Consider the following 114306-nt stretch of genomic DNA (forward strand, 5'->3'; position numbering starts at 1 on the left):
ATGGTTCGCGCAGCCGTCCTGCCCGAGGTGGGCGCCCCGCTGGAGATCACCGACATCGAGCTGCCCGACCCGGGCCCCGGCCGGGTCCGCGTCCGCCTCGCCGCCGCCGGGGTCTGCCACTCGGACCTGTCCCTGTCCGACGGCACCATGCGGGTGCCGGTCCCCGCGGTCCTCGGCCACGAGGGCGCGGGCACGGTCGTGTCGGTCGGCGAAGGCGTCGCGGACATCGCGCCCGGCGACCAGGTCGTCCTCAACTGGGCGCCTTCCTGCGGCAGTTGCCATGCCTGCTCGCTCGGCGAGGTGTGGTTGTGCGCCAACGCCCTCAACGGCGCCGCCGACGTGTACGCACGTACCGCGGCCGGCGTCGACCTGCACCCCGGGCTCAACGTCGCCGCGTTCGCCGAGGAGACGGTCGTGCCGGCGTCCTGCGTCCTGCCCCTTCCCGAGGGCGTCCCCCTGACCGACGCCGCCCTCCTGGGCTGCGCGGTCCTCACCGGCTACGGCGCCGTCCACCACTCGGCGAAGGTCCGGCCCGGGGAGACGGTCGCGGTGTACGGCGTCGGGGGAGTGGGCCTGGCGGCGCTCCAGGCGGCCCGTATCGCGGGCGCCGCGCGGATCGTCGCGGTCGACGTGTCGCCGGAGAAGGAGGAGCTGGCCCGCAACGCCGGTGCCACGGACTACGTGGTGGCATCGGAGAACACCGCCCGCGAGATCCGCGGCCTGACGGGCAAGCAGGGCGTCGACGTCGCCGTGGAGTGCGTGGGCCGCGCGGCGACGATCCGCACGGCCTGGGACTCCACGCGTCGCGGCGGTCGTACGACGGTGGTCGGCATCGGCGGCAAGGACCAGCAGGTCACCTTCAACGCCCTGGAGATCTTCCACTGGGGCCGCACCCTGTCCGGCTGCGTCTACGGCAACTCGGACCCGGCCGTGGACCTGCCCGTCCTGGCCGGCCACATCCGCTCCGGCCGCCTGGACCTGGGCGCGCTGGTGACGGAGCGGATCGCCCTGGACGGCATCCCGGCGGCCTTCGAGAACATGCTGGCCGGCAAGGGCGGCCGCGCGCTGATCGTCTTCTGACACGGGGGGAGAGCGCCCGGGGCCCTGGGTGCCCCGGGCAACCTTCGTGCACGACCGTTGACCCCATACCGGCCGGTCAGTATGTTCGCCGCCAACGTCCCCACCGCCGCACCCATCGGAGTGTGCACGCATGGACATGGCCCCCTCCACCTCCCCCGTCCCCACGACCGTCCTCCCCGCGGTCAACCGCCGCCGCGTCGCCACGGCGGCGGCCCTCGCCTCGGCCGTCGAGTGGTACGACTACTTCGTCTTCGGCATCGCCGCCGCCCTGGTCCTCGGCGACCTGTACTTCCCCTCCGCCAGCTCCACCGCCGGAGTCCTCGCCGCCTTCGCCACCTTCGCCGTCGGCTTCCTGGCGCGTCCCATCGGCGGCATCGTCGCCGGCCACCTCGGCGACAAGCGCGGGCGCAAGCCGATGCTGGTCCTCGCGCTCACCCTCATGGGCATCGCCACCACCGGCATCGGCGTGCTCCCGACGTACGACACGATCGGGGTCGCCGCCCCGATCCTGCTGGTCCTGCTACGCGTCGTACAGGGCGTCGCGGTGGGCGCGCAGTGGGGCGGCGCGATGCTGCTGGCCACCGAGTACGCCCCCGAGGGCAAGCGCGGTGTCTACGGCAGCTTCGTCCAACTCGGCGTCCCCATCGGCGTGGTGACCGCCAACACCGTCTTCCTGCTGGCCGGCGCGTTCACCACCGACGCCGACTTCGTGGCCTGGGCCTGGCGACTGCCCTTCGTCGTCGGCCTGTTCGTCCTCGCGCTCGCCTGGTACATCCACCGCCACGTCGAGGAGACCCCGGAATTCCAGCGCGCCGAGCAGGAGTTGGCCCAGAAGGAGAAGACGCAGGAGAGCTCGCCGCTGCGCACGATCCTGCGTGGCCACCTCGGCACCGTGTTCCTCGCCGGCGGCTCCTTCGCCGTGAACACCGCGACCTTCTACATCCTCATCACGGGCGTCCTCGACTACACCACGCGCGACCTCGGGATGAAGAAGGACGCCGTGCTCACCGTCTCGCTCTGCGTCAGCCTCACCCAGCTCGTGCTGATCCCGGCCGCCGCCGCGCTCTCCGACCGCGTCGGCCGCATCCGGATCTACGCCCTCGGCGCGGCCGGCATCGCCCTGTGGGCCGTACCGATGTTCCTGCTCATCGACACCGGCTCACTGCTGTGGCTGGCCGTCGGCACCTTCGTCGCCGGCTGCTTCCTCAGCATCATGTACGGCCCCCAGGCCGCCCTGTTCGCCGAGCTGTTCACGCCCGAGATGCGCTACACGGGCGCCTCCCTCGGCTACCAGATCGCGGCCGTGCTCGGCGGCGGCCTCGCACCCTTCGTGATGGTCCTGCTGCTGGAGGCGACCGGCACCTCGATGGCGGTCTCCGCCTACATCATCGCCCTGTCGGTGATCGCCCTGCTGTCCATCAAGGTCCTGGCCGGCAGGGCGCGTTCACACTGAGTCCGGCGCCCGCTCGGGCCGCGGCCCCGGAACCGTCTCCGGGGCCGCGGCCCGCGCCGTCGCGCGCGACCGCGACCGCGACACCGCCACGCCGGCCAGGCACAACGCCCCGCCCGTGAGCGTCAGCGGCCCCGGCACCTCGCCGAGCACCAGCCAGGACATCAGCACGACCAGCGCGGGCACCGCGTACGTCGTCGCGCCCATACGGCTCGCGGTCGTCCGGGCCAGGGCGTACGCCCAGGTCGTGAAGGCCAGTGCCAGCGGAAAGACCCCCAGGTAGACCATGTTGAGGGTCGCCGACACCGGCGCGTCGGCCGCCTCGCCGACCAGCTGGCCGGTGAACGGCAGGCACACCACCGCGCCCACGAGACACCCGAACGTCGTCACCTGCAGCGCGCTCGCCCGCCCGAGCGCCGGCTTCTGCGCGACGACACCGCCGGCGTAGCCGACGGCCGCGAGGAGGCACAGCACCACGCCGAGCACCGAGGAGCCTCCGCCGCCCGACATCGACAGGCCGACCGTCACGGCCCCCGCGAACGACACCGCCATGCCGGCGAGCAGCCGCGGCGGCATCGGATCGCCGAGCAGCCGCGCCCCCAGCAGGGCGATGAGGATCGGGCCGATGTTCACCACGAGTGCCGCCGTACCGGCGTCCACCTGCTGCTCGCCCCAGTTCAGCACCACGCTGTAGAACCCGAACCACAGCAGCCCCGATATCAGGATGCCGCGCCACGCCGTCCGCGGCGGCAGCCCCTCCCCTCGTACGACCATGAGCGCGCCGAGCACCAGACAGCCTGACAGCAACCGCCCCAACGCGAGCGCGCCCGGCGAGTAGGCGGCCCCGGCGCTCCGGATCGACACGAAGGCCGACGCCCACAACACGACGGTGGTGGCCGCGGCTACGGCTGACGTTCATCATGCTCCTGAGGCTAGGCGGGGAGGGGGGTGCGGGGCTGGCGGATTTCGGACGGGGGGAGGGAGGGGCGGCTACCGGGGTGGGGGCCGGGGGCGTGTGCCGGGTGCGGGTGGTGGTGGGCCGGTCGCGCAGTTCCCCGCGCCCCTGGGAGTTGCGGGACCGTCACCCACCAAGGGGCGCGGGGAACTGCGCGGCAAGCCACGAACCACCCGCACCCGGCACACGCCCCCGGCCCCCACCCCCGTAACCGTCCCACCTCACCGCAACGCCCCCGCCTCGATCCCCAACAGCTCCCGCAGCGCCCGCTCCCCGACGGCAGTCACCTTCACCGCCCGCTCGGACCCGATCCGCACACACCACCCGGCGTCCAGCGCATGCCGGCACAGCGCGGCCCCGGCGACCCCCGCCAGATGCGGCCGCCGCTCCGTCCAGTCGAGGCACGCCCGGACCAGCGGACGCCGGCCCCCGCGCTCCAGGGCGATCCCCGCGGCACCGAACCACTCCGACCCCGCGTCCGTCAGGGCGAACCCGGCGTCCGTCCGCAGCAGCCCGCGCAGCGCCAACGCGTCGGTGACCGCGATGCCGAGCCGCCCGGCCAGGTGGTCGTAACATGTGCGCCCGCGCGCCATCGCCGAGCCGGCGCTCGACGCCCGCAGCCCCCGCGGCCGTACGTCGTCCCCGGGCCCGGCGTGCGCGGCCAGTTCCTCCACCAGTTGTGCGACCCGCGCGTCGGCGAGCCGCACGTACCGGTGCCGTCCCTGCCGTTCCTCGCTCAGCAGTCCGCCCGCGACCAGTTTGCCGAGGTGTTCGCTGAGCGTCGACGCGGCGACCCCGGCGTGCCGCGCGAGCTCACCGGCGGTCCAGGCCCGGCCGTCGAGCAGCGCCAGCAGGCACGCCGCCCGTGTCTCGTCGGCGATCAGGGCGGCGAGCCGGGCCAGCCCAGGTGCCTGGGGATCCCTGGTGGTCATGCACCCCAGGATGGGCCACGAACACTTCGGCGCAGGCCGAAAGGTCGCTACGCCCGCCGCCGTACCTGCTCGTACTGCTGCGCGAGCCCGTCCAGCAGTGCCGTCAGCCCCGTCTCGAAGGCGCGCTCGTCGATCTTCTCCTGCTGCTCGGCCAGCAGGTGGGCCTGTCCGAGGTGGGGGTAGTCGGCGGGGTCGTAGGCCGTCGCGTCGTCCACGAAGCCGCCCGCGAACGACCCGAGGGCGGAGCCCATGATGAAGTACCTCATCAGCGCGCCGATCGATGTCGCCTGGGCGGCCGGCCAGCCCGCGTGGACCATGGCGCCGTACACCGCGTCCGCGAGCCGGAGGCCGGCCGGGCGCCGCCCGGGGCCGGTGGCGAGCACCGGGACGATGTTGGGGTGGTCGCGCAGCGCGGCCCGGTAGGAGACCGCCCAGTCGTGCAGCGCGGTCCGCCAGTCCCGGGCGTCGTCGAACATCGACAGGTCGACCTGGGCGCTCACCGAGTCCGCGACTGCCTCCAGGATCTCGTCCTTGGTGCGGAAGTGGTTGTAGAGCGACGGGCCGCTGACCCCGAGTTCCGCCGCCAACCGGCGCGTGGAGACGGCCGCGAGGCCTTCCGCGTCCACGAGCGCGCGTGCCGTCTCGACGATCCGGTCGGTGCTCAGCAGGGGCTTGCGCGGTCGGGCCATGGCGCACATAGTAGGGCTGCGATCAGAAACTAGCAGTGCTAATTTAAAGGTACGGCTTTCAAGATCTGTCTGTGTGGGGTGATCTCGTGGTGAACCTGGGGCTCAGCGAGGAGCAGGAGGCCGTACGGCGGCTCGCCCGGAACTTCGTGGAGCGGGAGATCACCCCGAACGTCGTCGTCTGGGACCGTGCCGAGGAGGTCGACCGGGCCATCGTGAAGAAACTCGGCGAGGTCGGCTTCCTGGGGCTGACCGTCGACGAGGAGTACGGCGGTTCCGGCGGCGACCACCTCGCGTACTGCCTGGTCACGGAGGAGCTCGGGCGCGGCGACTCGTCCGTGCGCGGCATCGTGTCCGTCTCGCTCGGGCTGGTCGCCAAGGCGATCGCCGGCTGGGGGAGCGAGGAGCAGAAACGACGGTGGCTGCCTGGGCTGACCTCCGGTGAGTACGTCGGCTGCTTCGGCCTCACCGAGCCGGGCACCGGCTCCGACGCCGGCAACCTCACCACGCGCGCCGTGCGCGACGGCGACGACTACGTCGTCAACGGCACCAAGATGTTCATCACCAACGGCACCTGGGCCGACGTCGTCCTGCTCTTCGCCCGCTCCACCGACGCTCCCGGTCACAAGGGTGTCTCCGCCTTCCTCGTGCCGACCGACACCCCCGGCCTGACCCGTCGCACGATCCACGGCAAGCTCGGTCTGCGCGGCCAGGCGACGGCCGAACTGGTTCTTGAGGACGTGCGGGTACCCGCCTCCGCGATGCTGGGGGAGGAGGGCAAGGGGTTCTCCGTCGCCATGTCGGCCCTCGCCAAGGGCCGGATGTCGGTCGCGGCGGGCTGCGTCGGCATAGCCCAGGCCGCGCTGGACGCGGCCGTGAAGTACGCGGGTGAGCGGGAGCAGTTCGGCAGGCCGATCGCCCACCACCAGCTGGTGCAGGAGCTGATCAGCGACATCGCCGTGGACGTGGACGCGGCCCGGCTGCTGACCTGGCGGGTCGCCGATCTGATCGACCGGGGGCAGCCCTTCGCGGTCGAGTCCTCCAAGGCCAAGCTGTTCGCCTCCGAGGCCGCCGTGCGCGCCGCCAACAACGCCCTGCAGGTCTTCGGCGGATACGGCTACATCGACGAGTACCCGGCGGGCAAGCTACTGCGCGACGCCCGGGTGATGACCCTCTACGAGGGCACCAGCCAGATCCAGAAACTGCTCATCGGCCGTGCGTTGACAGGGGTTTCGGCGTTCTGAGTACGCCTCTGAGTATGTGTGCGGATGCCTCCGCGTCCCGCACGCCCGCACCCTTGTCCCCATGAGTGAGACCTCGGGCAAGCAGCAGAACACCGCCGCCTTCTACGGCCAGGCGGTCGCCTCCTTCGCCGTCGCCATGGCCGCCACGGCCATCGGCATCTTCAAACTGAACGCCGACGCCTGGGTGCGGGCCTTCCTCGGCATCGCCGTCCTCTACCTCGTCACCTCCGCCTTCACCCTCGCCAAGGTCATCCGGGACCGGCAGGAGGCGGCGGAGCGGTCGTACCACCCCTTCGAGAAGCTCTGACTCCCACGGAAGCCGTGACGACCACCGAAGCTGTGAACGCGCGGACTAAGCGCTCGCTCACCTTGGGCGGTATGGTGGGGTGTCTGTCTGCGAGAGGGGCGAGCGAGCGATGAGTACGGCGGAGGAGACGGCCGGCGGCGAGGTGGCGCCATGGGGCGAGGTCACGCCCGACGCGGCCCGGCGGCTGCTGATGGCCGCGGTGGAGGCCTTCGCCGAGCGTGGCTACCACGCCACGACGACCCGTGACATCGCGGGCCGGGCCGGCATGAGCCCGGCCGCGCTCTACATCCACTACAAGACCAAGGAAGAGCTGCTCCACCGCATCAGCCGCATCGGCCACGAGAAGGCGGTCGACATCCTGCGTACGGCGGCCCGCGGCGAGGGCACTCCGGCCGAGCGGCTCGCGGACGCCGTCAGTTCCTTCGTGCGCTGGCACGCCGGCGGGCGGACGACCGCCCGGGTGGTGCAGTACGAGCTGGACTCCCTCGGCCCGGACGCCCGCGCCGAGATCCTCGCGCTGCGCCGCCAGTGCGACGCCGAGGTGCGCGGGATCATCGAGGACGGCATCGCCGTCGGCGACTTCGACGTGCTGGACGTCAAGGGCACCACCCTCGCCGTCCTCTCGCTCTGCATCGACGTCGCCCGCTGGTTCAACGTCCACGGCCCCTGGACTCCGGACGAGGTCGGCGCGCTCTATGCCGACCTCGTGCTGCGGATGGTGGGGGTCAAGTAGCCGCCTGAGCGCCGTCGGCGGCGTCAGAGGTAGAAGCGGGCCACCGACTCGGCCACGCAGACCGGCTTGTCGCCGCCCTCGCGCTCCACCGAGTACGCGACGCTCACCTGCACACCGCCGGCCACGTCCTCGACGCCGCTGATCCTCGCGGTCGCGCGCAGCCGTGAGCCGACCGGGACCGGGGCGGGGAAACGGACCTTGTTGGTGCCGTAGTTGACGCCCATCTTCACGCCCTCGACCTGGATCAGCTGCGGACCGAACAGCGGCAGCAGCGACAGGGTCAGGTACCCGTGCGCGATGGTCGTGCCGAAGGGCCCCGAGGCGGCCTTCTCCGGATCCACGTGGATCCACTGGTGGTCGCCCGTCGCCTCCGCGAACAGGTCGATCCGCTTCTGGTCGATCTCCAGCCAGTCGGTGTACCCCAGCTGCTCGCCCACCGCCGCCTTCAGTTCCTCGGCGGAGGAGAAGATCCTCGGCTCTGCCATGTCCCGGCCTCCCATTCGTCGCAATGTCTAAGCAACTGCTTAGCATGGTCGGCCGGGATTCCGATGTCAACGGACGACGGCCGGCGCCGGGTGGGTAGGGTTCGAGGGGTGCCCCAGATCCCCGAGAAGATCCACGAGCTCACGGTCGGCCAGCTCGCCGCGCGGAGCGGCGCCGCCGTCTCGGCCCTGCACTTCTACGAGTCCAAGGGCCTGATCAGCAGCCGCCGCACCGCGGGCAACCAGCGCCGCTACTCCCGTGACGCCCTGCGCCGGGTCGCCTTCGTCCGCGCCGCGCAGCGCGTCGGCATCCCCCTCGCCACGATCCGCGAGGCCCTCTCCGAGCTCCCCGAGGAGCGCACCCCCACCCGCGAGGACTGGGCCCGCCTCTCGGAGAACTGGCGCTCGGAACTGGACGAGCGCATCAAGCAGCTCAACCGCCTCCGCGACCACCTGACGGACTGCATCGGCTGCGGCTGCCTGTCGCTGGACTCGTGCGTCCTGTCCAACCCGGACGACGCCTTCGGCGAGCGGCGGAGCGGGTCGCGGCTGCTGGTGGAGCGGCGACGCGGCGGGCCGGCCGGGACCGGGTGACGACGAGGGACTACTCGTACTCGGTCCCGCCCTTGCGGGTCAGGTAGGCGGGGCTCACCGCCTTCGCGATCGCCCGGCCGCCCGTCACCGGGCTGTACCGCTCCACCGCGCTGCGGATCACGACCCCCTCCCGCAGGTGCAGGCCGCGCCCGGACACGGTCTCCCGCCCGCTCGCGATCCGAAGGACCCGCTCGACGTCGTACGGCCCCTCGTACAGCCGGGGCACCAACGGCAGCTCCCCGTCGAGCAGTTCGGCCGCGTCCAGCCACCGCACGGCGCCGTCGCTCTCCGCGGACACGTCGAACACGGCGTACCCGAGGCTCTCCCGCCGGCCGTCCGCGCCGTACGTCAGGTCCTGCACCCCGGCCCCGTACACCTCGCCGAAGATCCCGACCCGGCGCGCTCCCAGCCGCTCGGCGAGGCGTTTCGCGACCTCGGCCACACCGTGTGCGTGCACCGCGCGCCAGTAGAGGTTGCGCGGATCCTCCTTGAGGGCCAGGGACTTGGCGCCGAAGCCCTTGGACGAGACGTACACCCGTCCCTCGTCCGCCGCGTAGGTCAGCAGGCACGCCGAGCCGTGCAGCTTCTCGGTCAGGACCACAGCCTCGCCCGGTGCGAAGACCTGCGGAAACCGCTGGATGTTCTCGATGTCGACCCAGGGCAGCAGTTCGGGCGCGGACTCCACATCGCCGCTCATCGTGGGCGGGATCGGCGGCACCCATTTGGTGATGCCGAGCAGCTCGGCGAAGTCGGTGCCCTCCGCCGCGGCTCGCGCCAGGTCGACGTCCGCCAGCGCCCTCGGGCGGCACACGATCCCCTGCGACAGCTCGCCGCGCAGCCGCACCGCCTTCACCCGGTCCGCCTTGGTGCCCGCCAGACGCCCGGTGAGTCCCAGCTCCTCGATCAGCCCGGCCGGCAGCACGGCCTGCTCGGGGATGTAGACGGCGGCGTCGCCGGTGCGGTAGGCGCCCTTGGCGACGACCGCGCGATACAGGCCCACCTGGGCCAGTTCGAGCGCGTCGGCGTCGGGATGTTCGTGGACGGTCAGCACTTCGGCGGTGACGCGGAGCGTCGACATGGGACACCTCGGTTCGGGAGGGAGTTCAGTTCGGTCTCATCGCCTCCCACTGTCCGGGCGCGAAAACGGTGGAGCGAGCGGATTTACGGCTGCTACCGTCGCGCGTCGCGGTACTGCCTCAGTCCCTCGGCCACCAACTCGGCGTTGGACAAGGCGGGTTCGCCGTCCGGCAAGGCGAGTGTGTCCTCCAGGCCGATCCGGGTGGCGAGCCCCAGCCGCCCCGCCAGCCGCAGCACCGGCCACGCGCCCCCGTCCTCGCCGTGCAGGAGAACCGGACGTCCTCGCGCGGGGCCGAGGTCGGCCAGCAGCGCACGCGCGCTGTCCTCGGCCGTCCCGGCAGACGTGTCCGTCACCTCCGCCAGCACCCGCAACACCCGTCCCGCCGACGGCGACACCGCGAACCGCGCCGCGCCGTCCGTCCCGGACCAGATGCCGGCCTCGACCCCCACACCGAGGTCGATCAGGGCGGCGGCGATCTCCTCGGCGCCCTCCTCGTGCCAGTTGACCGAGGCGTGATCGGGCAGCAAGGGCAGTTCCGCCCAGCTCCGCACCCGCGCGAGCCGGGCCGCCGGATCCGGCTCGGCCCAGGCACCCGTGGTCACCCCGACCGGTACCCGCACCCGCGCCCGGATCGCCTCCAGCGCCGGTGCGATCACCCGCGGCGACAACGCGTCGCGCCCGCAGGGCGTTTTGGGGTGGACATGCACATCCGTGGCACCGGCCGCGACGGCCCGGGCCGCGGACTCGGCCAGCGCGCCAGGGGTCAGCGGCACCCTCGCGCCGTCGGCAGACCCCCGCGTCCCGTTGAGACACACCTGCACCATGCCCCAAGCCTGCCGGACGCCACTGACAACGGACCGCCGGCCGCGCTCGTGGCGGACAGAACAGGGGGTGCGGCATCCCCGGCGCACCCCCGCCGTGCTAGGCCGACACCAACAGCCTTCCGCGCCTTGCGTCCGCCAGGGCCTCGGGCTTGAGCACGGGCCGTGGCACCAGAATTCCGCAGTTGCTGCAGACCGGACCGGAGGACGGTTCATGGTCCAGGTCGTACGTCCACACCAGCCGTTCCCCGCCGCACACCGGGCACTCCGCACCCGGCTCGCGCTCCAGGGCGGAGATCAGGCGGCGCAGTACCTCGGCCAGCGGCTCACGGGGGTGGACCCGCGGGTCGTCGCACCACGCCACACCGAAACCGCCCCAGGTCAGCCGGTGCCAGTCGTCCACGCTGCCCGGTCGGCGCAGCCCGTCGTGCTTCTCCTTCTTGCGTCGCTCGGCGAACTCGACCTCGTAGGCCAGCCAGACCGAGCGCGCCTCTTCCAACTCCTCCAGTGCGGCCACGAGCCGCGCCGGGTCGGGAGAGCGGTCCTCGGGACCGAACCCTGCCCGGGAGCACAAGTGGTCCCAGGTCGCCCTGTGCCCGTAAGGAGCGAACCGCTCAAGGCACTTGCGCAGTGAGTAGCGCCGCAGTGCCAGATCGCACCGCGGATCGCGGACCTGTCTCGCCAGACTCCGGAAACCGGCCATCGTCCTGCACCTCCGTCACACCTGCACCTGTACTTCGGTCACTTCGGCGTCGTCGTAAGGACGTCGCCGAATAGACGTATCGACAAGCGATTCGGCTCCATCCGTTTTCCGATGACCTCCATAAGCCGACCACCGTCTTCCAAAACTTGACGCATGTTCATCTTCAATCTCGGGGATACCGGCGGTAACGTCCCGGCACACCCCTCGTCGGCAGGAGCCGCCATGCCTCGGCGCACCGTGCGCACCACCCTCGACAGACTGAGAACTCCCGGCAGAGCCACCGGGTTCCTGAAGTCCGCATCCATATGCGTCCTGATTGCCGGCCTTTTGTCCCCGCTCACTCAAGCGACCGCCACGGCCGCCACCGCCTCGAACGACTACTGCGGCGGCCAGTGCTCCGACATCCTGCCGCCCGGTGAGAACGGCAACGCGACCCTCGCGCAGATCCTCCTCAACCAGGCCTTCGGCACCCAGCCCAGCCACGCCGAGGACCAGCTCGGCCCCTACGCCAACCTCGCCACGGGCTACTCCGGGCTCACCGACGCGAAGATCAACACCTTCTTCAACGACGCCTCGTTCGGTGTGCCTTCGGATCAAGTCGCCTCCACGGAGAGCCCCGCCGGCCGCAGCGACGTGACGATCGTCCGCGACAAGAAGACCGGCGTACCGCACATCACCGGTACCACTCGATACGGCACCGAGTTCGGAGCCGGGTACGCGGCGGCCGAGGACCGGCTGTGGCTCATGGACGTCTTCCGGCACGTGGGCCGCGGCCAGCTGACCACCTTCGCGGGCGGCGCGCCCTCGAACCAGGGCCTGGAGCAGGAGTTCTACCGCAACGCCCCCTACTCCGAGGCCGATCTGCAGGCCCAGATCGACAACGCCGTGGCCCACAACGGCGCCCGCGGCCAGCAGGCCCTCGCCGACGCCAACGCCTACCTCGCGGGGATCAACTCCTACATCGACGCCTCCGACTCGGGCCGCTACTTCCCCGGCGAGTACGTCCTCACCGGGCACAAGGACTCGATCACCAACGCCGGCACCATCGACCACTTCAAGATCACCGACCTGGTGGCGCTCGGCGCGGTGATCGGCTCCCTGTTCGGCGCCGGCGGCGGCGGCGAGGTCAACAACGCGATCTCACTGATCGCCGCCCAGTCCAAGTACGGCGTGGAGCAGGGCACCAAGGTCTGGGAGTCCTTCCGCGAACGCAACGACCCCGAGGCCGTCCTCACCGTCCACAACGGCGAGAGCTTCCCCTACGCCACCAAGCCCGCCGACGCCCAGGGCGAGGCCCTGCCCGACACCGGCTCCGTGACCACCGAGCCGCTCGTCTACGACGCCACCGGCACCGGCGCGAGCCAGAGCGCCACCGCCGCCAGCCAGACGGCGACCACGACCGCGCTCAGCTCCGCCAGGCGCGGCATGTCCAACGCCCTCGTCGTCAGCGGCAAGTACACCGCAAGCGGCCACCCCATCGCGGTCTTCGGCCCGCAGACCGGGTACTTCGCCCCCCAGCTGCTCATGCTGCAGGAGATCCAGGGCCCGGGCATCAGCGCCCGCGGCGCCTCCTTCGCCGGCCTGAGCATGTACGTCGAACTGGGCCGCGGGCAGGACTACTCGTGGTCCGCGACCACCTCCGGCCAGGACATCATCGACACCTACGCCGTCGAACTGTGCCAGGACGACTACCACTACCTGTACCACGGCACCTGCACCGCCATGGACAAGGTCGAGCAGACCAACTCCTGGAAGCCGACCACGGCCGACGGCACCGCGGCGGGGTCGTACACCATGCGGGTGTGGAAGACGAAGTACGGGCCCGTCGAGTACCGGGCGACCGTCGGCGGCAAGAAGGTCGCCTACACCACCCTGCGCTCCTCCTACATGCACGAGGCCGACTCGATCATCGGCTTCCAGATGCTCAACGACCCCGACTACGTCAAGGGCCCCAAGGACTTCCAGAGCGCGACACAGCACATCAACTACACCTTCAACTGGTTCTACGCCGACTCCTCGCACACCGCGTACTACAACAGCGGCGACAACCCGGTGCGCGCGAGCGGCGTCGACGCCGAGTTCCCGGTGTGGGGACAGGCCGCCTACGAGTGGAAGAACTGGGACCCGTCCACCAACACCGCCGACTACACGCCCGCTTCGGCGCACCCCAACTCCGTCGACCAGGACTACTACATCTCCTGGAACAACAAGCAGGCCCTCGACTACACGACCGCGCCCTGGGGCGACGGCTCCGTGCACCGCGGCAACCTGCTGCAGGACCGGGTCAAGAAGCTGGTCGCCGCCGGCGGGGTGACCCGTACGAAGCTGGTGCAGGCGATGGCCGACGCCGCCCTCGCCGACCTGCGCGCCGAGGACGTCCTGCCCAAGCTGCTCAAGGTCGTCAACAGCAGTACGGTGACCGACTCCACGGTCGCCGACGCGGTGAGCAAGCTGCAGGCGTGGGTGTCCGCGGGCGCCAAGCGCACGGAGACCTCGGCCGGTTCGAAGAAGTACGCCAACGCCGACGCGATCCGCATCCTGGACGCCTGGTGGCCGCTGCTGGTCAAGGCCGAGTTCCAACCCGGTCTCGGCAACGACCTGTACACCGCCATCACGAACAACCTCCCGATCGACGAGTCGCCGTCGGCCGCCCACGGGCCCACCGGCTCGCACGCGGGCAGCTCCTTCCAGTACGGCTGGTGGAGCTACGTCGACAAGGACATCAGGGCGGTGCTCGGCGAGAGCGTCCAGGGCCCGCTCGCCGACAAGTACTGCGGCGGCGGCGGCCTCAGCTCCTGCCGGGACATCCTGATGAGCACCCTGAAGACGGCCGCCGGCACGTCCGCGTCGACCGTCTACCCCGGCGACAGCCTCTGCTCGGCGGGCGACCAGTGGTGCGCCGACTCGATCGTCCAGCGCACCCTGGGCGGCATCAAGCACGGCAACATCAGCTGGCAGAACCGGCCGACGTTCCAGCAGGTGGTGGAGTACACGTCGCACCGGTGACGAGGGAACGGAAACGGCGCGGGGTGGTGTGTCACATGTGACATGTGACGCGTGACATGTGATGTGTGACGTGTGACATGGCACAGAGGCGGCGGGTCAGCGGATACGGCCCGCCGCCAGCACCACCCGCGCCAGTTCCGGATGCACGATGTCGCTGTGCGCCCCGCACGGCGGGCCTCCGCGCCTGACCACCGCGGAGGCGTCGACGTTCACGCACCCGGAGGCGGCCAGCGGCCCGCGCAACGCCTCGGCCAGGTCCAGCCGTCGGGTGCCCGGCACCGCCTGCACTCCGTCATGGCCCATGGCCCCCCACTCGCCTCCCGCCCCCAGCAGGTCGAAGCCGGCGACCGCGTTGTCCTGGCCCGCCATCCGCGAGGCGAGCGGATACAGCGTGCCGAGCGCCTGGTCGAAGCGGGAGTAGCAGCACACCAGCGGCCCGTCGATGCGGTTCTGCTGTCCCTGCAGCACCCCGCCGGTACGCGGATCCTCCGGCAGCCGCGCCGCGAACGCGTAGTGCGAGAAGGCCCCTTGGAGCAGCGTCACCGACTTCACCGCGCGCACGCCCTCGGGCAGGCCGCGCAGAGCGAACGACACCAGGCGCCCGCCGAAGCTGTGTCCGACGAGATGGACCCGGACGTCCGGCGCCGCGGCCGCCAACCGGCCGATGACCGGGCCGAGTCCACGCTCGCCGACCGTTCCCGCGCGCCGCTTCATGGCGTAGTACGTGGCCTGCCGCAGCAGTTCCTTCGCCCCGTCCCAGGGATTCGGCAGCGAGAACGCCTCCGTGTCGCCGTCGGCCCGCAGGGACGCCAGTGCCCGGGCGAACTCGTCGCACAGCGTCGCGGTGTCCGCGGTGAACAGGGCCGGCTCGCTCTGTGGTACGCCCTCCGCGACCGTGTCCGCGGCGAAGAACGGCTGCGGCCCGCCCGGCACGACCTCCACCAGGAGCCGGACCAGCCTGCCGAACTCCTCCAGTTCGTGGTCGGGGCGCTGGTCCAGCATGCGCGCGATCTGGTCCACGACGGTGGCCCGGCCGGGGAAGGTCTCCAGCAGCGCGTGCCGGGTGTCCTTGTCGAGCGCGGGTGCCGGGTTCGCCTCCGCCTCCGTGGCCACGACCGACTTGGGGAAGTCGGGGATCGGCTCGTCGCAGAAGCGCATCGAGGGCCAGATCACGCCCACGTACCCGATTTTCGCCTGTGGCGCGAGCCCGCGGATGGGACGGCAGAACCCGGTGCACAGGGCGGTCGCGTGCGAGCGGTCGCTGTTCCAGCCGTGCGCGAAGACGATCAGGTCCCGGACGCCGTGCCCGCCGACCTGGGCGAGCAGCGCGTCCCGTTCCGTCGCGTCGACGTCCCCGTCCGCGTCGAAGGTCAGCTCCCAGTAGGGCGTCACGCTCGTTGCCGACTGTGCCATGTCGGGCCCCCTCGTCCCCCGTAGTGGTGCGATGTGGGCGCATCGTCCTGCTATCGGGCGGGAATGGCCATACGCCGCGACTCACTTGTAGAGGAGGTATTCCTTTCGAATCCGCCGGAACGCCGCGAGTTCCTCCCGCCAGCCGGCCGCTACGTCCTCGGTGCTCGCCCCGGCGTCGATCGCGGCGCGCACCTGTGTGGAGCCCGTCAGCTTGTCGATCCAGTTGTCGGAGCGCCAGGCGAAGCCGTCCCAGACCTGCTTGGCGGTCACCAGCAGGGCGATTCCGGTGCGGACGGGGTCGTACGCGGCCCGGTCGTGCACATGGATCTGCACGCCGCCGATGGTCTTGCCCTGGAACTTGGAGAAGGTGGGCGCGAAGTACGCCTCCCTGAAGTGCACGCCGGGCAGGCCGAGTTCGCTCACCTTCGCGGCCCAGCGGCCGTCGACGCCGTCCGCGCCGAGCAGTTCGAAGGGGCGGGTGGTGCCGCGGCCCTCCGAGAGGTTCGTGCCCTCGAAGAGGCAGGTGCCCGAGTACACGAGCGCCGTGTCGGGTGTCGGCATGTTGGGGCTCGGCGGCACCCATGGGAGCCCGGAGGCGTCGTAGAGGTCCGAGCGCCTCCAGCCCGTCATCAGGACGGTCTCCAGCGGTACGGGGGTGGTGAGGAACTCGCCGTTGAACAGCCGGGCCAGCTCGGCGACCGTCATGCCGTGCGCCTGGGAGATCGGCTGCCGCCCGACGAAGGTCGCGAACTCCTTGTGCAGCACGGGGCCCTGGGCGGAGCGGCCGGTCACCGGGTTGGGGCGGTCGAGCACGACGAAGCGCCTGCCGGCCAGTTGGGCCGCCTCCATGCAGTCGTAGAGGGTCCAGATGTACGTGTAGAAGCGGGCGCCGACGTCCTGGATGTCGAAGACGACGGTGTCGACGCCGGAGGCGGTGAAGACGTCGGCGAGCGGCCGGCCGCTCTTCAGGTACGTGTCGTAGACGGGGAGTCCGGTGGCGGGGTCGTCGTAGCGTCCCTCGGAGCCGCCCGCCTGCGCGGTGCCGCGGAAGCCGTGTTCGGGGCCGAAGACGGCGACGAGGTCCACGCGGGGGTCGGCGTGCATGACGTCGACGATGTGACGGACGTCTCGGGTGACGCCGGTTGGGTTGGTGACGATTCCCACGCGGCGGCCGTACAGGAGGGAGTAGCCGTCCGCCGCGAGGCGTTCGAAGCCGGTGCGGAGTCCGCGGCGGGGCTCGGAGGCGGTGGCCGGGGGTGCGGCGGTGAGGGAGGTTGCTGCCGTTGTCGCTGCGAGGAGGGCTCGTCTGGAGAGGCGCATGAGGGGCACGGTATTGCTCCCGCGGTTCGGGTGGAAGCCGCGGGCGGTGCGCGGCTCGTGGCGCGGTACCGCGCGCCCCGGGGCGTTTTCGGCACCCCTTTTCTCTTACATACCGACCGGTTAGTCTGACGGCAGCCGGAACCGCAGTCGAAGGAGATTGATGGTGGAAGCCGTTCAGGGTGCTGGTGTGGTCGTCACGGGGGCCGGGGGAGGCATCGGGGCCGCCCTCGCCCGGCGGTTCGCCGCCGAAGGGGCCCGTGTGGTCGTGAACGACCTCGACGGTGACCGGGCCCGGGCCGTCGCCGAGGAGATCGGCGGCATCGCGGTCCCCGGCGACGCCTCCGCCGTCGTCGCCCCGGCCCGGGAGGCGCTGGGCGGGACCGTCGACGTGTACTGCGCCAACGCCGGTGTCGGGTTCCAGGACGGCGCCGAGGGGCTGTCGGCCGACGAGACGTCCTGGGCCACCTCCTGGGACGTCAATGTGATGGCCCATGTGCGGGCCGCCCAGGAACTGCTTCCGGCGTGGCTGGAGCGGGGAAGCGGCCGGTTCGTGTCGACCGTCTCCGCCGCCGGGCTGCTCACCATGATCGGGGCGCCCTCGTACAGCGTGACCAAGCACGGCGCCTACGCCTTCGCCGAGTGGCTGTCGCTGACCTACCGCCACCGGGGTCTGAAGGTCCACGCGATCTGCCCGCAGGGCGTGCGCACCGACATGCTGACCGCCAGCGGCAGCGCGGGCGACCTGGTGCTGCAGTCCACCGCGATCGACCCCTCGGACGTCGCGGACGCCCTGTTCAAGGGCATCGAGGAGGACCGTTTCCTCATCCTGCCGCACCCCTTCGTCGCCGAGTTCTACCAGGCGCGGGCCACCGACCCCGAGCACTGGCTGGAGAACATGAACCGGGTCCAGCAGAAGTGGGAGGACGTACGGTGACCGGGTCCCGCTACGCGGCCAGGCCCTGGGTGGCCCTGCTGAACGACGCCCAGCGGGCGCCGGTGAAGCCCCTCGACACGCTGGTGCACGCCCTGCGACGGGCCGTCGACGAGGCACCGGACCGGGACTTCCTCGCCTACTTCGACGGACGGCTGAGCTACTCCGAGGTCGACGAGCTCAGCGACTCGGTCGCCGGGCATCTGGCCGCGCGGGGTCTGGAGCGCGGGGACCGGGTGGCGATCCTGCTGCAGAACTCGCCGCTGTTCGTGCTGGCGCTGCTCGGGGCGTGGAAGGCGGGCGCGATCGTCGTGCCGGTCAACCCGATGTACAAGTCGGGGGAGGTCGGGCACGTCCTGCGGGACGGCGAGGTGACGGCGCTGATCTGCGCCGACCGGGCCTGGGAGTCGTATCTGCGCGAGACGGCCGCCGGATCGCCGGTGCGGATCGTGCTCACCGCCTGCGAGCTGGACTTCCAGACCCGCGGCGACGCGCGCGTGCTGTCGTTCGAGCGGCTGCCGCAGAGCGCGGACGCCGCAGACCTGACGACCGTGGCCCGCGCCGGGTACGAGGCGCCCGAGGGCCGCGACCTCACGCCGTCCGACATCGCGCTGATCAGCTACACCTCCGGCACCAGCGGCACCCCCAAGGGCGCCACCAACACGCACGGCAACATCATGTACAACGCCGAGCGGCAGCGGACGGGGCTGGCACTGCCCGACGGGCCCGTGTACTACGCCCTCGCCCCGCTGTTCCACATCACCGGGATGGTGTGCCAGCTCGGGGCCTGCCTCGACAGCGTCGGCACGCTGGTGCTGACGTACCGCTTCGAGGCGGGCGTGGTGCTGGAGGCCTTCGCCGAGCACCGGCCCCACTACACGGTCGGGCCGTCCACCGCCTTCATGGCGCTGGCCGCCCGGCCGGACGCCACCCCCGACCACTTCTCCTCCTTCGTGAACATCTCCAGCGGCGGCGCGCCGGTCCCGCCGGCCCTGGTGGAGAAGTTCCGGGCCGGCTTCGGGCCCTACATCCGCAACGGCTACGGGCTGACCGAGTGCACCGCCCCCTGTGCCTCCGTCCCGCCCGGCCTGGAGGCACCCGTCGACCCGGTCTCCGGGACGCTGGCCGTGGGACTGCCGGGGCCCGAGACGGTCGTGCGCATCGTCGACGACCAGGGGCAGGAGGTACCGTTCGGCGAGCAGGGCGAGATCCTCGTACGCGGGCCGCAGGTGGTGCCCGGCTACTGGCGCCGCCCGGACGCGACCGCCGAGACCTTCCCGGACGGCGAGCTGCGCACCGGCGACATCGGTTTCATGGACGAGCAGGGCTGGCTGTACGTCGTCGACCGCAAGAAGGACATGATCAACGCCTCCGGGTTCAAGGTGTGGCCGCGCGAGGTCGAGGACGTCCTGTACACGCATCCGGCGGTGCGCGAGGCGGCCGTCGTCGGGGTGCCGGACGGCTACCGCGGGGAGACCGTCAAGGCGTACATCAGCCTGCGTCCGGGTGCCGACACGGACCCGGATGAACTCGCGGTGTACTGCAAGGAGAGACTGGCCGCCTACAAGTACCCGAGGCAGGTGGAGATCCTGCCCGACTTGCCGAAGACGGCAAGTGGGAAGATCCTCCGTCGGGAGCTTCGGTCCCGCAGGCAGGCAAGCGAATAGAACACGCCGGAACACGGCGGAACGCCCGGAAGGCAGGTGGCGGCACAGTGCCCAGGACGACGGACGGAGACGGTACGCCCGTCCCGCAGCGGCTGCTGGCCGCCGCCACCCGGCTCTTCGCCGAGCAGGGCTACGACCGCACCTCCGTGCAGGAGATCGTCGAGGCGGCCGGCGTCACCAAGGGGGCGCTGTACCACTACTTCGGCTCCAAGGACGACCTCCTGCACGAGGTGTACGCGCGCGTGCTGCGCGTGCAGCAGGAGCGTCTGGACGCCTTCGCGAACGCCGACGAGCCGATCGAGAAGCGGCTCAGGGGCGCGGCGGCGGACGTCGTCGTCACCACGATCGAGAACCTCGACGACGCGTCGATCTTCTTCCGCTCGATGCACCATCTGAGCCCGGAGAAGAACAAGCAGGTGCGCGCCGAGCGCCGGCGCTACCACGAGCGCTTCCGCGCGCTGGTGGAGGAGGGGCAGGAGGCGGGCGTCTTCTCCAAGGCCACCCCCGCCGACCTGGTGGTGGACTACCACTTCGGCTCCGTCCACCACCTGTCGACCTGGTACCGCCCCGACGGCCCGATGAGCCCGCAGGAGGTCGCCGACCACCTGGCCGACCTGCTGCTGCGGGCCCTGCGGCCCTGACGGGTCCGGACGCACGAGTGAGGGGCGGCTGCCGATCGCAGCCGCCCCTCACTCATGTCTCACAGGTACTTCTTCAGCTCCCGCTTCGCCAGCGACCGCTGGTGCACCTCGTCCGGGCCGTCCGCGAGCATCAGGGTGCGGGCAGCGGCGTACAGCTCGGCCAGCGGGAAGTCCTGGCTCACACCGCCCGCGCCGTGCAGCTGGATCGCGCGGTCGATGATGTCGACGACCGTCCGCGGCGTGGCGATCTTGATGGCCTGGATCTCGGTGTGGGCGCCCCGGTTGCCGACGGTGTCCATCATCCAGGCCGTCTTCAGCACCAGCAGGCGCAGCTGCTCCACGGCCACCCGCGCGTCCGCGATCCAGTTCTGCACCACGCCCTGCTGGGCCAGCGCCTTGCCGAAGGCCGTGCGGGACACGGCCCGGCGGCACATCAGCTCGATCGCCCGCTCCGCCATGCCGATCAGCCGCATGCAGTGGTGGATACGGCCCGGGCCGAGGCGGGCCTGGGCGATGGCGAAGCCGCCGCCCTCCTCGCCGATCAGGTTGGAGACCGGCACGCGCGCGTGGTCGAAGACCACCTCGGCGTGGCCGCCGTGGTAGTGGTCCTCGTAGCCGAAGACCTGCATGGCGCGCTTCACGGTGACGCCGGGGGTGTCGCGCGGGACCAGCACCATCGACTGCTGGCGGCGGATGTCGGGCCCGTCCGGGTCCGTCTTGCCCATGACGATGAAGATCTTGCAGTGCGGGTCCATCGCCCCGGAGATGTACCACTTGCGGCCGGTGATGACGTACTCGTCGCCGTCCCGCTCGATCAGCGTGGTGATGTTCGTGGCGTCGGAGGAGGCCACCTCGGGCTCGGTCATCGCGAACGCCGAACGGATCTCGCCGGCCAGCAGCGGCTCCAGCCACTGCTTCTTCTGCTGCTCGTCGCCGAACTGCGCCAGCACCTCCATGTTCCCGGTGTCCGGCGCGGCGCAGTTCGTCGCGGTGGGCGCCAGCTGCGGGGAGCGGCCGGTGATCTCGGCGAGCGGGGCGTACTGGAGGTTGGTCAGCCCGGCGCCGTACTCGCCGTCGGGCAGGAAGAGGTTCCACAGGCCCTGCCTGCGCGCCTCGGCCTTCAGCTCCTCGACCACGGCCGGGGTGTCCCAGGGCGAGGCCAGCGCGGCCCGCTGCTCCTCGGCCACCGGCTCGGCCGGATACACGTACTCGTCCATGAAGGCGAGCAGCTTGGCCCGCAGCTCCTCGGTGCGCGCGTCGAACGCGAAGTCCATGATCCGTCAGCCTTCCTGAAGAGTCGTCAGGCCGTGCTCGATGAAGACGGGGACGAGGTCCCCGATGCGGTCGAAGCCGCGGCCGACCGTCTGGCCCAGCGTGTAGCGGTAGTGGATGCCCTCGAGGATCACGGCGAGCTTGAACCAGGCGAACGCCGTGTACCAGGAGACGGCAGAGACGTCCCGGCCGGAACGGGCCGCGTAACGCTCGATCAGTTCGGCCGGGGCCGGGTGGCCGAGGGCCTCGGCGGTCGTGGAGACGGGGGAGTCCGACATGCCCAGCGGCATGCTGTACATCACCAGCAGACCCAGGTCGGTGAGCGGGTCGCCGAGCGTCGACATCTCCCAGTCGAGGATCGCCCTGATCCTGTCGTCCCCGTCGATCAGCACGTTGTCCAGGCGGTAGTCGCCGTGGACGACGGTCGGTGCGGGCGAGGCCGGCAGCCGGCGGCCGAGTTCGGCGTGCAGCTCGTCGATGCCGGCCAGGTCGCGGTTGCGGGAGGCGTCCAGCTGCTTGCCCCAGCGGCGCAGCTGGCGGTCGAGGAAGCCCTCGGGACGGCCGAAGTCCGCGAGGCCCACCTCGGCCGGGTCGACTGCGTGCAGTTCGACGAGGGTGTCGACCAGGGACAGCACCGCGTCCCGGGTGCGCTCCGGGCCGAGCGGGGCGAGCTGGTCGGCGGTGCGGTACGGGGTGCCGTCGACGAACTCCATGACGTAGAACGGGGCCCCGAGCACCTCCTCGTCCTCGCACAGCAGCACCGGCCGGGGGACCGGTACGTTCGTCGGGTGCAGCGCGCTGATCACGCGGTGCTCGCGCCTCATGTCGTGCGCGGTGGCCAGTACATGGCCGAGCGGGGGACGCCGTACCACCCACTTCGAGGTGCCGTCCGAGACCGAGTAGGTGAGGTTCGACCGTCCGCCCTCGATCAGCCGGCCGGTCAGGGCGCCGTTCACCAGGCCGGGCCGCTCGCGGTCGAGCAGGCCGCGCAGCCGGTCGAGATCGAGACCTGGCGGGTGATCGGGGCTCATCGGTGCTCCTCTGCGATGCGCGTGCACATGACCCGACCTATCATGCCGACTGGTCGGTATGTCGTCCAGTGGTGAACGCCGAAGTGATCGGGGCCACCATACGGCCGACAGCTCCCGGCCGGGGGCGGCGGGGAGCTGTCGGGCGGTGCGGATCGGCCGGGAGCCGGGCGGGTCCTGGCTCAGTGGTCGTCCCAGTGGCCGTTGTGCGCGGCGTGCCGGTGGCCGTCGTGGAGGTAGTCGACGTGGTCACCGTGCAGGACGCTGTCGTGCCCGCAGCCGTCGCCGTGCCGGTGGTCGTGGTCCTCGTGCGAGACGTGCGCGTCCTGCTCGCACTCGTCCCAGTGGCCCTCGTGCTCGCGATGGAAGTGGCCGTCGTGCGCGTACTCGACGCGATCCCCGTGCCGCACCGGCGTGTGCCCGCAGCCGGGACCGTGCGCGTGCTTGTGGGAGGCGTGTTCCAGGTGGGGGGCGGTCATCTGCTCACCTTCGGGGTGCGGGGTGGTGACGACCGACAGGCTGCCACGCGAACGGCGCATATCGGGGCATCGGGCGCGCATCCGGCTTGCGTGGCGTGCGCGCACCCCGGAGGGTCGGTGGCATGAAGGGCATCAGCTACAGCCGGTACGGCGGACCCGGCGTTCTCGAGTACGGCGAGGTGCGCGACCCGAAGGTCGGCCCCGACGCGGTACTGGTCGAGGTACGGGCCGCCGCCGTCAACCCCGTCGACTGGAAGGCCCGCGAGGGTCATCTCGACGGGATGCTGGAGGCGGTCTTCCCGGTCGTCCCCGGCTGGGACGTCTCCGGCGTGGTGGTCCGGCCCGGCGTGTCCGTGACCGAGTTCGCCGCCGGGGACGAGGTCATCGGCTACGTACGCGAGGACTTCCTCTCCCGCGGGACCTTCGCCGAGTACGTCGCCGCACCCGTGCGCACCCTGGCCCGCAAGCCCCGCAACCTGTCCTGGGAGGCGGCGGCCGGGCTGCCGCTGGCCGGGCTCACCGCCTACCAGGTGCTGTACAAGGCACTGCGCGTCGGGCGCGGCGACACCGTCCTCGTGCACGCGGCCGCCGGCGGCGTCGGTTCGATCGCCGTCCAGCTCGCCCGGCACCTCGGCGCCCGGGTGCTCGGCACGGCGAGCGAGCGCAACCACGACTACGTCCGCTCGCTCGGCGGTGAGCCCGTGGCCTACGGCGAGGGACTGGCCGAGCGGCTGCGGGGGCTGGCCCCCGAGGGCCTGGACGCCGTCTTCGACACGGTCGGCGGCACGGCCCTGAAGGCTTCGGCGAACCTGCTGGCCCCGGAGGGACGGCTGGCGTCCATCGCCGACGGCGACGTCGTCGGCTACGGCGGCCGGTACTGCTGGGTGCGCCCGGACGCCGAGGACCTGCTGCGGCTGACCGAGCTGACGGAGCAGGGCGTGGTGTCCGTGCACGTGGACGCGGTCTTCCCGCTGGAGCAGGCGGCGCAGGCGCACCGGCTCAGCCAGGAGGGCCGCACCCGGGGAAAGATCGTGGTGACCGTGGAACCACAGGCCCCGGAAGAAGAGGACACACCTTAGAGGACGAGCGCCGCTCCGCACAGGGCCAGGGCCACCGTGCACAGGACCGCCGCCGTGGCGTGCCGGCGCGCGAGCACGGGCGGGCCCGCGGAGGCCGCGAGGGCGCGGATGCGGTGGTGGGCGACGAGCAGGAAGCCCAGCCAGAGGGCGCAGCTCAGGGCGCAGACGACGGCACCGGTCACGGAGACACCGCCGCGCAGCGCGCTCTTGACGGAGAGGACGGCGGCCACGGTGCTCGCCAGGGTGGTACGGCGCCAGGCGAGGCGGGTGCGCTCCGGCTGGAGTCCGGGGTCGCGTTCCTCGGCCGCCGGGGCGTTCATCCCTCCCACCCGACGGTCACGACGACGACCATCGCGATCGCCACGACGGCGACGAGGAGACCGAGCACCGCCGGGAACCGCGACACCGGCAGGTCCTCGCCGCGCCGCATCGCTCGCTCGCAGCGCATCCAGTGGTTGACCGCGCGCAGGGAGCACAGCACGCCCGCGGCGAGCAGTGCCAGGGCCAGTCCCACGCGCCAGGCCCAGCGCAGGTCGGGCAGGAACTGGTCCACCGCGAAGCCGCCGCCGATGAGGGCGAGGGCGGTGCGCAGCCAGGCCAGGAACGTGCGCTCATTGGCCAGGGAGAAGCGGTAGTCGGGCGTACTGCCCTCCCGGCGGATCTCCTCGGGAGCGAACCACAGGCGGACGTTCCGTGCGAATTCGATCACGCCGAGGACTCTATCGGCCAGCCCTCAGGAAGCCGCCCCGTGCTCCCTCAGCCGCTCGTACGCCGCCAGGCCGTCCGGTACCCACTCCCACTCCGGGAGCCGGCGCTCCACCTCCGCCTCGGGCAGGAAGTCGTGCCAGGCCACCTCCTCGGCCTGCGGCCGGACCGGCAGGTCGCAGCGGACCTCGTACACGGCCGACCACCAGCTCCGGCCGGCGCCGTCGTCGTAGAGGAACTTGAACAGGAAGCGCGGGGCCGGCAGGCCGCTCACGCCCAGTTCCTCCTCCGCCTCGCGCAGCGCCGCCTCGTCGTAGGACTCGCCCGCGCCGACCACGCCGCCGACGAACATGTCGTAGAGGGAGGGGAAGACCAGTTTCGTCGGGGTGCGGCGGTGGACGAAGAGGCGGCCCTCGGCGTCGCGGGCCTGGATGAAGACGCAGCGGTGGCGCAGGCCCTTGGCGTAGGCCTCACCGCGCGGGGAGCGGCCGATGACCTGGTCGTTCTCGTCGACGATGTCGAGGATCTCGTCTGCGGGGGTCGTCGTCATACCGCCATCCAAGCAGGGCGGCGTCAGTTCGGCTGCAGGTCCCGCATCCGCTCCGGCTTGCCCGCGCCCGTCGGCATGCAGGGGTGCATGCCGAGCAGCACGATGCCGACGACGATCCCCGCCAGGCCCGCAGCCTCCCAGGCCAGCGCCCCGGTGTCGGTGCGCAGCCGGTCGCCGAGGAAGCCCACGCCGCAGACGATCCCGGCCAGCGGCTGGGCGGCGGTGAGGGCGGGCAGGGACATGCGCAGCGGCGCCGTCTCGAAGGCGCTCTGCACCAGCACCAGGCCCGTGACGCCGAGCGCGGCCACGCCGTACGGCTGCCAGGTGGTGAACAGCTCGGTCAGGCCGCCCTCGGCGAAGCGCTGCCCGCTGACCCGGGTGAGGGCGTCCTGGACGCCGTAGAGGAGACCGGCGGCGAGGGCGAGCAGGACCGGGCCGGAGCTGAGGCGGGAGCGCTTGGCGTACGTGGTCAGCAGGAGGGCGAGGCCCACCATGACGCCGATGATCAGCCAGTGGCGGAAGGGGTCGCCGACCGCGGTGCCGCCGCGCGGCTGGCCGGCGACGATGAACGCCGTGACGCCGCCCGCGAGCAGCGCGAGGCCCGTCCAGCCCTGGCGGCCCAGCGGCTGCCTGGTCTGCCTGCGGGAGAGGGCCAGGGCGAACAGCAGGTTGGTGGCCAGCAGGGGCTCGACCAGGGAGACCTCGCCCTGGCTGAGGGCGATCGCGCCCAGGACCATGCCGACCACCATCAGGCCGATGCCGCCCAGCCAGCGCGGCACGCGCATCAGGTCGAGGAGCAGCCGGGGCGAGAGGAAGTCGCCCAGGGGTGCGTGCGAGGCCGCGTTCTGCTGGAGCACGAACCCGAAGCCAAGGCAGCAGGCAGCGCTCACGGCGAGAAGCAGAACCAGAAACGACACGCTGCGTACCTCGAGTCAGACGGGCCGGGTCACGGAGTGCGTAGTGGGGACTGTAGCGTCCCAGGGCCCGGCATGCCCCTGGGAGTACCCGGAATCGGGCAGTCGGCTCGGTCACCTCTCCGTGTCGATCAAGGGAGTTGCGGATCCGGCCGTTCCGCCCATGGTGAGGGGCCGGGGCGACACGCGCCATGGCGTACGCCACACCATTTCGACGGTCCGGTGACGCCGACCATGATCGTCCAGTTCTCAACTACCCCAAACGTAACAGAAGTTGACGCGTGTAACGGGGGCCCGGGCCTTGACTCAAGCCTTGGCTGCGAGTTTGCTGTGTGTGATCAGTTGACGCCAGTCCGAAACCCCGAGTCCTGACGCAGAGCCGCGTCGCGTGAGGAAGTCCCGCGGTGCCCCCACCTCCGCCATCCTTCGGCCGGATCCGCAAGCGCGCGGCACACGCGCTGGACGCGGCCCTCGACGACACCGAACTCGCCGCCGCCCGGGCGGCCTTGGCGCAGGGGAGGTGGCAGGCCGCGCGATCACTCCTCGTTCACACGGGTGACGACTGGGACCGACGTGGACACCGGGCCGTCGTCCTCGGGCAGGAGCGTCACAGCGCGGCCTGGGCACGTGACTGGCTGGTCGCCGAGCCCGCGTCCCCCGAGGCTGCCCTGCTGCTCGCCCTCGCCCTGGTGGAACGCGCCCTGCGCGGCGCGGAACGGCCCGACCTCGCCCGCGAGGCCTGCCGGGAGGCCGCCGGACGCGCCCCCGCCGATCCGACCCCGTGGCTGGGGCTGCTGTTGCTGGAGTGCTCCCTGGGCGCGGAGCAGGAGTCGTTACGGCTCTTCGGCGAGGTCCGCTCCCGGTACGCCGACCACCACCACGCCCACCACCTGATGGTCGCCCGGCTCGCCGAGCGGGGCGTCAGTACCGGCCGGGACCCGCTGCACGAGGTATACGACTTCGCCGACTGGGCGGCCGAGCGGGCCCCCGCCGACTCCCCGCTCGCCGTCCTCCCCGTCGTCGCGCACGCCGAGCGCTACCGCGTGCTGGCCGCGGCCGGGCACGAGCCCCCCGATCCGGTCGCCTCGGGCCACTGGAGCGGGCGCCGGGCCCGGCAGGTGATGAAGGCCGCCTTCGACTGGTGGCTGGAGTGGGAGCAGGAGGGGCACCCGCGCCGCCTGGTCGACCTCAACTTCCTCGCTCACGCCAAGGTCTGCGAGGGCCGGAGCGCCGAGGCCGCCGCCCTCTTCCACCGGATCGGCGAGCACGCCACGCCGGCCCCCTGGTCCTACCCGCACCACGACCCGTACCCCGCCTTCCGTGCCGCGCGGGCCGCCGCGCTCGGCACGGTGTGACACTCCTGACGCCAACCACAAGGACGGTCCTGCGATGACCACGGGCAGTTCCAGCGCGAGCCGTACCACCGCCGACGGCATCAGTACCTATCTGGGGCAGGAGCGCGCCCTGCGCGCCGACCGCCTCGGCACGGGGGGCCTGCTGCTCTCCGTGCTCGCCGCGACCGCACCCCTCATGGTGGTCGCTGGTGTCATGCCCACCACATTCGCGGTGATGGGCATCGTCGGCCAGCCCCTGCTGTTCGTCGTCCTCGGCGTGGTACTGGTCCTCTTCGGCATCGGCTACGCCGAGATGAGCCGGCACGTCCACAACGCGGGCGCGTTCTACGCGTACATCTCCCGCGGCCTCGGCAGCACGGCCGGCGCGGGCGCCGCCCTGGTGGCCCTGGTCGCCTACAACGCCATGCAGGTCGGCATCTACGGCATCTTCGGCTTCGAGGTCTCCGGGCTGTTCTCCACCTACGCCCATGTGGAGGTCGCCTGGTGGATACCCGCGCTGGTGGCCCTCGCGGTGGTCGGCGCGCTGGGCTGGCTGAAGGTCGACATCAACGCGCGCGTGCTGGGCGTCCTGCTGGTCGTCGAGGTGATCCTGGTGATGATCTTCGACGTCGCCGCGATCGGCGACCCGGCCCGGGAGGGCCTGTCGCTGCACGCCTTCAACCCGGACACGCTCAGCGGCGCGGGAGTGGGCACCGCCCTGTGCTTCTGCATCGCGGCCTTCGTCGGCTTCGAGCAGGCGCCGGTGTACGCGGAGGAGACCAGCAGGCCGCACGTCCTGGTGCCGCGGGTGATGTTCCTCGCGGTGGCCGGCGTGGCCGTGTTCTTCGCCGTCAGCTGCTGGGCGCTCACCGTCGCCGCCGGTCCGTCCCAGGTCGTCGGGGTGGCCCGGAAGGAGAGCGCGGGCATGCTGTTCTCGCTGACCGAGTCCCGGCTCGGCGGAGCCTTCACCGACGTCCTGCACGTGCTCTTCGTGACCGGCATGTTCGCCGCCATGCTCAGCTTCCACAACGTCGTCGCCCGCTACACCTTCGCCATGGGCCGTGAGGGACTGCTGCCGCGGACCTTCGGCCGGACCACCGGCGCGAGCGGCGCCCCCGGCACCGGCTCCCTGCTGCAGACGGCGGTGGCGGCGGTGATCGTGACCGTCTTCGCCGTCGCCGACGACGGTCCGGCCGGCGATCCCACCGAACCCGTCCTGCACCTGTTCACCTGGTTCGGCAACATCGGCGCGCTCGGCGTGATCCTGCTGATGGCGGCCGCCTCCGTCTCGGTCATCGTCTTCTTCGCCCGGCGCGGTGCCGTCGGCGCCCAGGCCTGGCGGCTCGTCACCTCCGCGCTGGCCGCCGTCGCCCTGCTGGTGATCGCCGGCTACACGGTCAAGGACTTCGACGTCCTGGTCGGCGCCGGCCCCGACTCGGCCCTGAGCTGGGTGCTGCCCGGCATCATCGTCCTCGCCCTGGTCGCCGGCCTGGTCCAGGGCCTGCTCCTGCGCTCCCGCTCGCCCGAGGCACACGCCCGCATCGGGCTCGGCAACGAGGCCTTCCGGCTGGAGGAGGCGGCACAGGACGCGTCGTAGGAGCGGCGCCCCGAGGGAACGCCGTTTCTGAGAACGCCGTAAGAAGTCATTACGGAACCCTGACGGGCATCCGCGATCCCTGGCCCGCCCGGTGTCGCGGGTGTTCGAATGGAGGCGTGAACTCCGAACCACCCGAGGAACCGGGCGAGCCGCGGCCGCCCGCGGAACACGGCACTCCGATCGGCCGCCGCGTCCTGCTGGGCACCATCGGCCTGGGCGCGCTCGGCGTGGTCGCCGCCCCCGTCCTGCAGCGCGGTCTGGAGGGCTTCCTCGGCGCGGCGGCCGAGAAGGACCCCACCGGCCTGACCGGCCTGCTGCCCAACGGCGGCGGCTTCCGCTACTACTCGGTCACCTCCTCCGTCCCGCACAAGGACGCCACGGACTACCGCCTCACCGTCGACGGCCTCGTCGACCGCCCCGCGACCTACACGCTCGACGAGCTGCGCGCCCTGCCGCAGACCCGGCTGGTCAAGGACGTCCAGTGCGTCACCGGCTGGCGGGTCCCCGACACCCCCTTCGAAGGGGTGCGCCTGTCGCGGCTGCTGGACGCCGCCGGTGTGCGGGCCAAGGCCGGGGCGGTGCGCTTCACCTGCTTCGACGGCGCCTACTCCGAGAGCCTCACCCTGGAGCAGGCCCGCCGCTCCGACGTCCTGGTCGCGCTGCGCATGCAGGACAAGGACATAGGCCACGCCCACGGCGGCCCGGTCCGCCTGTACGTGGCGCCGATGTACTTCTACAAGTCCGCGAAGTGGCTCTCCGGCATCACCGTCACCGAGGACGTCAAGCCCGGCTACTGGGAGAGACTCGGCTACGACGTCGACGCCTGGGTCGGAAAGTCGAACGGGCGGGACGATGACCCTACGAGCTGAGGCCCACACCCCGCAGGTGACCGAGGTACGGCGCTTCGGCCCCGTCCAGCGCTGGGTGCACCGCACCACGGCCGCCCTGATGGGCGTGTGCGTGGTGACGGCCGCCTTCCTCTACGTCCCCCAGCTCGCCGAACTCGTGGGCCGCCGCGAGCTGGTGGTCCGCGTGCACGAGTTCGCCGGGCTCGCCCTGCCGGTGCCCGTGCTCGTGGGCCTCGCCTCCCGCGCTTTCCGCGCCGACCTGGGGCATCTCAACCGCTTCGGACCGCACGACAGGACCTGGCTGCACGGGGCCCTGGCCCGGGACAAGCGGCGCTCGGCGCGTCCCGCGGCGAAGTTCAACGCCGGGCAGAAGATCTACGCGGCCTGGATCTCCGGCGCGTCGGTGGTGATGCTCGGCACCGGGCTGATCATGTGGTTCACCCACCTCACACCGATCATGTGGCGCACCAGCGCGACCTTCGTCCACGACTGGCTGGCCCTGACCATCGGCATCGTCCTCGCCGGGCACATCGGCATGGCGCTCGGCGACCCCGAGGCGCGGCACGGGCTACGGACGGGGAAGGTGAGCCGCGAGTGGGCCGAGCGGGAGCACCCCCTGTGGCGTCCCTGACGGCGGATCCGCCGACGGGACGACAGTGGGCGCCACGACCGTGAAAGCGTCCGGCAGCCGCGCCTCGGCGGAGCCGTACCGCACGACCACGTCGACCGTCCTCGGGTAGCCGTCCAGGGCCGGTACCACGGCGGTCAGCACCAGCCGGTCGCCGTTCCGGGACCTGATCACCGGCGGTCCGTCGAGCCGCTCGCCGCCGATGAACACCTCGCCGTAGCGGGTCAGTTCGGCCGGGTCGAAGTAGGTGCCGCGCAGTTCGATCCCGACCGTGTCAGCGGGCCGGGCCTGCCCGGTGTCCACTCCGGCGACGCGGTAGGCGCACGCGGGCGTGCCGCCCGGGGCGGTCCGCAACAGCACGGTGGCGTGCGGGTGTCGCCGGTGGAAGTCCAGCAGTGCGCCGAGTACCGCGTAGGCGGCCCGGTCCTTGCAGGTGTCGGCCCGGCCGGCCAGGGCGGTGTGGTCCGCGGCCGCCGTGTCCCAGCTGCCGCCGTGCCCCTGCACGGCCAGACAGGCCTCGGCGAGACCGCGCAGCAGCCGCCGGTCCGGGCCGGCCGGTGTCCGGGGGATCAGGGCGAGGGCAGTGCGGCACTGGGCGGGGTCGCGGAGCCGGTCGTACAGGCTCGACGTGTCGGGGACGGAGTCGGCGTCGGGCGAGACGGGGCCGGGCGGGAGCCAGGCGGGGCTCGACAGCGGCCTGTCCACGGGCGACGGCGTGGGGGAGGCGGACGGGTGCGGGGCCGTGCCGCGGTGGGTGCGAGGCGGCGCGGAGTGGTTCACGACGTCGCCGGCCTCACCGGCCGGCGACTGGCGGGGAGTGGGGGAGACGGACGGGGCGGGAGTGGGCGGGCGCCCGGACGGTTCCGCGGTCACGACCGGGCCACCGCCGCCTCGGCCGTCCGGCCCGCCGCTCCCGTCACCGCCGAAGGCCGCGACGGCCACCGCCACCGCTCCGGCCACCAGCAGCCCCGAGATGCGCATCCCGAGGGAAACCGCCATGACGCCCCCCGACACGGTCGACCCCGGAGCCCCCGCCCCGGGACCTCCTCATGATGCGGGCGGCCACGCCGTCGGGGAACCCGTCTCCCGCTGATCGTCAGGAGCCGTTCACGGCGCCCCGAAGTCCAGCAGCACCTTGCAGGAACGGCTCCGGTCGGCCGCCAGCGCGAAGGCAGCCTCCGCCTCCCGCACCGGAACCACCGCGCTGACCAGTCCGTCGAACACGGGTCCGGCCGACAGCAGCCGCAGCGCCTCGTCGAACTCCGCGTCGAAGCGGAAGGCCCCCCTGAGATCGATCTCCCGGCTCACGACGAGGTTCCCCGCGAAGGGACTCGGTCCCGGCGGCAGCATCCCGAGCTGCACCACGACCCCGCCGCGCCGCACCAGACGCAGACAGGTCTCCAGACCGGCGGCCACCCCGGAGGCCTCCACGGCCACGTCCGCCTCGGCCGGCCACCCGGAATCGTCCGGGTCGTCCGCCCGTACGACGGTGTCGGCGCCGGCGGCACGGGCGTACTCCAGGGCCGCCGGAAGGAGATCGGTGACGGTGACCCGGGCGGCCCCCTCCGCCCTGGCAGCGGCGACGACCAGGCATCCGATCGGGCCGGCGCCGGTGACCAGGACGTGCCGTCCGGTCACGTCCCCGGCCCTGTGCACGGCGTGCAGGGCGACGGACAACGGCTCGGCGAGCGCCGCCCGGCGCAGCTCCAGACCCGCCGGGAGCGGCCTCAACTGTTCCGCCGGGACGACCACTTGGGCCGCGAACCCACCCTGCACGTGCGGGAAACGGGCCGCACTGCCGAGATAACGGGTGTCACGGCAGATGTTGCGGCGCCCCCGCACGCACTCCGGGCAGGCGCCGCACGGGGTGGCCGGGTGCACGGCGACGGCCGTGCCCGGGGCGGGACTCGCCGGGGACGCGGTGCCGTGGGCGAGGACCGTCCCGACCACCTCGTGCCCGAGCAGCATCGGCGCGCGCAGGCGGAAGTCGCCCACTCCGCCGTGCTTCCAGTAGTGCAGGTCGGAGCCGCAGACGCCGCCGTAGCGGACGGCGACCAGAGTCTGCCCGGGGCCGGGCTGCGGTACCGGCAGCTCCTCCACGCGCAGGTCGCCGCGACCGTGGATCACGCAACCGAGCATCTCCGCGGCCCCCTTCACAGCACGCTCGTCATGCCGCCGTCGACGTACAGCACCTGCCCGCCGACGAAGTCGGCCGCGGGCGAGGCCAGGAACAGCACCCCACCGACCAGGTCCTCGGTGGTGCCCCAGCGGCCGGCCGGCGTGCGGCGGCGCACCCAGGCGCTGAACTCCTCGTCCTCGACGAGGGGTTGGGTCAGCTCGGTCTCGATGTAGCCGGGGCCGAGGCCGTTGACCTGGACGCCGTACGGCCCCCAGTCTGCGCACATGCCCTTGGTGAGCATCTTCAGCGCGCCCTTGGTGGCCGCGTAGGGCGCGATGCCCGGGCGGACCACCTCGCTCTGCAGCGAGCAGATGTTGACGATCTTGCCGTGGCCGCGGGCGGTCATGTACCGGGCCGCCTCACGGCCGACCAGGAAGGCGCTGGTGAGGTTGGTGTCCAGGATGCGGTGCCAGTCGGAGTCGGTGAACTCCAGGAGCGGGGCGCGCAGTTGCATGCCCGCGTTGTTGACGAGGATGTCGAGCGGGCCGACCCGCTGTTCGACATCGGCGATGCCCGCCTTGACCGAGGGTCCGTCGGTGACGTCGAAGACGGCCGTGTGGACCTCGCCGGGCAGCAGCGCGGCCGCGTCGGTGAGCCGGCCGGCGTTCCGTCCGTTGAGGACCACCGTGCAGCCGGCCTCCGCCAGGCCCCGGGCCAGTGCCAGGCCGATGCCCCGGCTGGAGCCGGTCACCAGGGCGGCGCGGCCGCGGATGTCGAACAGGGGGTGACTCATCCGCGTACTCCTAGATGACCAGCGACAGCAGCAGGACCAGACCGCCCGCGACCACCGAGATGATCGTCTCCATCACCGACCAGGTCTTGATGGTCTGGCCGACGTTCAGGCCGAAGTACTCCTTGACCAGCCAGAACCCGGCGTCGTTGACATGGCTGAAGAAGAGCGAGCCGGCGCCGATGGCCAGGACCAGCAGGGCCGTGTGGGTGGTCGACATGTCGGCCGCGAGCGGGGCCACCAGGCCGGCCGCCGAGACCGTCGCCACCGTCGCCGAACCGGTCGCGAGACGGATGGCCACGGCGATCAGCCAGGCCAGCAGCAGCGCCGGGATCGACCAGTCCTTGGAGATGTCCAGGATCATCTGGCCCACGCCGGTGTCGATCAGCGTCTGCTTGAAGCCGCCGCCCGCGCCGACGATCAGCAGGATGCCCGCGATGGGCGCGAGGCCCTTCTCCACCAGCGGCGTCAGCCGCTCCTTGCCGAACCCGGCGGGCCGCAGCAGCGTGAAGATGCCGAGCAGCACGGCGGCGAGCAGGGCGATCAGCGGGGAGCCGATGACGTCGAAGACGCGCTGGGTGAGGTTCGCGGGGTCGTCGATCACGATGTCGACCAGCGCCTTGGAGAGCATCAGGACGACCGGCAGCAGGATCGTGACCAGCGTGGCGCCGAAGCCCGGACGGGTCTCCAACTCCTCCGACGCGCGCTGCGGAAGCATCCGGTCGGGGGCCTGGACGTCCACCCAGCGGGCGGCGACCTTCGAGAACAGCGGTCCGGCGATGATCACCGTCGGGATCGCGATCAGGACGCCGAGGGCGAGGGTGACGCCGAGGTTGGCCTTGACCGCGTCGATCGCGACCAGCGGGCCGGGGTGCGGCGGCACCAGGCCGTGCATCACGGACAGACCGGCCAGGGCGGGTATGCCGATGCGCATCAGGGAGTAGTTGCCGCGCTTGGCGACCATCAGCACGACCGGGATCAGCAGCACGACGCCGACCTCGAAGAACAGCGGCAGGCCGATCACCGAGGCGATCAGCACCATCGCCCACGGCATCGCCCGGCCGCCCGCCTTGGCGAGGATCGTGTCGACGATCTCGTCGGCGCCGCCGGAGTCGGCGAGCATCTTGCCGAGGATCGCGCCGAGCGCGATCAGCACGCCGACGCCGGCGACCGTGGTCCCCAGGCCGGTGGTGAAGCTGATGATCACCTTGTCGAGTGGCGCGCCGGCGATCGCGCCGAGCGCCAGCGAGCCGAGGGTCAGCGCCAGGAAGGCGTGCAGTTTGAACTTGGTGATGAGAAGAACGATGACGGCGATGCCCGCCAAAACGGCGATGCCCAGCTGAGCGTGGCCGGCCGAGGTGATCGGCTCGGGTGCGTCCGCTGCCAGCATCTCGACGCTGAGTCTGGTCACGGGGGAGTTCCCTTGCAGGTACGGGGACGGGGAGGGGGCGCGGGGGGTTACGGGAGGTCGGCGAGTGCCTTCACGGCCCGTTCGGTGATCTGTTCGGGGCTGCCGGCGACGTCCACGGTGACGCCCGCCTCGTCCCGCTCCAGTGGCTGGAGCGTGGCGAACTGGGAGTCGAGCAGCGCGGTCGGCATGAAGTGCCCCTGACGGTGGGACATCCGGTCCTCGATGAGGGCGCGGTCGCCCGCCAGATGGACGAAGACGACGGCGGGAGCGGCCGCGCGGAGCCGGTCGCGGTACGACCGTTTCAGCGCCGAGCAGCTGACCACTCCACCGAGCCCCGCCCGCCCGTGCGCCCAGGCGCCGATGGCGTCGAGCCACGGCCAACGGTCGTCGTCGCCGAGCGGGACGCCGGCCGACATCTTGGTGATGTTGGCCCGCGGGTGGAAGTCGTCGCCCTCGGCGTACGGGACGCCGAGCCGGGCCGCGAGCAGGGGACCGATGGTGGTCTTCCCGGTGCCCGCGACGCCCATCACCACGACGACATGGGGGGTGCTCATCGCTGCCTCACTGTCTTCTTCGGCTGGTGTCGACGTAATGGAACCGATTAGGTACGACGAATTCAAGAGCCTGTGACAAATAAGTCTGACTTTTTGAGCGTGTGATCCGGCACGTACTCTGAGTGCATGAGCACACCGGGCCGGGGGCTGCACGGCCATGTACTGGACACCCTCGGCCCCGCGATCACCGCGGGGGAGTATCCGCCGGGCAGCGTTCTGCGCACCGACGAACTGGCCCAGCGTTTCGACGTCTCACGCTCCGTGATGCGCGAGGCGGTCCGGGTGCTGGAATCCATGCACCTCGTGGAGTCCCGCCGCCGCGTCGGCGTGACCGTGCGCCAGAAGTCCGAGTGGAACGTCTACGACCCCCAGGTCATCCGCTGGCGGCTGGCCGGCGCCGACCGCCCCGGGCAGCTGCGCTCCCTGACCGTGCTGCGCTCGGCGATCGAACCGGTCGCGGCGGGCCTCGCGGCCCGGCACGCCACCGCCGAGCAGTGCGCCGAGCTGACCGAGTGCGCGCTCGGCATGGTCGCCAACTCCCGCGGCCACCGGCTTCAGGGATACCTCGTCCACGACATGGCCTTCCACCGGATCATCCTCACGGCCTCGGGCAACGAGATGTTCGCGCGCCTCGGCGACGTCGTGGCCGAGGTCCTCGCGGGCCGCACCCATCACGAGGTGATGTTCGAGGACCCCGATCCGGCGGCCGTGACCCTGCACGTCCAGGTCGCCGAGGCGGTACGGGAGGGCGACGCGGCCCGCGCCGAAGCACTGACCCGCGAGATCACGGTGGGGGCCCTGCAGGAACTGGACATCCTCGCGCCCTAGGCGTGTGTCCTAGTCGAGGAACTCCCCGTCCACGTACACCCACGCCCCGTCCACCCGCTCGAACCGGCTGCGCTCGTGCAGCGAACCGCCCTTGAAGGACGCCCGGAACGTCACCGTGCCGGTGGAATGGAAAGCCGATCCGTCGGCCGTGCCCAGGATCTCCAGGCCCGACCAGCGCATGCCGGGATCGAGGTCGAGCGCCGCGGGGCGGGTGCGCGGGTGCCAGGTCCGCAGCAGGTAGGCCTCGTCGCGCTTCACGAACGCGCTGTAGCGCGAACGCATCAGGGTCTCGGCGGTGGAGGCAGCGGCCTCACCCCGGTGGAAGCGGCCGCAGCAGTCGGCGTAGGGCTCGGGCAGGCCGCAGGGGCAGACGCCTTGAGTCTTCTTCGAGGCGACGGGGCGGGGGGATCGGGCGGCACGTCTGGACATGCCCCCCATTGTGCCGCTGTGGGTACACAAGGTCGTTCACAGCCGTAAGCTCCGATCGGACGAACCGCACGACGAGGGAGAACGCCGCGTGTCCGGCGGAGACTTGATTGCAGCCTTCTGCCGATCGCTGAAGGCGAAGGTCGACAGCAGCGGCGTCAGTCGGGCGGAGCTGTGCCGACGGGCGGCCAAGGCGCCGGCCACGGTGTCCACCTTGCTGAGCGGGCAGCGCAGGCGGCCACCCGACTGGGATCTGGTGAAGGCCGTTGTCGTCGCCTGCGGTGAGTCCGAAGCCTACTGGAGACCGCGTCTGGAAGAGCTGGTACGCGACTGGGAGCTTGAACGGCAGAGTGAACTCGCCGACGATGATCCCAAGTCCCCTCCGGAGCAGCCCGGTTGTTCCGTCTGCCAGGACGCCTATGAGGAGGACCGCTTCCAGACGTACGACGACGACTGGCAGCTCGAGGACGACTGGGAGCCCAGTCTGCTCAACGGAGCGGCACGCGTACTCGGCGGCGCGAACGACTCCGTGCGGCACGAGGTGCAGACCTTGGTGGAGGGCGCACTGCGGAAACCCGAGGATCTCGCCCCGTTCCGCGACCAGTTCAGAGACATCGCGAGCCAGTTGCTGTCCGGACTCGGGTCCCGGGTGCGCCGCGCCTGCCACCGCCACCGGGTACGGCTGCTGCACGCCGCCCACACGCTCCTGGTGATCGAGGGCGGAATCACGGGCCCCATCCTGGATCTGGCGTTCGCGACGGCCGGAGCGGGGAACTGGCAGGTCGATCTCGGTCCGCTCTTCGAGGAGAACGTCGGCGACCGGGCCATCACTTCCGCACCCCTCCCTGTCGCTAACGTCCCCTACGTCGACCATCACGGACGCGTGGTCGATCACTACGCACGGGTCGCGGAGCAAGTGACGGGAACGGTTCCGCCGCCGGAGGTGGCCACGCAGACCGCAGCCGTCTACGAAGCCCGGCTCGCCGAGCTGGCCGCAGAGTGCCCCGAACTGTTCGTCTGGGCCGGCATGCAGGACGGACCCGAGGCGGCCGGAGCGCTGCGTGCCTGCCCCGAGGGGCCCGCGCGCGAACGACTTGAGGCGCTGTACCGCGAACTGCACACGCAGAAGACGGGACTCGGCGGTCTGGAGACGCTGCTGCGGGCACTGGCCCGCGACACCACACCCGGCGCCTGGCCCGCCCGCCTGTCGAGCATCTACCGCAACGAGCTGGGCCGACCGATCTCCCCGATCGGAGAGGCGAGCGAGAGTGGTCAGGGCCCCCGCATCCCGCGACTCGCCAAGGGGTACGTCAACCCCGCCTTCCGGACCGCCGTCCACGGCGCGGGCAGCAGGCCGCACATCGACGCCTGGTGGAACACGCGCCCGCTGCGCCAGGAGATCCAGGGGTTCCTGGCCGGTCACCTCACCGGCCTCCCGCTCGTCGACCGCCCGTTGGTCATCCTCGGCGATCCGGGCTCGGGCAAATCCCTGCTCACCCGACTGCTGGCCGCGCGTCTTCCGCCGACCGACTACCTGCCGATCCGCATCGAGCTGCGGAGCGTCCCGGCCGACGCCGAGATCATCGACCAGATCAACGAGGCACTGCGGCAGGCCACGCAGCGGGTGCTCACCTGGGACAGCGTCACCGAGTCACTCGACGGCGTGCTCCCTGTCCTCATCTTCGACGGCTTGGACGAACTCCTTCAGGCAGGCGGCCCCAGCCACTGGGGTTACCTGCAGGAGATCGCCGATTTCCAGGAGAGATCCGCCGACAACGGACTGCCGGTGGCGGCCATCGTCACCAGCCGCACCGTCGTCGCCGACCAGACCCGGTTCCGCGACGGCACCGTCGTGATCAGGCTGGAGCCCTTCGACACCCCCCGCATCGAACGCTGGGTGGACACCTGGAACCGGGCCAACGGCCACATGCACCGGCCGCTCCGCCGCGACCTGAGGGTACTTCATCCCGACCTGGCCCCTCAGCCGCTCCTCCTGCTCATGCTGGCGCTCTATCACACGGTGGAGAAGGGTCCCGTCCTCGACGACGCACAGCCGATGAGCCGCGTCGCCCTGTACGAGAGGCTGATGGAACTGTTCGTCCGCCGCCAGATCAGGAAACTGGAACCCAAGCTGCCGCCCGGGGAGCTGGCGGAGAGAGTCGAGGACGAACTCGACCTCCTCTCGGTCATCGCCTGCGCCATGTTCAACCGGGGACGCCAGGGAGTCAGCGCCGAGGAGGCCGATCACGACCTGGGCTTCCTGCGGGCTCTCGACCGACGGGCGAGCAACCCCGAAGCACGCCTGATCTTCGGCCGGTTCTTCTTCATCCACGAGGCCAAGGCCATCTATGAGGACGGATCCGACCAGCGCTGGTACGAGTTCCTCCACGCGACCTTCGGCGAGTACCTGGTCGCGCGCAAGCTGGCCCGCACGCTGTCCCACTGCCCGGACCGGGGAGCGCAGGACGGACTGCTGTTCGCCCTGCTGTCCTTCGCGCCCTTGACCGACCGGGCACAGATCATCGACAACCTGGGCGAGCTGCTCCCCGCCACGAAACCGGCCGAACTGCTGTTCCGGCGCGCTCTTCACGCGCTCCCCGAAGGCAGCGACACGGGATACACCGCGAGTCCGGAGATCACCGCCACCTACCGGCACGCCTGCTACAGCGCGAACCTCATGCTGGTGGCCCTGGCCCCCGGCGGCATCGTCCACTTCTCCCGTCTGACCGCGGACGGCGATCCGGCGGAATCCTGGCGAGCCCACGCGACTCTCTGGAAGTCGCAGTTCACGGCGGACTCCTGGGACGCTTTCACCCGGGCGGTGGGCACCGCGCCGGTGGCTCTGAAGGACATCGCCCTACGGCTGGGGCAGCACGACGCCGGACCCACCGCGAGGAACATGACATGGTTGCTGCACAGTGAACTCGACGCGCTGATCAGCGATGTCTCACCGTCCGACACCCTGCGTCGTTCGCGGGCGCTGCACGACCGCGACACCGAACTTCTTCTGGAACCGGCCCTCCCGGTGTTCGAGGAACTCGGCGGACTTCCGGGCCTGTTCGTGCGCGACCACCTCGGGCGGCACGTCTCAGGAGCACACGCCTTGATCGCCCTTCTGCTCTGTCCGCGAGAACCCCATGAGGAGCTGATGCACCGTTATGAGACCTGCCTGAAGATCTTCGACCTGCGGAGCACCCAGGCCGACATGGCACGCCTCGTCGACCTGATCAGCAGCCGCCTCGCCGGAGAGAGCGAGACACTGCCCATCGACTTCGTGTTCTCGACGGTACGCACCTTGAACCAGGCGCGCACGCGAGTGGGCGGGTCGGCGAAAGGGTCGAGGATCCCCCTGCTCGCCTGTGTCTGCCGTCTGCTGTCCCGAGCCGACCGCGAGGGCCTGCCACAGCTTCTCGCCGAGCTTCTGGGCCTGGATCCCCAGCACCATCCGGTGCCTCGGGTCGGCAGGACGGAACTCATGCTCAACGCGATCTTCCAGCAACTCCAGACCGCCGTACCGGGCGAGGCCCGCGACCGGTCACTGCTGTGGCTTCTGGAACTGGCCGTGGCACTGGACCTGCGCTCCTGGTGCGACCGGTACGGCGGTTGGGTGCTGCGCGAGCTCGATTCTGTCGGCGGTGATCTGCTGGGGCCCGCGGAGGTCGAGTATCTGCGGGCGTCGTTGTCCGCGCGCGATCACCAGCAGCAGCTCTGGGCGCGGAGCCAGGAGCGGCATCCTTGAGGACACCGCGCCCGGCCCGCCCGGGCCGTCAGCCCTCGTTGTCCTCGTCCGCGATGAGCCGGTCCAGCTTCTCCGCGAACCACAGGGTCACGGCCCCGGTGATCACCGGCCCCACGCCCACATGACCACCCAGGGCCTCGGCGGCGCTGCCCGTCACGCTGCCGGCCGCCAGGGCGGCGCCCATGACGACCGCGCTCCGCAATGTGATCAACTTCTTCATGGCGTCCTCCCGGACTTACGGATCGCCGGAGTGCTTCCCACCCGGCCGGGACAACCCTGGGCAACCGGGAACCGCCATGGCGGAACGCCGAACACATCCGAAGCCGAGCAGGAAAAGAGCTGCTCAGAGAGGCATCGGCGAGACATACGCCGAAGCTCGCCGAACGGCTGCGGGCCGCCCTACGCCGACTCGGCGTTGGTCGGCGGGTGCGACGGGCGTGCCGGGATCTGGGTGGGCAGCGCGGGAAGTGGCGTGCGGTACAGCCAGGCGTCGAACACGTCGTCCAGCGGTTCGTCCGCATACCGGTTGGCGTGGGCCGTGAACGTCGCGGTCGTGACCGCCCCGCCCCGGTGCAGGCCCGCCCAGCCTCGCAGCATGCGGAAGAACGCCTCGTCGCCCAGCGCACAGCGCACGGCGTGCACGGCGAGGCCGCCGCGCTGGTAGAGCCGGTCGTCGAACATCGTCTTGCGACCCGGGTCGGCCAGCTTCAGGTCCTGCGCCTGCGAGGACAGCAACCGGTGCGCGGCGGCGGCCAGTTGCTGAGCGGACCGCCCGCCCGAGCGCTCCGACCACAGCCACTCGGCGTACTTGGCGAACCCCTCGTTGAGCCAGATGTGCCGCCAGTCCGCGATGGACACGCTGTTGCCGAACCACTGGTGCGCCAGCTCGTGCGCGACCAGCCGCTCCGAACCCCGGGCCCCGTCCACGTGGTTGGCGCCGAACAGCGACAACCCCTGTGCCTCCACGGGCACATCGAGCTCCTCGTCGGTCACCACGACCGCGTACTCCTCGAACGGGTAGGGCCCGAACAGCTCCTGGAACAGGTCCATCATCTGCGGCTGGCGCGCGAAGTCCCGCGAGAACTCCGGCAGCAGGTGCGCCGGGATGTGCCCGTGCTGCGGCACCCCGCCCGGTCCCGGGTCGCCCAGCAGCACCGTCTGGTACTTGCCGATCGCGAGGCCCACGAGATAGCTCGAGGTCGGCGCGGCCTGCTCGTACACCCAGGTGGTGGTGGACGCCCTGGTCGTACGGGTCAGCAGCCGCCCGCCCGCGACCACCGCGTACGCCGACGGCGTGGTGACCGAGATCTGGTACGAGGCCTTGTCGGCCGGCCGGTCGTTGCACGGATACCAGGACGGCGCCCCGATCGGCTGGCTCGCCACCAGCGCCCCGTCCTCCAGCTCCTCCCAGCCCAGCCCACCCCAGGGACTGTTCACCGGCCTGGGGTTGCCCGACCAGTGCACCTCGACCGTGAACGCGGCGCCGGGCCGGACCGGCTTAGAGGGACGGATGCGCAGCCGGCCGCCGCGGTGGGTGTAGTGCGGCTGCCGGCCGTCCACCCGCACCCGGCCGATCTTGAAGTCGGACAGGTTCAGGAAGAACTCGGCGAGCGGCGACCGTCCCGCTATGGCGTTGATCCGGACGGCGCCCGCCAGCCGGTTCGGCCCCGGACGGTAGTCCAGCGTGATCTCGTACCGGTGCACGCGGTAACGGGGGTCACCGTGTTCCGGAAAGTACGGGTCGGCCGCCGCCGACTGCTGAACCGCCACTGCCGCTTCCGCTCCCTGCGCCGCGCTGCCACTGCCCGCCGGTACACCGCCCACCGAATCCGAGTGGCCCGCGCTCAGGGACGCCATGCCTCGATCGGGTTGCCGAGCCAGCGGGTGTCGTCCGGGACGGACTCCGCGGCCATGACGAGCGACGCGGGACCCAGGGTCGTACGGGCCCCGATCGTGCTGCCGGGCAGCACGATCCCGCCAGGGCCCAGCGTGGCGCCCTCACGGAGGACAACAGTATCCGTCCGCAAGATCCGGTCGTGGAAGAGGTGGGTCTGCAGGACGCAGCCCCGGTTGACGGTCGCCGCGTCCTGAAGGGTCACCAGGTCGCTCTCCGGCAGCCAGTAGCTCTCCACCCAGACGCCCTTGCCGATGCGGGCCCCGAGACCGCGCAGCCACCCGTTCATCAGCGACGTCCCCGGCACCGCCCCGGCCAGCCACGGCACGGCGACGACCTCGACGAAGGTGTCGGCGAGCTCGTTGCGCCACACGTAGCCGCTCCACAGCGGATGCTCACCCGTGTGGTGCCGCCCGACCAGCAGCCACTTCGCGAGAATCGACACCAGCGCGGCCACACCGCCCGCCCCGAGCAGCACCAGCCCGGACAGCGGCGGCGCCCACGACCCGAGCAGGCACAGCACGGCCGCGGTCCCGACGGCCAGCGCGGCCGAGCAGAACACCGGCACGATCCGGCACAGCTCCACCAGCCCGCGCGCCCACAGCAGCCTCGCCGGCGGGTCGTACGTCCTGCTCTGGTCGCCCGACTCGGCGTTGCGCGGCAGCTTCACCGGCGGCAGCCCCAGATAGGAGCTGCCCTTCTTGGCCTTCTTCGGCGTGGCGGACAGCACCCCGACGAGCCCGCCGTCCGGCACGCTCCGTCCCGGCGCGGTCATCCCGGAGTTCCCGAGGAACGCCCGCCGCCCGATCTCCGCGCACCCGATCCGCATCCAGCCGCCGCCCAGCTCGTACGGCGCCGTCAGCGTGTCGTCGGCCAGGAACGCGCCCTCTCCGACCGTCGTCAGGCTGGGCAGGGCCAGCACGGTCGACACCTCGGCGCCGCGTCCGACGCGCATGCCGAGCAGCCGCAGCCACACCGGCGTCGCCAGCCCCGCGTACAGCGGGAACAGCGTGTCCCGGGAGCGGTCCATGAGCTGGGTGACCGTCCAGGCCTGCCAGCCGGTCCGGCTGTGCGTCGGGTACGTCCCCTCGCGCAGGCCCAGACTCAGCAGCCGCACACCGACGAGGATCAGCAGCGCGTACGCGACCCCGAAGGCCAGCGTCGCCGGCACCAGGGCGGCCGCGACCCCGCGCACCGGCGCGGCCGGGTCGACGAGGGCGTACGCCACGAGGAAGGCGGCCCCGCCGGCGAGCAGCGGCAGAGCGGTCAGGACGAGGCCCGTCAGGCCGTACATCACCCGCCAGTACGTGCCCCGCTGCGGCCGGTCCTTGGGCCAGTTCCGCTTGGCCTTGCCGAGCTTGACCGCGGGAGCGCCCGCCCAGCGCTGGCCGGTCGGGATCTGCCCGGTGACCGCAGAACCGGGCGCCACCTCGGCGCGCTTGCCGACGCGGGCGCCCGGGAAGAGGATGCTGCGGGTGCCGACGGTGGCGTGCGCGCCGACCTTGACCTGGCCGATCTCCAGCCGGTCGCCGTCCAGCCACCAGCCGGACAGGTCGACCTCGGACTCCACGGCGGCGCCCCGGCCGAGCTTGAGCAGGCCGGTGACCGGCGGCAGCGAGTGCAGGTCGACGTCCTGGCCGACCTTGGCGCCCAGGGCGCGCGCGTACCGCTCCAGCCAGGAGCCGGTCAGCGAGGTCGCGCCGGAGAACTCGGCCAGCCGCTCGGCGGCCCACAGCCGCAGGTGGACACTGCCGCCACGGGCGTACCGGCCGGGCCGCACGCCCCGCAGCAGCAGCCGTGCGCCACCGGCCGCGATCGCCAGCCGGCCGGGCGGGCTGAAGAGCAGCAGGGCAGCGGCCACGAGCAGCCACCAGGGGGCCGTCGGCAGCCACGACCAGGCGGGCAGCAGGTTCCCGAGCGCGGCCAGCGCCACCGTCCAGCGCAGCCCGAGCAGCGTGAACAGCGGGACGAGGAGCAGCAGCTGGACGATCCTGGCGCGGGCGGGCACGGGGGCGACCGTGCGGCTGCCCCCGTCGTCCTGCGCCGAGTCCTCCAGCCGGCGGGCCAGCTTGCGCAGCGTGGGCTGCTGGTAGATGTCGAGGACGGCGGCGCTCGGGTAGCGGGTGCGCAGCCGCGTGGTCAGCTGCGCGGCGGCCAGACTGCTGCCGCCGATCGCGAAGAAGTCGTCGCGGGCACTGGTGACGGGGATGCCGAGGACTTCCGTCCACTGCTCGGCGAGCCATGCCTCGGTGCCGTACAGCCGCTCGGCGGGTCCGCCGGTCTCCAGGCCCTCCAGGGGCCAGGGCAGCGCGTCGCGGTCGACCTTGCCGCTGGTCCGGGTCGGCAGCTCGGCGACCGGCGCGAGCAGCGGGACGAGCGCGGCGGGCAGTTCGGCGCGCAGTTTCTCCACGGCGGCCGCGTGGTCCCAGCCGTCCTGGATGACGACGTAGCCGACCAGGAGCTGGTTGCCGCCGCGCGCGGTCCGTACGGCGGCGGCCGCGCCGGCCACCCCGGGCAGCGCCTGCAGCGCGGCGTCGACCTCGCCGAGCTCGATACGGCGACCGCCGAGCTTGATCTGCTCGTCGGCCCGCCCGAGGAAGACCAGCCCCTCGGGTTCGGCCCTGACCAGGTCACCGCTGCGGTAGGCCCGCTCCCAGCCCAGCGAGGCGAGGGGCGCGTACTTCTCGGCGTCCTTCTCGGCGTCCAGGTACCGGGCCAGGCCGACCCCGCCGATCACCAGCTGACCGTCGGCGCCCATCGCCACGGGCTCCCCGGCCTCGTCGACGACGGCCAGCTCCCAGCCGGCCAGCGGCAGCCCGATGCGGATCGGTTCGGCACCGCTCATCAGCGAGGCGCAGGCGACGACGGTGGCCTCGGTCGGCCCGTACGTGTTCCACACCTCCCGGCCCTCCGTCACCAGCCGCTGCACCAGCTCGGGCGGACAGGCCTCGCCGCCGAAGATCAGCAGGCGTACGTCGTTGAGGGTCTCGGGCTCCCAGAGCGCCGCGAGCGTCGGCACCGTCGAGACCACGGTGATCTCCTGCTCGACCAGCCAGGGGCCGAGGTCGGCGCCGCTCCTGACCTGCGAACGGGGCACCGGCACCAGACAGGCGCCATAGCGCCAGGCCAGCCACATCTCCTCGCAGGACGCGTCGAAGGCCACCGACAGCCCGGCCATGACCCGGTCACCGGGACCGATCGGGTCCTCGGTGAGGAACAGCGCGGCCTCGGCGTCCACGAACGCGGCGGCGCTGCGGTGGGAGACGGCGACGCCCTTGGGCTTCCCGGTGGAGCCGGAGGTGAAGATGATCCACGCGTCGTGCTCGACGCCGGGCCGCGCGGCCCTCGCCGTTCCCCGCCCGCCGACGGTCAGTTCGTGGCCGGCGCCGACGACGACCCGTACGTCCGCCTCCCCGAACACCAGCTCGGCCCGCTCGTCGGGGTCCTCGGCGTCGACGGGGACGTAGGCGGCACCGGCGGCGAGGACGGCCAGGATCGCCACGTACAGGTCGTTGGTGCCGGACGGCACCCGGACCCCCACGCGGTCACCGAGCCCGACGCCGGCGGCGGCCAGCCGCCCGCGCAGCCGCTCGACCTCGGCCGCCAGCTCCCGGTAGGTGAGCTGCCGCGAGCCGTCGTCCAGGGCGAGTTCACCCGGGTAGGAGCGCACGGAGGCGTCGAAGATGTCGACCAGGGTCCGCGGGGAGGCCGCCTGACCTGCGGAGAAGCGTGCGGTGTCGCCGAACTGTCGGTGGATCTCAGCGCTGAGCTCTTCGTCGAGCAGGCCGAGAGCACTGCTCTCGTGTATGGCTGCCATCGGTCCTCGCGTCTCGATCCCGGAAGCCTCCGGGGCGCTGGCGGGCCCGCAGGTCTGCCTGGGGTTGTCCTCCTCCAGCTCCGTAACAAGCCGGAAATTTTAGTACGAAGCTAGGTTCGGCCCGGCTGAACTGCCACTCGGGTGGGCCGTCCGGACGAACGGGCCCGCAAAAAGGGGGCGTTGACCTGCGTCTTTCACGCGGGAGAGAGATGCCCCACACTGAGAGTGGCCGGCTGGACGCTCACGCCCGGTCCTCCACCACGGTCGCGACCGCCGGTTCGTCACCTCCCATGTCCAGCCGGAACGGCGGATAGACGTCCGTCATCAGCGCCACGTAGGCGGCCACCCGCAGCACCCACCGGTTCAGGCCCAGGATCAGGTCGAACAGGCCCTTGGGGTACTTCTCGGTGAAGGCCAGCGTCACGGCCGCGATGAGAGCCAGTACGGCGACCAGGCCGCCGTCCCACCAGCCGACGCGCCAGCCACCGAGGAAGAAGCCGATGATGATGTAGTGCGGGATCGCCAGCAGCCACCACTTCACCAGCACCAGGCCCCGGGAGAGGTGTTCCGGATAGGCGATGTCCAGCCGGGCCGGGTAGTCGGGCTCCTCACCCAGGCTGAACGGCGGGTACCGGTCGGTGCCGAGGGCGCCGTACGAGTAGTAGGCGACCCGCCAGCTCCAGCGCAGCACCCCCAGGTTGAAGTCGAACAGGGCGCGGGGATAGCGGCCGGTGAACAGGATGCTGAAGAACGCGACCACGCTCACCAGGGTGAACGCGACCCACAGGAAGAACAGCACCACGTAGTGGGGGATGACCAGGATCCACTTCACCAGCCACAGCCACCGCGACAGCGGCGCGTCGAGCACCGCCTCCACCCGGACCGGGCGGTCCGGATACGCAGCCAAGGTCGTCATGGCGATCAGCTCCTTCGGTCCGGGGCTCCCGCCGCGGGGCAGGCCCCACCATCAGCGTGACCACCGCGGAACCGGCACCACGATGGGCCGACCGGGACCCCTCGGGGACCTTCGGCCCCGGGCCGGGCCTCAGGAGGTGCGGGACGGCCCGCCCGCCGTCACCGGTATCCGCCACGACACCCGTGTGCCGCCCTCCGCGCGCCCGGTCACCTCGAAGGTGCCGCCGAACCTCTCCGCGCGCCGGCGCAGGTTGGTCAGACCGCTGCTGCGGGTCGGCGTGCCGATGCCCCGGCCGTTGTCCACGACCTCCAGCAGCAGGTCCTCCGCGGCTCGCACGGTGACCTGCACGGCCGAGGCCCCGGCATGACGGCCGACGTTGGACAGGGCTTCCCGCAGCGCGGCCAGCAGATGCACGGCCGTCTCGTCGGGGACGGTCGCGTCGACGGGACCGTGGAACTCGACGGCGGGCGCGAAACCGAGCCGGCCCTCCGCGGCGGTGGTCTCGCCGAGGACCTGGGCGCGCAGACTGACGGCCTTCTGCGTCGGCCGGTTCAGCTCGAAGATGGTGTTGCGCAACTCCTTGATGGTGGAGTCCAGTTCGTCGATGACCGCGGTGATACGGGCGGCGGGCCCGGCCTGGACGTCCCGCGCGGCGATGCTCTGCAGGACGAGACCGGCCCCGAACACCCGCTGGATGACCATGTCGTGCAGATCGCGGGCGATGCGCTCACGCTCGTCCGTCACCACGCGGTCCGCCCGAGCGGCGGCCAACTCGGCCTGCGCGGCCAGCTGTTGCGTGATGTCCCGGGCCACCGTGCAGAACCCGATCAGCTCTCCGCCGGCGTCCCGCATCGCCGACACCGTCACGGCCACGTCGACCTCGCCGCCGTCGGCCCGGCGCCAGCGGCTCTGGTGGGGTTCGGCGTGTTGGCGGGCACGGATCTGCTCCACCGCCGAGCGGTAGGCGTCGAACGCCCCCTGAGACATGAGGTGTTGCACCGGCCGCCCCACGACCTCCAGCTCGCCGCGCCCGAGCAGCCGCCGCGCGCCGGGGTTCCAGGTCTGGACGAGACCGTCCGCGTCCACCGCCAGCATCGCGTCGTCGGACGACGCCACGATGGCGGCGAGCCGGGCCTCGCCCGCCCGGGCCGCCTCCAGCTCGGTGTGCAGCGCGATCAGGCCCCGGTTGGTGTCCTCCAGCTCCTGACGCAGCTCGTCGATCAGCAGCGTCCGGCCGTCCGGCTCCGACGCAGAGCCGATCACGGACGGGGACCCCGGGTCCGCGGGGGTGCTGGGATCGACGACCTCCCCCATGTCCGACCGCCCTTCGTCTCCGGTGACGGGAACGTGGCTCATGATGGCACGCTCCCCGTGTCCCGGACCACGACGACTGTGGCGTCGTCGGAAGGCCTGCCGTAGTCGCGGTGGACGACCGCCGCGACGACCGCCGGATGCCGCTGCGCCAGCCGCGGGTGGTCCTCCAGGCTCCAGCCGGAACGGATCCCGTCGGACACCAGCACCAGCATCGACCCGGGCTCCCACGCACAGCGCTGCACCCGGGTGCTCGGTACCGGCAGGTGGGTGCCCAGCGTGCCGGGGCGGTCCAGGAGATGCACGGAACGGGCGCCCGTGAACACCCGCCCGGTGATGTTCCCGACGGCCGCGTAGGACAGCTCACCCCGCTCGGCGTCGATCAGACACGCGCCCAGGACACCGCCGCGGGTCGCGCGCATCGCCTCATGGGCGCGCCGCACGAACCGGTCCAGATCCGTGACGGGTTCCTCCTCGAACGCGCCGACCGCCGCCCGGGAGGCGACGGAGGCCGCCGGACCGTGCCCCAGCCCGTCCACGACCAGCGCGGCCAGGGGCCGGCCGGGCACGACCGTCCAGGCATCCCCCGACTCGCCGTCCCCGCAGAGCGGGACATTGACCCCGCCGAACCGCCACCCACCACCCCGACCCGCATCGGCCGCACCCAGCCGCGCGTAGACGACCGTGCCGCGCCGGGTGGCGTACCAGTCGAACTCGGTGGCGTGCCGCCGTACGACGTTCAGCCCCGCGTTCAGCCCGCCCCCCGGCACCGGCGCCGAGGGCACCGTCGCCGGCGGGGCCACGCCCGTCATGCCCGGCCCGTGGTCGACGGACAGCAGCTCGAGGCCGTCGCCGCTCTTCCGCAGCAGCACATACCCGCCCGGGTGCGCGTGCCGGAGAAGGTTGGTGCCCAGTTCGGTGGCGACCAGTTCGGCCGCGCCCGCGCGCAGTGCCGGCTGCGCGGCGGCGAGGCGCGCGACGGACCGGCGCAGGGCGCCCACATCCTCCGGCGCCCCGATCGCATGCCGCTGGTGCTCGCTCTCGCTCAGTGCCGTCCCACCCCTGCCCCGCTCATCGCTGCCACTTCACGATCGTCACCGTGGTCCCCTCCTCGGCGGTGGACGTCAGCGTCATGTCGTCCACCAGCCGCCCCGCGCCCGGCAGCCCCAGACCCAGACTGCCGCGCGTGCTGAAGCCGTCCGTCAGCGCCGCCGCTATGTCCGCGATGCCCGGCCCGTCGTCGGAGAACGTCGCCCGCACCCCGCGCCGCCCCTGCCGGTACACGCGCTCCACGCAGAGCCTTCCGCGGCCGCCGGTCGCGTAGTTGAGGATGTTGCGGGCCAGTTCGCTGCCGGCCGTGATCAGCTTCGTGGCGTCCACCAGGTTCAGCCCCGCCGCCTCCGCCTCGGCGCGCAGCACCTTGCGGACCCGGATCAGATCGGCCTCGTGGGCGATGGCGAAGGCGTCCGGCTCCCGCTCCGTGGCGGCCCCCGTCGTCACGGGCGGCCCGCGCCGGTGTCGCCGCGGCGCAGCCGCTCCAGCAGCGCCAGCCCCTGCTCGGCGTTGAGCGCGGTGTCCAGGTGCCCCATCTGCACGCCCAGCTCCACCAGCGTGATCGCCACCGCCGGCTGGATCCCCACCACGGCCGCCTGCGCCCCGAGCAGCCGCACCATCGCCACGATCCGGGCGAGCACCCGGGCGATGAAGGAGTCGACGACGCTCAGCCGGCTGACGTCGATCAGCATGCCGGACGCCGACGTGTTCGCGATCTCCCGGGTGAGCTGCTCCTCGATCCGGATCACCGTGGTGTCGTCGAGGTCCCCCTGCAACGCCACCAGCAGCGTGTCGCCGATCCGCATGACCGGTACGACGTCCTCGTTCACCGCCCCTCCCCGCCGAGCAGGGACCGCGCGGCGTCGGCCGCCGTACCGGCCCGTTCGGCCAGTACCGCCAGCGCCAGCCGGAGGGCGTCCTGGAGGGTGTTGCGGGAGCGCAGCCGCCCCATGTCGATGCCCAGGTGGACCATGGACTGGGCGGTCTCCGGGCGCACCCCGCTCATGATGCTGACCGTGCCCATCAGCGCGGCCGCCTGCACCGTCTTCAGCAGGTGCTGGGCGACCTGGGTGTCGATCGTGGGCACGCCGCTGATGTCCAGGATGGCGACCTCGGCCTGCGTGTGGGCGATCTTCTCCAGCAGGCCCTCGGTCAGCCGGGTGGCCCGCAGGGTGTCCAGGGTGCCGATGATCGGCAGCACGAGGATCTTGTCCCACACCTGGATGACCGGCGTGGACAGCTCCAGGATCTCGTCGCGCTGCCGCTGCAGCCGCTGCTCGGTCTCCCGGCGCTCGGTCACGTCCCGGATCGCGGCCGCCACCAGCCGGCCCTCGGCTGTCTCCAGCGGGCTCAGGCTGATCTCGACCGGGAACTCGGTGCCGTCCCGGCGCATCCCGTACAGCTCCAGGCCCACGCCCATCGGCCGCAGCCGCGGATCGGCCAGGAAGCCGCTGCGGTGGCCGACATGGCGGTCGCGGAACCGGGCCGGGACCAGCACCTCGATCTCCCGGCCGACCAGCTCGTCGCGCTCGAAGCCGAACAGGGTCTCGGTCCGCCGGTTGGCCAGCACGATCCGGGCGTCAGGACCCACGATCAGCATGGCGTCGGGCGCCGACTCCAGCAGCCCGTGGAACAGCGACTCGGCCCGCGCGCTCTCGGTGACGTCCTTGAGCGTCTTGACGAAGCCCGTCACCGAGCCGTCCGGCTCCCGCAACGGCGTCAGCGTCACCTGCGCCAGGAACCGCTCGCCGCTCTTGCGGACCCGCCAGCCCTGGAAGGTGCGCCGGCCGTCCTCGCGGGCCGCATCCAGCTCCTGCCGCACCAGCCCGGCCTCCCGGTCCTCGGCGATGTGCAGCGCCTCCACCGACCGGCCCACCATCTCGTCCTGCTCGAACCCGGTCATCGCCCGGGCGCCGCGGCTCCAGCGGACCACCTCGCCGTCAGGGCCCAGCTTGACGATCGCCTGATCGGTGACCGCGTCCAGCATCGCCTCGAGATCGCGCAGGTCCGCCCCTGGATCTCGGGCACCTTCCGTCGACGTCGCCATGGCCGCCCCGCCTCCCCACACCCCACCCCGGAGAACCCCTGATCGGGGTCGTACCGTCCCGGCGGGGCGATGCTACTCGACAGCAGGTCGGGGCAGCGGCCGTACAAGAGGGCGAGGACGCAGAACGAACCGGGTGGATCGAGATGAGTCCCGATCCACCCGGTCTGTGAAGTGTCCGAGGGGGGACTTGAACCCCCACGCCCGATAAAGGGCACTAGCACCTCAAGCTAGCGCGTCTGCCATTCCGCCACCCGGACAAGGTGTCTGTCGTGCGGGGTCTGCCCCGCTGCGACGAGGGAAACATTACCAGGCTTTCGAGGGGTGCCCGATCACCCCCCGTCCGGCCTCCGCGCCCGCGTGAACGGCGTGTGACGGGCCGGTCCCGCTCTTGGGCGCGGCGCGGGGGAGAGGGAGGATGAGGGGAACCACCAGCAGTGACAGCGGGAGGAAGCAGCGTGAGCGACACGGACACGGCCAAGGGCGTCACCGGCGAGGACGAGGTCGTGGACCTCTGCCGCGAACTGATCCGCTTCGACACCAGCAACTACGGCGACCACTCGGGACCGGGTGAGCGCAAGGCGGCCGAGTGGACCGCCGAGAAGCTCGCCGAGGTGGGCCTGGAGCCGCGGATCTTCGAGTCGCACCCGGGCCGCGCCTCCACGGTGGCCCGCATCGAGGGCGAGGACCCGTCCCGGCCCGCGCTGCTGATCCACGGCCACTTGGACGTCGTACCGGCCAACGCCGACGACTGGACCCACCACCCCTTCTCCGGCGAGGTCGCCGACGGGTGCGTGTGGGGCCGGGGCGCCGTCGACATGAAGGACATGGACGCGATGACCCTGGCGGTCGTCCGCGACCGGCTGCGCAGCGGCCGCCGGCCCCCGCGCGACATCGTGCTGGCGTTCCTCGCCGACGAGGAGGCCGGCGGCACGTACGGCGCCCGGCACCTGGTGGACAACCACCCCGACCTCTTCGAGGGCGTCACCGAGGCGATCAGCGAGGTGGGCGGGTTCTCGTTCACCGTGAGCGAGCAGCGCAGGCTGTACCTGATCCAGACGGCCGAGAAGGGCATGCACTGGATGAAGCTGACCGTGGCCGGCACCGCGGGCCACGGCTCGATGATCCACCGGGACAACGCCATCACCGAACTGTCCGAGGCCGTTGCGCGGCTCGGCCGGCACAGGTTCCCCGTCCGGGTCACCAAGACCACCCGCGCCTTCCTCGACGAGCTCGGTGACGCCCTCGGCACCGAGCTCGACCCGGAGGACATGGAGTCGACGCTGGCCAGGCTCGGCGGCATCGCCAAGCTGATCGGCGCGACGCTGAGCAACACCGCCAACCCCACCCAGCTCGGCGCCGGTTACAAGGTCAACGTCATCCCCGGCGAGGCCACCGCGCACGTCGACGGGCGCTTTCTGCCCGGGTACGAGGAGGAGTTCCTCGCCGACCTCGAGTCGATCCTCGGTCCCAAGGTGCGGCGCGAGGACGTGCACTCCGACAAGGCCCTGGAGACCTCCTTCGACGGCGCCCTGGTCGAGGCCATGCAGTCCTCGCTGCTGGCCGAGGACCCGACGGCCAAGGCGATCCCCTACATGCTCTCCGGCGGTACGGATGCCAAGTCCTTCGACGACCTCGGTATCCGCGGCTTCGGCTTCGCGCCCCTCAAGCTGCCCCCGGAGCTGGACTTCGCCGGCATGTTCCACGGGGTCGACGAGCGGGTGCCGGTCGACGGCCTGAAGTTCGGCGTGCGCGTTCTCGACCGTTTCATCGACGCGTCATGACACTCGAATTCGGCTGCGTGTACGGAAGTGGCTGAGAAGAGTGAATGTGCTCATAAGCTCGTAGCCCCATTAATCGCTCCTCGTTGTAGGTGATGCGATCCGCTGCTTGGGATCGAATTGCCAACAAGGAGGAATAATGATCAAGAAGGTCGTCGCTGCTGCGGCTGCCACTGGTGGTCTGGTTCTCGCGGGTGCGGGCCTGGCCGTCGCCGACGCCGGCGCTCAGGGTGCCGCGGTGCACTCCCCGGGTGTCGCGTCCGGCAACGTCATTCAGGTTCCGGTGCACATCCCGGTGAACGTCTGCGGCAACACGGTCTCCGCGATCGGACTGCTGAACCCCGCCTTCGGCAACACCTGCATCAACCGCTGACGCCGGCCCGCTGAGGCCGCTCGTTTGACAACCGGTCGGCTCCGGAGCGCGCCATGTGCTCCGGAGCCGACCGGGCTTTCCCGATGATTCCAGGTCAGGTTCGAAAGCAAGGGGTAATTCAGGAATGCGACAGGTGACCCGCAAGGGCCTGATGACCGTGGCGGCCGCGACCGGCGTGCTCGCCGCCGCCGGTGGCTACGCGCACGCCGACTCCTCGGCGAGCGGCAGCTCCTCGGACTCGCCCGGCGTGCTGTCGGGCAACACGGTGCAGGCGCCCGTGCACGCGCCGGTGAACGTCTGCGGCAACACCGTGAACGTCGTCGGCGTGCTCAACCCGGCCGCCGGCAACCGGTGCGCCAACCAGGGCGGCGGACCGTCCGGCGGCCACGGTGGCTCGGGCTCCGGCGGCTCGCACGCGGGCGGGCACAGCGGTGACTCGCCGGGCGTCGGCTCCGGCAACCGCGTCGAGGCGCCCATCGACGCGCCGGTCAACGCCTGCGGCAACAGCGTGAACGTCGTCGGCGTCGGCAACCCCACCACCGGCAACGGCTGTGCCGACGGAGGCGGTTCGGGCAGCGGTCACACCACGCCGCCCGGGCAGCCGGGACAGCCCGGGAACCCCGGCACTCCGGGCACCCCCGGTCACCCCGGCACCCCGAGCACACCGCCCGCCACCGGTGTCCACACGCCGGGCGGCTCCTCCCACGCCAACCACCCGGGCGCCCAGGCGCTCAGCGGACCCGAGGCGGTCTCGCAGCTCGCCCACACCGGCAGCGAGCTGCCGCTGGGCATCGTGCTCCCCGTCGGAGCCGGAGCGCTGCTGGCGGGCGCCGTGCTCTACCGCAAGGCGCGTGCCTCCGCGTAGCACTGCGTGACACATATCACGGAGCGGGCCCCGCCTCGGCGGGGCCCGCTCCGTTTCCGGTGATCGTGTCGCCGCCCGTCGCTCACCACGTGGCGCGCACCTGGCGGATGATCCGCCGGCGCAACCGCACCCTGCGGCTGCCGTCGCGCATCAGACTGAGGCGGTCCAACTCCCAGTGTCCGTACTCGGCATGGTCCGTCAGCAGGCGTGTGGCGTCCTTGCGGGAAACCCCGCGCGGTACGTACACGTCGACAAATTCGTATTCCGGCATCGCATCTATTGTGCGGGCTGGGGCCCGGTACGGATAGCGTCTGCACTATGTCTGATGCTGCGCAGCCCACCGCTGCCGAGGTACGCGCCGCCGCCGAGGCGGTCAAGACCGCGCTCGACCGCCACCTGGCGGCCGTCGAACGCCGGTCGGGGGAGGACGACCCGGCCGTCTACGAGGCGTTCAACCAGCTGGCGGCGGCCGCCGAGGCGTACGACGAGCTGCTCTACGACCGCTACGACGAGGTGACCCCCTTCGAGATCCCCGGCGCGGAGGACGCGCTGCCGCCGTACACGGGACCCGAGGAGCCGAACGCGCTCAGCGTGCTCATCCGCCGCGACTACTCCGTGGTGGAGCCGCAGCGGCTGCTGGCGCAGGCGCAGCGGGTGGAGGCCGCGGACGAGGACGCGACGGACACGGAGGTCTCCGGCACGGTGCACGGGGCGCTGGGCATCCTGTTCGGCGAGTTCGAGCCGGACGAGATCGCCTCGCGGCACAAGGAGTTCGGGCTGGAGGAGGGCGACTCCACACTCTGGGTGACCGCCGCGGAGGACCCCGCGGAGCCCGGTGAGTGGCTGGAGGCGCCGTTCGACGGCGTCGATCCGCAGGCCGTGGTGTGCCGGTTCGACGTCAGCGCGGTGTTCGACGACGAGCTGGACGGGGACGATCTCGAGGACGAGATCGACCCGGAGCTGGACGAGGACGAGGATCTGGAGCCGTTGGACGTGGATCGCTGAGGGCTGCCGAGGGCGGCGGTCGCGGACTTTCCGTGACCGCCGCCCTCGTGTGTGCGGGGCGGGTGGTGGTGCGGTTGCGCCGTGGTCGTCGGGCTGCGGGCTGCGGGCCGCGTGCGGCCGTTCGCGCAGTTCCCCGCGCCCCTGGGGGGCGGTCAGGTGGCCGTCGGGAGTTGGGTGGCCAGCAGGACCGGCAGGCGGGTGGTGCGTGGCTTGGCGGAGATCTCGGAGACCGCCCTCGGAAGGGCCTGGTCCACGCCATGGACCACGGAGAGGTGGCGGTCGGCCCGGCTGAACGCCGTGTAGACCCAAGGGCGGTTCAGCACCTGGGCGGCGTCCCCGGGCAGCACCACGACCACGGCCGGCCACCGGCTGCCCACCGCCTGGTGCGCGGTCACGGCCCAGCCGAGCCGCACGCACTGCTCGACCCGGTCCTTCGGTACGACCACGGAGACGCCCGCGCACGACAGGTGCAGGCCGTCGGCGTCGGCCTTGACCACCTGTCCCGGCACGGTACGGCCGGGGGCGGGGGAGTAGGCGACGCGGTCACCGGGGTCGAAGCCGCCGAAACGGCCCGGGCCGGGGTTGAGGCGCTCCTTGAGGGCGGCGTTGAGGGCGCGGGTGCCGACGGCGCCGCCGTGGCCCGGCGTGATCACCTGCGTGTGCTCGGTGGGGACGCCGATCGCGCGCGGCACCGAGTCGGCGACCAGCTGCACGGTCCGGTGGACGGCCTCGCCTGCGTCCCGCACCGGCACGATCACGACCTCCTTGCCGGGGGCCTCGACCTGGTTGAGCTCACCGACGCCGATGCCGGAGACCAGCTCGCCGAGGGGCCCGGGGTCCGGCAGGCGGGAGGCGATCTGCGGGCAGATTCGTGCCGCCAGCAGATCCGCGAACACCCGCCCGGGACCGGCCGACCACAGCACCGCCGGATCACCGGCCAGCACCAGCCGGGCCCCGTCGGGCAGTGACTCGGCGAGCAGCGCCGCCGTCTCGACGTCCAGCTGGGGCGCGTCGAGCACGACGAGGAGATCCAGATCCAACGCACCGTCGGCGTCCCGCCCGGGCCCCTCGATCCCGGACAGCAGCCCGGCGACGGTGGCTACGGGGACCGCGCCGTCCGATTCGCTCAGGAGGCGCGTGAAGCGGTCTCGGCCCAGTGGTGTGTGGGCCGCCGCCCAGGCGCGCAGTCCGAGGGCGTGGGCCGTGCGCAGCAGGGCCGCCGGTTCGGCCAGGGACGCCTCGCCGCCCGTGTGCAGGACCAGGCCGTTGCCCGCCGTCGCGCGGATCAGCTCGGCGGTGGAACCCCTGGCCGCCTCGGCGGCCCGCTCCCACTCCTGCGCCGCACCGTCCTCCTTCGGTACCGAGTTGATCAGCCGGGCGAGTCCGTCGGCGAGGCTCTCCTCGGCGAGGGCGTACCGCTCCAGGCCGACCAGGATGCGGACGGGCCGCTCCGCGCCCTCCTCGTCGTCGTCCTCCGGCTCCGGTGCGCGTGGGTCCAGGGCGTCCTGGAAGACCAGGGCCTCGCCCTCGGCGACGGCGTTCTGCACGGCGGCGTCGGCGTCCGGCACGCCCCGCTGGGCCAGCGCGGCGGTGAGCGCCTGCATCTCCAGCGCCGTGTGCCCGGCCAGTGCGGCCTGCTCCAGCAGCCAGCCCGTCAGCGCCCGGCCCCGCCGCTCGTCGTCCGGCCCGGCCTGCTCGCCGAGCAGCGCCCGCGCGAATCCGTCGGCCTGCTCGGGCCGCACACCGCCGACCCGCAGCAGCTGCCAGGGGTCGGCGCGCAGCTGCTCCCCGGCGCCTTCGCCGAGCGCGGCGGCGGCCTGTGGTGCGAGCGAGTCCGGGGCGCCGCCGTCGGCCAGCACGCGACGCACCTCGTCGACGGACTCCGCCGCCACGGCCGCGGGCGCGACGGGCTGCGACGCCGGCTGCGGCCGCCGTACGGGCTCGGGCGCGGGCCGGCGCGGCGCGGGCTCGTCGAACACCGCGGCGACGGGCTTCTGACCGCTCTCCACGGCCCGCACGGCCGCCAGCAGATCGGCGGCCTTCCCGCTCAGCTTGGCGCCGGCCTCGACGGGCCCCGTCCGCTCGGCCTTGCGCCGCTCGATCCGCTCCCGCTCCAGGCGCTGCGCGGCCAACTCGGCCTCGGCCTCGGACAGCTGCTTGCCGGAGTCGCCCTCGGCGGCCGTGCCCTCGCCGTCACCGCCGTCCGCGGTACCGGCCTCCGCGCCCCCTTGCACGGCGCCGTCCTCCGTCGCGCCGTCCGGCGTCTCCGGCCCGGTCTGCTCCGTGGTCTCCGGCTCCGTGCTCACAGCGTGCTCCAGTCGTGATCGGGATAGCGGTGCACGGGCGCCGACACGTCGTCGAGCGCCCGGCAGATCTCGTCAGGAAGACTAAGGGCCTCCACTGACAATGCCGCCGTGAGCTGCTGCGCGTTGCGCGGACCGATGACGGGCGCGGCCACGCCCGGCCGGTCGCGGATCCAGGCGAGGGCGACCTGGAGGGGGGTCACGGCGAGCCCGTCCGCCGCGGTCTGCACGGCGTCGACGATCCGGCTCGCGGTGTCGTCGAGGTAGGGCGCGACGAACCGCGAGAGGTGCTCGGAGGCGCCGCGCGAGTCGGCCGGCCGGGCGTCCCCCCGGTACTTGCCGGTCAGCACGCCACGGCCCAGCGGGGAGGACGGCAGCAGGCCGATGCCCAGGTCCAGCGCGGCCGGCAGCACCTCGCGCTCGACGCCGCGCTGCAGCAGCGAGTACTCCATCTGCGTGCTCGCCAGCCGGGTCCGGGTCCCCGGCGCCGCGAGCTGCCACGTCGCCGCCTTCGCCAGCTGCCAGCCGCAGAAGTTGGAGACACCGGCGTACCGGGCACGACCGCTGCTGACCGCCAGGTCGAGGGCCTGGAGGGTCTCCTCCAGCGGGGTGCAGGGGTCGAAGGCGTGCACGTGCCAGATGTCGACGTAGTCGGTGCCGAGGCGGGCGAGCGAGGCGTCGAGGGCGGAGAGCAGATGGCCGCGCGAACCGTCGAAGCGGCGGTCCGGGTCGGGCACACTGCCGGCCTTCGTCGAGATCACCAGGTCCCGGCGCGGGACCAGTCCTTCTATGAGGCGCCCGACCAGGTATTCGGCCTCCCCGTCGCCGTACACGTCGGCCGTGTCGACGAGGCTGCCGCCGGCCTCCCAGAACGTCTTCAAGAGGTCCGCGGCGTCGTGCTCGTCGGTGTCCCTGCCCCAGGTGAGCGTGCCGAGTCCGATACGGGACACACGAAGGCCGGTGCGGCCGAGATGCCTCTGCTCCATGAACGCCGAGATTACTGGCCGGAACCTGCGGTGTGGGGGCCTGTGGACAACCAGTTTCCACAGGTTAGGGTCTGCGCAACAGGCACGACGTTACTGATCGGTAAGGGGAACGGCCATGCAGCTCGGGATCAACCTCGGCTACTGGGGCGCCGGAATGGACGCGGACAACCTGGCGGTCGCGAAGGAGGCCGACCGGCTCGGGTACGCCGTCTGCTGGGCCGCCGAGGCCTACGGCTCCGACGCGGCCACCGTGCTCAGCTGGGTCGCCGCCCACACCGAGCGGATCGACGTCGGCTCGGCCATCTTCCAGATCCCGGCCCGCCAGCCCGCGATGACGGCGATGACCGCCGCCACCCTGGACTCCCTGTCCGGCGGCCGCTTCCGCCTCGGCCTCGGCGTCTCCGGACCGCAGGTCTCCGAGGGCTGGTACGGCGTCAAGTTCGACAAGCCGCTGGCACGCACGCGTGAGTACGTCGAGATCGTGCGCAAGGCCATGAGCCGTGAGCGGTTGTCGTACGAGGGCACGCACTGGACGCTGCCGCTGCCCGGCGGCCCCGGCAAGCCGATCAAGCTCACCGTGCACCCCACGCGCGAGCACATCCCGCTGTACATCGCCGCGATCGGCCCGAAGAACCTGGAGCAGACCGGAGAGATCGCCGACGGCGCCCTGCTGATCTTCCCCTCCGCCGCGCACCTGGAGGAGACGACCTTCAAGCACCTGCGCGCCGGGCGTGAGAAGGCCGGGAAGACCATGGACGGCTTCGACGTCCACCCGACCCTGCCGCTCGCCGTCGGCGAGGACAAGGACGTCACCGCGCTCGCCGACGCCTTCCGCCCCTACACCGCGCTGTACGTCGGCGGCATGGGCAGCGCCAAGCAGAACTTCTACAACCAGCTCGCCCAGCGCATGGGCTTCGAGGCGGCCGCCGCCGAGGTCCAGGAGAAGTACCTGGCGGGCGACAAGCAGGGCGCCGCGGCCGCCGTCCCGCACGAGCTGATCGACCAGACGACCCTCCTCGGCTCCGTCGACCGCATCGCGGACCGGATGAAGGAGTACGCGGCCGCCGGCGTGACCACCCTGAGCCTCAACCCGGCGGGCTTCACGCTGGAGGAGCGGATCGCCTCGCTCCGCGCCGGCACCGAGGCCCTGGAGCGCGCCGGCCTGGCGTGACACGCGGCCCGGACACAGGAGTTGTTCTGCGGCCGTGGTGGGGGCTCGGGGGTCTTCCCCGCCACGGCCGTCACGGGGAACAACGCGCCGCGGCTCGCGCGGTTACGCCCTCGACGTGACCGTGCGGCTCCTCCTTTTGGCGGAGTTGTCCGGCACAGCTGTTGCGACACCTCGCGGGCCGCACTTGACTCGTTCTTTGCGGAATGCTCCGGAAATCTGCGATATCTGCGAGTCCTGCGGAGAGGTACCGACGATGCTTTCGGCCAAGAGTCTGTTCCAGGAGATCCTCGACGACGACCGGTCCTTCGCGCTCTTCTGCTCCATCGCGGCCAGCGGCGAGTCCCAGGGCGGCTGGGAGAACGGCCGTATCGCGGCCCTCGTACCGGAGGGCGAGCGCGCGCTCGCGCCCAAGATCGCCCGGCACGGCGCCGACGAGGACAAGCACGGACGGATCTTCACCGCGCTGATGAGAAAGCGCGGCCTCGAACCCGTCCCGGTCCCGCCCGAGACCGACTACACGATGCTCCTGGAGAAGCACGGCATCGGCCTTGCCCACGACAAGCTCAAGGCCGACCGGCCGCTGACCGTGCGGGACATCGTCACCTACCTCGCCCACAGCAGGGTCACCGAACAGCGCGCCTCGGAACAGATGGAACTGCTGCGCCGGTACTTCGCCGACCACCCCGACCTCGGCCGCGCGGTGCGGATGATCTCCGGCGACGAGGACAACCACCTCGCCTACTGCCACGAGGAACTGCTGCGCCTCGCCCACGCCGGACACGGCCGCGCCATCCAGCGCACCCTGCGCGAGTGCGCGCTCGCCGAGATCCGCGTCTACCGGGACGTCAGCCTCGCCGTCATGGACCACATGGGACGCCTCCTCGGCTGGCCGAGGGCCAAGTCCGCGGTGCTCGCCGCCGGCATCCACGCCGTGTACGCGTACGAGCGGCTCGCCGGCTGGCGGCGCATGGTGAACCTGCGCATGCCCCGTCGGCGCGACGCGCTCGGCGGGCCCGCGGCCACCGCCCCCGAGTTCGCCTGAGCCCCTCGGTCCCGCTCGCCCCCGCCCCGCTACAGCCAGCCCCGGCGTTTGAACAGCCGGTACAGCAGCAGCTCCAGGACCGCCATCACCACGATCACCGTCGGGTACGACCACAGCCAGTGCAGCTCGGGCATGTGGTCGAAGTTCATGCCGTAGACCCCCGCGATCATCGTGGGGACCGCGGCCATCGCCGCCCACGCGGAGATCTTCCGCATGTCGTCGTTCTGCCGGACGCCCGTCTGCGCCAGGTGCGCCGACAGCACGTCCGAGACCAGCCGGTCCAGGCCCTCCACCGACTCGTTCACGCGCGTGAGGTGGTCGCTGACGTCCCGGAAGAAGGGCTGCGCCTTCTCGTGCACGAAAGGCACCCGCCCGCCGGACAGGCCACCGCCCGCGAGCCGGGCCAGCGGCTGGGCCAGCGGACCCGTCGCCCGGCGGAACTCCATGACCTGCCGCTTGAAGGCGTAGATACGGGACGCCGTGTGCCGCGAGCCGCCCTGCGTCGGCGAGAACACCTCCGCCTCCAGCTCCTCCAGGTCGGTGCCGAGTTCGTCGGCGACCTCGACGTAGTGGTCGACCACGGCGTCGGCGATCGAGTACAGCACCGCCGTCGGACCGTGTCGAAGAGTCTCGGGCTCCTCCTCCAGCCGGTGCCGCACATCGGCGAGCGGCGCCTCCTCGCCGTGACGCACGGTCACCACGAAGGAGTCGCCGACGAAGACCATGACCTCGCCGGCGGTGACGACGTCGCTCTTCGGCTCGTACCCGACCGGCTTGAGGACCACGAACAGCGAGTCGTCGTAGACCTCCAGCTTCGGCCGCTGATGTGCCTTCAGGGCGTCCTCGACGGCCAGCGGGTGCAGCCCGAACTCCTCCGTGACCTTGTCGAACTCCTTCTCCGTCGGCTCGTACAGGCCGATCCAGACGAAGTCGTAGGGCCCGCGACGGCACTGCGCGAGCGCGTCCGAGAGGTCCGCGGGGCCCTTTGTCCGGCGCCCGTCGCGGTAGATGGCGCAGTCGACGATCACGGAGCGTGTTCTCCCTTCGTAGTACGGCGGGTGCACCCGGCCGGGCGCCTACCCTTGGCCGCATGCCCACGCTGATCCTTGTCCGGCACGGACGTTCCACCGCCAACACCGAAGGAGTGCTCGCCGGGTGGACACCCGGTGTCGCGCTCGACGAGCGCGGCGCCGCACAGGCCGCCGCCCTGCCCGGGCGGCTGGAGGGGCTGCCGATCTCCGAGGTCGTCACCAGCCCGCTGCAGCGCTGCCAGGAGACGCTCGAGCCGCTCCTGCGGGCCCGGCCCGAGCTCACCGCGCACACCGAGGAGCGGATCGGGGAGGCCCACTACGGCGACTGGTCCGGCCGCAAGCTCGCCGAGCTCAAGGACGAGCCGCTGATGGAGGTCGTGCAGGCGCACCCCTCGGCCGCCGCGTTCCCCGGCGGCGAATCGATGCGCGCGATGCAGTCCCGCGCGGCCGAAGCCGTACGAGAATGGAACGCGCGCGTGGAGCGCGACCACGGCGCCGACGCCGTGTACCTCATGTGCTCGCACGGCGACATCATCAAGTCGCTCGTCGCGGACGCACTCGGACTTCATCTCGACCTCTTCCAGAGGATTTCCGTTGAACCGTGTTCCATCACCGCCATCCGTTACACCCGCCTGAGGCCGTTTCTCGTACGCCTCGGCGACACCGGTGACTTCGCGTCACTGGCACCGCGCGAAGAACCCCCGGCCGGCGACGCCACGGTCGGGGGCGGCGCGGGCGCACCGTGATCGTCGGGCGCAGTAGGGTGAAGCGGTCGCAGTAGCGCCGTTGCCGATCCCCCGACTCCAGGAGAGCAGGACGTGTCCCGTCAGGTGTTCCTCTACGACCCCCCGGACCGCTTCGTGGCCGGTACGGTCGGGCTGCCCGGACGCCGTACGTTCTTCCTCCAGGCCACCGCAGGCTCTCGGGTGACCAGCGTGGCCCTGGAGAAGACCCAGGTCGCCGCACTCGCCGAGCGCATGGACGAACTGCTCGACGAGGTGGTGCGGCGCAGCGGGGGCAACGCCGCCGTCCCGGCCCTGGCACCGGCCGAGATCTCCGACACCGGCCCGCTGGACTCCCCCGTCGAGGAGGAGTTCCGGGTCGGCACCATGGCCCTCGCCTGGGACGGCGAGGAACAGCGCATGATCGTCGAGGCGCAGGCCCTCGTCGAACTCGACGCCGAGTCCGACGAGGACCTCGCCGAGGCCGAGGAGCGCCTGCTGCAGGACGAGGAGAACGGGCCCCCGATGCTGCGGGTCCGGCTGACCGGCGCGCAGGCGAGAGCCTTCGCCAAGCGCGCCCTCGACGTCGTCAACGCCGGGCGGCCGCCGTGCCCGCTGTGCAGCCTCCCGCTCGACCCGGAAGGACACGTATGTCCGCGCCAGAACGGATACCGCCGCGGAGCGTGACCACGGTCGAGCTGCTCACCCGGGGTGAGCTCACCGTCCGTGGGCAGATCCGGGACGCCTCCAACGCGGTGCTGTACTGCTCCGTCGCCCACGAGGGCGAGGAGGTGCTGTGCGTCTACAAGCCGGTGCGCGGCGAGCGCCCCCTGTGGGACTTCCCCGACGGCACCCTCGCCCAGCGCGAGGTCGCCGCGTACGAGGTGTCCGAGGCCACCGGCTGGGGGCTGGTGCCCACCACCGTGCTGCGCGACGGGCCCTTCGGCGAGGGCATGTGCCAGGTGTGGATCGAGGGCGAGCCGGGCGACGGGCTGCTGGCCCTCGTGGACGGCGAGGAACCCGAGGCGGGCTGGAAGGCGATCGGCCTCGCCGAGGTGGGGGAGGGCCGGACGGCGCTCCTCGTGCACGCCGACGACGAGCGGCTGCGCCGCCTCGCCGTGCTGGACGCGGTCATCAACAACGCCGACCGCAAGGGGGGCCACCTGCTGCCCGGCGGTGGCGGCCGGCTCTACGGCATCGACCACGGAGTGACCTTCAACACCGAGAACAAGCTGCGCACCCTGCTGTGGGGCTGGGCGGGGGAGCCGCTGACCGAGGAGGCGGTGACGGTCCTGAAGGGCCTCCAGGAGGCCCTCGGTCCCGGCGCGGCGCTCGCCGAGCGGCTCGGCGCGCTGATCACCCCCGCGGAACTCGACGCCACGCGCGCGCGGGTCGCCGTACTGCTGGAAACGGGCAGGCATCCCGAGCCGAGCGGGGAGTGGCCGGCCATTCCCTGGCCGCCCGTGTAGGAGCAGACTGACCGGTACCGCGCAAGATGGCCTTACCGGCCATCCGGCCCGGTCCGGTTCGTATACGGAACATCCGTCCGGTTAGGCTCATGACATGCATGCCTGGCCCGCTTCCGAGGTCCCCGCCCTGCCTGGTCAGGGCCGCGACCTGAGGATCCACGACACCGCGACCGGCGGCCTCGTCACCCTCGACCCCGGTCCCGTCGCCCGTATCTACGTCTGCGGCATCACCCCGTACGACGCCACCCACATGGGGCACGCGGCGACCTACAACGCGTTCGACCTCGTTCAGCGCGTGTGGCTCGACACCAAGCGGCAGGTCCACTACGTCCAGAACGTCACCGACGTCGACGATCCGCTGCTGGAGCGCGCGCAGCGGGACGACGTCGACTGGGTGGCCCTCGCCGAGAAGGAGACGGCCCTCTTCCGCGAGGACATGACCGCCCTGCGGATGCTGCCGCCCCGGCACTACATAGGCGCGGTCGAGGCGATACCGGGCATCGTGCCGCTCGTGGAGCGGCTGCGGGAGGCGGGCGCCGCCTACGAACTCGAGGGCGACGTCTACTTCTCCGTCGAGTCCGACCCGAACTTCGGCAAGGTCTCCAACCTGGACGCGGCCGCCATGCGGCTGCTGTCCGCCGAGCGTGGCGGCGACCCGGAGCGCCCGGGCAAGAAGAACCCGCTCGACCCGATGCTGTGGATGGCCGCCCGCGAGGGCGAGCCCAGTTGGGACGGCGGCTCGCTCGGCCGCGGGCGCCCCGGCTGGCACATCGAGTGCGTCGCCATCGCCCTCGACCACCTCGGCATGACCTTCGACGTCCAGGGCGGCGGATCCGACCTCGCCTTCCCGCACCACGAGATGGGCGCCTCGCACGCCCAGGTGCTGACCGGCGAGTTCCCGATGGCCAGGGCGTACGTCCACGCCGGCATGGTCGCCCTGGACGGCGAGAAGATGTCCAAGTCCAAGGGCAACCTGGTCTTCGTGTCGCGGCTGCGCCGCGACGGCGTTGATCCCGCCGCCATCCGGCTCTCCCTGCTCGCCCACCACTACCGCTCCGACTGGGAGTGGACCGACCAGGTCCTCCAGGATGCCGTGGACCGGCTCGGCCGCTGGCGTGCCGCCGTCTCCCGGCCCGACGGCCCGCCCGCCGAGGCCCTCGTCGAGGAGATCCGCGAGGCCCTCGCGAACGACCTGGACGCCCCGGCCGCGCTCGCCGCGGTCGACCGCTGGGCGGCGCTCCAGGAGGAACAGGGCGGCACGGACATCGCGGCCCCCGGCGTGGTGTCGCGCGCCGTCGACGCGCTGCTGGGCGTGGCCCTGTAGGCGACGGCGTACGAGAGGGGCGCCTCCCCCGCGGGGAGGCGCCCCTCGTGTCGCGTGCGGACGACGAGGTCAGATCCGCTGGATCCGTACGCTGCGCAGGACGTTCGGGGACTGCGTGTCCCAGACGCCGATCACCTGGTGGCCGAGGGCGAAGGCCTCCTGGATCTGCTGGTGCAGCTGCGGAACGGGGTTGATGAGGACCCGGAACTGACCGTTGATGCGCAGGAAGACCTGCTGCGGCTGGCCCTGCAGCGGCTGCGGGATGTCGACGAAGCCGTTCGCCACGCCGGAGGCGAGCGCCTGCGCCTGGACCTGCTGGATCACCTGCTGAACCACCGCCTGCGCGAGCTGCGCCAGCTGCTGCTGGGTCTGCTGCTCCTGTTGCCGGGCCTGCTGGTCCTGCTGCTGCATCTGCTGGCCCTGGGGGGCCTGTTGCTGCGCGAACGGCTGCTGTTGTTGCTGCCCGAGCTGCTGCAGCAACTGGTGGAAGGGCTGCTGCTGACCCAGCTGCTGCAGCTGCGGCATCATGCCGACGCCCGGCCAGCCGGCGGACTGCTGCTGTCCGAACGGCTGCTGCCGGCCGTAGCCCTGCTGCTGGCCGTACTCCTGCTGCTGGCCGTAGCCCTGCTGCTGCCCGTACTCCTGCTGCTCGTAGGGCGAGGTGCTGGGGAACGGCTGGCCCTGTTGGCTCTGCTGTCCCATGTGGCCCATCTGCGGGGTGATGCTCATACGGATGTCACCTTCCCTTGATGTGAGGCCTTGCCTTGCCTGACCGTCAGCCGGTGACCACCAGGCCGACGATCTCGTCGTCCGAGAACCACACCCGGACGTCGGGCCGTCCCCCCGCGAACGCGGCGTGCACCGCCTGGCGGATCTCGGGGGACGGACGATTGAGGTTGCGCCAGGCGCCGGCCACGAACAGGCGGAGCCTGGGCGGGAGTTCACGGGGGTAGGGCAGCAGCTCGTCCCAGTACCGCTCGGCGCGGCCCGAGCCGATCGCCTGCGGCAGCAGATGGGTGACGGCCGCCTTGATGTCCGGCCGGCTGCCGATCCGCTGCGAGGCGGGGCGGCCCGGCGCGTCCTGCTGTTCGGAGCCGGTCGTCCGCAGCACCAGCCGGGCGCGATCCGGGGACATCGGTGGCTGGCCGGCCGCCTTGAGCATGCCCTGCAGCGCGGCCAGCGCGCCGACCACCACCGGGGAGGCGGAGGAGGTCCCGGAGAACGTGTCCGTGTACCAGGCGATCTCCTCGGGGCCGCCCTGCAGATCGCCGGGCCGGTCCCAGGAGCCGCCGGTGGTCGTGACCTCGCGCCCCCAGCCCTGGGCGTCCAGCCGGGCGCCGTAGTTGGAGAACGCCAGCCGGGAGCGGTCCGGCCCGTGGTCGCGGCCGTGCGTGCCGGGCGGCGGCGCGCCCGCGCCGACGAGGACGGCGCCGGAGGACTGGTTGGAGGAGTTGAACGGGTTGCGCCACCACTCGGGGAATCCGTCCGGGCGGCGCTCGTAGACCGCGTCGTCGAGCGACTCGGCGCCGTTGCCCGCCGCCTCGACCACGATGACGCCCCTGGCGGTGGCGTACCGGATGGCCGCGAAGTCGTCCGGCCACCACTCGATCGCGATGTAGCCGCGCTGGTCGTCGCGCTCGGCGTACTCGAACCGCGGTCCCGGCCGGTGGAGTTCGACCAGGACGACGTCACCGGGGCCGAGCCGCTCGGCCGCCGCGTGGATCGCCGCCGCCGTGCCGATGCCCTGGAAGGAGGCGGCCGCGGTCACCGCGTCCGGCACGATGCCGTTCACCCCGAACTCGCCCCGGTCGCCGCCGATCACGCCGATCACCGCGGTGCCGTGGTTGCGCCACGCGAGGTCGGTCAGGGGAGTGCCGACCACGACGCCGGCCAGCTTGGCGGCCAGGTCCTCATGGCCCAACTGCCAGGCGCCCTCGACGTCGACGACCGTCACCCCCTGACCGGTCCCACCGGGGCGCTGCCAGGCCCAGTGGGCGTCTATCCCCTCGGGGGCCGGGCGCAGATAGCCCTGCCGGCCGCTGAAGTCCGGGGTGGCCGGGGTGCCTTCCTTCAGCCGGCCGCTGTCGCCGGTGACGGTGGCGGGCACGGCGCCGGGCTTCACGTACGCCGTGTCGATCCCCGGCAGCGCCGCGATCCGTGAGCGCAGCTCCTGGGCGCGGCTCTCCCCGCCGCGCACCCGGTAGAACAGCGCGAGGTCGGGCACGTGCCGCTCGCCCGGCGGGGCGGAGGACTGCTGCAGCCGCTCCTCACCGCCGAACAGCGGCTCCAGCGTGAGCTGTTCGTCGCCGAGGAACATCTCGAGCGCGGAGACGTCGGCGCCGGCCGCCGAGCGGACGCCCTCGGGCCGGGCGCGCAGCCGGGCCTCGGGGCGGGCGACGACGATCAGTTCCTGCTCGGCTCCGTGATAGGTGAATCCCGCTCCGTCTGGGCCCGGCCCGGATGCTCCCGGACCCTGCGCCGGCTGTACCTGGTCGCTCATCGCTGCCGCTCCCTTCGGTCCGCGCGGGTGCGCCTTCGCTCACAACCAAGCACTCCGACGGCGAGGCGTCCAGACCGTTTTCGCCAACTCTGTTTGAAACAAGTTGAATTGGGTAACGTGTGCAATCCGTCCGGAAACAGAGGTCACGCCTCAATCCGGCCAAAGGTGGCACGTGGTTCGCCTGGGCCGGGGAAACGAGAAGGGCGGTGCGCCCGGCGCACCGCCCTTCTCGTTCACTCCTCGGAGGACTCGTCGTCCTCCCCGCCCGGTTTCGGGGGAGTCGTCGGGGGTTTCGTATGGCCGTCCCGGCGCCGCAGATACCGCTCGAACTCGCGGGCGATCGCCTCGCCGGACGCCTCCGGCAGCTCCGCGGTGTCCCGGGCCTCCTCCAGCGTCTGCACGTACTCGGCGACCTCGCTGTCCTCGGCGGCCAGCTGGTCCACGCCCACCTGCCAGGCGCGCGCGTCCTCGGGCAGCTCGCCCAGCGGGATGCGCACGTCGATCAGGTCCTCCAGCCGGTTCAGCAGCGCCAGCGTCGCCTTGGGGTTGGGCGGCTGCGACACGTAGTGCGGTACGGCCGCCCACAGGCTGACCGCCGGCACGCCCGCGTGCGCGCAGGCCTCCTGGAGGACGCCGACGATGCCCGTGGGGCCCTCGTACTTGGTCTCCTCCAGATCCATCCGCTGGGCCAGGTCGGCGTCGGACGTCGTTCCGCTGATCGGGACCGGCCGCGTGTGCGGGGTGTCGCCGAGCAGGGCGCCGAGGATGACGACCAGCTCCACGCCCAGCTCGTGCGCGAAGCCCAGCAGTTCGTTGCAGAACGAACGCCACCGCATCGACGGCTCGATGCCCCGCACGAGCACGAGGTCGCGCGGCTTCTCACCGCCGACCCGCACCACCGACAACCTTGTCGTCGGCCACGTGATCTTGCGCACTCCCGCGTCCATCCACACCGTGGGGCGGTTCACCTGGAAGTCGTAGTAGTCCTCGGCGTCGAGCGCCGCGAACACCTCGCCCTTCCACTCCCTGTCCAGATGCGCGACCGCGGTGGAGGCGGCGTCGCCGGCATCGTTCCAGCCCTCGAACGCGGCCACCATGACCGGGTCGATCAGCTCGGGAACCCCCTCGAGCTCGATCACCCAGTGCCTCCTTCCGACGTGCCCTCGCTTGACCCACCAACCTTACGGCGTTCCGCGGGGGCGCCCGCAGCCCCCTTGCACGGGGGAGTGAACGGATCACTGCCCCGTACGGACCCCCCGAACACCCAAGATCGCCACCCCGGGCAACCCCTCGGCGGCAGGTCCCTCACAGCGACGACCGCAGCCACTGCTCCACGCTCGCGATGTGCACCGTCGCCCAGGACCGTGCCGCCTCCGCGTCCCGGTCCCGCAGGGCCGACAGGATCGCCCGGTGCTCGCGCAGGGTGCGGCTGACGGCGTCCTCCTGGGTCAGGCCGCGCCAGATCCGGGCCCGGGTGGTCGGGCCCGACAGGCCGTCCAGCAGGGAGCACAGCACCGAGTTGCCCGAGCTCTGCACGATGCCCCGGTGGAAGTCGAGGTCGCAGGCGACCAGTTCCTCCACCGACGGGGCGTCCCCGAGCTTTTCCAACTGGGCGGAGAGCGCGTCCAGTTGCTGCTCGCTGATCCGGGAGGCCGCCATCGCGGTCGCGGCCGGCTCCAGGATGCGGCGCACCGCCAGGAACTCCAGGACGGTGTCGTCGCGGTGGAAGTCCACGACGAAGCTCAGTGCCTCCAGCAGCAGTTGCGGGTCCAGGCTCGTCACATAGGTGCCGTCGCCCTGCCGCACGTCCAGGATCCGGATCAGGGACAGGGCGCGGACGGCCTCGCGCAGGGAGTTGCGGGACAGGCCCAGCTCGGAGGCGAGTTCGCTCTCCTTGGGCAGCCGGTCGCCCGGCCGCAGCGCGCCGGAGACGATCATGCCCTTGATCTTCTCGATCGCCTCGTCGGTGACTGCCATGACCGGCCTCCCTGTCGCCTCATCCCTGTCGCCGCACCGTGCCGAGACCTCGGATGTCTGAGCTCATTATGTGCCTGCCCAGGTGCCCGCCTCCAGGTCGGAGATCAGTGCCTGAAGGCGCACGGCCCGCATGCGAGAGGGGCGGCTCCGTCGGCAGGGAGCCGCCCCTCATCCGGGAGCCGGCGCCCTAGGGGAGAGGGGCCGTTCCCGTCCGTGCCGGCCCCTGGTCGGGAAGGGGCCGGTGCGCGGTCACTTCTTGCCGAGCAGGTCCTGGACCCCGGCGCGGACGTCGTCCGTGGCAAGGCCCCGGATCGTCAGCGTCGTCCGGCGGCGCAGCACGTCGTCGGGCGTCTCGGCCCACTCGTGGTCCCGGGCGTAGACGACCTGCGCCCAGATCTCCGGGGCGTCCGGGTGGACGCGCTCGCCCAGCTCGGGGTTCTCGTTGGCCAGCCGGGCGATGTCGAAGGCCAGGGACCCGTAGTGCGTCGCCAGGTGCTTCGCCGTGTCGGCTGCCATCCGCGGCCCCGGGGCCGGGTTGTCCACCAGCAGCCGGTGGGCGACCGCGCGCGGGTTGGCGACACCGGGCAGCGGCAGCTTCTTCGGCAGCGACGAGATGGGTTCGAAGTCGTCGCCCAGCGGGGCGCCGGGCAGCGCCTCCAGCTTCTGCATCACCGTGCGGCCGATGTGCCGGAAGGTCGTCCACTTGCCGCCCGCGACGGACAGCATCCCGCCCCGGCCCTCGGTGACGACCGTCTCGCGCTTGGCCTTGGCCGTGTCGCCGGGGCCGCCCGGCAGCACGCGCAGACCCGCGAAGGAGTACGTGATCAGGTCACGGCTGAGCTGCTGGTCCCGGACCGAGAACGCGGCCTCGTCCAGGATCTGGGCTATGTCCTTCTCGGTGACCGCGACGTCCGCCGGGTCGCCCTCGAACTCCTCGTCGGTCGTGCCGAGGAGCAGCATGTCCTCCCAGGGGAGGGCGAAGGTGATGCGGTACTTGTCGATGGGGGTCGCCAGCGCGGCCTTCCACGGGGACGTCCGCTTCAGGACCAGATGCGCGCCCTTCGACAAGCGGATCGACGGCGCCGCATTCGGGTCCTCCATCCTGCGCAGGTGGTCGACCCACGGGCCGGTCGCGTTCAGCACCAGGCGGGCGTTGACGCCGAACTCGTCGCCCGTGGTGCGGTCCTTCAGATCCGCGCCCGTCACGCGGCCCCGGGTGAACCGGAGTCCGGTCACCTCGGCGTGGTTGAGGACGACGGCGCCCGCCTCGACGGCCGCGCGGACCGTCATCAGCGCCATGCGCGCGTCGTTCATCTGGTCGTCGCCGTAGACGGCGACGGCCTTGAGGTTGTCGGTGCGCAGCTCCGGCACGTCCTGCGCGGCCCGCGCGGGGGACAGCAGGTGGCCGACGCCGTCACCGAACGCGGAGAGCGCGGAGTAGGCGAAGACGCCCGCCCCGAGCTTCGCAGCGCCGTGCGGCCCGCCCTTGTACACGGGGAGGTAGAACGTGAGCGGGTTCGCCAGGTGGGGAGCCACCTGACGGGAGACCGCACGGCGCTCGAAGTGGTTCTCCGCCACCAGCTTCACCGCGCCGGTCTGCAGGTAGCGCAGACCGCCGTGGAGCAGCTTGGAGGAGGCGGAAGAGGTGGCGCCGGCGAAGTCGCCGGCGTCGACCAGAGCCACCCTGAGGCCGGACTGCGCGGCGTGCCAGGCGGTGGAGATGCCCAGGATGCCGCCGCCGATCACGAGAAGGTCGTACGACGCCTTGGAGAGCTGCTCCCGGGTCTCGGCGCGGCTCGGGTTGGAGCCGGAGGCCGGGTGCGTACCGAGGGCAGGCACGGACTGCAGGGTGGTCTGACTGGTCATTTCGGGTTCTTACTCCTCATCGGGCCGCGAGCCTTGCGGGGTGCTCGTCAGCCCTCGTCCTCGATCCAGCCCATGGTCCGCTCGACGGCCTTGAGCCAGGTCTTGTACTCACGGTCGCGGGTCTCCGCGTCCATGCGGGGGGTCCACTCGGCGGCCCGACGCCAGTTGGCGCGCAGGTCGTCGGTGCTGGTCCAGAAGCCGACGGCGAGACCGGCGGCGTAGGCGGCGCCGAGGCAGGTGGTCTCGGCGACCATCGGGCGCACCACGGGGGCGTCCAGGAAGTCCGAGAGGGTCTGCATCAGCAGGTTGTTGGAGGTCATGCCGCCGTCGACCTTGAGGGCCGTGAGCTCCACGCCCGAGTCCTTGGTCATGGCGTCCGTGATCTCACGGGTCTGCCAGGCGGTGGCCTCCAGGACGGCGCGGGCCAGGTGCGCCTTGGTGACGTACCGGGTCAGGCCGGCGATCACACCGCGGGCGTCGGAGCGCCAGTGCGGGGCGAACAGGCCGGAGAAGGCCGGCACGAAGTAGGCGCCGCCGTTGTCCTCGACGGAGAGCGCGAGCGTCTCGATCTCGGCGGCGGTGGAGATCAGGCCCATCTGGTCGCGCATCCACTGCACCAGCGAACCGGTGACGGCGATCGAGCCCTCCAGGGCGTAGACCGGGGCGTCGTCGCCGATGCGGTAGCCGACGGTGGTGAGCAGACCGGAGTACGAGTTGATGATCTTCTCACCGGTGTTCATCAGCATGAACGTGCCGGTTCCGTACGTCGACTTGGCCTCGCCCTCGGAGAAGCAGGTCTGGCCGAACAGGGCCGCCTGCTGGTCGCCGAGCGCCGAGGCGACCGGGATGCCGCCGAGCAGCTCGCCCAGCTTGCCGCCCTTGATCTCGCCGTAGACCTCGGCGGAGGAGCGGATCTCGGGCAGCATCGCCAGCGGCACGCCGATGGACTCGGCGATCTTGTCGTCCCACTCCAGGGTGTGCAGGTTCATCAGCATGGTGCGGGAGGCGTTGGTGACGTCGGTGTAGTGCTTGCCGCCGTCGACACCACCGGTCAGGTTCCAGATGACCCAGGTGTCCATGGTGCCGAAGAGGATGTCGCCGCGCTCGGCGCGCTCGCGCAGGCCCTCGACGTTGTCGAGCAGCCAGCGGGCCTTCGGGCCGGCGAAGTAGGAGGCGAGGGGGAGACCCGTCTCGCGGCGGAAGCGGTCCTGGCCGACGTTGCGGCCGAGCTCCTTGCACAGGGCGTCGGTGCGGGTGTCCTGCCAGACGATGGCGTTGTGGACGGGCTCACCGGTGTTCTTGTCCCACAGCAGCGTCGTCTCGCGCTGGTTGGTGATGCCGATGGCCTTGATGTCGTCGCGAGTGATGCCGGCCTTCTGGATGGCCCCGGCGACGACCTCCTGGACGTTGGTCCAGATCTCGTTGGCGTTGTGCTCGACCCAGCCCGGCTTCGGGAAGATCTGCTCGTGCTCCTTCTGGTCGACGGAGACGATACGGCCGTCCCGGTCGAAGACGATGCAGCGGCTGGAGGTGGTGCCCTGGTCGATGGCGGCGATGAAGGGGCCGGCGGTGTGCGCGTCGGTCACTGTGTGCTCCTGGGTTTCCGTGAGTTAAGGGGTCGTTCTACCGGTGCTTTAAGCAAAAGCGACGTTGTAGATGCCTGCAGCGATCGCGCCGCCGATCAGCGGACCGACCACCGGGATCCAGGCGTAGCCCCAGTCGGAGCCGCCCTTGTTGGGCAGGGGCAGGAGGGCGTGCACGATGCGCGGACCCAGGTCACGGGCCGGGTTGATCGCGTAGCCCGTCGGGCCGCCGAGGGAGAGACCGATCGAGACGACGACGAGCGCGGTGATCAGCGCGCCCAGGGTGCCCAGACCGTTGCCCTTGTCGTTGAGGCCCTGCGTGAGCACGGCCAGGACCAGAACGATGGTGCCGATGATCTCCGTGGCGAGGTTCTGCCAGACGACACGGATCTCCGGACCGGTGGAGAAGACGCCGAGGACCGGGCCCGCGCCCTTCTCCTGCGCCTCCACGGCCTTGGCCGTCGTGGCCTGCGCACCCGGGCCGCCGACGATCTCCTTGTCGGTGAGGTGCGCGTGGAACTGCCCGTAGTAGGCGACCCACACCAGGGTCGCGCCGATCGCGGCGCCGAGCAGCTGGCCGGCCCAATAGACCGGAACGTTGCTCCAGTCACCGTCCTTGATGGCGAGCGCGAGCGTCACGGCCGGGTTGAGGTGGGCGCCGGACAGCGGCGCCGAGGTGTAGACGGCCGTCAGTACGGCGAAGCCCCACCCGAAGGTGATGGCGAGCCAGCCGGCGTTGCGCGCCTTGGAGGCCTTCAGCGTGACGGCCGCGCAGACGCCGCCGCCGAGCAGGATGAGTATGGCGGTACCGATGGTCTCGCCGATGAAGATGTCGGAGCTGGACACCCGCGACTCCTTTGTCCTTCGTCCAGGGGACCGAACCCCGGGTCCCTCCGGAGGTTCGAGCTGCCCTCGGGGGTGAGAGCGGTGTCGGCCCTTGGCGTTGTCACACTCTAACGCGTATTGCCGGTAGGTGTTCGACAATGCCGACCGATGGACGGGAGTCTCGCCGCGGCGTCACGTGTGCGTCAAGGGTTCTGTTGTCGAAAGCACGATCGTTACTGATTGCCGTGAGTCGTCGATCTTGCTGGTCAGGTGCGTACGGCGGAGTAACAAGCACCCTGCGTACCGGCCGGGCGGTACGTCCGTTGTGTCAGGGTACGGGTGAGACCGGGACGCGCCACCCGCGTCCCGGTCCTCGTACCGCTTCCTCAGAACCGCCCGGCACCCAGATCCCGCGACACCGCACGCGCGCAGTCCCGCACGGCCGCGATCAGCTCCGGCCGCAGCGCGTCCTTCTCCTCGGCCCGGCACAGCCGTTCCACGGCCCCGGTGATGCCGACCGCGCCCACCGGCATCCGCCGCCGGTTGTGGATGGGCGCGGCGACGGACGCCACGCCCTCCCAGGTCTCCTCGACGTCGGCCGCGTACCCACGCGCGCGGGTGAGGTCGAGGATGTGCTCGAAGTCCTCCGCCTCGCACACCGTGCGGTCCGTGAACGGCTTGCGGTCGGCCTCCATCGCCTCGCTGTGCGCGACCGGGTCGTAGGCCGACAGCACCTTGCCCAGGGCGGTGGAGTGCAGTGGCTGCATGGCCCCGATCTCCAGCACCTGCCGGCTGTCGTCGGGCCGGAAGACGTGGTGCACGATGAGCACCCCCTGCTGGTGCAGCACGCCGAGGTACACGCTCTCACCGCTGGAGCGGGCCAGGTCGTCCGTCCACACCAGGGCACGCGCGCGCAGCTCGTGGACGTCCAGATAGGTCGTGCCCAGACGCAGCAGCTCCGCCCCCAGCTGATACCGCCCGGAGGCCTCGTCCTGCTCGACGAAACCCTCCTGCTGGAGGGTGCGCAGAATGCCGTGGGCGGTGCCCTTGGCGAGACTCAGCGACGAGGCGATGTCCGAGAGGCCGAGCCGCCGCTCGCCGCCCGCGAGCAGCCGCAGCATCGCGGCCGCCCGTTCGAGCGACTGGATGTTCCGTGCCATCGCCGTACTGCCTCCGTCCCCTTCGAACGTCGACGTAACGTCGTCGTTGCCACCGTTCGGCAATGTCGAACACTACCGGTCCATGCCGACCCACCGCTAATACTCGTACGGCACCTGTTGTGTCACGCGTCTCCCCCCAGGTGCCTGACGGCCATCCCGGTCCGCCTCGTGGACGCCCCGACCGCGAAGCGGCCCACCCGGTTACTCTGGCCAGGTGCGCCCACCGCGGAGAGTTCCACGGAACGCGCAAAGCCGACAGCCGTCGCACCATAAGGGAGCCCCTTTCATGGCCTCGTCGCCACCGACCCCTTCCGCCGACAGCCGGGCCCGTGCGTCCGCGCTCCGTGAAGCGCTGGCCACCCGAGTGGTGGTCGCCGACGGAGCGATGGGCACGATGCTCCAGGCCCAGGAGCCCACCCTCGAGGACTTCCAGAACCTCGAAGGCTGCAACGAGATCCTCAACGTCACCCGTCCGGACATCGTCCGCTCCGTCCACGAGGAGTACTTCGCGGCGGGTGTCGACTGCGTCGAGACGAACACCTTCGGCGCCAACCACACCGCGGCGACCGAGTACGACATCGCCGACCGGGTGCACGAACTGTCCGAGGCCGGTGCCCGGATCGCCCGCGAGGTGGCCGACGAGTACGCCGCCCGCGACGGCCGTACCCGCTGGGTGCTGGGCTCGATCGGCCCCGGCACCAAGCTGCCGACCCTCGGCCACGTCGGCTACACCACCATCCGCGACGGCTACCAGGCCAACGCGGAAGGCCTGCTCGCCGGTGGCGCCGACGCCCTGATCGTGGAGACCACCCAGGACCTGCTGCAGACCAAGGCCTCGGTCGTCGCCGCGCGCCGCGCCATGGAGGCGACCGGCAGCGATGTGCCCCTGCTGGTGTCGATGGCCTTCGAGACCACGGGCACCATGCTGCTCGGCTCGGAGATCGGCGCCGCACTGACGGCGCTGGAGCCCCTCGGCATCGACATGATCGGCCTGAACTGCTCGACCGGCCCCGCCGAGATGAGCGAGCACCTGCGCTACCTGGCCCGGCACTCCCGCACGCCGCTGCTGTGCATGCCGAACGCCGGTCTGCCGATCCTCACCAAGGACGGCGCGCACTTCCCGCTCGGCCCCGAGGGCCTGGCGGACGCCCAGGAGACCTTCGTCCGCGACTACGGCCTGAACCTGGTCGGCGGCTGCTGCGGTACGACGCCCGAACACCTGCGCCAGCTCGTGGAGCGCGTCCGCGAGGCCACACCCGTCGAGCGGACCCCCCAGCCCGAGCCCGGCGCCGCCTCCCTCTACCAGACCGTGCCGTTCCGCCAGGACACCTCATACCTGGCCATCGGCGAGCGCACCAACGCCAACGGCTCCAAGAAGTTCCGCGAGGCGATGCTGGAGGGGCGCTGGGACGACTGTGTGGAGATGGCCCGCGAGCAGATCCGCGAGGGCGCCCACATGCTGGACCTCTGCGTGGACTACGTCGGCCGCGACGGCGTCGCCGACATGGAGGAGCTGGCCGGCCGCTTCGCCACGGCCTCCACCCTTCCGATCGTGCTGGACTCCACCGAGGTCGACGTCATCCGGGCGGGCCTGGAGAAGCTCGGCGGCCGCGCGGTCATCAACTCCGTCAACTACGAGGACGGCGACGGCCCCCAGTCCCGCTTCGCCAAGGTCACCACGCTCGCCCGCGAGCACGGCGCCGCGCTGATCGCGCTGACCATCGACGAGGAGGGCCAGGCCCGCACCCCCGAGAAGAAGGTCGAGATCGCCGAGCGGCTCATCGACGACCTCACCGGCAACTGGGGCATCCACGAGTCGGACATCCTCATCGACACCCTGACCTTCACCATCTGTACCGGTCAGGAGGAGTCCCGCAAGGACGGCATCGCCACCATCGAGGCGATCCGCGAGCTCAAGCGCCGCCACCCTGACGTGCAGACCACGCTGGGCCTGTCGAACATCTCCTTCGGCCTCAACCCGGCCGCCCGCATCCTGCTCAACTCCGTCTTCCTCGACGAGTGCGTGAAGGCGGGCCTGGACTCGGCGATCGTGCACGCCTCGAAGATCCTGCCCATCGCCCGCTTCAGCGAGGAAGAGGTCACCACGGCCCTCGACCTCATCCACGACCGCCGCAGCGAGGGCTACGACCCCCTGCAGAAGCTGATGCAGCTCTTCGAGGGCGCCACCGCCAAGTCCCTCAAGGCCGGCAGGGCCGAGGAACTGGCCGCCCTCCCGCTGGAGGAGCGCCTCAAGCGCCGCATCATCGACGGCGAGCGCAACGGCCTGGAGGCCGACCTCGACGAGGCCCTCCAGGAGCGCCCCGCCCTCGACATCGTCAACGAAACCCTCCTGGACGGCATGAAGGTCGTCGGCGAGCTGTTCGGCTCCGGCCAGATGCAGCTGCCGTTCGTGCTGCAGTCCGCCGAGGTCATGAAGGCCGCCGTCGCCCACCTCGAACCGCACATGGAGAAGTCCGACGCCGAGGGCAAGGGCACCATCGTGCTGGCCACCGTCCGCGGCGACGTGCACGACATCGGCAAGAACCTCGTCGACATCATCCTGTCCAACAACGGCTACAACGTCGTCAACCTCGGCATCAAGCAGCCCGTCTCCGCGATCCTGGAGGCCGCCGAGGAACACAGGGCCGACGTCATCGGCATGTCCGGTCTCCTGGTGAAGTCCACCGTGATCATGAAGGAGAACCTGGAGGAGCTCAACCAGCGCGGACTGGCGACCGACTACCCCGTCATCCTCGGCGGCGCCGCCCTCACCCGCGCCTACGTCGAGCAGGACCTGCACGAGATCTACGAAGGCGAAGTCCGCTACGCCCGCGACGCGTTCGAGGGCCTGCGCCTCATGGACGCCCTCATCGGCGTCAAGCGGGGCGTGCCCGGCGCGGTCCTGCCCGAACTCAAGCAGCGCCGGGTGCGGGCGACTTCGGCCGTCGAGGTCGAGGAACGCCCCGAGGAGGGCCACGTCCGCTCCGACGTCGCCACCGACAACCCCGTCCCCACCCCGCCGTTCTGGGGCACCCGCGTCATCAAGGGCATCCAGCTCAAGGAGTACGCGTCCTGGCTCGACGAGGGCGCCCTGTTCAAGGGCCAGTGGGGCCTGAAGCAGGCCCGCACCGGCGAAGGGCCGACCTACGAGGAGCTCGTCGAGGCCGAGGGCCGGCCGAGGCTGCGCGGCCTGCTGGACCGGCTGCAGACCGAGAACCTGCTCGAAGCGGCCGTCGTCTACGGCTACTTCCCCTGCGTGTCCAAGGACGACGACCTGATCATCCTGGACGAGCAGGGCAACGAACGCACCCGCTTCACCTTCCCCCGCCAGCGCCGCGGCCGCCGTCTGTGCCTCGCGGACTTCTTCCGCCCCGAGGAGGCCGGGGAGACCGACGTGGTCGGCCTCCAGGTCGTCACCGTCGGCTCGAAGATCGGCGAGCGGACGGCGAAGCTGTTCGAGGCCAACGCCTACCGCGACTACCTCGAACTGCACGGCCTGTCCGTGCAGTTGGCCGAGGCCCTCGCCGAGTACTGGCACGCGCGCGTGCGTTCGGAGCTCGGCTACGCCGCAGAGGACCCCGGCGACATCGAGGACATGTTCGCCCTGAAGTACCGGGGCGCGCGCTTCTCCCTCGGCTACGGGGCGTGCCCGAACCTCGAGGACCGCGCCAAGATCGCCGACCTGCTCGAACCCGAGCGCATCGGAGTGCAGCTCTCCGAGGAGTTCCAGCTCCACCCCGAGCAGTCCACGGACGCGATCGTGATCCACCACCCGGAGGCGAAGTACTTCAACGCGCGCTGAAACCGCCCACGACAGGCGCGAAAGCGCAGCTCACAGCGCCCCCCGGCGGTATTCACGGTGTGCCCCGAGGCCACGCCGATTAAACGAGGCGCTTCGGCGACGGGCGACGTACACTGGTCGGTCCACTGCAGGCCGGTTCCCCGCGCGGGAACCGGCCTGCTCGTCCCCCAAGGAGGTGCGCCCGGATGACAAGTACGGTCCCCGCGCTCGGAACCCGTACGGCCGAAGGCTCAGCCCTGCAGGCCGTGCTCCTCGACATGGACGGCACCCTGGTGGACACCGAGGGTTTCTGGTGGGACGTCGAGGTCGAGATCTTCGCCGCCCTCGGCCACACCCTCGACGACTCCTGGCGCCACGTCGTGGTCGGCGGTCCCATGACCCGCAGCGCGGGGTTCCTGATCGAGGCCACCGGCGCCGACATCACCCTCGCCGAGGTCACGGTGCTGCTCAACCAGGGCTTCGAGGCCCGTATCGGCCAGGCCCTGCCCCTGATGCCGGGCGCCGCGCGGCTGCTCGCCGAACTCTCCGAGTACGAGATCCCGACCGCCCTGGTCTCCGCCTCCCACCGGCGCATCATCGACCGGGTGCTCTCCTCGCTCGGCTCCCAGCACTTCGCCCTGTCGGTCGCCGGCGACGAGGTACGGCGCACGAAGCCGCACCCCGACCCGTATCTGGTCGCCGCCGCCGGACTCGGCGTGGATCCGGCCAGATGCGCGGTCGTCGAGGACACCGCGACCGGTGTGGCGGCGGCCGAGGCGGCCGGCTGCCACGTCGTGGCGGTCCCCTCGGTGGCCCCTATCACCCCCGCCGAGCGGCGGACCGTGGTGAGCTCCCTCGAAGAGGTCGACCTGGCATTTCTGCGCGGGCTGATCACCGGCTGATCACCGGCCGATCACCGGCCGATGACGGAAATGCGCCGACCGTTCACGCAGCGTACGGCGCCGATAGGGTCCGGAATTCCGGCGCGGGTGTGCGAAGGAATTCGAACCCGGCTGGATGGCCGAATTCCGGTGGCCCAACCCGTTGTTGATGTGTGACGTTCCCCACGCGTTCAAGGGTCGACAGGTGGGGTCCGCTGTGCTGCGCACGCCCTTTCCCGGGCCTGTGGTGGGACCTTGTGTCCCGATTGATGGAAAGCTGCACTAATCCTTCCGCTGTCGGGTTTTCGGTGTGTCCACGCCCGGTTTCACTGCGTGATGGCGTCTCAACTCCCATGACCGCGAACCCCCGCGCAGGTGCGGACTAATCTCGTCGCGAGAACCGTCGCCCCTACCCCCGTGTGCCGCCGCGACACCCCTGCATGCCGGTTACACGGACCTGAACAGCTCTGGAGAAACACGAGCATGAACCGCAAGTCTTTGGTGCTGCCGGCCGTCGTCGGCCTGCTCGCGCCCGTGCTCGCCGCCTGCGGCGGCTCCGACAGCGGCAGCAGTGGTGGAAACGCGATCAAGGTCGGCACCACCGACACGTTCACCGCGACGAAGGACGCCCCCGCACCCCTGGACCCGGCGTACGCCTACGACGTCGGCACCTGGAACATCCTGCGCCAGACCGTGCAGACCCTGATGATCCAGCCGAAGGGCGAGGGCGACCCGGTGCCCGAGGCGGCCCAGAGCTGCGGCTTCACCGACAGTGGCAACGAGCGCTACGCGTGCACCCTGCGCGACGGTCTGAAGTTCGCCAACGGCGACAAGGTCACCGCGGCCGACGTGAAGTACTCCATCGACCGCGCGCGTGCCATCAACGCCGAGGGCGGTCCGGTCGGCCTGCTATCGACCATCGACACCGTCGAGACGCACGGTGACAACGAGGTCATCTTCCACCTCAAGACCGCCGACGCCACCTTCCCGTTCAAGCTGTCGACCCCGGTCGCCGGCATCGTCAACCCCGACGACTACGAGAAGAACAAGCTGCGCGACGGCTTCGACGTCGACGGCTCCGGCCCCTACACGCTGTCGACGGACGTCAAGGACAACGCGATCGTCACCGCCACCTTCACCAAGAACCCCAACTACAAGGGGGTGCTGAAGGTGAACAACACCAAGGTCCAGATGGTGTCCTTCAAGGACGCCACGGCCATGGGCGCCGCGCTGGACAAGGGTGACATCGACGTCATGACCCGCACCATGTCACCGGAGCAGATCCAGAAGCTGTCCGACAGCACCGACGACAACGAGGACCTCGTCGAGATGTCCGGCCTGGAGATCCGCTACCTGGCCTTCAACACCGACGCCAAGTCGGTCAAGGACAAGGCCGTCCGCCAGGCGATGGCCCAGCTGATCAACCGCGGCGAACTCGTCTCCAAGGTCTACGGCACCCAGGCCGAGCCCCTGTACTCGCTGGTCCCGGCGAGCATCACCGGCCACTCCAACGCGTTCTTCAACAAGTACGGCGACCCCAGCACCGCCAAGGCCAAGGCCCTGCTGACCAGGGCGAACATCACCACCCCGGTCAAGCTCACGCTGCACTACACGACCGACCACTACGGGTCGGCCACCGCGAAGGAGTTCAAGATCCTTCAGCAGCAGCTCAACGACAGCGGGCTGTTCGACGTCAGCATCCAGGGCACGAAGTGGGACGCCTACATCCCGGCCGAGCGCAAGGGCCAGTACGACGTCTGGGGCATGGGCTGGTTCCCCGACTTCCCGGACGCCGACAACTACCTCGCGCCGTTCCTCGACGCCGACAACTTCCTCAAGCTGCCGTACCGGAACAGCCGGATCATCAACACCCTGATCCCGGACTCCCGCCGCGAGGCCGACCGCCTGGCCGCCGCCTCCGACCTCACCACGATCCAGGACATCGTCGCCGAAGACGTTCCGCTCATCCCGCTGTGGCAGGGCAAGCAGTACGTCGCCGCCCGCGACAACGTCACGGGAACCGCCTACGCACTCAACTCCTCCTCCACCCTCCAGCTCTGGGAGCTCGGCCGTGGTGTGAGCGGCTGATCTCCCTGTGCCCGGGGCCCGGGGACGGCGGCCCCGGGGTCCCGATACCGACGACAAGGCACATGCTGTGAACATGCGCAACCAGTGGCCGGTCCTGCCCGTAGTGGCGGGGCTGGCCTCCGGCCTGTTGACCGGCTGCGGCGCGGGCAACGGCGATTCCGGCGGCACCGGGTCCTCCGTGGTCATGGGGATGTCCGACGACGTCCTGGCCACCGACCCCGCCTCGGGCTACGACCCCGGCTCCTGGCTGTTGTTCAACAACGTCTTCCAGTCGCTGCTCGCCTTCCCCAACGGAGGCACCGAGCCGGTGCCCGAGGCCGCCCGGTCGTGCGAGTTCGCCGACACCGCGACCAAGGTCTACCGGTGCACGCTCAAGGACGGCCTGAAGTTCAGCAACGGTGACGCGCTCACCTCCGAGGACGTCAAGTTCTCCTTCGACCGCATGCTGAAGATCAACGACGACGCCGGTCCGGCGATCATGTTCCCGATGCTGGGCAGGATCGAGACACCGGACGCCAAGACGGTCGTCTTCCACCTGAAGGAGCCGGACGCCACCTTCCCCAGCAAGATCGCCTCTGGCGCGGGTTCCATCGTCGACCACAACGAGTACGACGGGAACAAGCTCCGCAAGGACGGCAAGGCGGTCGGCTCCGGCCCCTACAAGCTGGACTCCTTCAGCAAGGACAAGGCCGTCTTCTCGGTCAACGGCAACTACAAGGGCACCGCGAAGGTCAAGAACTCCGGCGTCACGCTCAAGCTGTTCCACGGCGACCAGGCCAAACTGAAGCGCGCCCTCCAGGACGGCAAGATCGACATCGCCTACCGGGGACTGAGCGCCGGCGACATCGCCGACCTGCAGAACGCCGACAACAAGGCCACCACCGAGGTCGTCGAGGGCAGCAGCGCCGAGGTGCAGCACCTGGTCTTCAACATGAAGGACCCGGTCGCCGGAAAGCTCGGCGTGCGCAAGGCCATCGCCTACCTGCTCGACCGCGACGCCCTGATCAAGAACGTCTACGAGGGCACGGCCACCCCGCTCTACTCGATCATCCCGGCCGGCATCGTGGGCCACAACACGGCGTTCTTCGACACCTACGGCGCCAGCCCCTCGCCCGCCAAGGCCGCCGCCGCCCTGAAGGACGCGGGCATCACCGGCAAGGTCAAGCTCACCCTCTGGTCCACCCCCTCCCGCTACGGCCCCGCCACCGACCAGGAGCTCAAGGCCATCGCCGGACAGCTCAACGCCAGCGGCCTGTTCGCCGCCGACGTCAAGTCCGTCGCCTTCGACCAGTACGAGAAGGACATCGCCAAGGGCAAGTACGGCGTGTACGTCAAGGGCTGGGTGCCGGACTACCCGGACGCCGACAACTTCACCGCCCCCTTCTTCGGCAAGGGCAACGTCCTGAGCAACAACTACAGCAACAACACGATCACCGGCACACTCATCCCGCGCACCGCCGCCGAGAGCGACCGCGCCGCGACCGACAACGACTACGCCAGGCTGCAGGACATCGTCGCCCAGCAGCTGCCCGTCCTCCCGGTCTGGCAGGCCAAGCAGTACGCGGTCACCCGCGAGAACGTCTACGGCCTCGAATACTGCCTCGACGCCTCGACCGTCTTCCGCTTCTGGGAGCTCAGCAAGGGCTGACGGACGGCCACACACACGGAGGGCGCCCCTTGGTCACAAGGGGCGCCCTCCGCCGTCGCATGCCCTACTGGGCGCCGGGGCGCACCAGCCCGCTCTCGTACGCGTACACCGCGGCCTGCACCCGGTCGCGCAGCCCCAGCTTGGTCAGCACATGGCCCACATGCGTCTTCACCGTCGTCTCGCTGACGAACAGGTCCGCCGCGATCTCCGCGTTGGACAGCCCCCGCGCCACCAGCTTCAGCACCTCCACCTCACGGTCGGTGAGCGTGTGCAGCGTGTCCGGCACCGGCTCGTCACCGGAGGGCAGGTGAGTGGCGTACTTGTCCAGCAGCCGCCGGGTGATGCTCGGCGCCAGCATCGCCTCGCCCGCCGCCACCACCCGGATCGCCTGCACGAGCTCATTGGCCGGCGCGTCCTTCAGAAGGAACCCGCTCGCCCCCGCCCGCAGCGCCTCGACCACGTACTCGTCGAGGTCGAAAGTGGTCAGCACCAGCACCTTCGCCGGGCCGTCCCGCCCGGGCCCGGTGATCTGCCGGGTCGCCTCCACCCCGTCCATCCGGGGCATCCGGATGTCCATCAGAACCACATCGGGCTGCAGCGCCCGCACCTGGTCGAGGGCCTGGAGGCCGTCTCCGGCCTCGCCGACGACCGCGAGATCCTGCTCCGCCTCCAGGATCATCCGGAAACCGGTACGCAGCAGCGGCTGGTCGTCGACCAGTAGGACGCGGATGGCCACGTGACACTCCTTCGCTAGTCCGGCCCCATTCTGCCCTGCGGGACGTCACCCGACCCGACCGCCCTCACCGGCAGCGGATAGGGCGGGGGAGTGCCCCCGAACTCGGGGCAGTGCGCCTGGTGATCGCACCAGCCGCACAGCTTCGTCGGCCGGGGCCGCCAGTCGCCGGACTCGGTGGCCTCACGGATCGCCTCCCACAGCGCGAGCAGCTTGCGCTCCACCCGCTCCAGGTCGGCGAGGACCGGGTCGTACGTCAGGACATCCCCGCTGCCGAGATACACCAGCTGCAGCCGCCGCGGGATCACCTTCTTCAGGCGCCACACCACCAGGGCGTAGAACTTCATCTGGAACAGGGCGCCTTCGGCGTACTCCGGTCGGGGCGCCTTGCCCGTCTTGTAGTCGACGATCCGCACCTCGCCCGTCGGCGCCACGTCGACCCGGTCGATGATCCCGCGCAGCGTCAGCCCGGAGTCCAGCTCGGCCTCCACGAACAACTCCCGCTCCGCGGGCTCCAGCCGGGTCGGATCCTCCAGTGTGAACCACCGCTCGACGAGCCGCTCGGCCTCGCCCAGCCAGCGCGCCAGCCGCTCGCCGTCGGGATCGTCCTCGAACAGCTCCACCACCTCCGGCCGGCTCTCCCGCAGCCGGTCCCACTGACCCGGGATCAGGGACTTGGCGCGCGGCGCCGTCCGCTCCGCGGCGGGGGCGTCGAAGAGCCGCTCCAGCACCGCGTGCACCAGCGTCCCTCGGGTCGCCGCCTCGCTCGGCCTCTCCGGCAGGCGGTCGATGACACGGAAGCGGTAGAGCAGAGGGCACTGCATGAAGTCACCGGCACGCGACGGCGACAGACTGGCCGGCGCTATGGCGGCGGGCCGGTCCGCGTCCGCCGTCTCCACGGCCGCGTCCGCCGTCTCCACGGCCGCGTCCGCCGTCTCCACGGCCGCGTCCGCCGCCACCGCGGTCGTCACCGCGGTCCTCACCGCCGTCGTCACCCTCGTCTGCTCGGCCACCACAGGAAGATCCGCCGGTGCCGGACCCCCGCCATGGGCCTCGGCCGTGCCCTCCGCGCTGTTCTCCATGCCCACAGACCTTACGGCCCGCCACTGACAGTGACCCGCCCACCGCCGCAACGGGTGCGGCCGCCGGGGAGACACCGGGGGTGCCGGGGCGGAACGCACCGCGACGGCCGCATACCATCGACCCCAGACCCTTCCGCCCGGCAGGCGCGGAAGACGCTTCGAACGAGGGGACACCGTGGACCAGAGCGGCGGGAGCGGGCAGCAGCGGCCCGGCACCGACGAGCCGGCCGAGCCCCACACGGGACCGGCCCCGGCCACCCCCTCACCCACCCAGGCCGACGCACAGCCCACGGACGCACGACGGACCACCACGACCAGGGACGCCGCCAAGGGGGACCCCTCGATGGGCGACAGCACGCAAGCGCCGACCACCGACACCGGGGCAGCCCCGGCCGCCGGCGACCCGAACGCACAGGTGGGCCCGCGAGAGCAGACGGGGAACCAGGACGCCGACCCCACGGGCGACCCCGCCCCCCAGGAGCGGCCCGCCGCCCCCCAGAGCGAGGCCGCCACCGCGGCACAGCGGGACGAGGACCAGCCGACGGACGCCGACGACACGCCCGCGCACCGCCCCACCGGTCCCGACACGCCCGCCGACCACCCCACCGACGCGCCCGCAGGCGGCCACCCCACCGGTCCGGACGCCGACCATCGAGCCTCCTCCACGCCGGGCCACCTCACGCACCCCGACCGCGCCCTCGCCCACTCCGGCGCCAAGAACCCCCCGCCCCAGCGTCGCGAATCCCCCCGAGGCGGACTCCTCATGGGCCGCCCCTTCGGCGTACCCGTGTACGTCGCCCCCAGCTGGTTCCTCGTCGCCGCCCTCATCACCTGGGTCTTCGGCGGCCAGCTCGACCGCGTCCTGCCCGAACTCGGCGCCGCCCGCTACCTCGTCTCCCTCTTCTTCGCCGTCGCCTTCTACGCCTCCGTCCTCGTCCACGAACTCGCCCACACCGTCGCCGCCCTCCGCTTCAAACTCCCGGTCCGCCGCATCCAGCTCCAGTTCTTCGGCGGCGTCTCCGAGATCGAGAAGGAAGCCGAGACCCCCGGCAGGGAGTTCGTCCTGGCCTTCGTCGGCCCCCTGCTCTCCCTCGTCCTCGCCGGGATCTTCTACGTCGCCATGCAGCCCGTCGAACCCGGCACCGTCCCCGGCGTCCTGCTCGCCGGTCTGATGATCTCCAACCTCATCGTCGCCGCCTTCAACCTCCTGCCCGGCCTCCCCCTCGACGGCGGCCGAATGCTCCGCGCCGTCGTCTGGAAGATCACCGGCAAACCCATGAGCGGCACCGTCGCCGCCGCCTGGGTCGGCCGCGCCCTCGCCGTCTCCGTCCTGATCGGCCTGCCGCTGCTCACCCAGTCCGGCGCCCTCGGCTCCACCGCCGAGGACAGCGTCGGCATGGACACCGTCACCGACGCCCTGCTCGCCGCCATCCTCGCCGCGATCATCTGGACCGGCGCCGGCAACAGCCTCCGCATGGCCCGCCTGCGCGAACACCTCCCGGAACTGCGCGCCCGCAACCTCACCCGCCGCGCCGTCCCCGTCGAGACCGACACCCCCCTCTCCGAGGCCCTGCGCCGCGCCAACGCCGCAGGCGCCCGCGCCCTCGTCGTCGTAGACGCCGAGGGCAGCCCCCTCTCCCTGGTCCGCGAGGCCGCCATCGTCGGCGTACCCGAACACCGCCGCCCCTGGGTCGCCGTCAGCGGCCTCGCCCAGGAACTCACCGACGGCATGCGCGTCTCCGCGGAACTCGCCGGCGAGGACCTCCTCGACGTCCTGCGCGCCACCCCCGCCACCGAATACCTGGTCGTCGAGGAGACCGGCGAGATCTACGGCGTCCTGTCCGCGGCCGACGTCGAACGCGCCTTCGTGAAGGCCATGGCCAGGCCCTCCTCCTAGTGGTCGGCGGCCCCCGCAAACCCCGGTAGGCTGTTCACATGTCCGAACCGACCGGTGCCGCCCGCAGGCGCGGGCCCTTCAAGGTCGGGGACCAGGTTCAGCTGACCGACCCCAAGGGCCGCCACTACACGTTCACGCTCGAAGCCGGAAAGAACTTCCACACCCACAAGGGTTCCTTCCCGCACGACGAGCTGATCGGCGCACCCGAGGGCAGCGTTGTCCGCACCACCGGTAACGTCGCCTACCTCGCGCTGCGCCCCCTGCTCCCCGACTACGTCCTGTCCATGCCCCGCGGGGCAGCCGTCGTCTACCCCAAGGACGCGGGGCAGATCCTCGCCTTCGCCGACATCTTCCCCGGCGCGCGCGTCGTGGAGGCCGGAGTCGGCTCCGGCTCGCTCAGCAGCTTCCTGCTGCGCGCCATCGGCGACCAGGGCATGCTCCACAGCTACGAGCGCCGCGAGGACTTCGCCGAGATCGCCCAGCAGAACGTGGAGCGCTACTTCGGCGGCCCCCACCCCGCCTGGCAGCTCACCGTCGGCGACCTCCAGGACAACCTCTCCGACACCGACGTCGACCGCGTCATCCTCGACATGCTCGCCCCCTGGGAGTGCCTCGAGGCCGTCTCCAAGGCGCTCGTCCCCGGCGGCATCCTCTGCTGCTACGTCGCCACCACCACCCAGCTCGCCCGGACCGTCGAGTCCATCCGCGAGATCGGCTCCTTCAACGAGCCGACCGCCTGGGAGACGATGATCCGCAACTGGCACATCGAGGGCCTGGCCGTCCGCCCCGACCACCGGATGATCGGCCACACCGGCTTCCTCCTCACCGCCCGCCGCCTCGCAGACGGCGTCGAGCCCCCCATGCGCCGCCGCCGTCCCGCCAAGGGCGCCTACGGCGAGGACTACGCCGGCCCCAACGCCGACGGCGGCAGCCGCTGACACCGCCCCACACCGCAGCAACGCACGGGCGCCGCGGTCGAGTTACCGGAAAACCCACCGGAACTCGACCTCGGCGCCTTTCTCCTGACAGCACGCCACAAACCGAACAAAACCGGCGGTCCCCGTTCGTCATCCCGTACCCCGCCGTTCCCCCGCACTGTGACGTGTGGCACGATGCGTGCCACCCCCACCGGCACAGCCCTCACAGGAGACGCTCCTAGTGCAGCAATCCGCCGTCCCGGAACTGGCACACACGCACACCCGTCCCATCCACTGGGTCGCCACCGCCACGGCGGTCGCCGGCGTCATGGCCCTCTCCTCGGTCCTGCAGCCCAACTCGGCGACGGCGGCCCAGACCGCCGACCCGCACACCAGGACCGTCCACGCCGCCGCCGCGCCCGGCACGGCCGGAGTCGACTTCCCGATCACCTGCGGTCCGGTGAAAGCGGTCGTGCGCAAGAAGACCACCGGGGACCTCGACGGCGACGGCAACCCCGAGACGGTCGCGATCGTGCACTGCGACGCACCCATGGGCACCCCGCCCGACGGCGTCTACGTCCTCACCCGCGCCACCGACGGCACACCCCGCGTGGTCGCCACCCTGCTCGACCCCAAGGCCGGCGACACGGTGAGCGACTTCGCGATACGCGACGGCGCCGTCACCGCCACCCTCCTCGGCTACTCCACCGACGACGTACCCCGCTGCTGCCCCGACGTCACCGACCACGTGAAGTGGCAGTGGAAGAACGGCACGTTCGTCCGCTCGACACCCGCCGCCACCCACAGCGTCTGAGTCCCGCCCCCCGGCCCATGTGAGAAATCAGACAACCGTAACGGCCCGCACCCGTTACCTCACTCAGCGTCCGGACCGTAGACCTCGACCCTGTCCGAAACCCGCCGCACATGGATGCACTCGCCCGGACACTCCTTCGCCGAGTCCACCACATCCGTCAGAAGCGGCAACGGAACAGGCGTTGCAGCACCCTTGTCCTGCAACAACTCGTCCGCCGGGCCCTTCACATAAGCCAGACCGTCGATGTCCAGCTCGAACACTTCCGGCGCGTACTGCGCGCAGATCCCGTCGCCGGTACACAGGTCCTGATCGATCCAGACCTCCAGCTCCTCGCCGCCGGCCACGGCCTCCTGCTGCACGCTCATCTCTCCTGCCGTTTGAAAGTCGAGCCGACGGGAATCGGGCCAGCTCTGACGGGTGTTGAACACTGTGACCCTACCTCCGGCAGCTTTCCAATCATGTTCGGTGGGTATTCCCCTGGCGTGAGGGAGAGCGCAAGGGTGAAGATCGGACACACCCCGACCGTCTTTGTGATCTAGGGGTTTCAATCGACACCCACCCAGGTAGGGTCTGGAAGCGTCCAGCTCCCCTTGGAGGAGGTGAGGACCGTGGCAGCCCACGACGACGACATGAACCGCGGCATCCGCCCGGGACGCGGGTCCGACGACCCGGCCGGGCAGATTGCCTACCTTGAGCAGGAGATCGCCGTCCTGCGACGCAAGCTCGCCGACTCTCCGCGACACACGAGGATTCTCGAAGAGCGGATCGTCGAGCTGCAGACCAACCTGGCCGGCGTGTCCGCTCAGAACGAGCGACTCGCCAACACGCTCCGTGAGGCCCGCGACCAGATCGTGGCCCTCAAGGAGGAGGTCGACCGGCTCGCACAGCCACCGGCCGGCTTCGGAGTCTTCCTCACGGCGAACGAGGACGGCACCGCCGACATCTTCACCGGGGGCCGCAAGCTCCGGGTGAACGTCAGCCCCAGCGTCGACCTCGAAGAGCTCCGGCGCGGCCAGGAAGTAATGCTCAACGAAGCGCTCAACGTGGTCGAGGCCATGGAGTTCGAGCGCGTCGGGGACATCGTCACCCTCAAGGAGATCCTCGAGGACGGCGAACGCGCCCTGGTGCTCGGGCACACCGACGAGGAGCGGGTGGTACGGCTCGCCGAGCCACTGCTGGACGTGAACATCCGCCCCGGTGACGCCCTCCTGCTCGAACCCCGCTCCGGCTACGTCTACGAGATCGTTCCCAAGAGCGAGGTCGAAGAACTCGTCCTCGAAGAAGTACCGGACATCGGCTACGAGCAGATCGGCGGCCTCGGCGGCCAGATCGAAGCCATCCGCGACGCCGTCGAGCTCCCGTACCTCTACCCGGACCTCTTCAAGGAGCACGAGCTCCGCCCGCCCAAGGGCGTGCTCCTCTACGGCCCGCCCGGATGCGGCAAGACACTCATCGCCAAGGCCGTCGCCAACTCGCTGGCCAAGAAGGTCGCCGAAGTCACCGGCCAGGCCCAGGGCAAGAGCTTCTTCCTCAACATCAAGGGCCCCGAACTCCTCAACAAGTACGTCGGCGAGACCGAGCGGCAGATCCGCCTCGTCTTCCAGCGTGCGAGGGAGAAGGCCAGCGAGGGCACACCCGTCATCGTCTTCTTCGACGAGATGGAGTCCCTCTTCCGCACCCGCGGCTCCGGTGTCAGCTCCGACGTCGAGAACACGATCGTCCCCCAGCTGCTCGCCGAGATCGACGGCGTGGAAGGCCTGCAGAACGTGGTCGTGATCGGCGCCTCCAACCGTGAGGACATGATCGACCCCGCCATCCTGCGCCCCGGCCGCCTCGACGTGAAGATCAAGATCGAGCGCCCGGACGCCGAAGCCGCCAAGGACATCTTCGGCAAGTACCTCACCGAACGCCTTCCGCTCCACGCCGACGACCTCGGCGAACACGGCGGCAGCAAGACGACCACCGTCGAAAGCATGATCCAGACAGCGGTCGAGCACATGTACGCGGAATCCGAGGAGAACCGCTTCCTGGAGGTCACCTACGCCAACGGTGACAAGGAAGTCCTCTACTTCAAGGACTTCAACTCCGGCGCCATGATCGAGAACATCGTCGGCCGCGCCAAGAAGATGGCCATCAAGGACTTCCTCGACCACAACCAGAAGGGCCTCCGCGTCTCCCACCTCCTCCAGGCATGCGTGGACGAGTTCAAGGAGAACGAGGACCTGCCCAACACCACCAACCCGGACGACTGGGCCCGAATCTCCGGAAAGAAGGGCGAACGGATCGTCTACATCCGTACCCTCATCACCGGAAAGCAGGGCGCCGACACCGGACGCTCCATCGACACGGTGGCGAACACCGGTCAGTACCTGTAAAGACAGGGCGGCTGCGGGTGCCCTCACCGGGGTACCCGCAGCCGACTGTTTTTCAGGCAACCAACCGGAACCAAGGCGAGCAAGGCAATGACGCAAATGATCTCCCCACCAGCGCAAAGCCGTTCTAGGCTCTTCGGTACCGCCGAGTCGCGCAGTGCGGGGACGGGCACCGCACACGCACCGGAGCGCCAGCGGTACTTGAGCGGCGTCCCCGACCGAGGGCGCCGCCGGGCAAGGAGGGCCGCATGACCGTACGGCGAGTAATGGGCATCGAGACGGAGTACGGCATCTCCGTCCCCGGCCACCCCAACGCCAATGCCATGCTCACCTCGTCCCAGATCGTCAACGCCTACGCGGCGGCGATGCACCGGGCCCGCCGGGCCCGCTGGGACTTCGAGGAGGAGAACCCGCTGCGGGACGCGCGCGGCTTCGACCTCGCACGGGAGGCCGCCGACGCCAGCCAGCTCACCGACGAGGACATCGGCCTCGCCAACGTGATCCTCACCAACGGCGCACGGCTCTACGTCGACCACGCACACCCCGAATACAGCGCACCCGAGGTCACCAACCCCCGCGACGCCGTCCTCTGGGACAAGGCCGGCGAGCGGATCATGGCCGAAGCCGCCGAACGCGCGGCCCAGCTGCCCGGGGCGCAGCCGATCCACCTCTACAAGAACAACACCGACAACAAGGGCGCCTCCTACGGCACGCACGAGAACTACCTGATGAAGCGGGAAACCCCGTTCTCGGACATCGTGCGCCACCTCACGCCCTTCTTCGTCTCCCGCCAGGTCGTCACCGGCGCCGGCCGCGTCGGCATCGGCCAGGACGGCCACGAACACGGCTTCCAGCTCAGCCAGCGCGCGGACTACTTCGAGGTCGAGGTCGGCCTCGAGACCACCCTCAAGCGCCCCATCATCAACACCCGGGACGAGCCGCACGCCGACGCCGAGAAGTACCGCCGCCTGCACGTGATCATCGGCGACGCGAACCTCTCCGAGATCTCCACCTACCTCAAGCTCGGCACGACCGCCCTGGTCCTGTCCATGATCGAGGACGGGTTCATCGCCGTCGACCTGGCCGTGGACCAGCCGGTCCGCACCCTCCACCAGGTCTCCCACGACCCCACCCTCAAGCGCCTGGTCACCCTCCGCAGCGGCCGCACACTCACCGCGGTCCAGCTCCAGATGGAGTACTACGAGCTCTCCCGCAAGTACGTCGAGGAACGCTACGGCGCCGACGCGGACGAGCAGACCAAGGACGTCCTCTCCCGCTGGGAGGACACCCTCAACCGACTGGAACACGACCCCATGAGCCTGGCCGGCGAGCTCGACTGGGTCGCCAAGCGCGAACTCATGGAGGGCTACCGGCGCCGCGACGGCCTCGACTGGGACGCGGCCAAGCTCCACCTCCTCGACCTCCAGTACGCCGACGTACGGGCCGAGAAGGGCCTCTACAACCGCCTGGAAGCCCGCGGCCGCATGAAGCGCCTGCTGGACGAGAGCGAGGTCGAGCGGGCCCGCACGAAGCCGCCGGAGGACACCCGCGCCTACTTCCGCGGACGCTGCCTCGAGCAGTACGCCGACGACGTCGCCGCGGCCTCCTGGGACTCCGTGATCTTCGACCTCCCGGGCCGGGACTCGCTCCAGCGTGTCCCAACCCTCGAACCGCTTCGCGGAACGCGAAATCACGTCAAGGAGCTCCTCGACCGCTGCCGCACGGCGGAAGACCTGGTCAGGGTGCTGTCGGGCGGCTGAACGGGTACCCGGGCGGCGTCCGGCGAACAGGGTGGAAAGTCCGCCGTCCGGGAATCATCGAGGTGGTCCTCGTACGTTGGAGAAACGCAGGGCCATTGTCAGACCCGGCTTGTAGGGTCTGATCATCACCGATCGGCAGGAATGCCGACCTGTCGACCATGTCGGGCGAACTGAGCGGGGTGAGGGTCATGGCAACCAAGGACACCGGCGGCGGCCAGCAGAAGGCGACGCACTCGACCGAACAGGCCGAGGAGCAGACGACCGAAGCACAGGGCTCCGAGGACCTGAAGGAACGACACGAGAAGCTGAGCGACGACGTGGACTCGGTTCTGGACGAGATCGACGACGTACTCGAGGAAAATGCCGAGGATTTCGTGCGCTCATTCGTGCAAAAAGGCGGAGAGTGACGGTCGTTTAGCGACTTTGCCTTCGGATTGAAGATTTTGGGGGGCGAGGTTGGCAGACGAAGTGAACGCGAAGCAGTGCAGGAAGCGCGGCCGAGGCCTGCCGCTTGCTGCATTCGCGCGGGACAAGAATCGGCGTGACGGCCTTCAGGTGCACTGCCGGGAGTGCGTGGCGGAGTACAGCGCCGCGCACTACCGGCGGCGCCAGGGGGCCATGGGCAGGACAGTCCGCGAGAAAGTGGATGTCCCGGCCGGGCACAAGCTGTGCCGGACGTGCGGCGAGATCAAACCCCACAGCGAGGGGCCTCGCAACGCAACGGCGTCCGATGGTCTCTCGACGCGCTGCAAGGCGTGCCGGGCCGCCCAGTGTCGGCAGGACCATCTGAAGCGTCAGTACGGCATCACCGAGGCCGAGCGGGACGAGTTGGTCGCGTCTCAAGGGGGTGTCTGCTGCGTATGTCTGGCGGCAGCGCCGGAGCATGTGGATCACTGCCACAAGACGGGTAGGGTCCGAGGCGTACTGTGCTTCAGCTGCAATGCCGCGCTGGGGCAGTTCAAGGATCGGCCCGATGCCATAAGGCGGGCTGCTGCTTACGTGGAAGGAATCGCGTGGAAGCCAACACTCGTAGCACCGGGCGTCTACCAGCTGCCTTCCTGACGCCTGGGTCCTCGTCCTTCATGGACTTCCTGTCGGAGCACCAGCCCGAGATGCTGCCCGGCAACCGTCAACTGCCGCCCACCCAGGGCGTGATCGAGGCGCCGCACGGCACCACGATCGTGGCCGTGACGTTCCCGGGCGGTGTCGTGCTGGCCGGTGACCGTCGGGCCACCATGGGCAATATGATCGCCCAGCGCGACATCGAGAAGGTTTTCCCCGCCGACGAGTACTCGGCGGTCGGCATCGCCGGCACCGCCGGTCTCGCCGTGGAGATGGTCAAGCTGTTCCAGCTGGAGCTGGAGCACTTCGAGAAGGTCGAGGGCGCCCAGCTGTCGCTGGAGGGCAAGGCGAACCGCCTGTCGACCATGATCCGTTCCAACCTGGGCATGGCGATGCAGGGCCTGGCCGTGGTGCCCCTGTTCGCCGGTTACGACGTGGACCGGGGGAAGGGCCGCATCTTCTCCTACGACGTCACGGGCGGCCGCAGCGAGGAGCACGGCTTCGCGGCCACGGGCTCCGGTTCGATCTTCGCGCGCGGTGCGATGAAGAAGCTCTTCCGTGAGGACCTGACCGAGGCCGACGCCACCACGCTCGTGGTGCAGGCCCTGTACGACGCGGCAGACGACGACTCGGCGACCGGTGGTCCCGATGTCGCCCGCCGGATCTATCCGATCGTCACCGTGATCACCGAGGACGGCTTCCGCCGGCTCACCGAGGACGAGTCCTCCGAGATCGCCCGCTCGATCCTGGCGCGGCGGCTGGAGCAGCCCGACGGCCCGCGGGCCGCGCTGCTGTAGCGGCGGCCGGTCTTATCAAGGTGATCCAGTTGACCTCGACAGAAAGGGACGGATAACCGGTGTCGACGCCGTTCTATGTCTCCCCCCAGCAGGCCATGGCCGACCGGGCGGAGTACGCCCGCAAGGGCATCGCGCGCGGCCGCAGCCTGGTCGTGCTCCAGTACGCCGACGGCATCGTCTTCGTCGGTGAGAACCCGTCCCGTGCGCTGCACAAGTTCAGTGAGATCTACGACCGGATCGGCTTCGCGGCCGCCGGCAAGTACAACGAGTACGAGAACCTGCGGATCGGTGGTGTGCGCTACGCCGACCTGCGCGGTTACACCTACGACCGGGACGACGTGACCGCTCGCGGTCTGGCGAACGTCTACGCGCAGACGCTGGGCACGATCTTCTCCTCGGCCGGCGAGAAGCCGTACGAGGTGGAGCTGGTCGTGGCCGAGGTCGGCGAGACGCCGGAGGGCGATCAGATCTACCGGCTGCCGCACGACGGTTCGATCGTGGACGAGCACGGTTCGGTCGCGGTCGGCGGCAACGCCGAGTTGATCAGCAACTACCTCGATCAGCAGCACCGGGAGGGCATGACCCTCGCGGAGGGGCTGAAGCTGGCCGTGCAGGCTCTGTCCCGTGAGTCGAACGGCACGCAGCGGGAGATCCCCGCGGAGCGCCTGGAGGTCGCGGTGCTGGACCGTACGCGTCCGCAGGCGCGTAAGTTCAAGCGGATCGTCGGCCGTCAGCTCGCGCGGCTGCTGGAGGCCGGTGGTGCGTCCACCGAGGCCGAGAGCAGCACGGAGGGTGAGGGCCCGGACGAGGAGTAGTCCGGCCTCGTCTCGTTCGTGTGCCCCGGTCGCTGGTGCGGCCGGGGCACACGGCGTTCAGGGGGCGTGGGGAGGCGCTGTGGAGCCTCGTACGACCAATTCGACGGGGATGTCGCCCGCGTCGGGTGTGCGGCCGTCCAGGACGGCCAGGAGGGCTTGCATGCCGCGTTCGCCGACCGTCTCGGCGTCGAGGCGGACGGTGGTGAGTTCCGGGTCGAGGGCGGTGGCGAGGGCGAGGTCGTCGAGGCCGGTGACCGAGATGTCGTCGGGGATGCGCAGGCCGAGGCGGCGGATCGCCTTGTAGGCGCCGGCCGCGAGTTTGTCGTCGTCGCAGACCAGCGCGGTGGGGCGGGGGCCCGGTTCGGTGAGGGCGGTCGTCGTGGCGGTGAGGGCGGCCTCGATGGAGAGGGCGGAGTGGGCCGTTCGCACGGATGTGCCGGGGGTCGTGGCGACGCGGTCGGCGAGTTCTCGTGCGCGTACCTCGAAGGTCCAGGAGGGTACGTCGGCGGCGAGGTGCAGGAAGGCGCGGTGTCCCTGGGCGAGGAGGTGTTCGGCGACTTGGCGGACGCCGTCGGTGATGTCGAGGTTGACGGTCGCGGCGCCGAGGCTGCCTTCGGGGTCGCTGTCGAGCATGACGAGGGGTAGTTGGTCGCCGCGGATCTCGGTGAGGGCGTCGGCGGCCATGGAGGAGGCGATGACGCCGTCCAGGGCGGCCTGGGCGGAGGCGAAGGGGTCGCGGGCGGGGCCGATGCCGGCGGGGGAGGGGTAGAGGACGACGCCGAAGCCGTGGCGGGCGGCGATGCGGGCGGCGCCTGTGTAGACGCCGGCGAAGAACTCGTTGGTGAGGGCGGGGACCACCAGGAGCACGGTGCGGGTGCGGCCGAGGCGGAGGTTGCGGGCGGCGAGGTTGGGTCGGTAGCCGAGTTCGCGGGCGGCTTCCCGGACGCGTTCGGCGGTGGCGGCGGAGACGCGGCCGCGCCATTTGTCGCCGAGGACCAGGGAGACGGCGGCCTGGGAGACGCCGGCGGCCTGGGCGACGTCTCGGCTTGTGGGGCGGGTGCTGCCTCGTGCCACCGTCGGCCTGCTCCTTCGTGTGGACTGGTGAACAGCGCACATGGTACGTATGGGAGACGGCGTTATACGTAAAACTTGGAGGCGGGGCATGGCCGCGGGCTACCTGGAGATCCTCAGGGCGCGGCATGCCGCGCGTCTGTTGGCGGGCACTTTGGTGGGTCGGCTGCCCAATGCCACCGCGGCCATCGCGATCGTGCTGTTCGTCCGCGCGGAGGGTGGCACGTACAGCCTCGCCGGGGGGCTGGCGGCGGTGTACGGGGTCGCCAACGCGGTCGGGCAGCCGGTGCTCGGGCGGCTGGTGGACCTGCGTGGGCAGCCGCGGGTCCAGCTGCCCGCGGCGCTCGCGTCGGCCCTCGCCATGGCGTGCTTCGCCGTCACCGGCACCGATCCGCTCGGGCTCGCCTACGCGTGCGTGGCGGCCGCCGGGCTGTTCACGCCGCCCCTGGAGGGCGGTCTGCGGGCGCTGTGGCCGAGTGTGCTGGGCAGGGAGGAGCAGGTGCACACGGCGTACGCGATGGACGCCGTGGCCCAGGAGGTCATGTTCGCCGCCGGGCCGCTGCTGGTGACGCTGTGCGTGTCGCTGTGGTCGGCCGGGGCGGCGCTGGTCGTGGTGAACGTCCTCGGGGTTCTCGGGGCGCTGTCCGTGGTCGTCTCGCCGCCTTCGCGCGCGTGGCGGTCGGCGCCGCGCGAGGCGCACTGGCTCGGCGCCCTGCGTTCGCGAGGACTGCTCGCGCTGCTGGGCGCGTTCCTGTTCGTCGGCATGGCGCTGGGCTCGATCACGGTGGCTTCGGTGCCGTACGCCGACGAGCACGGCGGGGACGCGGTGTACGGCTGGATCATGGCGGCGATCGGGTTGGGCGCGCTGATCGGCGGGACGGCGTACGGGGCGCGGCGGTGGACCGGGGAGCCGGCGCGGCGACTGCAGGTGCTGGTCGCTCTTCTGGCGGTGTGTTACCTGCCGCTGATGCTGATGCCGGGTGCTGTGGCGATGGTGTTGCTGACGGTGGTGGCCGGGTTGTTCCTGGCGCCGGTCATCGCGTGCGCGTTCGTACTGGTCGACCGGCACGCGCCGAGCGGGACGGTCACCGAGGCGTTCTCCTGGATCGTGACGACGTTCACGGTCGGGGCGTCGGTCGGAACGGGCCTTGCGGGTCCGGTCGTCGAGGCGGGCGGGGCCCTGTGGGGGTATGCCGTCCCGGGTGCGGCGGGGGGTGTGTCGCTGCTGGTCCTGCTGGCCACCGGGCGGGTCCTCGCAGCTCCCGGCGGGCCGCGGGTAGTTGCGGCCTGTACGGAAAATGATCCAAACCGTGCCGTCGAACCCCGTTTCAGCTCAGGGGATCGGGCGTAATGTTCAGTCATGGACCGCCGCATTTTCGGGCTGGAGAACGAGTACGGCGTCACATGTACGTTCAGGGGACAGCGCCGCCTGTCTCCCGACGAGGTGGCGCGGTACCTCTTCCGCCGTGTCGTGTCATGGGGCCGCAGCAGCAATGTCTTTCTGCGAAACGGCGCCCGCCTCTATCTCGACGTGGGCTCACATCCGGAATACGCGACACCCGAATGTGACAACGTGACCGAATTGGTCACCCACGACAAGGCCGGCGAACGCATTCTGGAAGGACTCCTGGTAGACGCCGAACGACGCCTGCACGAGGAAGGAATCGCGGGCGACGTCTACCTCTTCAAGAACAACACCGACTCGGCGGGCAACTCCTACGGCTGCCACGAGAACTATCTCGTCGCGCGCCACGGGGAGTTCTCCCGGCTCGCGGACATCCTCATTCCGTTCCTGGTCACCCGCCAGCTCCTGTGTGGGGCGGGCAAGGTGCTGCAGACGCCGCGCGGTGCGGTGTACTGCGTCAGTCAGCGGGCCGAGCACATCTGGGAGGGTGTCTCCTCGGCGACGACCCGCTCGAGGCCCATCATCAACACCCGCGACGAACCGCACGCGGATGCGGAGCGGTACCGCCGGCTGCATGTGATCGTGGGCGACTCGAACATGTCCGAGACGACCATGCTGCTGAAGGTCGGGGCCACCGACCTGGTGCTGCGCATGATCGAGGCGGGCACCGTGATGCGCGATTTGACCCTGGAGAACCCGATCCGGGCGATCCGTGAGGTCAGCCACGACATCACCGGCCGGCGCAAGGTGCGTCTGGCCAGCGGCCGGGAGGCCTCCGCGCTGGAGGTGCAGCGCGAGTACTACGAGAAGGCCGTGGACTTCTGCGAGCGCCGAGGTATCCGCACCGGCACCGTCGAGCAGGTCCTGGAGCTGTGGGGCCGCACGCTGGACGCGATCGAGGCCGAGGACCTCGACCGGATCGGCACCGAGATCGACTGGGTGATGAAGTACAAGCTCATCGAGCGGTACCGGGCCAAGCACAACATGACCATGTCCCACCCGCGGGTCGCGCAGATAGACCTCGCCTACCACGACATCCACCGCCGTCGTGGCCTGTACTACCTGCTCGAGAAGAAGGGTCAAGCGGCGCGTATCTGCAACGACTTGAAGATCTTCGAGGGCAAGTCCGTTCCTCCGCAGACCACTCGGGCCCGGCTGCGCGGCGACTTCATCCGCAGGGCTCAGGAGCAGCGCCGTGACTTCACGGTCGACTGGGTCCATCTCAAGCTCAACGACCAGGCGCAGCGCACGGTGTTGTGCAAGGACCCGTTCCGGTCGGTGGACGACCGGGTGGAGAAGCTGATCGCGGGAATGTGAGGAACCTGTTCCGGTGAAACACCGGAACGCAACGCGGGCGCCGTACGTTTTCAGTGCGGCGCCCTTCTCACGCCGTAGAGTTGCGCGCACGCCAGTCCACAAGATCGACCGATACGAGGCCCCCACCGTGCGCCGACGCTCACTGCTCATCGCCGTACCCGCAGGATTTGCCACGCTCGCCGCGTGCGGCGACAACAACAAGTCCGACTCGGCCAAGGCCAGCGACAGCGCGTCGCCCTCCGCCTCGGCGACCTCCGCCGCGCCGCCGCCGAAGATCGTCGACGGTCCGCTGCCGGCGGTGACCGCGGGCACGACGTTCGGCAAGAAGCCGACCGTGGCCAAGGGCACCGGTGATCCGTCGAAGCAGCTCGCGGTGAAGACGCTCATCGCGGGCAGCGGCAAGACCGTCGCGGAGAACGACTACATCCAGGCCCACTACCTCGGCCAGATCTGGGACACGGCGAAGGTCTTCGACAACTCCTACGACCGCAAGACGGCGCTGCTCATCAAGCTGGCGCAGGGCAGCATCATCGACGGCTGGCGCTATGCCCTGGCGGGCAAGAAGGTCGGCAGCCGCGTCATCTTCTCCGTCCCGCCGACCTGGGGGTACGGCACGTCGGGCAACGCGCAGGCGGGCATCAAGGGCACCGACACTCTGGTGTTCGTCGCCGACATCCAGAACACGTTCAACGCGTCGAGCTCGGCGAAGGGCACGAATGTCGCGCAGAGCGACGCGAGCCTGCCCAAGGTCGGCACCAACACCGACGGCAAGGCGCCGTCGATCGAGGTGCCCAAGGGCGACGCGCCGACGAAGCTGGTGTCGAAGTACGTCATCGAGGGCGACGGCGACGAGGTCGCGGCCGACAGCAGTGTCCTGGTGCAGTACAAGGGCGTGCTGTGGGACGGCGGCAAGGAGTTCGACTCGACGTACGGCCGCAAGGAGCTGATCTCGTTCTCGCTGCAGCAGGTCGTCAAGGGCTGGGCGCAGGGCCTGACCGGCAAGAAGGTCGGCAGCCGCGTCCTGATCGTCGTCCCGCCGAAGCTGGGCTACGCCGACAACCCGCCGCCCAACAGCGGCATCAAGAAGGACTCGGTGCTGGTCTTCTCGGTCGACATCCTCGCGAAGATGTAGCGTCCGCGAGGTGTAAGACTGTGCGTGTTGCCTTTCCGACAAGCAGGAGCTGAAAGACGTGAGCATCGAGAAGCCCGAGATCGACTTCCCGGGCGGCGAGCCCCCGGCGGACCTCGAGATCAAGGACATCTGGGAGGGCGACGGCGCCGTTGCGCAGGCGGGCCAGACCGTCACCGTCCACTACGTGGGCGTGGCCTTCAGCACCGGTGAGGAGTTCGACGCCAGCTGGAACCGCGGCACCCCGTTCCGCTTCCCGCTGGGCGGCGGCCGCGTCATCAAGGGCTGGGACCAGGGTGTGCAGGGCATGAAGGTCGGCGGCCGCCGCCAGCTGACCATCCCGGCCCACCTCGCCTACGGCAACCAGAGCCCGACGCCGGCGATCAAGCCGGGCGAGACGCTGATCTTCGTCGTCGACCTGCTCGGCGTCTGATCGTCGTCCGAGTTCGTTCGCGGTCGTGCGGGATCGGTTCACGGTTCGGTCGTCGTGCGGCGACCGACCGGACCCGATCACCTGGGGTCCATGCCCGCCCGGGCATGGGCCCTCGGCTTTTGCCGCGCCACTTCGGGGCGGTACGGTCATCGTCGTAAAGGACCATAGGGAGGCGAAGGGCGTCGATGGCCATTGCCAAGGCCGAGCGGCTGATGAACCTGGCGCTGTGTCTGCTCGGGACGCGGCGGCCGCTCAGCAAGCGCGAGCTGCGTGAGTCCATCGAGGCGTACCTGGAGGCCAATTCGGAGGACGCCTTCAGCCGGATGTTCGAGCGCGACAAGGACGATCTGCGCGAACTCGGCCTGGTCATCGAGACCGTGGAGAACCTCGACGGCGAGATCGGCTACCTGGCCCGACGTGACAGCAACCGCCTGCCTCCCGTGACCCTCGACGCCGAGGAGGCCGCCGCCCTGGGCCTGGCCGCCAAGGTCTGGCAGCAGGCCCGGCTCGCCGGTGCGGCCAGCGGAGCCCTGCAGAAGCTGCGCGCGGCCGGTCTGCCCGAGGACTTCGACCCGTACGAGGCCCACGGCGCCCTGGAGCCGCGCATCCCGGTGCACGAGGCCGCGTTCGAGCCGCTGATGCTGGCCTGCCGCGACCGCCGTCCCGTCGTCTTCGACTACCGCAAGGCCACCGCCGCCCGTCCCGAGCCCCGCCATGTGGAGCCGTGGGCCCTGGAGTGCTGGCGCGGCCACTGGTACCTGGCCGGGTTCGACCGTGACCGGGGTGCCGAGCGGGTGTTCAGGCTGTCGCGGATCACCGGCAGGGTCCGCAGCCGCGGGGGCCGGTTCACGGCCGAGATCCCGGACGTCGTCACCGTCCGCGAGACGGTCGCGAGCTGGGCGGGGGAGACCGCCGACCGTTCCGCGCTGATCCGGCTGCGCTCGGGCGCGGGCTACCCCCTTCGGGCGAAGGCCTCCTCGGTGCGGGAACTCGCCGACGGCTGGGACGAGTTGGAGATTCCGTACGGGCACGGGCTGGATGCCTGGCTGGTGGAGTTCGGGCCGGACGTGGTGGTGCTGGAGCCGGCCGAGCTGCGCGCGGACGTGGTGGACCGGCTGCGTGCCGTGGCCAAGGGCTGAGGGGGAGCGGAGCTAAGCAGTGGCAGGCAAACCGGTCAGGCCCGTGAACGCCATCGACCAGACCCGACGGATGCTCTCCCTGGTGACGTATCTCAAGGAGCGCCCCGGGGCCCGGGTCGAGGACGTCGCGCGCGCCTTCGGCATCAGCGAGGACGAGCTGGTCTCCGACCTCGACGTGCTGCCCATGTGCGGCACCAGCTTCCGGGGCGGTGACCTGCTCGACATCGACACCGACGGCGAGCGCATCTGGTGGCACAACCCCGACGACGTCGCCGAGCCGCTGCGGCTGGCCGCCGACGAGGCGACCGCGCTGCTGGTGGCCGCCCGCGCGGTGGCCACGCTGCCCGGGCTGCGCGAGGGCGACCGGCAGGCCCTGCTGCGGGCCACCGCCAAGGTGGAGACGGCGGCGGGCGAGGCGGCCGGCGCCAGCTCCCGCCTGTCGGTGACGTTCGAGTCGGAGGGCGGGGTCTTCGCGGACGTCGACCGGGCCATCTCCGAACGGCGCCGGCTGTGGATCCGCTACTACTCGCCGGCCCGCGACGAGGTCACCGAGCGGGAGATCGACCCCATCCGCCTGGTCAGCGTCGGGCACACCTATGTGGAGGCGTGGTGCCGCCGCTCCGAGGCGCGCCGCACCTTCCGGCTCGACCGGGTCGCCGAGATCAAGATCCTCGACGAGCCGTCCGCGCCGCCCGAGATGGAGCTGCGGGACCTCTCCGAGGCGCTGGTGCAGCCTGCCGCCGAGGACCCGGAGGTCGTCATCGAGGTGGGTCCGGGCGGCCGCTGGGTCGCCGAGTACTACCCGCACGACAGCGCGGATGAGCTTGCGGACGGCGGGCTGCGTATCACTCTGCGGACCCCCGATCCGGCCTCGCTGCGGCGCCTGGCCCTGCGGCTCGGGCGCGACGGCCGGATCGTGTCGCCGCCCGACCTCGCGGACAGCGCGCGCCGGGCGGCCCGTGAGGCGCTGCTGGCGTACGACGGTGTGGGGGCGGTCCACGACGAAGGGCGACAGCCGGATCAGGAGCCGTCCGACGGGCGGGAGTGAGGTCGAGGGAACGCGCCGGTGTCCGGGGGCGGGCGCGCGGTTTTGACGGCTGAGCCCGGCTGCGGTCCCGGCACCGGCCGGGCGCCCCGGAGGCGAACGACCAGGAGAAGGGGAGCGGGAGCTTTGAGCGAGTCGTCGGTGTCTGGTGTGCAGGGGATGTCGGTGGCGGCTGCCTTCGCGGGGATGAGAAGCGTGTCGGCGGTGATGTTCAGGGCGGGCTGCCCGGACTGCCGGGGCAGCTTCGAGCTCACCGCCGGCGCCCTGCGGCTCGCCATCGGCGCCACCAGCCGCAGCACCTTCTACTCCTTCACCTGCCCCGACTGCGGCGCCTCGGTCCGCAAGCCGGCGGGGGAGCGGATCGTCGAACTGCTGACCGGCGGCGGCGTGCGGACCCTGCGGCTGCACACACCGTAGAAAGGTCTAGGGTCGACGTCATGTTCTGGCCGATGTTCGCGGTAGCTGTGGGTTTCCTGGGTCTGGCGGTGCTCGGGGTGTTCGCCGTGCGGGTGTTCCTGGAGGCGCAGCGGCTGGGTCGGCAGGTCAGTGACTCCGCGCGCCGTATCAACCGGGCCGCGGAGGATCTGGAGCGTGCCGCCGTGAGCACCGCACGCGCCGTGGATTCCCTGTGAGGGGCGCTGTGGCGAAGGTGTGAGTCCTGCGCCGCAGGCGTTTTGGGTCACTTCGGCCTGTCACCCGGGCCACACTGGCGGGTACGCTGCTGGTCGCGGACCGGAGAACGAGGCCCGGGCCGCGGACGGGAGTACGCACGGGGATTGCCTCACGTTCACCCCCGAGCGTTACGATCGCTGCCAGCACGATCGATCGGACATGTGTCCGACCGGTCGGACAGCATCCCACCCCCAGCCGCCTCGGTGAGAAGGTAAAGACTTATGTTCGGAAGGCTCGGCGCCCCCGAGATCATTCTCATCCTCGTCGTCGTCATCCTGCTGTTCGGCGCGAAGAAGCTTCCCGACATGGCGCGCTCGCTCGGCAAGTCCGCTCGCATCCTCAAGAGCGAGGCGAAGGCGATGAAGGAAGAGGGCAGCGGCACGGCCACGCCGGCCGGCCCGCCGAACACCGGTGAGCAGCCCCCCGCCCAGCGCACCATCCAGGCCGCCCCCGGCGACGTGACCAGCTCGCGCCCGGTCACCGAGCCGACGGACACCACCAAGGCCTGATGCAGGGCCGGACGCCTCCGGCCCGCCGCACGAGATGAGGACGTGGGTTGCCCAAGTCTGCCCGCAAGCAGGAGAAGGATCCCGAGGGGCGGATGCCCCTTGCGGACCACCTTCGTGAGCTCCGCAACCGGCTCGCGAAGGCGATGCTGGCCATCGTCGTCGTGACGATCGTCGCCGCCTTCTTCTACAACGACATCATCAACTTCCTCACCAAGCCGGTCCTCGACTCGGTCGGGTGCGGGGAGACATTCGAGCAGCTGGCGAAGTCGAAGTCCAGCTCTCACCCGTGCGCACAGATCACCATCAACGGTCTGCTCGCGCCGTTCACGCTGGCCCTTCAGGTCTCCCTGATGGCCGGCGTGGTGTTCGCGTCGCCGATCTGGCTGTACCAGCTCTGGGCCTTCGTCGCGCCGGGTCTGCACCGGCACGAGAGGAAGTACGCCTACGCGTTCGTCGGCACCGGCGCTCCGCTCTTCTTCGCCGGCGCGTTCTTCGCGTACAAGGTGCTGCCGACCACCGCGAAGGTGCTCATCGACTTCACCCCGCACGGCGTGAGCAACCTGCTGCCGCTCGACGACCTGCTGCAGCTCGTCACCCGCATGGTGATCGTTTTCGGCCTCTCCTTCGAGCTCCCGCTGCTGCTGATCATGTTGAACCTCACCGGGGTGCTCAGCGGCCGACGGATGCTCGGCTGGTGGCGCGGCATGATCATGGGCATCACGGTCTTCGCGGCCGTCGCCACGCCCAGTACGGACCCGCTGTCGATGCTGGCGCTCGCCGGGCCGATCTGGGTGCTGTACTTCGGCGCTGTCGCGTTCTCCCTCTTCAACGACCGCCGCAAGCGTCGCCGCGAGGCGGCCGGTCCCGCCGACGACGAGGCCTCCGACCTCGACCTCACCCCCGAGGACATCGGCGAGGTGGAGGTCGTCTCCGCCAGCCGGAGCCTGCCCGAGCAGGCGAGCACGGACCGGGTCAACGGGTACGACGACGTGACCTGAGCGATCGTCCACACGGCACGAGAGGTGCCCGGGTCCTGCGGGACCCGGGCACCTCTCGGTGTTTGACGACCGGGGTTCCGGATAATGATCGTCCTGTTGTCAGTGGGGCCCGGTACGCTCGAAAGCACGATGACAGAGGACCTCTCACCGGCCGAGCGGTATGCGGCTGCCCGTAGGCGCGCTGCCGAGCAGGCCACCGCGCTCGCCTCCTTCCGCGAGATGTACGACTTCGGCCTGGACCCCTTCCAGATCGAGGCCTGCCAGGCACTCGAATCGGGCAAGGGGGTGCTGGTCGCCGCGCCCACCGGCTCGGGCAAGACGATCGTGGGCGAGTTCGCCGTCCACCTGGCCCTGCTGCAGGGCAAGAAGTGCTTCTACACGACACCCATCAAGGCGCTGTCGAACCAGAAGTACGCCGACCTCTGCCGCCGCTACGGGGCGGCCAAGGTCGGCCTGCTCACCGGCGACAACAGCGTCAACTCCGAGGCGCCGGTGGTCGTGATGACCACCGAGGTGCTGCGGAACATGCTGTACGCGGGCTCGCAGACCCTCCTCGGGCTCGGATACGTGGTCATGGACGAGGTGCACTACCTCTCCGACCGCTTCCGGGGAGCGGTGTGGGAAGAGGTGATCATCCACCTTCCCGAGTCCGTGACCCTGGTGTCCCTCTCGGCGACCGTCTCCAACGCGGAGGAGTTCGGCGACTGGCTCGACACCGTCCGAGGCGACACCGAGGTGATCGTCTCCGAGCACCGGCCCGTGCCGCTGTTCCAGCACGTGCTCGCCGGCCGGCGGATGTACGACCTGTTCGAGGAGGGCGAGGGCAGCAAGAAGGCCGTCAACCCCGACCTCACCCGGCTCGCGCGGATGGAGGCCAGCCGGCCGTCGTACCAGGACCGCAGGCGCGGGCGCGCCATGCGCGAGGCCGACCGGGAGCGGGAGCGGCGACAGCGGTCCCGGGTGTGGACACCCGGGCGGCCCGAGGTCATCGAGCGGCTCGACGCCGAGGGCCTGCTGCCCGCCATCACCTTCATCTTCAGCCGCGCCGCCTGCGAGGCCGCCGTACAGCAGTGCCTGTACGCGGGACTGCGGCTGAACGACGAGGAGGCCCGGGAGCGGGTGCGGGCGCTCGTGGAGGAGCGCACGGCGTCCATTCCCTCCGAGGACCTCCATGTCCTGGGCTACTACGAGTGGCTGGAGGGCCTCGAGCGCGGTATCGCGGCCCATCACGCGGGCATGCTGCCGACGTTCAAGGAGGTCGTCGAGGAGCTGTTCGTACGCGGCCTGGTGAAGGCCGTGTTCGCGACGGAGACGCTCGCCCTCGGCATCAACATGCCGGCCCGCTCGGTGGTGTTGGAGAAGCTCGTCAAGTGGAACGGCGAACAGCACGCCGACATCACGCCGGGCGAGTACACCCAGCTGACGGGTCGTGCGGGGCGGCGCGGCATCGACGTCGAGGGACATGCCGTGGTGCTGTGGCAGCGCGGGATGAGCCCCGAGCATCTGGCGGGACTCGCGGGCACGCGTACGTATCCGCTGCGCTCCAGCTTCAAGCCGTCGTACAACATGGCCGTCAACCTCGTGGAGCAGTTCGGGCGGCACCGCTCGCGCGAGCTGCTGGAGACGTCCTTCGCGCAGTTCCAGGCCGACAAGTCGGTCGTCGGGATCTCGCGGCAGGTGCAGCGCAACGAGGAGGGGCTGGAGGGCTACAAGACCTCCATGACCTGCCACCTCGGGGACTTCGAGGAGTACGCGCGGCTGCGCCGAGAGCTCAAGGACCGGGAGACAGAGCTGTCCCGGCAGGGAGCGGCACAGCGGCGCGCGGAGGCCGCGGTGGCGCTGGAGAAGCTCAAGCCGGGTGACGTCATCCACGTGCCGACGGGCAAGTACGCGGGACTGGCACTGGTGCTGGACCCGGGGCTGCCCGCCGGGCGGTCCAACGGGCACCGAGGTTTCGAGCACCACGACGGGCCGCGGCCCCTGGTGCTGACCGCCGAGCGCCAGGTCAAGCGACTGGCCTCCATCGACTTCCCGGTGCCGGTCGAGGCGTTGGAGCGGATGCGGATCCCCAAGTCCTTCAACCCGCGTTCGCCCCAGTCGCGTCGGGACCTGGCGTCCGCGCTGCGCACCAAGGCCGGGCACATTCCGCCGGAGCGGGCCCGCAAGAAGCGGTCGCAGGCGGCCGACGACCGGGAGATCGCACGGTTGCGGACCGCGATCCGGGCCCATCCGTGCCACGGGTGCAGCGACCGTGAGGACCACGCCCGTTGGGCCGAGCGGTATCACCGGCTGCTGCGGGACACCTCGCAGTTGGAGCGGCGGATCGAGGGGCGGACGAACACCATCGCCCGGACCTTCGACCGGATCGTCGCCCTGCTGACCGAGCTGGACTATCTGCGCGCCGACGAGGTCACCGAGCACGGCAGGCGGCTCGCCCGGTTGTACGGCGAGCTGGACCTGCTGGCCAGCGAGTGTCTGCGGGCCGGGGTCTGGGAAGGGCTCGCCCCCGCCGAACTGGCCGCCTGCGTCTCTGCGTTGGTGTACGAGGCGCGGGTCGGCGACGACGCGATGGCGCCGAAGCTGCCGTCCGGCAAGGCCAAGGCCGCGCTGGGCGAGATGGTGCGGATCTGGGGGCGGCTGGACGCTCTGGAGGAGGAGTTCCGGATCACGCAGACCGAGGGGGTCGGGCAGCGGGAGCCGGATCTCGGGTTCGCCTGGGCGGCGTACACGTGGGCCTCGGGCAAGGGGCTGGACGAGGTGCTGCGGGAGGCGGAGATGCCCGCCGGCGACTTCGTACGGTGGTGCAAGCAGGTGATCGACGTGCTCGGGCAGATCTCGGCGGCGGCTCCCGTCTCCGGCGGGGAGGCGTCGTCCACGGTCGCGAAGAACGCCCGCAAGGCCGTCGACCTGCTGCTGCGCGGGGTCGTGGCCTACTCGTCGGTGGGGTGACCGGCACGGCGGCGTGAGGAACACGGTCCCGGCGCGGGGTGCCGGGCCGTGGTCTCACCTCCTGGGGGTGAGGCGCGACCGCACCGGGGTGGGGCTTGATGAACCCGGGACGGGGAAGGGAGCCACGCCATGTCGACACTCGGGCCGGTACAGCTCGTGACCTTCGGGTTCGGTCCCGACGCCAAGTTCGAGGGCCGTGTGCTCGAGGAGCTGGCGGCGCTGGAGGCCAGCGGACAGATCCGCGTCCTGGACGTGCTGTTCCTGCAGAAGCAGACCGACGGCGACGTCGCCGTTCTCGACTACCGGTCCGAGGGCATGGGCGAGACGCTCGCAGCCCTGCTGGGCCTCGGTCCCGGCCTCGCGGAGGCGCCCGGCGCGCCGGAGCCCGCCGTGGCGGGGGAGTACGGCGCCGTGACCAAGCAGTTCGGGTTCACCCCGGACGATCTCAAGACGCTGTCGGAGGAACTGCTGCCGGGAACCGCGGCGGGCTTCCTGCTGCTGGAGCACCTGTGGGCGAAGCAGCTGCTCGAAGCCGTCCGGGAGACCGGAGGCCGGCCCCTCGCGGAGGGCTTCCTGACGGCCGAGGCCTTGGCCCCCGTGGAGGCCGAACTCCGCGCGGCGACGGGGACCACGGACGAATCGACCGACCCGCGGTAGGCCCCCACGGTGACCGGCGCGGTGAGGCAGGCCGTGTCGGTGGGCCCCCACGGTGACCGGCGCCGTGAGGCAGGCCGTGTCGGTCGGCTCACGCGGTCGCCGGTCGGGGGCCGTGGTGGGGGGCGAGGCGGCCCAGGGCGAGTCTTGTCACTCGGGGCCAGTCGGCCGGGCCCGCGGCGGTCGGAACGCCGGGGCGATGGCGTGGCACGACGACTCGCAGCGCGGCCGGCGAGGAGCGGCACACCACGGGGGACGGCAGTGTCACGTACTCTCCGTCGATGCCGACCGCGACGGTGTCGCTGTCCGCCTCGACGACGACCTCCTCGGCGTCCAGCCGCATGACCGAACCGGAGCGCGGGCCGCGTACCAGACGAGCCGCCTGGACGGTGTTGTCCACACGGACGCACAGCACCCCGAGGCGTCCCGAGTCCAGCCGCTGCCGGCGTCCCGGGTGCGCCGAGTCGACCGCCCGGCGGTAGGGGTTGTTGCTGACCAGCAGCGCCTGCAGCCCGTCGGCCCGGGCGGCGTCGGCCCGCATCCGCAGCGTGGCGGCGTCCTTGCCGGCGAGCAGGCCGGGAAGGGTCTGCAGAGCCGTGTGCACCTTGGCATCCCGGTAGGCGGGGTCGGCGACCACGGACGCGTACGTCCCGAAGGAGGCGTTGTTGACGAACACGCGGTCGGCGGCGAACCCGAGGTCCACCCGGATCTCGACGCCGTCGGTCAGGGCCTCGAGCGCCGCCGCGGGATCCTCCCGGTCCAGGCCCAGGTCGAGGGCGAAGTGGTTGCGGGTGCCGGCGGGGATCACGGCGAACGGCACGTCGTGCCGGGCCGCCACCTCGGCGACCAGAGCCTGCGTGCCGTCGCCGCCCGCCACCGCGAGCAGGTCGGCTCCCTCGGCGACGGCCCGGCGCGCGAGGTCCACGACGTCCTGGCCCGCGTCGAGCAGGACCACCTCGGCGCCCGCGGCCCGGGCCTTGTCCACGAGCTGGAACCGGCCCACCTTGCCGCCGCCGGAGCGAGGGTTCATCACGATCCAGGGACGCCGGGGAACCGCGGCCGGCTCCGGCTTCCGAGCACCGTGGGAGGGGGCCAGCGCGGTGTGCGCCGCCATGACGGCCAGCGCCCACAGGGCCAGCGACAGACACGCCGGACCCAGCATCCCGGAGGCCGCGTACAGGGCGAGCACCGTCAGCGGCGCGGTCACCGAAAGCAGCACCCCGAGCACACGCAGGGCCCCGGTGTGGGCCAGCGTCCACCACACACCGACGGCGGCGAGCGCCAGGCCGGCCATGCCGACCAGCAGCCACAGCACGCTGCGCAGACCGGCGAAGACCAGCGGCACGAGAACGCTGCCGAGCAGGGCGAGCAGGGCGACACGCGCCCGGCCGACGCGGCCGGCGGGTGCCTCGGCGGGCCCGCCCGCCGACCGCGTCGTGCTCGTACCCGGGTCGCGGTGTCGTCCCATCGCCCCTCCTCCCCCGACGGGCACGGACGGGTCCCGCCCGTCACGTGCCGTGCCGATGCGAGCCGGGTCGGCTCAGATGTCGTGCCCCGGGTGGTCGAACATCGCGTTGGGGTCGTCGCGCTTGACCACGCACAGGGCCCAGATCACGAAGCCCGAGAACGCGATCATCACGACCGACCAGACCGGGTAGTACGGCAGGGAGAGGAAGTTGCCGAGGATGACGAGCCCGGCGATGGCCACACCGGCGACACGCGCCCAGGTGGCCGACGCGAACAGCCCGAGGCTGACGATCACGGCGACCGCGCCCAGGGCGAGATGGATCCAGCCCCAGCTGGTGAGGCTGAACTGGAACACGTAGTTGGGTGTGTTGACGAAGACGTCGTCCTTGGCGATCGCCATGATGCCCCGGAAGATGTCGAGGATTCCGGCGAGCATCAGCATGACGGCGGCGAAGGCCATCAGTCCCTGGGCCCAGTTCTGCCTTGTCGCGTGGGTCTGTGCGGGGTGGTGGGTGGCGGTCATCGTGGAGACCTCGTTTCGATCGGTCCGGTGCGCTCAGTGCTGGGAGCCGGCGCTCACGCCGGGGCTCGACGTGGCTCCGTGACCGCTGAGCACCATGTCCTTGGCCCTGGCGTATTCCTGGTCGGTGATGTCACCGCGGGCGCGGATCTCGGACAGCCTGGCGAGCTCGTCCACGCTGCTGGATCCGCCGCTTCCGGCGGTCTTGCGGATGTAGGAGTCGAACTCCTGCTGTTGCGCCCTCGCCTGTGCCACCTCACGGCGACCCATGTTCTTCCCGCGGGCGATCACGTAGACGAACACTCCGAGGAAGGGCAGGAGGATGACGAACGCCAGCCAGCCGGCCTTGCCCCAGCCGCTCATGTCGTCGTCGCGGAAGATGTCGACGACGATCCGGAACAGCAGCACGAACCACATGATCCACAGGAAGAACCACAGCATGGACCAGAAGACGCTCAGTAGCGGATAGTCGTACGCGAGGTACGTGCTCATGACTCTCCTCCGTTCCGGGCGTGCGCCCGCATGTCTCTGCGTTTCTCAGCGTGCCCACGGCAAGCGCCCGGCGGCTTCACCCGGTAGGGGTGAGACCTGCGCGCCCCGGTGGTTCATCGGCGTCGGGCGGGGGGCCCGCGGCGGCGAGTACGGCGGTGGCGGACAACACGACCAGGACCAGGACGAGCACCAGGGCCACGGCGCCGACCGTGGGGCGGTTCCACAGGACGAGGGCCAGCGCGCCCGCACCGATGCTCACGCCGACGGTCCAGGACCGGTGCACGGACAGCCAGCGGCCGGTGAGTCCGGTGTGCACCCCGGCGCGGCGCAGCGCCGACCCGGCGGCCGTGGTCCCCCGCCGGAACAGGGCCCGCACGCCCCGGGCCGCCCGGGAGGGGCCGTAGAGGAAGGCGGTCAGTGCCGTGAGCAGGGAGACGACGAGCAGGGTGCGCGTGCTCGCGCGCAGGAACCGGACGAAGGTGTCGAAGATCGCGGCGGCGGCGTCGGGCGGCAGCGTCGCGGAGGGGACGGAGTCGAGGTAGACCCGCCGTACGACGGCCAGGGCGATCAGCAGCAGCACCGCCGTCGCGGCGACGCCGAGGGCGGTGACCATCACCATCACCCGGTGGTGGGGAGCGGTCCACACGGCGAGGACCGCGAGGGCCAGTGTCAGGACGGGCAGCCCGATGCCGAGGACGTTCAGCAGCCGCATGGCGTCCTGGGCCCTGGCGAGCCGGGCGGTCCTGAACAGGGTCACGGTGCGGTCGGTGTCCGGGATGGCGGCGGCCTTGTCGAAGCCCGCGGCGACGAGGCGCCGGCGCACCTGGTCGACGACGACGCCGAGGTCCAGCCGCACCGTGTCGCCGGAGGCGCGCAGCGCGCCCCCGCGCTCGCCGGTCAGCATGTTCAGTACGGCGGTGTGGGCGCGCCGGTTGGCGCCCTCCCAGGCCTGCCGGAAGGCGTCGCTGGTGACCACGCGGCTGACGTTGCGCCGTACCACGGTGTGCACCGCGGAGCCGAGCGGGCCGGTGAGGGCCTGGGCGCCCCGCACGACGGCGGGTGGCGCGCCGTTGTCGGCGAGGTTCTTGGCGAGCGTGTCCGTCACGGCCTTGACGTCCACCTGGGCCACCACCCGGTCGGTGAGCCGGTCGATCACGACGTTCTGCACGGCGGGGTCGGAGGCCAGGGGGGCGACGGTCTGCACGTACCGTCCGGTGTCCGAGACCTGGTCGTGCACCCAGGTCGCGACGAGCGCGAGCGGGGCGAGCAGGAGGGTCAGGGCGAGCAGGAGCGAGGCGCCCGCCTGACGCAGCCGCCGGTGGCGCATGGTCGCGGCTCGGCGCAGCCGCTGGTATTCGGCGTGTTCCGCGGCGGTCACCAGCCGACGGCCGTCGGCGGTCGCTTCGGAACCCGGCGTGCCGGAGGCCGTGGCCGGATCCATGGAACGTCCCTCCCCTTGTGTGTGCGCCCCCCGCGCGGCCTCAGGCGGCCGTGGTGGGCTGCGGGCCGCCGGTGACGCCCGACCTGCGCAGCGCCGCCCGCCAGGCGAAGGCGAGCGCCAGTTCGACCAGGCCGAGCAGGACGAGCCACAGGCCGAGCAGCCGGGTCAGCGCACGCGCCGACTCGGCCGGCAGGGCCAGGACCACCACTCCGGCGAGGATGCCGATCACCGCCGCGCCCAGCACGAAGCCCCGGTGCGGCAGGTCCTCGGCGGTGATCGCCGTGTAGAGGGTGAGGATCCCGGACACGAGCCAGACGACTCCGACGACCAGCGAGAGCGCGGAGATCGTCTGCAGCGGGTTGCGCAGGCACAGCACCCCGGCCAGTACGTACAGCACGGCCATGAGCAGCCCGGCCAGCCGTTCGCCCGCCCCTTGCGCGCCGAACAGGGCCACGAACCGGAACGCCCCGTGCACCAGCAGGTACAGGCCGATGAGGACGGCCAGGACGTGCAGTGTCTCGTCCGGCCAGACCAGTACCAGCACACCCGGCACGAGCGTCGCGATCGCGGAGGCCAGGATCCAGGTCCAGGAACGGCCCAGCTCCTCCAGCGCCCGCGCGGCCCCGTCCGCCTGGCCTGGAACCGCTCCGTCCGGGCTGCGAGCGGCTCCGGTGCGGGGGTTCGGACCGAGGGGAATGGTCATGGCTCCTCCTCGCGCGATCGGGCGGAGCGTCGCCGGACCGCGGCCTAAGGCAGTGCGCGGGGACCTCACGGGGCCAGCGTCCTCCGCACCCGCGGCAGCCGGGTCACCCGTCCCGGGTGATCCGCCGCCACCGCCGTGCCGATGGGCTGGAGGTCTCGGCCATCACGAGACAGCAGGTGGGCGGGGCGTACCGGACCAGGAGGACGAGCCATGACCGTACCCAACTCCTTTACCGCGTCCTTGTCGGCGGCCGAGCGCGCGGAGATCGGCCGCCGTGCCCGGGCCCGTGCGTCGCGTTCGTGCCACGGGTGGTTCGACGGGGGCCCCGACCGCTTCGACCCGGTGGAGGTGAT

General features: G+C 71.2%; 104 protein-coding genes, 1 tRNA gene and 1 pseudogene (1 of these 106 only partly in view). 53 read left to right on the plus strand and 53 right to left on the minus strand.

Annotation, left to right across the window (positions count from 1 at the left end):
• The gene (locus ACQF4J_RS35715) at nt 1–1080 is read left to right on the plus strand and encodes a Zn-dependent alcohol dehydrogenase (RefSeq protein WP_427167657.1); all 1080 of its coding nucleotides are present in this window, start codon (nt 1–3) and stop codon (nt 1078–1080) included.
• Between the two features lie 130 nt (nt 1081–1210).
• Nucleotides 1211–2533, plus strand: coding sequence for an MFS transporter (locus ACQF4J_RS35720; protein ID WP_351577269.1), 1323 nt, complete (start codon nt 1211–1213; stop codon nt 2531–2533).
• Here the strand turns inward: ACQF4J_RS35720 and ACQF4J_RS35725 are convergent.
• The 3 genes and pseudogenes from ACQF4J_RS35725 to ACQF4J_RS35735 all read right to left on the minus strand — a co-directional run.
• Nucleotides 2525–3442 (minus strand): annotated as a pseudogene (locus ACQF4J_RS35725) (DMT family transporter); the annotation flags it as partial. The gene ACQF4J_RS35720 and the pseudogene ACQF4J_RS35725 overlap by 9 nt on opposite strands.
• Before the next feature lie 264 nt (nt 3443–3706).
• Entirely contained in the window at nt 3707–4417 is a 711-nt protein-coding gene (locus ACQF4J_RS35730) for an ArsR/SmtB family transcription factor (protein ID WP_351803487.1), read from the minus strand.
• Nucleotides 4418–4464: 47 nt separating this feature from the next.
• The gene (locus ACQF4J_RS35735; protein ID WP_351577260.1) at nt 4465–5106 is read right to left on the minus strand and encodes a TetR/AcrR family transcriptional regulator; all 642 of its coding nucleotides are present in this window, start codon (nt 5104–5106) and stop codon (nt 4465–4467) included.
• Between the two features lie 89 nt (nt 5107–5195).
• On the opposite strand from ACQF4J_RS35735, the gene ACQF4J_RS35740 reads away from it, so the two are divergent.
• The 3 genes from ACQF4J_RS35740 (at nt 5196) to ACQF4J_RS35750 (ending at nt 7387) form a co-directional block, all read left to right on the plus strand.
• Complete coding sequence (locus ACQF4J_RS35740; protein ID WP_351577327.1) at nt 5196–6347, plus strand: acyl-CoA dehydrogenase family protein; 1152 nt, start codon at nt 5196–5198, stop codon at nt 6345–6347.
• Between the two features lie 61 nt (nt 6348–6408).
• The gene (locus tag ACQF4J_RS35745) at nt 6409–6654 is read left to right on the plus strand and encodes a YiaA/YiaB family inner membrane protein (protein ID WP_142150918.1); all 246 of its coding nucleotides are present in this window, start codon (nt 6409–6411) and stop codon (nt 6652–6654) included.
• Between the two features lie 109 nt (nt 6655–6763).
• Complete coding sequence (locus ACQF4J_RS35750; protein WP_142150916.1) at nt 6764–7387, plus strand: TetR/AcrR family transcriptional regulator; 624 nt, start codon at nt 6764–6766, stop codon at nt 7385–7387.
• Between the two features lie 23 nt (nt 7388–7410).
• On the opposite strand, the gene ACQF4J_RS35755 is transcribed toward ACQF4J_RS35750, so the two are convergent.
• Nucleotides 7411–7872, minus strand: a complete 462-nt coding sequence (locus tag ACQF4J_RS35755; RefSeq protein WP_351577257.1) for a MaoC family dehydratase — start codon at nt 7870–7872, stop codon at nt 7411–7413.
• A gap of 108 nt (nt 7873–7980) precedes the next feature.
• Here ACQF4J_RS35755 and soxR point away from each other — a divergent pair, with 108 nt between their 5' ends.
• Nucleotides 7981–8463: a redox-sensitive transcriptional activator SoxR gene (gene soxR, locus ACQF4J_RS35760; protein WP_351803485.1), complete on the plus strand. Its 483-nt coding sequence runs from the start codon at nt 7981–7983 to the stop codon at nt 8461–8463.
• Nucleotides 8464–8473: 10 nt separating this feature from the next.
• On the opposite strand, the gene ACQF4J_RS35765 is transcribed toward soxR, so the two are convergent.
• From ACQF4J_RS35765 to ACQF4J_RS35775, 3 genes are all read right to left on the minus strand, one after another.
• On the minus strand, nt 8474–9541 hold the full coding sequence (locus tag ACQF4J_RS35765; RefSeq protein WP_351577251.1) for an RNA ligase (ATP): 1068 nt from the start codon (nt 9539–9541) through the stop codon (nt 8474–8476).
• Nucleotides 9542–9633: 92 nt separating this feature from the next.
• Nucleotides 9634–10365: a 3-keto-5-aminohexanoate cleavage protein gene (locus tag ACQF4J_RS35770; protein WP_351577242.1), complete on the minus strand. Its 732-nt coding sequence runs from the start codon at nt 10363–10365 to the stop codon at nt 9634–9636.
• 97 nt (nt 10366–10462) lie between these two features.
• Nucleotides 10463–11065, minus strand: coding sequence for a hypothetical protein (locus ACQF4J_RS35775; RefSeq protein WP_058926277.1), 603 nt, complete (start codon nt 11063–11065; stop codon nt 10463–10465).
• Nucleotides 11066–11287: 222 nt separating this feature from the next.
• Here ACQF4J_RS35775 and ACQF4J_RS35780 point away from each other — a divergent pair, with 222 nt between their 5' ends.
• Nucleotides 11288–14071: a penicillin acylase family protein gene (locus tag ACQF4J_RS35780; RefSeq protein ID WP_427167658.1), complete on the plus strand. Its 2784-nt coding sequence runs from the start codon at nt 11288–11290 to the stop codon at nt 14069–14071.
• A gap of 96 nt (nt 14072–14167) precedes the next feature.
• On the opposite strand, the gene ACQF4J_RS35785 is transcribed toward ACQF4J_RS35780, so the two are convergent.
• Together ACQF4J_RS35785 and ACQF4J_RS35790 are read right to left on the minus strand one after the other, a co-directional pair.
• Nucleotides 14168–15484, minus strand: coding sequence for a serine-threonine protein kinase (locus tag ACQF4J_RS35785; protein ID WP_427167659.1), 1317 nt, complete (start codon nt 15482–15484; stop codon nt 14168–14170).
• 81 nt (nt 15485–15565) lie between these two features.
• Nucleotides 15566–16804 (minus strand): exo-beta-N-acetylmuramidase NamZ family protein, encoded by a 1239-nt coding sequence (locus tag ACQF4J_RS35790; RefSeq protein WP_351577233.1) that lies wholly within the window; start codon nt 16802–16804, stop codon nt 15566–15568.
• 160 nt (nt 16805–16964) lie between these two features.
• On the opposite strand from ACQF4J_RS35790, the gene ACQF4J_RS35795 reads away from it, so the two are divergent.
• From ACQF4J_RS35795 to ACQF4J_RS35805, 3 genes are read left to right on the plus strand one after another with little or no spacing between them, the layout of a single operon-like run.
• Nucleotides 16965–17738 carry an SDR family oxidoreductase gene (locus tag ACQF4J_RS35795; RefSeq protein ID WP_351577230.1) on the plus strand — a complete coding sequence of 258 codons (774 nt, stop codon included), beginning with the start codon at nt 16965–16967 and terminating at the stop codon, nt 17736–17738.
• On the plus strand, nt 17735–19402 hold the full coding sequence (locus ACQF4J_RS35800) for a class I adenylate-forming enzyme family protein (protein ID WP_351577227.1): 1668 nt from the start codon (nt 17735–17737) through the stop codon (nt 19400–19402). The genes ACQF4J_RS35795 and ACQF4J_RS35800 overlap by 4 nt, the downstream gene beginning before the upstream one ends.
• A 47-nt stretch (nt 19403–19449) precedes the next feature.
• Complete coding sequence (locus ACQF4J_RS35805; protein ID WP_351577224.1) at nt 19450–20043, plus strand: TetR/AcrR family transcriptional regulator; 594 nt, start codon at nt 19450–19452, stop codon at nt 20041–20043.
• Between the two features lie 59 nt (nt 20044–20102).
• Here the strand turns inward: ACQF4J_RS35805 and ACQF4J_RS35810 are convergent, their stop codons facing one another.
• The 3 genes from ACQF4J_RS35810 to ACQF4J_RS35820 all read right to left on the minus strand — a co-directional run bounded on the left by ACQF4J_RS35810 (nt 20103) and on the right by ACQF4J_RS35820 (nt 22822).
• Nucleotides 20103–21317: an acyl-CoA dehydrogenase family protein gene (locus ACQF4J_RS35810; protein ID WP_351577221.1), complete on the minus strand. Its 1215-nt coding sequence runs from the start codon at nt 21315–21317 to the stop codon at nt 20103–20105.
• 6 nt (nt 21318–21323) lie between these two features.
• Nucleotides 21324–22346, minus strand: coding sequence for a phosphotransferase family protein (locus ACQF4J_RS35815; RefSeq protein WP_351577218.1), 1023 nt, complete (start codon nt 22344–22346; stop codon nt 21324–21326).
• Between the two features lie 179 nt (nt 22347–22525).
• The gene (locus ACQF4J_RS35820; RefSeq protein ID WP_351577216.1) at nt 22526–22822 is read right to left on the minus strand and encodes a hypothetical protein; all 297 of its coding nucleotides are present in this window, start codon (nt 22820–22822) and stop codon (nt 22526–22528) included.
• Between the two features lie 122 nt (nt 22823–22944).
• Here ACQF4J_RS35820 and ACQF4J_RS35825 point away from each other — a divergent pair, with 122 nt between their 5' ends.
• Nucleotides 22945–23901 (plus strand): NADP-dependent oxidoreductase, encoded by a 957-nt coding sequence (locus ACQF4J_RS35825; RefSeq protein ID WP_351803481.1) that lies wholly within the window; start codon nt 22945–22947, stop codon nt 23899–23901.
• Here the strand turns inward: ACQF4J_RS35825 and ACQF4J_RS35830 are convergent.
• The 4 genes from ACQF4J_RS35830 to ACQF4J_RS35845 are packed head-to-tail and all read right to left on the minus strand — an operon-like array spanning nt 23898 to nt 26073.
• Nucleotides 23898–24221, minus strand: a complete 324-nt coding sequence (locus ACQF4J_RS35830) for a DUF202 domain-containing protein (RefSeq protein WP_351577210.1) — start codon at nt 24219–24221, stop codon at nt 23898–23900. The two genes, ACQF4J_RS35825 and ACQF4J_RS35830, sit on opposite strands and share 4 nt — an antisense overlap.
• Nucleotides 24218–24610 carry a YidH family protein gene (locus ACQF4J_RS35835; protein ID WP_351577207.1) on the minus strand — a complete coding sequence of 131 codons (393 nt, stop codon included), beginning with the start codon at nt 24608–24610 and terminating at the stop codon, nt 24218–24220. Before ACQF4J_RS35835 ends, ACQF4J_RS35830 begins: the two co-directional genes overlap by 4 nt.
• A 24-nt stretch (nt 24611–24634) precedes the next feature.
• Complete coding sequence (locus ACQF4J_RS35840) at nt 24635–25156, minus strand: NUDIX hydrolase (protein ID WP_351803479.1); 522 nt, start codon at nt 25154–25156, stop codon at nt 24635–24637.
• Between the two features lie 23 nt (nt 25157–25179).
• A complete protein-coding gene (locus tag ACQF4J_RS35845) occupies nt 25180–26073 on the minus strand; it encodes a DMT family transporter (protein WP_427167660.1) in 894 nt (297 codons plus the stop codon).
• A gap of 401 nt (nt 26074–26474) precedes the next feature.
• On the opposite strand from ACQF4J_RS35845, the gene ACQF4J_RS35850 reads away from it, so the two are divergent.
• The 4 genes from ACQF4J_RS35850 to ACQF4J_RS35865 all read left to right on the plus strand — a co-directional run bounded on the left by ACQF4J_RS35850 (nt 26475) and on the right by ACQF4J_RS35865 (nt 30480).
• A complete protein-coding gene (locus ACQF4J_RS35850; RefSeq protein WP_351577199.1) occupies nt 26475–27425 on the plus strand; it encodes a hypothetical protein in 951 nt (316 codons plus the stop codon).
• Nucleotides 27426–27459: 34 nt separating this feature from the next.
• Nucleotides 27460–29001 (plus strand): APC family permease, encoded by a 1542-nt coding sequence (locus ACQF4J_RS35855; RefSeq protein ID WP_351577196.1) that lies wholly within the window; start codon nt 27460–27462, stop codon nt 28999–29001.
• A 116-nt stretch (nt 29002–29117) separates the two neighbouring features.
• The gene (locus ACQF4J_RS35860) at nt 29118–29870 is read left to right on the plus strand and encodes a molybdopterin-dependent oxidoreductase (protein ID WP_351577193.1); all 753 of its coding nucleotides are present in this window, start codon (nt 29118–29120) and stop codon (nt 29868–29870) included.
• Entirely contained in the window at nt 29854–30480 is a 627-nt protein-coding gene (locus tag ACQF4J_RS35865) for a cytochrome b/b6 domain-containing protein (RefSeq protein WP_351577190.1), read from the plus strand. The genes ACQF4J_RS35860 and ACQF4J_RS35865 overlap by 17 nt, the downstream gene beginning before the upstream one ends.
• Here the strand turns inward: ACQF4J_RS35865 and ACQF4J_RS35870 are convergent.
• The 5 genes from ACQF4J_RS35870 to ACQF4J_RS35890 form a co-directional block, all read right to left on the minus strand.
• Complete coding sequence (locus tag ACQF4J_RS35870; protein ID WP_427167661.1) at nt 30418–31476, minus strand: hypothetical protein; 1059 nt, start codon at nt 31474–31476, stop codon at nt 30418–30420. The genes ACQF4J_RS35865 and ACQF4J_RS35870 overlap by 63 nt on opposite strands.
• A 108-nt stretch (nt 31477–31584) precedes the next feature.
• Nucleotides 31585–32616, minus strand: a complete 1032-nt coding sequence (locus tag ACQF4J_RS35875; RefSeq protein WP_427167663.1) for an L-idonate 5-dehydrogenase — start codon at nt 32614–32616, stop codon at nt 31585–31587.
• 14 nt (nt 32617–32630) lie between these two features.
• The gene (locus ACQF4J_RS35880) at nt 32631–33389 is read right to left on the minus strand and encodes an SDR family oxidoreductase (protein ID WP_427167665.1); all 759 of its coding nucleotides are present in this window, start codon (nt 33387–33389) and stop codon (nt 32631–32633) included.
• 10 nt (nt 33390–33399) lie between these two features.
• Nucleotides 33400–34797 (minus strand): gluconate:H+ symporter, encoded by a 1398-nt coding sequence (locus tag ACQF4J_RS35885; protein ID WP_351577179.1) that lies wholly within the window; start codon nt 34795–34797, stop codon nt 33400–33402.
• A 47-nt stretch (nt 34798–34844) separates the two neighbouring features.
• A complete protein-coding gene (locus ACQF4J_RS35890) occupies nt 34845–35351 on the minus strand; it encodes a gluconokinase (protein ID WP_351577177.1) in 507 nt (168 codons plus the stop codon).
• A 126-nt stretch (nt 35352–35477) separates the two neighbouring features.
• Between ACQF4J_RS35890 and ACQF4J_RS35895 the strand changes: the two genes are divergently transcribed.
• Nucleotides 35478–36179, plus strand: a complete 702-nt coding sequence (locus ACQF4J_RS35895; protein ID WP_427167668.1) for a FadR/GntR family transcriptional regulator — start codon at nt 35478–35480, stop codon at nt 36177–36179.
• 9 nt (nt 36180–36188) lie between these two features.
• On the opposite strand, the gene ACQF4J_RS35900 is transcribed toward ACQF4J_RS35895, so the two are convergent.
• The gene (locus tag ACQF4J_RS35900) at nt 36189–36608 is read right to left on the minus strand and encodes a YchJ family protein (protein ID WP_427167670.1); all 420 of its coding nucleotides are present in this window, start codon (nt 36606–36608) and stop codon (nt 36189–36191) included.
• Between the two features lie 88 nt (nt 36609–36696).
• Here ACQF4J_RS35900 and ACQF4J_RS35905 point away from each other — a divergent pair, with 88 nt between their 5' ends.
• Nucleotides 36697–40344, plus strand: a complete 3648-nt coding sequence (locus ACQF4J_RS35905) for an NACHT domain-containing protein (protein ID WP_427167672.1) — start codon at nt 36697–36699, stop codon at nt 40342–40344.
• A gap of 28 nt (nt 40345–40372) precedes the next feature.
• Here the strand turns inward: ACQF4J_RS35905 and ACQF4J_RS35910 are convergent, their stop codons facing one another.
• From ACQF4J_RS35910 to ACQF4J_RS35955, 10 genes are all read right to left on the minus strand, one after another.
• Entirely contained in the window at nt 40373–40564 is a 192-nt protein-coding gene (locus ACQF4J_RS35910) for a hypothetical protein (RefSeq protein ID WP_351577161.1), read from the minus strand.
• Nucleotides 40565–40743: 179 nt separating this feature from the next.
• The gene (locus tag ACQF4J_RS35915; RefSeq protein ID WP_351803472.1) at nt 40744–42114 is read right to left on the minus strand and encodes a M1 family metallopeptidase; all 1371 of its coding nucleotides are present in this window, start codon (nt 42112–42114) and stop codon (nt 40744–40746) included.
• Nucleotides 42115–42188: 74 nt separating this feature from the next.
• On the minus strand, nt 42189–46055 hold the full coding sequence (locus ACQF4J_RS35920) for a Pls/PosA family non-ribosomal peptide synthetase (protein ID WP_427167675.1): 3867 nt from the start codon (nt 46053–46055) through the stop codon (nt 42189–42191).
• 241 nt (nt 46056–46296) lie between these two features.
• Nucleotides 46297–46971 (minus strand): DUF4389 domain-containing protein, encoded by a 675-nt coding sequence (locus tag ACQF4J_RS35925; protein WP_351577150.1) that lies wholly within the window; start codon nt 46969–46971, stop codon nt 46297–46299.
• A gap of 129 nt (nt 46972–47100) precedes the next feature.
• Nucleotides 47101–48327, minus strand: a complete 1227-nt coding sequence (locus ACQF4J_RS35930) for a PAS domain-containing sensor histidine kinase (RefSeq protein WP_427167677.1) — start codon at nt 48325–48327, stop codon at nt 47101–47103.
• Nucleotides 48324–49283 (minus strand): SpoIIE family protein phosphatase, encoded by a 960-nt coding sequence (locus ACQF4J_RS35935; protein ID WP_351803464.1) that lies wholly within the window; start codon nt 49281–49283, stop codon nt 48324–48326. Before ACQF4J_RS35935 ends, ACQF4J_RS35930 begins: the two co-directional genes overlap by 4 nt.
• 70 nt (nt 49284–49353) lie before the next feature.
• The gene (locus tag ACQF4J_RS35940) at nt 49354–49782 is read right to left on the minus strand and encodes an ATP-binding protein (protein ID WP_351577142.1); all 429 of its coding nucleotides are present in this window, start codon (nt 49780–49782) and stop codon (nt 49354–49356) included.
• Complete coding sequence (locus ACQF4J_RS35945; RefSeq protein WP_200700950.1) at nt 49779–50141, minus strand: STAS domain-containing protein; 363 nt, start codon at nt 50139–50141, stop codon at nt 49779–49781. The genes ACQF4J_RS35940 and ACQF4J_RS35945 overlap by 4 nt, the downstream gene beginning before the upstream one ends.
• A 20-nt stretch (nt 50142–50161) precedes the next feature.
• Nucleotides 50162–51382 carry a PAS domain S-box protein gene (locus ACQF4J_RS35950; RefSeq protein WP_427167680.1) on the minus strand — a complete coding sequence of 407 codons (1221 nt, stop codon included), beginning with the start codon at nt 51380–51382 and terminating at the stop codon, nt 50162–50164.
• Nucleotides 51383–51554: 172 nt separating this feature from the next.
• Nucleotides 51555–51639, minus strand: a tRNA-Leu gene (locus ACQF4J_RS35955).
• 198 nt (nt 51640–51837) lie between these two features.
• Between ACQF4J_RS35955 and ACQF4J_RS35960 the strand changes: the two genes are divergently transcribed.
• The 3 genes from ACQF4J_RS35960 to ACQF4J_RS35970 all read left to right on the plus strand — a co-directional run bounded on the left by ACQF4J_RS35960 (nt 51838) and on the right by ACQF4J_RS35970 (nt 54398).
• Nucleotides 51838–53163 (plus strand): M20/M25/M40 family metallo-hydrolase, encoded by a 1326-nt coding sequence (locus ACQF4J_RS35960; RefSeq protein ID WP_427167682.1) that lies wholly within the window; start codon nt 51838–51840, stop codon nt 53161–53163.
• 136 nt (nt 53164–53299) lie between these two features.
• Entirely contained in the window at nt 53300–53533 is a 234-nt protein-coding gene (chpH, locus tag ACQF4J_RS35965) for a chaplin ChpH (protein ID WP_351577133.1), read from the plus strand.
• A 124-nt stretch (nt 53534–53657) separates the two neighbouring features.
• The gene (locus tag ACQF4J_RS35970) at nt 53658–54398 is read left to right on the plus strand and encodes a chaplin (protein WP_427167684.1); all 741 of its coding nucleotides are present in this window, start codon (nt 53658–53660) and stop codon (nt 54396–54398) included.
• Between the two features lie 82 nt (nt 54399–54480).
• Here ACQF4J_RS35970 and ACQF4J_RS35975 read toward each other — a convergent pair whose 3' ends face one another.
• Nucleotides 54481–54669 (minus strand): DUF5703 family protein, encoded by a 189-nt coding sequence (locus tag ACQF4J_RS35975; RefSeq protein ID WP_007380901.1) that lies wholly within the window; start codon nt 54667–54669, stop codon nt 54481–54483.
• 47 nt (nt 54670–54716) lie between these two features.
• On the opposite strand from ACQF4J_RS35975, the gene ACQF4J_RS35980 reads away from it, so the two are divergent.
• On the plus strand, nt 54717–55403 hold the full coding sequence (locus ACQF4J_RS35980) for a hypothetical protein (RefSeq protein WP_351584304.1): 687 nt from the start codon (nt 54717–54719) through the stop codon (nt 55401–55403).
• Nucleotides 55404–55555: 152 nt separating this feature from the next.
• Here ACQF4J_RS35980 and ACQF4J_RS35985 read toward each other — a convergent pair whose 3' ends face one another.
• Nucleotides 55556–57709, minus strand: coding sequence for a helix-hairpin-helix domain-containing protein (locus tag ACQF4J_RS35985; RefSeq protein ID WP_427167687.1), 2154 nt, complete (start codon nt 57707–57709; stop codon nt 55556–55558).
• A complete protein-coding gene (locus ACQF4J_RS35990) occupies nt 57706–58692 on the minus strand; it encodes an aldo/keto reductase (RefSeq protein ID WP_351806831.1) in 987 nt (328 codons plus the stop codon). Before ACQF4J_RS35990 ends, ACQF4J_RS35985 begins: the two co-directional genes overlap by 4 nt.
• 115 nt (nt 58693–58807) lie before the next feature.
• Here ACQF4J_RS35990 and ACQF4J_RS35995 point away from each other — a divergent pair, with 115 nt between their 5' ends.
• Complete coding sequence (locus ACQF4J_RS35995; protein WP_427167689.1) at nt 58808–59863, plus strand: LLM class F420-dependent oxidoreductase; 1056 nt, start codon at nt 58808–58810, stop codon at nt 59861–59863.
• A gap of 253 nt (nt 59864–60116) precedes the next feature.
• The gene (locus ACQF4J_RS36000; RefSeq protein WP_351584296.1) at nt 60117–60905 is read left to right on the plus strand and encodes a ferritin-like domain-containing protein; all 789 of its coding nucleotides are present in this window, start codon (nt 60117–60119) and stop codon (nt 60903–60905) included.
• A gap of 29 nt (nt 60906–60934) precedes the next feature.
• On the opposite strand, the gene corA is transcribed toward ACQF4J_RS36000, so the two are convergent.
• Nucleotides 60935–61933, minus strand: coding sequence for a magnesium/cobalt transporter CorA (gene corA, locus ACQF4J_RS36005; protein ID WP_351584294.1), 999 nt, complete (start codon nt 61931–61933; stop codon nt 60935–60937).
• 62 nt (nt 61934–61995) lie between these two features.
• On the opposite strand from corA, the gene ACQF4J_RS36010 reads away from it, so the two are divergent.
• The 4 genes from ACQF4J_RS36010 to mshC all read left to right on the plus strand — a co-directional run bounded on the left by ACQF4J_RS36010 (nt 61996) and on the right by mshC (nt 65451).
• The gene (locus ACQF4J_RS36010) at nt 61996–62682 is read left to right on the plus strand and encodes a histidine phosphatase family protein (RefSeq protein WP_351584292.1); all 687 of its coding nucleotides are present in this window, start codon (nt 61996–61998) and stop codon (nt 62680–62682) included.
• Nucleotides 62683–62754: 72 nt separating this feature from the next.
• Nucleotides 62755–63345 (plus strand): DUF3090 domain-containing protein, encoded by a 591-nt coding sequence (locus tag ACQF4J_RS36015; protein ID WP_351584288.1) that lies wholly within the window; start codon nt 62755–62757, stop codon nt 63343–63345.
• Entirely contained in the window at nt 63309–64127 is an 819-nt protein-coding gene (locus ACQF4J_RS36020; RefSeq protein ID WP_351584286.1) for an SCO1664 family protein, read from the plus strand. Before ACQF4J_RS36015 ends, ACQF4J_RS36020 begins: the two co-directional genes overlap by 37 nt.
• Nucleotides 64128–64221: 94 nt before the next feature.
• The gene (gene mshC / locus ACQF4J_RS36025; RefSeq protein WP_351584284.1) at nt 64222–65451 is read left to right on the plus strand and encodes a cysteine--1-D-myo-inosityl 2-amino-2-deoxy-alpha-D-glucopyranoside ligase; all 1230 of its coding nucleotides are present in this window, start codon (nt 64222–64224) and stop codon (nt 65449–65451) included.
• Nucleotides 65452–65520: 69 nt separating this feature from the next.
• On the opposite strand, the gene ACQF4J_RS36030 is transcribed toward mshC, so the two are convergent.
• From ACQF4J_RS36030 to ACQF4J_RS36065, 8 genes are all read right to left on the minus strand, one after another.
• Nucleotides 65521–66180: a hypothetical protein gene (locus ACQF4J_RS36030; RefSeq protein ID WP_351584282.1), complete on the minus strand. Its 660-nt coding sequence runs from the start codon at nt 66178–66180 to the stop codon at nt 65521–65523.
• A 46-nt stretch (nt 66181–66226) separates the two neighbouring features.
• On the minus strand, nt 66227–67951 hold the full coding sequence (locus ACQF4J_RS36035) for a S8 family peptidase (protein ID WP_351584280.1): 1725 nt from the start codon (nt 67949–67951) through the stop codon (nt 66227–66229).
• A 233-nt stretch (nt 67952–68184) separates the two neighbouring features.
• The gene (locus ACQF4J_RS36040; RefSeq protein ID WP_351569114.1) at nt 68185–69090 is read right to left on the minus strand and encodes a PAC2 family protein; all 906 of its coding nucleotides are present in this window, start codon (nt 69088–69090) and stop codon (nt 68185–68187) included.
• A gap of 166 nt (nt 69091–69256) precedes the next feature.
• Nucleotides 69257–69928 (minus strand): FadR/GntR family transcriptional regulator, encoded by a 672-nt coding sequence (locus ACQF4J_RS36045; RefSeq protein WP_058926317.1) that lies wholly within the window; start codon nt 69926–69928, stop codon nt 69257–69259.
• A gap of 249 nt (nt 69929–70177) precedes the next feature.
• Nucleotides 70178–71794, minus strand: a complete 1617-nt coding sequence (locus ACQF4J_RS36050; protein ID WP_427167694.1) for an FAD-dependent oxidoreductase — start codon at nt 71792–71794, stop codon at nt 70178–70180.
• Nucleotides 71795–71841: 47 nt separating this feature from the next.
• A complete protein-coding gene (gene glpK, locus ACQF4J_RS36055; RefSeq protein ID WP_351569109.1) occupies nt 71842–73380 on the minus strand; it encodes a glycerol kinase GlpK in 1539 nt (512 codons plus the stop codon).
• Between the two features lie 48 nt (nt 73381–73428).
• Nucleotides 73429–74223 carry an MIP/aquaporin family protein gene (locus ACQF4J_RS36060; protein WP_058926320.1) on the minus strand — a complete coding sequence of 265 codons (795 nt, stop codon included), beginning with the start codon at nt 74221–74223 and terminating at the stop codon, nt 73429–73431.
• Nucleotides 74224–74588: 365 nt separating this feature from the next.
• Nucleotides 74589–75362 carry an IclR family transcriptional regulator gene (locus tag ACQF4J_RS36065; protein WP_351569106.1) on the minus strand — a complete coding sequence of 258 codons (774 nt, stop codon included), beginning with the start codon at nt 75360–75362 and terminating at the stop codon, nt 74589–74591.
• Nucleotides 75363–75648: 286 nt separating this feature from the next.
• On the opposite strand from ACQF4J_RS36065, the gene metH reads away from it, so the two are divergent.
• From metH to ACQF4J_RS36085, 4 genes are all read left to right on the plus strand, one after another.
• On the plus strand, nt 75649–79164 hold the full coding sequence (gene metH, locus ACQF4J_RS36070) for a methionine synthase (RefSeq protein WP_351569103.1): 3516 nt from the start codon (nt 75649–75651) through the stop codon (nt 79162–79164).
• A gap of 185 nt (nt 79165–79349) precedes the next feature.
• Entirely contained in the window at nt 79350–80045 is a 696-nt protein-coding gene (locus ACQF4J_RS36075) for an HAD family hydrolase (RefSeq protein WP_351569099.1), read from the plus strand.
• 462 nt (nt 80046–80507) lie between these two features.
• A complete protein-coding gene (locus ACQF4J_RS36080; protein WP_351569097.1) occupies nt 80508–82112 on the plus strand; it encodes an ABC transporter substrate-binding protein in 1605 nt (534 codons plus the stop codon).
• A gap of 67 nt (nt 82113–82179) precedes the next feature.
• Complete coding sequence (locus ACQF4J_RS36085; protein ID WP_351569094.1) at nt 82180–83760, plus strand: ABC transporter substrate-binding protein; 1581 nt, start codon at nt 82180–82182, stop codon at nt 83758–83760.
• A gap of 64 nt (nt 83761–83824) precedes the next feature.
• On the opposite strand, the gene ACQF4J_RS36090 is transcribed toward ACQF4J_RS36085, so the two are convergent.
• Together ACQF4J_RS36090 and ACQF4J_RS36095 are read right to left on the minus strand one after the other, a co-directional pair.
• Entirely contained in the window at nt 83825–84496 is a 672-nt protein-coding gene (locus ACQF4J_RS36090; protein WP_030606450.1) for a response regulator, read from the minus strand.
• Nucleotides 84497–84510: 14 nt separating this feature from the next.
• A complete protein-coding gene (locus tag ACQF4J_RS36095) occupies nt 84511–85575 on the minus strand; it encodes a RecB family exonuclease (RefSeq protein WP_427167699.1) in 1065 nt (354 codons plus the stop codon).
• 175 nt (nt 85576–85750) lie between these two features.
• Here ACQF4J_RS36095 and ACQF4J_RS36100 point away from each other — a divergent pair, with 175 nt between their 5' ends.
• The 3 genes from ACQF4J_RS36100 (at nt 85751) to ACQF4J_RS36110 (ending at nt 89203) form a co-directional block, all read left to right on the plus strand.
• Complete coding sequence (locus ACQF4J_RS36100; RefSeq protein WP_427167701.1) at nt 85751–87472, plus strand: site-2 protease family protein; 1722 nt, start codon at nt 85751–85753, stop codon at nt 87470–87472.
• Nucleotides 87473–87510: 38 nt separating this feature from the next.
• The gene (locus tag ACQF4J_RS36105) at nt 87511–88410 is read left to right on the plus strand and encodes a tRNA (adenine-N1)-methyltransferase (RefSeq protein WP_351569085.1); all 900 of its coding nucleotides are present in this window, start codon (nt 87511–87513) and stop codon (nt 88408–88410) included.
• A gap of 220 nt (nt 88411–88630) precedes the next feature.
• Nucleotides 88631–89203 (plus strand): hypothetical protein, encoded by a 573-nt coding sequence (locus ACQF4J_RS36110; protein ID WP_427167703.1) that lies wholly within the window; start codon nt 88631–88633, stop codon nt 89201–89203.
• A gap of 59 nt (nt 89204–89262) precedes the next feature.
• On the opposite strand, the gene ACQF4J_RS36115 is transcribed toward ACQF4J_RS36110, so the two are convergent.
• A complete protein-coding gene (locus ACQF4J_RS36115) occupies nt 89263–89568 on the minus strand; it encodes a ferredoxin (RefSeq protein WP_351569074.1) in 306 nt (101 codons plus the stop codon).
• Between the two features lie 243 nt (nt 89569–89811).
• Between ACQF4J_RS36115 and arc the strand changes: the two genes are divergently transcribed.
• The 6 genes from arc (at nt 89812) to prcA (ending at nt 96009) form a co-directional block, all read left to right on the plus strand.
• Nucleotides 89812–91578 (plus strand): proteasome ATPase, encoded by a 1767-nt coding sequence (gene arc / locus ACQF4J_RS36120; RefSeq protein WP_200705210.1) that lies wholly within the window; start codon nt 89812–89814, stop codon nt 91576–91578.
• 245 nt (nt 91579–91823) lie between these two features.
• Complete coding sequence (gene dop / locus ACQF4J_RS36125) at nt 91824–93335, plus strand: depupylase/deamidase Dop (RefSeq protein WP_351474339.1); 1512 nt, start codon at nt 91824–91826, stop codon at nt 93333–93335.
• 188 nt (nt 93336–93523) lie between these two features.
• Complete coding sequence (locus tag ACQF4J_RS36130; RefSeq protein ID WP_142150792.1) at nt 93524–93742, plus strand: ubiquitin-like protein Pup; 219 nt, start codon at nt 93524–93526, stop codon at nt 93740–93742.
• 49 nt (nt 93743–93791) lie between these two features.
• Nucleotides 93792–94397 carry an endonuclease VII domain-containing protein gene (locus ACQF4J_RS36135; protein ID WP_427167706.1) on the plus strand — a complete coding sequence of 202 codons (606 nt, stop codon included), beginning with the start codon at nt 93792–93794 and terminating at the stop codon, nt 94395–94397.
• Nucleotides 94349–95194, plus strand: coding sequence for a proteasome subunit beta (gene prcB, locus ACQF4J_RS36140; protein WP_351569069.1), 846 nt, complete (start codon nt 94349–94351; stop codon nt 95192–95194). The genes ACQF4J_RS36135 and prcB overlap by 49 nt, the downstream gene beginning before the upstream one ends.
• A gap of 59 nt (nt 95195–95253) precedes the next feature.
• A complete protein-coding gene (gene prcA, locus ACQF4J_RS36145) occupies nt 95254–96009 on the plus strand; it encodes a proteasome subunit alpha (RefSeq protein ID WP_351569066.1) in 756 nt (251 codons plus the stop codon).
• 57 nt (nt 96010–96066) lie between these two features.
• Here prcA and ACQF4J_RS36150 read toward each other — a convergent pair whose 3' ends face one another.
• Nucleotides 96067–97083, minus strand: coding sequence for a LacI family DNA-binding transcriptional regulator (locus tag ACQF4J_RS36150; RefSeq protein WP_351569063.1), 1017 nt, complete (start codon nt 97081–97083; stop codon nt 96067–96069).
• 88 nt (nt 97084–97171) lie between these two features.
• Here ACQF4J_RS36150 and ACQF4J_RS36155 point away from each other — a divergent pair, with 88 nt between their 5' ends.
• The 12 genes from ACQF4J_RS36155 (at nt 97172) to ACQF4J_RS36210 (ending at nt 109333) form a co-directional block, all read left to right on the plus strand.
• Nucleotides 97172–98431, plus strand: a complete 1260-nt coding sequence (locus ACQF4J_RS36155; RefSeq protein ID WP_351569060.1) for an MFS transporter — start codon at nt 97172–97174, stop codon at nt 98429–98431.
• Between the two features lie 9 nt (nt 98432–98440).
• A complete protein-coding gene (pafA, locus tag ACQF4J_RS36160; protein ID WP_028801611.1) occupies nt 98441–99802 on the plus strand; it encodes a Pup--protein ligase in 1362 nt (453 codons plus the stop codon).
• Nucleotides 99803–99929: 127 nt separating this feature from the next.
• The gene (locus ACQF4J_RS36165) at nt 99930–100934 is read left to right on the plus strand and encodes an FKBP-type peptidyl-prolyl cis-trans isomerase (protein ID WP_351569058.1); all 1005 of its coding nucleotides are present in this window, start codon (nt 99930–99932) and stop codon (nt 100932–100934) included.
• Nucleotides 100935–100992: 58 nt separating this feature from the next.
• Nucleotides 100993–101364, plus strand: a complete 372-nt coding sequence (locus ACQF4J_RS36170) for an FKBP-type peptidyl-prolyl cis-trans isomerase (protein ID WP_142150777.1) — start codon at nt 100993–100995, stop codon at nt 101362–101364.
• Between the two features lie 185 nt (nt 101365–101549).
• Entirely contained in the window at nt 101550–102503 is a 954-nt protein-coding gene (locus ACQF4J_RS36175) for a helix-turn-helix transcriptional regulator (protein ID WP_351569056.1), read from the plus strand.
• Nucleotides 102504–102522: 19 nt separating this feature from the next.
• Entirely contained in the window at nt 102523–103551 is a 1029-nt protein-coding gene (locus tag ACQF4J_RS36180; protein WP_351569054.1) for a helix-turn-helix transcriptional regulator, read from the plus strand.
• Nucleotides 103552–103674: 123 nt separating this feature from the next.
• The gene (locus ACQF4J_RS36185) at nt 103675–103965 is read left to right on the plus strand and encodes a hypothetical protein (RefSeq protein ID WP_351569051.1); all 291 of its coding nucleotides are present in this window, start codon (nt 103675–103677) and stop codon (nt 103963–103965) included.
• A gap of 20 nt (nt 103966–103985) precedes the next feature.
• Nucleotides 103986–104180, plus strand: a complete 195-nt coding sequence (locus tag ACQF4J_RS36190; RefSeq protein ID WP_142150771.1) for a hypothetical protein — start codon at nt 103986–103988, stop codon at nt 104178–104180.
• Between the two features lie 261 nt (nt 104181–104441).
• On the plus strand, nt 104442–104729 hold the full coding sequence (tatA, locus tag ACQF4J_RS36195) for a Sec-independent protein translocase subunit TatA (protein ID WP_058926343.1): 288 nt from the start codon (nt 104442–104444) through the stop codon (nt 104727–104729).
• A 47-nt stretch (nt 104730–104776) separates the two neighbouring features.
• Nucleotides 104777–105727: a twin-arginine translocase subunit TatC gene (tatC, locus tag ACQF4J_RS36200; RefSeq protein WP_351569048.1), complete on the plus strand. Its 951-nt coding sequence runs from the start codon at nt 104777–104779 to the stop codon at nt 105725–105727.
• Between the two features lie 84 nt (nt 105728–105811).
• Nucleotides 105812–108676 (plus strand): DEAD/DEAH box helicase, encoded by a 2865-nt coding sequence (locus ACQF4J_RS36205; RefSeq protein WP_351569045.1) that lies wholly within the window; start codon nt 105812–105814, stop codon nt 108674–108676.
• A 129-nt stretch (nt 108677–108805) separates the two neighbouring features.
• Complete coding sequence (locus ACQF4J_RS36210; protein ID WP_351569042.1) at nt 108806–109333, plus strand: DUF1269 domain-containing protein; 528 nt, start codon at nt 108806–108808, stop codon at nt 109331–109333.
• An 88-nt stretch (nt 109334–109421) separates the two neighbouring features.
• Here ACQF4J_RS36210 and ACQF4J_RS36215 read toward each other — a convergent pair whose 3' ends face one another.
• The 5 genes from ACQF4J_RS36215 to ACQF4J_RS36235 all read right to left on the minus strand — a co-directional run bounded on the left by ACQF4J_RS36215 (nt 109422) and on the right by ACQF4J_RS36235 (nt 113953).
• Nucleotides 109422–110798, minus strand: a complete 1377-nt coding sequence (locus tag ACQF4J_RS36215) for a diacylglycerol kinase family protein (protein ID WP_351802456.1) — start codon at nt 110796–110798, stop codon at nt 109422–109424.
• 72 nt (nt 110799–110870) lie between these two features.
• Nucleotides 110871–111320, minus strand: a complete 450-nt coding sequence (locus ACQF4J_RS36220) for a DUF7144 family membrane protein (protein ID WP_351569036.1) — start codon at nt 111318–111320, stop codon at nt 110871–110873.
• 33 nt (nt 111321–111353) lie between these two features.
• On the minus strand, nt 111354–111809 hold the full coding sequence (locus tag ACQF4J_RS36225) for an SHOCT domain-containing protein (RefSeq protein WP_351569033.1): 456 nt from the start codon (nt 111807–111809) through the stop codon (nt 111354–111356).
• A 76-nt stretch (nt 111810–111885) separates the two neighbouring features.
• Nucleotides 111886–113250, minus strand: a complete 1365-nt coding sequence (locus tag ACQF4J_RS36230; protein WP_427167708.1) for a hypothetical protein — start codon at nt 113248–113250, stop codon at nt 111886–111888.
• 40 nt (nt 113251–113290) lie between these two features.
• Nucleotides 113291–113953 carry an HdeD family acid-resistance protein gene (locus tag ACQF4J_RS36235; protein WP_351569021.1) on the minus strand — a complete coding sequence of 221 codons (663 nt, stop codon included), beginning with the start codon at nt 113951–113953 and terminating at the stop codon, nt 113291–113293.
• A gap of 210 nt (nt 113954–114163) precedes the next feature.
• Between ACQF4J_RS36235 and ACQF4J_RS36240 the strand changes: the two genes are divergently transcribed.
• Nucleotides 114164–114306: the 5' portion of a DUF2252 domain-containing protein gene (locus tag ACQF4J_RS36240; protein WP_351569018.1), read on the plus strand. 1267 nt of this gene lie beyond the right edge of the window; 143 of the gene's 1410 nt are visible here — the first part of the coding sequence; the start codon lies at nt 114164–114166; the stop codon falls past the right edge of the window.

Source organism: Streptomyces sp. C1-1 (assembly GCF_050214755.1).
In the GTDB taxonomy this organism is placed as follows: domain Bacteria; phylum Actinomycetota; class Actinomycetes; order Streptomycetales; family Streptomycetaceae; genus Streptomyces.

Excerpts from the sequence above, each read along its gene's own strand:
- ACQF4J_RS35715 (WP_427167657.1), top strand. The coding sequence starts at position 1 with ATGGTTCGCGCAGCCGTCCTGCCCGAGGTGGGCGCCCCGCTGGAGATC.
- ACQF4J_RS35720 (WP_351577269.1), top strand. The coding sequence starts at position 1,211 with ATGGACATGGCCCCCTCCACCTCCCCCGTCCCCACGACCGTCCTCCCC.
- ACQF4J_RS35730 (WP_351803487.1), bottom strand. The coding sequence starts at position 4,417 with ATGACCACCAGGGATCCCCAGGCACCTGGGCTGGCCCGGCTCGCCGCC.
- ACQF4J_RS35735 (WP_351577260.1), bottom strand. The coding sequence starts at position 5,106 with ATGGCCCGACCGCGCAAGCCCCTGCTGAGCACCGACCGGATCGTCGAG.
- ACQF4J_RS35745 (WP_142150918.1), top strand. The coding sequence starts at position 6,409 with ATGAGTGAGACCTCGGGCAAGCAGCAGAACACCGCCGCCTTCTACGGC.
- ACQF4J_RS35750 (WP_142150916.1), top strand. The coding sequence starts at position 6,764 with ATGAGTACGGCGGAGGAGACGGCCGGCGGCGAGGTGGCGCCATGGGGC.
- ACQF4J_RS35755 (WP_351577257.1), bottom strand. The coding sequence starts at position 7,872 with ATGGCAGAGCCGAGGATCTTCTCCTCCGCCGAGGAACTGAAGGCGGCG.
- ACQF4J_RS35765 (WP_351577251.1), bottom strand. The coding sequence starts at position 9,541 with ATGTCGACGCTCCGCGTCACCGCCGAAGTGCTGACCGTCCACGAACAT.
- ACQF4J_RS35770 (WP_351577242.1), bottom strand. The coding sequence starts at position 10,365 with ATGGTGCAGGTGTGTCTCAACGGGACGCGGGGGTCTGCCGACGGCGCG.
- ACQF4J_RS35775 (WP_058926277.1), bottom strand. The coding sequence starts at position 11,065 with ATGGCCGGTTTCCGGAGTCTGGCGAGACAGGTCCGCGATCCGCGGTGC.
- ACQF4J_RS35780 (WP_427167658.1), top strand. The coding sequence starts at position 11,288 with ATGCCTCGGCGCACCGTGCGCACCACCCTCGACAGACTGAGAACTCCC.
- ACQF4J_RS35785 (WP_427167659.1), bottom strand. The coding sequence starts at position 15,484 with ATGGCACAGTCGGCAACGAGCGTGACGCCCTACTGGGAGCTGACCTTC.
- ACQF4J_RS35790 (WP_351577233.1), bottom strand. The coding sequence starts at position 16,804 with ATGCGCCTCTCCAGACGAGCCCTCCTCGCAGCGACAACGGCAGCAACC.
- ACQF4J_RS35795 (WP_351577230.1), top strand. The coding sequence starts at position 16,965 with ATGGTGGAAGCCGTTCAGGGTGCTGGTGTGGTCGTCACGGGGGCCGGG.
- ACQF4J_RS35810 (WP_351577221.1), bottom strand. The coding sequence starts at position 21,317 with ATGGACTTCGCGTTCGACGCGCGCACCGAGGAGCTGCGGGCCAAGCTG.
- ACQF4J_RS35815 (WP_351577218.1), bottom strand. The coding sequence starts at position 22,346 with ATGAGCCCCGATCACCCGCCAGGTCTCGATCTCGACCGGCTGCGCGGC.
- ACQF4J_RS35820 (WP_351577216.1), bottom strand. The coding sequence starts at position 22,822 with ATGACCGCCCCCCACCTGGAACACGCCTCCCACAAGCACGCGCACGGT.
- ACQF4J_RS35825 (WP_351803481.1), top strand. The coding sequence starts at position 22,945 with ATGAAGGGCATCAGCTACAGCCGGTACGGCGGACCCGGCGTTCTCGAG.
- ACQF4J_RS35830 (WP_351577210.1), bottom strand. The coding sequence starts at position 24,221 with ATGAACGCCCCGGCGGCCGAGGAACGCGACCCCGGACTCCAGCCGGAG.
- ACQF4J_RS35840 (WP_351803479.1), bottom strand. The coding sequence starts at position 25,156 with ATGACGACGACCCCCGCAGACGAGATCCTCGACATCGTCGACGAGAAC.
- ACQF4J_RS35855 (WP_351577196.1), top strand. The coding sequence starts at position 27,460 with ATGACCACGGGCAGTTCCAGCGCGAGCCGTACCACCGCCGACGGCATC.
- ACQF4J_RS35865 (WP_351577190.1), top strand. The coding sequence starts at position 29,854 with ATGACCCTACGAGCTGAGGCCCACACCCCGCAGGTGACCGAGGTACGG.
- ACQF4J_RS35870 (WP_427167661.1), bottom strand. The coding sequence starts at position 31,476 with ATGGCGGTTTCCCTCGGGATGCGCATCTCGGGGCTGCTGGTGGCCGGA.
- ACQF4J_RS35875 (WP_427167663.1), bottom strand. The coding sequence starts at position 32,616 with ATGCTCGGTTGCGTGATCCACGGTCGCGGCGACCTGCGCGTGGAGGAG.
- ACQF4J_RS35880 (WP_427167665.1), bottom strand. The coding sequence starts at position 33,389 with ATGAGTCACCCCCTGTTCGACATCCGCGGCCGCGCCGCCCTGGTGACC.
- ACQF4J_RS35890 (WP_351577177.1), bottom strand. The coding sequence starts at position 35,351 with ATGAGCACCCCCCATGTCGTCGTGGTGATGGGCGTCGCGGGCACCGGG.
- ACQF4J_RS35895 (WP_427167668.1), top strand. The coding sequence starts at position 35,478 with ATGAGCACACCGGGCCGGGGGCTGCACGGCCATGTACTGGACACCCTC.
- ACQF4J_RS35900 (WP_427167670.1), bottom strand. The coding sequence starts at position 36,608 with ATGTCCAGACGTGCCGCCCGATCCCCCCGCCCCGTCGCCTCGAAGAAG.
- ACQF4J_RS35910 (WP_351577161.1), bottom strand. The coding sequence starts at position 40,564 with ATGAAGAAGTTGATCACATTGCGGAGCGCGGTCGTCATGGGCGCCGCC.
- ACQF4J_RS35920 (WP_427167675.1), bottom strand. The coding sequence starts at position 46,055 with ATGGCAGCCATACACGAGAGCAGTGCTCTCGGCCTGCTCGACGAAGAG.
- ACQF4J_RS35925 (WP_351577150.1), bottom strand. The coding sequence starts at position 46,971 with ATGACGACCTTGGCTGCGTATCCGGACCGCCCGGTCCGGGTGGAGGCG.
- ACQF4J_RS35930 (WP_427167677.1), bottom strand. The coding sequence starts at position 48,327 with ATGAGCCACGTTCCCGTCACCGGAGACGAAGGGCGGTCGGACATGGGG.
- ACQF4J_RS35945 (WP_200700950.1), bottom strand. The coding sequence starts at position 50,141 with ATGCGGATCGGCGACACGCTGCTGGTGGCGTTGCAGGGGGACCTCGAC.
- ACQF4J_RS35950 (WP_427167680.1), bottom strand. The coding sequence starts at position 51,382 with ATGGCGACGTCGACGGAAGGTGCCCGAGATCCAGGGGCGGACCTGCGC.
- chpH (WP_351577133.1), top strand. The coding sequence starts at position 53,300 with ATGATCAAGAAGGTCGTCGCTGCTGCGGCTGCCACTGGTGGTCTGGTT.
- ACQF4J_RS35970 (WP_427167684.1), top strand. The coding sequence starts at position 53,658 with ATGCGACAGGTGACCCGCAAGGGCCTGATGACCGTGGCGGCCGCGACC.
- ACQF4J_RS35975 (WP_007380901.1), bottom strand. The coding sequence starts at position 54,669 with ATGCCGGAATACGAATTTGTCGACGTGTACGTACCGCGCGGGGTTTCC.
- ACQF4J_RS35980 (WP_351584304.1), top strand. The coding sequence starts at position 54,717 with ATGTCTGATGCTGCGCAGCCCACCGCTGCCGAGGTACGCGCCGCCGCC.
- ACQF4J_RS35990 (WP_351806831.1), bottom strand. The coding sequence starts at position 58,692 with ATGGAGCAGAGGCATCTCGGCCGCACCGGCCTTCGTGTGTCCCGTATC.
- ACQF4J_RS35995 (WP_427167689.1), top strand. The coding sequence starts at position 58,808 with ATGCAGCTCGGGATCAACCTCGGCTACTGGGGCGCCGGAATGGACGCG.
- ACQF4J_RS36000 (WP_351584296.1), top strand. The coding sequence starts at position 60,117 with ATGCTTTCGGCCAAGAGTCTGTTCCAGGAGATCCTCGACGACGACCGG.
- ACQF4J_RS36010 (WP_351584292.1), top strand. The coding sequence starts at position 61,996 with ATGCCCACGCTGATCCTTGTCCGGCACGGACGTTCCACCGCCAACACC.
- ACQF4J_RS36020 (WP_351584286.1), top strand. The coding sequence starts at position 63,309 with ATGTCCGCGCCAGAACGGATACCGCCGCGGAGCGTGACCACGGTCGAG.
- mshC (WP_351584284.1), top strand. The coding sequence starts at position 64,222 with ATGCATGCCTGGCCCGCTTCCGAGGTCCCCGCCCTGCCTGGTCAGGGC.
- ACQF4J_RS36030 (WP_351584282.1), bottom strand. The coding sequence starts at position 66,180 with ATGAGCATCACCCCGCAGATGGGCCACATGGGACAGCAGAGCCAACAG.
- ACQF4J_RS36035 (WP_351584280.1), bottom strand. The coding sequence starts at position 67,951 with ATGAGCGACCAGGTACAGCCGGCGCAGGGTCCGGGAGCATCCGGGCCG.
- ACQF4J_RS36045 (WP_058926317.1), bottom strand. The coding sequence starts at position 69,928 with ATGGCAGTCACCGACGAGGCGATCGAGAAGATCAAGGGCATGATCGTC.
- ACQF4J_RS36050 (WP_427167694.1), bottom strand. The coding sequence starts at position 71,794 with ATGACCAGTCAGACCACCCTGCAGTCCGTGCCTGCCCTCGGTACGCAC.
- ACQF4J_RS36065 (WP_351569106.1), bottom strand. The coding sequence starts at position 75,362 with ATGGCACGGAACATCCAGTCGCTCGAACGGGCGGCCGCGATGCTGCGG.
- metH (WP_351569103.1), top strand. The coding sequence starts at position 75,649 with ATGGCCTCGTCGCCACCGACCCCTTCCGCCGACAGCCGGGCCCGTGCG.
- ACQF4J_RS36075 (WP_351569099.1), top strand. The coding sequence starts at position 79,350 with ATGACAAGTACGGTCCCCGCGCTCGGAACCCGTACGGCCGAAGGCTCA.
- ACQF4J_RS36080 (WP_351569097.1), top strand. The coding sequence starts at position 80,508 with ATGAACCGCAAGTCTTTGGTGCTGCCGGCCGTCGTCGGCCTGCTCGCG.
- ACQF4J_RS36095 (WP_427167699.1), bottom strand. The coding sequence starts at position 85,575 with ATGGAGAACAGCGCGGAGGGCACGGCCGAGGCCCATGGCGGGGGTCCG.
- ACQF4J_RS36105 (WP_351569085.1), top strand. The coding sequence starts at position 87,511 with ATGTCCGAACCGACCGGTGCCGCCCGCAGGCGCGGGCCCTTCAAGGTC.
- ACQF4J_RS36115 (WP_351569074.1), bottom strand. The coding sequence starts at position 89,568 with ATGAGCGTGCAGCAGGAGGCCGTGGCCGGCGGCGAGGAGCTGGAGGTC.
- dop (WP_351474339.1), top strand. The coding sequence starts at position 91,824 with ATGACCGTACGGCGAGTAATGGGCATCGAGACGGAGTACGGCATCTCC.
- ACQF4J_RS36130 (WP_142150792.1), top strand. The coding sequence starts at position 93,524 with ATGGCAACCAAGGACACCGGCGGCGGCCAGCAGAAGGCGACGCACTCG.
- ACQF4J_RS36155 (WP_351569060.1), top strand. The coding sequence starts at position 97,172 with ATGGCCGCGGGCTACCTGGAGATCCTCAGGGCGCGGCATGCCGCGCGT.
- pafA (WP_028801611.1), top strand. The coding sequence starts at position 98,441 with ATGGACCGCCGCATTTTCGGGCTGGAGAACGAGTACGGCGTCACATGT.
- ACQF4J_RS36175 (WP_351569056.1), top strand. The coding sequence starts at position 101,550 with ATGGCCATTGCCAAGGCCGAGCGGCTGATGAACCTGGCGCTGTGTCTG.
- ACQF4J_RS36190 (WP_142150771.1), top strand. The coding sequence starts at position 103,986 with ATGTTCTGGCCGATGTTCGCGGTAGCTGTGGGTTTCCTGGGTCTGGCG.
- tatA (WP_058926343.1), top strand. The coding sequence starts at position 104,442 with ATGTTCGGAAGGCTCGGCGCCCCCGAGATCATTCTCATCCTCGTCGTC.
- ACQF4J_RS36205 (WP_351569045.1), top strand. The coding sequence starts at position 105,812 with ATGATCGTCCTGTTGTCAGTGGGGCCCGGTACGCTCGAAAGCACGATG.
- ACQF4J_RS36210 (WP_351569042.1), top strand. The coding sequence starts at position 108,806 with ATGTCGACACTCGGGCCGGTACAGCTCGTGACCTTCGGGTTCGGTCCC.
- ACQF4J_RS36215 (WP_351802456.1), bottom strand. The coding sequence starts at position 110,798 with ATGGGACGACACCGCGACCCGGGTACGAGCACGACGCGGTCGGCGGGC.
- ACQF4J_RS36220 (WP_351569036.1), bottom strand. The coding sequence starts at position 111,320 with ATGACCGCCACCCACCACCCCGCACAGACCCACGCGACAAGGCAGAAC.
- ACQF4J_RS36225 (WP_351569033.1), bottom strand. The coding sequence starts at position 111,809 with ATGAGCACGTACCTCGCGTACGACTATCCGCTACTGAGCGTCTTCTGG.
- ACQF4J_RS36230 (WP_427167708.1), bottom strand. The coding sequence starts at position 113,250 with ATGGATCCGGCCACGGCCTCCGGCACGCCGGGTTCCGAAGCGACCGCC.
- ACQF4J_RS36235 (WP_351569021.1), bottom strand. The coding sequence starts at position 113,953 with ATGACCATTCCCCTCGGTCCGAACCCCCGCACCGGAGCCGCTCGCAGC.